Raw genomic sequence first — 87,337 nt, 5'->3', positions numbered from 1 at the left:
ACGACTAAAAAACCTGAGCCCGGTGGAATACCGGACTCAGGTCCTAAAGGTCGCCTGACAAATTATTTATTGTCTAACTTTTTTGGTTCAGTTCATCAACCGGACAGCGGGTATTTTTTGTTTACAGATGCGTTTTTTTCCGTAAGACGAGAGACGCAAACAGGAGTAAATCCTTCAATTTCTCGAGTCCGCGCGGATGACTCGAAATCCGGTACAGCCATTCCGACTTTAACTGCCGGAATAATTTGGGCGCCCGTTTACTGTGACCCGACCAGACATCAAAGGCACCACCGACACCGATGAAAAGTCCGCGGTCGACCTGATCGTAAACAGAGGCAATCCATTCTTCCTGTTTCGGTGCCCCGAGAGCGACCAAAATCAAATCCGCTTCGGCCGACCGGATTGCTTTTGCGGCTTCTTCTTCCTTGCCGAATCCATGAAAGGTTCCGACAAACTGGATATCAGGAAAACGAATCGATAATTGCTGAATCAGCGACTTCATGACTTCCGGACGACCGCCGAGTAGAAAGACACGTTTTTTTAAAGCATCGGCAGTCCGGAGCAGTTCACGGGCCGTCTCGATGCCGGGTAATGTCGCAGTGAGCGGTTTCCCCATCCGTTTACTGGCTGCCGTCACGCCGATTCCATCAGGCGTGATGAACGTCGCTTGTTGTAAAATATGCTTGTACGCGGGATCACGCAAAGACCGTAAAACGAGTTCCGGATTAGCGGTGACGAGAAAGGCCTTTTCGTTATTGTGTAAAATCGTTTTAATATGGGTATACCAATGCGACGGTGTTGCATCGACAAAAGGCAACCCGAACAACTGAATTGTTTGAATCATCTTTATTCCACCTCATATACCATCATAGCAGAATCAGGCCGGACGAACAGGGGCTTGAGACTGAAAAAGGAGCGAACGGGATGCATACAGCCTGGCAAGAGATTTTAAAAGAAGAGAAAGAAAAAGACTACTTTATCCGGCTCTGGGATTTCGTCAAGACCGCTTACCGGGAAACGACAGTTTATCCGCCGAAGGATCGGATTTTCCATGCCTTTGACGCGGTGGCACCGCAGGATGTCCGTTGCGTCATCTTGGGGCAGGATCCGTACCACGGACCGAATCAGGCGAATGGACTGAGTTTTTCCGTCAATGACGGGGTTGCAATTCCGCCGTCCTTACGTAACATGTACAAGGAATTAATGTCCGATCTCGGATGTCCGGCACCGACGACGGGTAATCTGGAAGCCTGGTCGAACCAAGGTGTGTTTTTACTGAATACGTCCTTGACAGTCGAAGCAGGAAAAGCGGGTTCTCACGCCAAAAAAGGCTGGGAATCGTTTACGGATCGCGTCATCGAAGTGCTTGGACAACAGGAACAACCGATTGTATTCATTCTTTGGGGAAACCATGCGAAAAGTAAAAAGAGTTTGATTGATACGAATCGGCACCTTGTTCTCGAATCCGTTCATCCGAGTCCGCTTTCGGCGAGCCGCGGGTTTTTCGGCAGCCGGCCGTACTCGCAAACGAACGACTGGTTGCAGCAACAAAATCGAACACCGATCGACTGGTGTATCTCCTGACATCCCAAAAAACCAATCTACTCCGACAACAATGGAGTGGATTGGTTTTTTTGTTCAGTCCATCATGAATTTTTCGATGACGAGGGCAATGCCGTCTTCATCATTAGAGGCAGTCATGTACTGGGCTTTTTCTTTGACGGTATCGGCAGCATTTGCCATGGCAACACCAAGACCGGCCCATTCAATCATCGATAAATCATTGTTGCCGTCTCCGCACGCGATGACATCTGCCTGTTTGATCCCGAGGCGTTCAGCCAGCAACGCGAGACTTGTTCCTTTCGTCACGCCGGCCTCCGTAAATTCGAGGAAAAACGGTTTGGAGCGGGCGACGGCGAGCTCACCGGCTAACTCAAGCTGAAGTTTCAGCTCGACTTCCGCCAAACGATTTTCTTCCGCAAGCATCAAACACTTGACGACCGGTTCTGTAATGGCTGCCTTGAAGTCCGGAACCGTGATGACATCCATTCCTGTCAGTTCGCCTTCAATCGTCGAAAATTCGTTAGCCCGTTCCGTAAAAATCTCGTGCCCGACATATGTGTGGATATCGATATTTTCACGTTTACTTAAATCGTAAAGGCGATGTACGGTTTCCGGAAGAAGGGTACTGGAGAACAGGGACTCGTTTGTTTTACAGTCGATGATCGAAGCCCCGTTGAAACTCAGAATATAACTGCCGTAGCGGGCAAGTTCGAGCTCTTTTGCCAAATCAATCATCGCGTAAGTCGGACGGCCGCTCGCGAGCACGACTTTTTTTCCGCGACGCTGTGCATCGAGTAACGATTGTTTTGTTTTTGGAGAAATCGTGTGGTCGCTCGTCAATAATGTATCGTCAAGATCAAGTACAATCATTTCGTAAGCCATAAATATAAACCCCTTTCGAATATCTGTTACATCTTAACAAGTTGACTCTTATTCCACAATATACTCTCGCTTGAAAGAGTGTGATAAAGTTTGAGAAGAGCATGTATGGAAAGGATTTAAGTCTGATGAAATATTTTATAATTTTCTTATCGACCCTATATTTGGCCGGATGTGGTCTTACACTGCCTCATCCTGCTTCCTTGCTGGAGCACCCGGCTTTACCGGAATGGGAAAAGTCATTAAAAGCAAGAATTGATACCGATTTGCCGACAGAGGCGGAAATCGTGGCGCCGCGTAATCAATCCATTTCCAGGCCGTATGAATTGATTGATTTAAACCGGGATGGGCGGGACGAAGCCATTACGTTTTACCGGATTGAACATCAGGGAGCATTTCAAATCAGAGTGTTGGTACATGAACGCCTGAAAAAGAAGTGGGTGTTGCGTGTCAGCCAGCCGATTGCGACAGGCCGATCGATTGACCAGCTTCATGTCATCCTGGATGAATCCCAAAAGTCGAATCAACTGATGATTGGTGTGACGAGTCTTGAAAAGAATACCGTTTATCTCCTGAAAGATTTGATGAAGCCATCGATTCACGTTACGAAAATCGATACATATGATCGATTGACGATTGCCGATTTGAATCAGGATCGACGTCAGGATATGGTGTTGCTCAAAAAAGAACAGACGACAGAACTCATATATTATGAAGAAGCCTTAAATCCGACCAACCGGCAAGACATCACACTGCCGGTCAAAGACGGTGATTTGTTTGCGGATCATGACCTGTTTGAAATCGATACCGTCAATCCGGCCAAGAAAAAAGGGGTATTCGTCTCCTTTACCCGTGAAGCCAAGATGCATCTGCTGGTCTTTCAGCTTGAAGAAACCCGGCTGACACCCATCCGTTGGGGTGAGACATCAGAAATCGTCGAGCCGATGTATACGTTCCCGAAAGATGTCGATCAGGACGGTGTCATCGAATTTGCGCATCAATATACGCCTGACGGAAGCATCGGACGCGCGGCCGAAGAAAAACCGCGGATTACGGCATATTACGCTTGGAATGGCGCCGACGTGCAACCATTTCTCGAAAGCGGCTTTGAACTTCGGGAAGAGCAATACATCGATCTCGAATACAATTTCGTGATGCGTTTCCCGGCAAACTGGGCGACGCGTGAAACGATTGAGAAAAAGGACAACCGGGTCCGGTTCATCAACCGGGATACCGGGACGATTGATTTTGAGCTCGAAATCATTCCGAAGACGCAATACATCGCCAGTCATCGCAAGAAAAAAATCAAAGAAGGCATTGATTACGTGTATGTCATCTCGACCAATCAATCCTATGAAGAGTACGCTGCCAACGTAGCACTCGTGGAATAAAGGAAAAAGCAGGAGGAAAATAAGATGACTAAAATATTAGTGGCCGAGGATGAACATGCGATTCGCAGTTTCATCGTCATTAATTTAAAACGTGCAGGATATGAAGTGATTGAAGCGGAGAACGGACGGGAAGCACTGGACTATTTTGAACAGCAGACGTTCGATATCCTGCTGCTCGACATCATGATGCCCGAAGTCGACGGATTCGCGGTCTGCGAACAGGCCCGCTCGAAAGATGAAGTTGTCGGCATCATCATGCTGACTGCGCGAACGCGCGAAGAAGATAAAGTCATGGGACTCAGCGTCGGGGCGGATGATTATATTGCGAAGCCGTTCAGTCCGGCTGAACTGTTGGCACGTATTCAATCCCTGCTCCGCCGGGTCGAGACGCTCCGCCGCCGGAAACAACCGCGTGAACTGGTCTCCGGACCATTTCGGATTGATCTCGGAGCGAAGCGGGTGCAAAAAGCAGGAGTCGATGTCGAAGTCACACCGACGGAATATGATTTGTTGTGCCATTTCATCAAAAATGAAGATCAAGTCATGTCGCGGGATGAGTTGCTCGATGCGGTGTGGGGCGAAAATTATTTCGGAGATCGTAAGACGGTCGACGTCAACATTCGCCGGTTGCGTCAGAAAATCGAAGAAAATCCAGCGGAACCCCAATTCATCGAGACGTTGTGGGGTCATGGCTATAAGTGGCGTAACGAAAAATGAAACGACAGATTTTGATGCGGTTCATGACGATCATCACGGTGACGGTGCTGCTCGTCATCGGAATCTTATCCTTCGTGACGTATAACTATTATTATGTGACGGCGACCGATGTCTTGAAACGACATGCGAATGCCAGTGCCGTCTTATTTGCGAACAGCGGTCTTGCCTATGATTTTCAAGATTCAGAGGCGACGATTCATGACGTACTCGATTCCTATGCCTACACGGATGCAGAAATCGAAGTCCTAGATGCGAAGGGGATTCCCCGCTATTCGTCGACGGGATTCGTCTCAAAACGAAACATGACGAAACAGGAAGTGACCCGTCTGTTGAGCGGTGGAACAATCACGAAACGTTATGATGATCCGACGACAGGGGAACATCTGCTTGAAGTGACGGAACCGATTGTTTCTTTCGGACAGACGACGGGAGCACTGCGTTATACGACGTCGCTTGCGAAAATCGATCAGCGGGTCATTGAAATTTGTTTGGCGATTCTCCTGTTAGGTGTCGTCATTTGGGGACTGGCCTACATTTATTCGTCCCGTCTCGTATCGTCGATCGTTCGTCCGATTCAGGAAGTCATCGGTGCGTCCGATCAAATTGCCAAACAGCATTATGATGTCAAAGTCAATGAAGAGTATACGTTTGAACTGGGGGAGCTGGCCCGGACGATTAACTATATGGGACAACAGATCAAACAACAAGAAACGTTAAAAGATGAGTTCATTTCCGGTATTTCGCATGAGTTGCGAACACCTTTGACCTCGATCAAAGGGTGGAGTGAAACGTTGCTCGCAGAGCCGGAACGATTGCCGGAAGAAGCCTCGCTCGGAATGGGGATCATCCATTCCGAAACCGAACGCCTGATTTCCCTCGTCGAACAGTTACTGGATTTTTCAAAGCTCGAAACGAGTCGTTTAGTTCTGTACCGGCAGGAAGTGAATCTGACGGAAGTCATCGAGACGGTGACGGCGCAACTCCGGCAAAAGCTGGAGGAGAAAAACATCCGGATCATCCGGAAATTACCGGCACAGGTCGTCGGTTTATATGATGAGAACCGTTTGAAACAGGTCTTTTTGAATTTGCTCGACAATGCAATCCGCTTTTCGCCGGTTGACGGTGAAATTACGATCCGTCTTGTCCGTTCGGAACGTGTCCTCTTTTTATCCTTCAGCGATGAAGGTCCCGGGATTCCGAAAAATCATCTCCGCCACGTGACGGAGAAGTTTTATCAGGTCCAAAAAGGGAAAGGTGGAACAGGACTCGGACTGGCGATTTGCCGGGAACTGGTGGAAGCCCATGAAGGGAAATTGTTCATCGATAACCAACCGGAAGGCGGAGCCATTGCGACCATCCTGTTGCCGGTCACGAAAGCATAACGGAAAAGTCAAATGAGAAGCGCTTTCGAAACTGAACTGGTAAAGTAAAATCAGAATCATGATTCACAGCAAGACGAAACGAATGGAGGAATCAGTCATGGCACTTGGCGTATCGAACGGCAAATTAAGTCCGCTCACAGGGAAACCGAACGCGGTATCGACACAGACGGATAAAGAAGCGTTGAAGATGACACCTTTACCTTTTCACGGAAATCTAGCAGAATCAAAATTTCAAATCATGCGGATTCTTCAAAGTCTTGAGCGGGTGAAAGTAGTCAAAGAAGATTCGACGTACATTCATGCCATCTTCTCGAGTAAAGTGTTTCGTTTTAAAGATGATGTTGAATTTTACTTCGACGAGTCTTCTCAACAAATCCATTTCCGTTCAGCTTCCCGCGTCGGCTATTCCGACTGGGGCGTCAACCGCAAACGAATGGAAGACATCTCGGCACGCTATAAGGAGGCTTCCCGATGAAAAGTTATCAGTTGGTCGTAATCGGCGGCGGAGCAGCTGGAATGACGATTGCAGCAGGGGCTGCCAGTCTCGGCGCACACGTCGCATTAATTGAAAAACATACGCATCTCGGCGGTGATTGCCTGCATTACGGTTGTGTCCCGTCAAAAGCATTGATTGAAGCGGCACACGATGTTCATGTCATGAAGCAGACAGCCGCCAAATACAATGTGACGTTGAACGGGGAAGCGGTCTACAGCAAGACGAAAGCAAGCGTTGACCGTGCCCGGAACATCATCCAGTCGCATGACGGAACAAAACGGTTTAAGGATTTAGGCGTGGATGTCTATATCGGTGAAGCCAGTTTCTTGAGTGCCAATGAAGTGGAAGTGGCAGGTCAGTTGGTCGTCGGAGAGAAATTCGCGATTTCGACCGGATCACAGCCGATCATTCCACCGATTGAGGGTCTCGATACGATTTCGTACTTAACGAATGAGACGATTTTTGAACAAACGGAACGTCCGGAACGATTACTCGTTATCGGCGGCGGTGCGATTGGCCTCGAATTATCGCAAGCTTATGCGCATCTCGGAACGGAAGTAACCGTGATTGAAGGTGCCAAATCACTGATGCCGAAAGAAGACCGCAGTATGGTCGAAGTGTTACAACGGCAAATTGAACAGGAATTGACGCTCCACTTGGATACGACGGTGACAAGTGTCCGTAAAGCGGCAAAAGGAATCGAAGTTACGGTCAAAACCGGTGAAGAGTCCCGTGTCATTGAAACGGATGCCGTCCTCGTTGCGGTCGGTCGCAAGCCGCGGATTGATGCGTTACGTCTCGACCGTGCCGGCGTCCATGTTGAAAAAGGTTATGTTCAAGTTGACGGTTCACTTCGGACGAATCAACGTCATATCTTTGCGGTCGGTGATACGATTCAATCGTTACCGTTTACGCATGTCGCAGGTCTTGAAGGAAAAACCGTCGTCACAAACGCTCTGTTCGGTTTACGGACCAAACCGGATTACCGTGCCGTTCCGTGGGTGACGTTTACGACACCGGAACTGTTCCACCTCGGACTGACGGAAGAAGAAGCCCGTCAAAAGTACAGCGACATCAAAGTCTACGAAACCGGACTGGATGAAGTCGACCGGTTTGTCATCAACGGCCGAACAGAAGGGCGTGTCAAACTGATTGCCGATAAACGCGGGAAATTGATTGGTGCCCATGCCATCGGCGAACAGGCCGGTGAATGGATGCAGGAAGTCGTGTATGCGATGGCTCGCAAAGATAAAGTCGGTCAGCTGTCACGTGTCGTGCATCCGTACCCGATCCGGGGAGCCGCCGTCCAGCGTGCCGCCGATCTTTACTGGCGTGAACGTCTGTTTGACGGTCCATTGCCAAAATGGTTAAAACGATACTTTGATTGGAAACAAGGAGAATAATACATGCAACAATCTGCTAAAAAACGTAATTTCGTTCCGGTCGTCATCCTCTTGACGCTCGTCATCAATCTGTTGGTCGCACTGTTGTTTTTTGCACCACCTGTTCAGGTCGGTGACGGGTTTGACTGGACGCTGCTTCCTTTTTTAAACGCGATCTTTAACAGCTTTACCTTTATGCTGTTGCTCGGTGCCTGGATTTCGATCCGCCGGGGCAACCGGATTAATCACCGTCGTTTCATCGGCGGTGCCATGACGACGACGACGTTATTCTTGATTTCGTACGTGACGTATCATGCGGTCAGTGAATCAACGAAATTCGGCGGCGAAGGATTTGTCCGTCCAGTCTACTTCTTTATTCTCATTTCGCATATCATTTTGGCGGCGATTATCGTCCCGCTCGTCTTGATGTCACTCGCTCATGCGTTGAATCAAAACTTTGAGAAACATAAAAAGTGGACCCGTTTTACAATGCCGCTTTGGTTATATGTCAGTCTAACGGGTGTCATCGTGTATGTGATGATTCGTCCATATTATTAAACAGCACGTTAAAACAGGCCCATTCCGATTTTTTTCGGAGTGGGCCTGTTTTGATTAGTAAGTGGATATTATGGTTTGACCTTTGTCTCATCGAGGACATTTTGTGCCTTGATATCAATCAGCGGACGGATCAAAACTTCGACCCGGCGATTTTGACTGCGGCCATTTTCTGTATCATTCGAAGCAATCGGTTGATACTCGCCGTAGCCGCTGACTGTAAATCGTTTAGGGGCCAGTTTTGGATTCCGCTGAAGAGCACGCATGAAACTGATGGCGCGTTCTGCACTGAGTTCCCAGTTCGATGGATATTGAACGGTATTGATCGGAATATTATCGGTATGACCCGACACCTGAATTTGACGCTGTCCCGCTTTGACGAGCAGATTACTCATGCCTTGGGCAATTTGAATCGCGTCACCTTTGACATCTGCTTGGGCAGGGGAGAAGAGAGCCCGGTCGCGAATGGTGAAGACAAGCCCTTCATTCGTAACCTCGACTTTGATGTCCTTCTCAAGCTTCTGTTGTTTGATGTAGTCATTGGCTTCTTCCTTGATTTTTTCAAGTTCAGCAATTTCATAGCTTTGTGCTTTCGTCCGGGCATCCGTCTTTTTCGAGTCCTCTTCTTCTTGTGAGGTCGATAAGGAACTGTTCGTAATCATGCCGGAGCCGCCGTTAAAGACGGAGCTGAACGATTGGGACATCGCTTTCAGCTTGACAGCATCGACGTTACTCGAAGCGAACAGGACAATGAATAAGGCCAGTAACAGCGTCAGGAGATCGGCGTAAGGAATCAGCCAGCCTTCGGAAATATGTTCGTCATGCGGCTTCTTTTTCCGTTTCATACGTCGCACGCTCCTTCGGTGTCAGATAGACAAGTAACTTATCCTCCAGGTTTTTAGGCGATTCTCCGTTCTGGATCGATAAAATCCCTTCAATCATCATTTCATACAGTTGAATTTCAGTCGCTGATTTTTGCTTTAATTTTGTCGCGAACGGGAACCAGAGGACGTATCCTGTAAAAATCCCGAACAGCGTTGCGATGAAGGCACCGGAAATCGCATGCCCGAGCTTTTCGATATCGGATAAATCAGACAGCGCGGCGACAAGTCCGACGACAGCTCCGAGTACCCCGAGCGTTGGGGCATATGTACCGGCCTGCGTGAAGATATTGGCATTCGCATGGTGCCGTTCGGTCATGTTTTCAAGGTCGCGCGTCATGACATCTTCGACATACTCCGACGGTTGACCGTCGATGACCATCATGACGCCGCGGCGCATGAACGCATTATCGACTTCTTCGAGTGCCGTCTCAAGCGACAGCAATCCTTCTTTTCGCGCTTGGGTCGAAAGGGTCAGGAATTGTTGGAGCAATGTTTGTTTCGTCATCAGTTGTTGTTCAAAGAAAATGACTTTAAATAAAGCCGGGATGATCTTTAAACGTTCCTTTGGAAATGAGATCATGATTGCTGCCGCTGTACCGACAAAAATGATGACGAGTGCTGCAGGGTTCAGCAATGCAATCGGGGAGGCCCCTTTTAAAATCATTCCTCCGACTAAGGTGATGAGCCCCAGTATAATACCAATAATCGACACGATATCCATTTCAGTTGTGCCACCTTTCCTCATGTTGTCCAATCGTGAACGAAAAATAAAAAGAGCAGAAGAGGCGTCTTCTGCTCGGAAATCCAAAAACCGAGAATCACGCGCCGTTTTCGTCGATCAGCAATTGAATGCTTTCGTTTCGTTCGTCACGCTCTATATCGGTTAATACATCGTATTTTTTTAATGCAATATACAATTCGTTTAGAATTGATTGATCCACATGCAGCGATAATAACTCCTCGAATTGATAATATAACTGTGCGGGCATCCATTGCGATTGGCGTTCAAGCCTTCGCGAGACATCTTCAATCGAATGGTCAGCCGTCCTAGGGTCCACTGTTTCCCTCAACCTCCTTTTATGATTAAACGTCGACTTTTATCTATTTTACCAAAAAAAAACGAAAACGTTTAGCAGATTCAAAATTTAAATAGAACAAATGTTTTTGAGGGAGTATGATAGATGCAATTGGGTCATTTCATCTAGGAGGAGTACGAATATGTTTTCTCATAAAAGACGTTCGCGGCTCGCGAAGTTCGGACGGTTTGGGGAACTGATTTATCATCAGTTATTCGATAAACCGGCCCGTTTTATCGCGACCGGTTTTACGTTGACCATCTTATTGGGTGGATTTTTACTGTGGTTACCGATTGCTCAACAGGACGGTCAGGACATACCGTTCATCGACTGTTTGTTTGTCGCGACTTCGGCCGGGACGGTCACCGGTCTTTCGACGGTCAATATTGCGGAATCCTTTAATCTGTTGGGACAAATCATTATGATGCTGCTGATTCAGGTCGGGGGACTCGGATTCATGACGATTGCGCTTGTCCTGTTGAGCGTAACAGGACGGAAGATCGGAATCCGGCAACGCATCATCATTCAAGAGATGTTTAATCTCGACAGTCCGGGCGGTACGATCCGTCTGGCCCGGAACATTATTCTGACGACTGTCGTCGTCGAATTGATCGGGATGCTGTTGATTGCGCTTGATCTGTTCATTCAATATAAGTACACGTTCGGTAAGTCCTTGTATTACGGATTGTTCCATGCTGTATCGGCCTTCAATAATGCGGGCTTTGCGTTATGGGGCGATAATCTGGTCGGTTTTCAACAGGATACGACGTTCATCCTGACGATTTCAGCATTACTGATGATCGGTGGACTCGGTTTTACCGTCATCGCGGATATATCGGCTAAACGGAATTTCAAGAAGATCTCCTTACATTCGAAATTGATGCTCTTATCACTTGTCGTCATCAACGGTCTTGGGGTTCTTGCGATGATGATTTATGAGTGGGTATCACATCTCGGATCGCTTCACGATAAATCTTTTTTTGCAGCATTGCACATCGTCTTCTTCCAAGTCGTTACGACGCGGACGGCAGGGTTCCAAACGATCGATTTAACGACGATGGTCCCGTTATCAATCGGCTTGATGATGGTCTTGATGTATATCGGGGCAGGTTCTGCTTCGACAGGATCCGGAATCAAGGTCACGACGGCAGCGGTCATCTTGAAAAACGTCTGGACGTACCTGCGCGGACAACGGGAAACCGTCTTGATGCGGCGAACTGTCCGGGCGCAGGCAATTCAAAAAGCTTACGCCATCGCCGTGTTCAGTCTGTTGTTCATCGCTCTCGTGACGACGTTGCTTGCTTTGTCCCAACCGAATCTCTCCTTTGTCGGTCTGTTTTTCGAGACGGTGTCCGCATTCGGGACAGTTGGTCTGTCGTTGAATGTCACGGCGGAATTAAACGACTTCGGGAAAGCCTTGATCATGTTTATGATGTTACTCGGACGTGTCGGATCGTTAACGATTCTGTTTACGTTTGCCGCTCAACACGATCGTTTGATTCGTTATCCGAAAGAAAATATGCTGATTGGCTGATTTTCCGGGAATGGTTAAAAAAGTGTCGTCTCTCCCATTTTTTATGGGACGGACGACACTTTTTTAATGAACGAAGGACAGGTGTTCTGAAATTGGTCGGATGACAACCCGTGAGTCGGTCATCCGATCGTCGCGCGTCATACTGTTATCTTCAGTAATGTGCCACTTCGACCCATGCAGGATGTTCAAAGCGGTCACGATGTCAAAAAAGGAATGACTTGCATTTCCGTTTGCCAAATAGAGACCGGGAGTATACGTCGTGACGATCGTATAAAGCGTCTGGGCCGTATCCTCTAGAAAAGCACAGGAAGGATACCACTGTGTGCTGGCGGGAATTGGACCTGCGATAGCATGGCGTTCCAAATAATCAATCATATTATTGGAGCCGGCTGCCTGCCCAATCTGCCAACCAATCCGGACGATGTAGGCATCGGGATTGACCGCTTGAATCAGCCGTTCGCACGTTCGTTTGTAAGCTCCGTACTCATCCGTTGCTGCAGGGACGATTGCAGGATCATGAGGTCCTTTTTGTTCGTCGGAATAGACGGAAGCCGTGCTTGTAAAAAGAAACGGAATGTTTCGTTCGAACGACAGTCGTGCAAGTGTTTCGGCGAATTCAGCCGGACCCATCCCGATATGCAGCAAGAGGTCGGGTTGAACACGATCGATGAACGCTTCCATGACGGCAGAATCAGTCGTAGAGACGACGGACCGGTCCCAGGCGGTGATATCGTAGTGATGGGAACGGAAGACGTCTGCGAGAACGGGCGCGACCGTTCCGTTCATACCTGTTATTAAAACATTCATACGGGTTCTCCTGTCTGCGGATGTTTTGTTTTGTAATAGGTGACAAGGCGGGGAATCAGTTCCGCTAAATCCGGACAGATGATACCCGTTCCGTCCAAATCACGTAAGGCGTTACTCGTATCATATCGGGCCGGATGGACGAAGTAATCGAGTGTCTGCCGTTGCATCTGCAGGCGTTTCGCGATCCGCGGTGTGAGAAGAGACGTGACCAGTCGAAACGGAACAGTACCTCTCGGATATGAACCGTAATAGACGACGTGCAGCATCTCGTAAATCGCGCGGGCACCATGCGGGAACGGATCGGTCAGGTGATACGTCGTCCGGATGCCGGCTGGCGCATGACTGAGATACGTCGTCGCATTGACGACGTAATCATACGGAACAAGATTGACGAGTGCGTTTGCTCGTCCGGCATACGGTAACGGGGCAAAAGGACGGAGCAGCCGTAGCGCATTCAGAACAAAATACACACCATCCCACTTCGGGGTTTCACCGGTCTGGGAATGTCCGACGACGATTCCGGGGCGGATGATCGTATAGGGTAAGGTTCCGACTTCTTCACGGAATCGTACTTCTGCCAAATATTTCGTTTCTTCATAGGCATTTTTAAAGTCGACCTGATGTGTTAACTCGTTTTCAGAAATCGTTCCGATCCGGAGACCGGAAACATAAGCCGTACTGAAATAGACATAACGTTCCAGGTGGACGAATGTATGGGCAAGGCGCGTCACATTCGAGGTGCCGGTGACGTTAATCCGAAAGGCAGCAGCGTAAGCAGTCGCCAAGTCATAAAGAGCAGCCAGATGGAAGAGATGAGTGACGCGACTTACCAGCTCCTTCCGGATGGACTCGGGCAAACCCAACCCCTCTTTCGTAATGTCGCCTTCAATTAAAATCAGCTGTTCTTCCTTGAGCGACGTCGTCCGTAAAAACTGTTCCTTCTGCGAGACGGCGCTCGCGTATTCATGTTTAAGATGCAACAGATAAAAGCAGTCGATTTGTTCAGGAACCAAAGCTAAACGTTCGATCAGCTTCGTTGCCAAAAATCCGGGGAATCCTGTCATCAGATAAGTTCGCGTCATTTTTTCTCAAAATCCTTTCGTGGATCCAGCTCCAATACAATCGTGAACGTCGATCCTTGATTTAACTCCGATTCGACGGAGATGACGCCTCCGTGAGATTCGATGATTTCTTTACAAATAGCTAGTCCTAAGCCGGTTCCGCCGATTTTTCGGACGGCGGAGTTATCGACGCGATAAAATTTCGTGAATAATTTATCAAAAGCGGTGGGCGGAATGCCGATGCCGTAATCTGTCACGCTTAAGATGGCCTGATCTGCTGTTTTTTCCAAACGGACATCAATATGATCAGCGGCAGGGGAATACTTAATGGCATTGGACAACAGATTGATGATGACTTGTTTGACCTTGTCTTCATCGGCAAAAATAAGGATCGGGTCATCGTCCGTCACAGCATGGATCGTATGAGTCTCTGCTGTCTCCCCGAAGGTTTCGATCGTTTCTTCCAACAATTGGCGTAACGAAAATGGTTTAAAGGCATAATCCTGTTTGCCGCCTTCCATGCGTTGGATGTCTAAGAAATCATTGAGAAGATTCGTCAGGCGCTTCGCTTCTTCATGGACGATTTCCACATACCGCGTCGTTTTTTCAGGTGTCGGTTGCCGATAACGCAACAGTTCCATGAAACCAAGGATAGATGAGAGCGGTGTCCGTAATTCATGGGAGACGGTGCTGATCAGTTCATCTTTGACGTGATCCATTTTCTGTTCTTCCGTCCGGTCACGGAAGACGAACAGGAAGCCGTGTCGTGAAAAGCGGCTCCGTTCTTTTTTGATCGAGGTCGCATAAAATTCAAAGTAATGATGACCGGATTCATCCGGTTGCTGCAAGGTGAAGCGGAAGGAGATCTCAGAATGTTTCCCTGCCAACAATTCCTCGACCTGTTGCAGCATGGCGTACCGTGTCGCTAAATCGAGATTCGGAATCATGCTGATCCGTTCCTGGATTTTACTTGGCGCGATACCCGGTACATCCAGCAGCTTGCGTGCTTTGACGTTCATATAGGTAAAACTGCCGTCTTCCCCGGTCAGTATAAAACCTTCATTGGAAGCTTGGAGAATCGACTGTGTGATATCGCGTTGGCGCATGATGGCATTTTTTTCACGTTCTAACATCTTTTCGATTTTCTTTTGTTCGGTCATGTCGCGAACGACGGCGACGCGCATCCGGGTCTTTTCGTAGGTGATTTCACGGGGAAAGACTTCAATTTCGACAGAAGTGCCGTCCGCCCGCCGCCCGATGACTTCATACGGTTCTTCATGATGCTTCATGATTCGCTGAGTGACGGAGTTCTGAAACTCGGGTTGGATAAAGTCGAGAATCTGATGACCTTTCATCAGTTCGAGTCGGGTCCGGAAAATAATTTCCGCCGCCCGGTTCGCATCGAGAATGACGCCGTTATCATGAAAGATGACGGCTTCAAGAACCGATTCGGCAATCAGACGGAAACGCCGTTCACTTTTCGCGAGATGTAGCTCGACTTGCTTTTGAGAACTGATATCCGTGATGAATAAAAAAAAACCGCCATTTTGGAGACGCGTCATATACAGGCGGCCGTAAAAATAAGAACCGTCTGTCCGGTGATACGTCCAATCATTTTCTGTATCCCGTCCGTGTAACAAGAGAATATCTTCATCGGACAAGTTTTTTAGATTTAACTGTTCAAGATGTTGTTTTCGGAGTTGGAATTCTTCCGGATCATGAATCGAGATCGGTGTCATCTCCTGAGGCAGCGCAGCGGGATCGATGCCGAACATCGTGCCGGCTGTCTCGTTGATGGCGGTGATGCGGAAATCCGGATCTGTCACGAGAATCGCGGCATCAATCGTTGAATTCAATAGTTGGTGGAGATCAAGTGACTTGATCGTGACTAAAAAGAAATCCGTCTGCTCGACCGGAGAAATCGTCAACGTGTATGGAAGCGAGACGACTTGAATCCGGCTTGAAATCGGGAAAAGTGTATCCTCCAGTAAGAAGAATGAAGAAAGCGATGTATCAGCTGATGACAGCTGGAACTGATTATGAAATGCAGGGTTCGCAAAGTCGATGATACCAAGTCGATCCACTAACACGACAGGCTCTTCGAGAGCGCGCAACGTTGCATGGATGACTCTGCTGGAAGAAGGAGATGAATGTTCTGCCATGAGCTGCCTCCTTAAAAGAAATGAGCGGTAGACGAATGTGTACAAAAAAGTCAGTAAGGTGACGTATTCTCTATATATTCTCCATCCCATGACGTCGTTCCTATCACTTACGCAAGACAGGCACGAATTTAGTATGATGAATACAGAGAACGAATCCGACTACGGACGGGTGTGACACGTAAACCGACGAGCGGACTCGGAAGGGCGGAACAAAACGATGCAAACATATACGAAACGAAGAATGATTGCCTTCTTATTTGCAGTAGGCGGGGGAGCTGCCGCTTATTTTTTTTCGAGTTCCTGGGAACCTTTAATCTTGATTGTCAGTATAGTAGGGTGTACACTCTTTTTAATCCTCTCCTTCCTGACTCCGTCACTCGCCAATCGGCTGGACCGGATGGAAGGACGAGAGTTTGAGGAATGGTTGGTCGAGCTTTTTGAAAGAGCCGGGTATCGTGTCGAGTTGACACCGGCCTCACGTGATTTCGGAGCAGATTTATTGATTGAAGACGCACAAGGGTATAGGATTGCGATTCAAGCGAAACGATATGGTTCGGCCGTAGGACTCGAAGCCGTTCAACAAGTGGCGGCGGCCGTCCCGTTTTACGGTATGGATGAAGGATGGGTCGTGACGAATTCGACCTATACGGAAGCTGCGTATCGTTTAGCAGAACCGAATCAGGTTCGGTTGATTGATCGAAACGAATTACTGGAATTTGCTCATGAAATTGGCTTTCGCTAATGTTGTCGAATGATTGTCGACAAAAGGGGGTTGTCAATTTGTTCAAACGGTGCAATAATCATTTTCGTTAACGAAATATCAGTCAGATAAAGAAAATCAAAATTATACGGAATGTCTAAATATACTGGGGACGAAATACCAGCACTTTTTAGCAGTGAGAGGAGAATTTCTGTTGCGCAAAGTTGTCTATGTGCAGGGTTGCGTTTTTTCGCAAGGTCATGCCGCGATTTATGATGAATCCCACCAAATGATTGGGGCGGTTCAACACGACGATACAGGTCGTGTTCAAGTAATGAATGGTGAAGGTAGAGGGGTAGCGTTTGGTAAGTTCATCCCGACATGCAAGAAATGGGTCGTGATGAACCACGATGGTCAAGAAGTAGGTCAAATGCGTGAGAAATTTTCACTCTTCTCGAAGAAATGTGAGTACAACGTTTACGAACGAGGTACGTACACCATTTCCTTCGACCTGACAAAAGGGAAATTCTCAGTACGGAGTTCAGCGGGAGAAGTCGTCGCAGAATTGCTGCAAGACGGCGATGAATACCGTCTCGTCAAAGATGCGGATAAGCTTTCGATGTACGAATTACTCTCGGTTCTAAAGAGCCTGACGAATAACGTCAACTATAAGTCACTTACAGCAGTCTAAAATAAAAAAGATGTCCGGCCATCGATGATGACCGGACATCTTTTTTTGTTAAGTTTGTAAGACATGTTGAAGACGTTGTTTCGCTTCGTGCGTCAGATGCGATATACGGCGCGCATAGAGGCACAGTTGGAGAACGTGGACAGTTTCAGGGCGGTAGGCGTTGATGCGCTCTAAGGACCGTCTCAAGCGTTTTTCCGTCAACTCGATCGGACCGCTTGTTTCCGCATGTTGTGTATACACAAGATAGAAGTCAAGGGGACTGATTAAATCATCTTCATCAATGTTTGGATTTTTGAAGACAATCGTCAATAATTCACGTGTTTCCTCCAGTGAAAACAAATGCTTTAAATCATCCAGTAAGTAAATGATGGCAGCCTGGTTAATGGAATACTTCTTACCCCGGTGCGGAACACCGATGATGTCACGGACTTCGCGTTTCGTCCAATTTTGAATCGTCGTTGCTGACATATGTTCCCCGATCAATGCATTGGCAAGGTGAACGATTTCATTAATGGATAAACCGTTTTTGGAAGGATCGAACTGTTTGAGACGGGTCATTACTTTCGGCAGATCGGCCTCATCTTCTGACACAAGTGTCCCGATTCCTTTGCCTTCTTTTAAACGAAGCAGGCAACTGGATAACGTTTGTACTGCTTGAGCATCATACATGCAGAATACTTCCTCTCTAGAACGTCATTTGACCTTATGTTAACAAATGAAGGTTCGAAAGAGCAAACGCCAATTGAACGAAGTACAATGAAACTATCAAAAAAGGGGGATTCGTATGGAGTGGATTGCTGCAGTCGGAACAATCGTCATCGTTGGAATCGTCTTAGCCCTTCTCGAATGGACGGGAAAAAAATTGCAGATGCAACCCGAGACGATACGGAAGTGGATTCATATCGCGGTCGGGCACTGGGTGTTTTTAGCCCTCGCTTGGATGGAGCATTGGTATGTCGCCATCACACCGCTGCTTTTTTTCACACTGATCAATTGGATTACATTGAAACGAGGGACCGGGCGGATGAATCAGGTGGAACGGGTTTCGTATGGAACAGTGTATTACCCGATGGCCTTGGCTCTGCTGGTTCTGTTCTTTTTCGAACAGGAACCGATGGCGCTTGTCGCAGGAAGTATGGTCCTTGCCTGGGGAGACGGATTAGCCGCCCTCGTCGGAAAACGCTTTGGGAAAACATTCTACACCCGCGGAAAAATCCGTCGTTCGTTCGAAGGTAGCATCGCGATGTTTCTCGCCTCGTTTCTCGTGTTGACAGTGACCTTCCTATTGTATGAAGAACCGGCTTGGCTTGCCGTCAGTTACGGTTTTTTACTGGCCAACATTGCGGCCTTGATTGAAGCGGTCTCTTACCGGGATACCGATAACCTGTTGATTCCGCTGACGATCGGAGCTCTTGTCGCATTCGCCCTGTGAATTACGAACGGTGCAACAGACAACGCATGAAATACCGGGACCGGATCGTCAGGTAGAGCGGAATGGACCGGATTCCGGCATGGCGATACGTCAAGTCACGGCAAAGCGTATCAAAAACGGTCCGACACATCCGGTCTTTCGTCTGATCGTAGACGGCTGCCCACATGCTGTGTTCGACCATCAGGGAAAGCATGGAATCGAGCCGAAAGACGGTTGCTTCATCCGGTTCGCCGTCCAGTGCCTGATGGAATAACTCATAACGCATTTCCGCATTGTTGGCGGCAATCGAATGGAACACCATATCGTGGTGGTGTTCCGGAATTTCGAACAGCAATGAGTAAATAGACTCCAGCACATGTTCATCATGCCCCGGCATCGACTGCATCATATCGATGGTCATCAAGGTCCCTTCTCCACCGGGCCCGATTTTTTTCAGGTATTGGAGTGCATGAGACGCGGCCTCACCGAAAAATTCCCGTTCGTAATAATGAACGGCTAAATGACGATGCACACTCGGCTCCTCCGGAAAAAGCGACAACGCATCCAGGAAATGCCGTTCGGCCTCATGTTGAAAATTTTCGACTTCACTCATCAAACCGAGCAGCAGGTGCGCCCGGACATGATCACCGGTTTCGGAACGTGCCTGTTCAAGTTGTCGACGTGCGGCTGAAAAGTTTTGTTCGTGAAAGAAAGCATAGGCTTTGGCAATCCCGGGAAGCGGATGCCCAGGGTCCAACTGGTGCAGGCGTTCAATTTTTTGCTGAAACAGCTTGGGTTCAAATTCAGACGTCAAATGCGACAACAGATCAAGCTCTGCGAAAGGGATTGTAATCTCATTTGATTGTGCTTGTAACGTATGGATCATGTGAAGACCACCTTATGTCATATGATATCTTCATGATAATGGAAAGAGAAGACAAGAAACAGCCCATTGCTTCAGCAACGGGCTGTTTCTTGTCTTTATCAGATAGGCTTAAGCGTGTAGATGAAGCACATCTTCCACCGATTTGTACGTGTATCCAAGATCGCGTGCAACTGCTTCGTACGTGACGAATCCTTGGGCAACGTTCAGACCTTTTTCAAGAGCGGTGTTTTCGGCCAGCGCGCGATGCGTGCCTTTGTTCGCAAGCTCTAATACATAAGGAAGTGTCGCGTTCGTCAAAGCGAGTGTCGATGTGCGTGGAACCGCACCTGGCATGTTGGCGACCGCATAGTGAACGACACCGAACTTCTCATATGTCGGATCATCGTGTGTCGAAATACGATCGACTGTTTCGAAGATTCCACCTTGGTCGATCGCTACGTCAACGATGACAGAACCCGGTTTCATCCGCTCGACCATTTCAGCCGTGACAAGTTTCGGAGCTTTTGCTCCAGGAATCAAGACGGCACCGACAATGAGATCACTTTCAGCGACAGCTTCTGCGATCGTATACGGGTTTGAAATCAATGTGTTGATGGAATTACCGAAAATATCATCGAGTTGACGAAGACGTTCCGGACTGACATCGATGATTGTTACGTCTGCACCGAGACCAACCGCAAGTTTCGCTGCGTTTGTTCCAACGACACCACCGCCGATGACCGTTACTTTACCGCGACGCACACCCGGAACACCTGCGAGCAGGATTCCCATGCCGCCGTGTGGTTTTTCGAGGAACTGCGCTCCGATTTGTGATGCCATCCGACCAGCGACTTCGCTCATTGGTGTCAAGAGTGGTAATGTCCGGTTTTTTTCGACCGTTTCGTATGCGATAGCTGTAATTTTTGAATCGACGAGTGCGCGTGTCAATTCAGGTTCTGCAGCCAGGTGAAGATATGTGAACAGTGTCAGTTCCGGACGGAAGTATTGATATTCTGAAGCAACCGGTTCTTTCACTTTCAGTGCGAGTTCTGCAGTCGCCCAAACTTCAGCCGCTGTCTCGATGATTTGTGCCCCTGCTTGCGTGTACTCTTCGTTTGTAAAGCCGCTCCCCATACCAGCAGTTGTTTCGACGATGACCGTATGTCCTTGACCCGTTAATGCTGCTACCCCAGCAGGCGTTAACGCGACACGGTTTTCATTGTTTTTGATTTCCTTTAATACTCCGATGATCATAAATGCGATCCCCTTTCGCGAATAAACAAACAGTGTGTCACTTCTTCTTCAGTATACGAGAAATGAAAGCGTTCTACTTTATCGGCGATTTCAAAAATACAAGCAATCCTTTGTGAAAAATCACAAAGGATAACGGTCTGCTTTTAGGTATAGGTAGAGAAGGGCCCGTTCCGGAAGCGACTCCATCCGAATACCGGCTTCTTCTTCGATTCTTCGCATCCGGTACAAAATCGTATTCGGGTGAACATGGAGATGAGAAGCGACCTGTTTGACGTTTCCGTCATAATGAAGGAACCATTCCAACGTCTCGCAAAGGGAAGCGGCATGCTTCTCGTCATAGGAACGCAAGCGTTCGATTTCTTCCAAGCGGACAGTTCTTCTGCGCAACCGTTCAGAAAAAATCGGCAAGAGTTGAAACAGACCAAGACGTTCATATCGTGTAACCGTACTGAGTTCAAACGGAAAAGCATCTTTTAACCGCAGAACGATGCCGGTTTCCTCGTACCGTTCCGGAATCGATTGGACGCCGGTAAACACTTCGCTGCTGGCAGAGATGAAGTTCGTATAATTAAACCGTTCCGCGAGCATCTGTCGGAATGACTGGATGAACGCATCGAACTGGAGTCGTTCATGATGGGCATCTTGATCGTTTGTGCTGATCCACAAAATAAAATCAGTTTCATCATATGCGTACAAAAGCGGTCGGACGGTTTGCTGGATAGTCAGCAAATAGCGTAAACGATCCGCGAGTCGCGGCGTGATGGTTTCTGAAAACCGGATCACCATCAGACGGCTGATTCCGGGTGGCGCAACATGTAACTTAGAGAAGGTCTTTAAAATTTCCGATTCGGGCATGTCTTCATGCAGCAGTTCAAAAAAGAATTGTTCCGTTTTTTCTTCCTGGCGTTTCTTTTGCATGTCGATCGCGAGCAACTGGCGCTGGGCAAGCAACGCTCCTTTTTTTAAATCGGATAACTCCGTTTCCGAAAAGGGAGTGCTGCGGGCAATCGACCAAATATACCCTAAAATTTCTGTGTCCTGTTTGATTGCAATCGCGACGCGGTCATTCAATCCGACACCCGTCCGGGCTGAAATGATTAAAGGTTCGTCTTGCGCAGCAAGATTCTGGATGACTTCGTCTTTCCACAGTTGATCGATGACCGATTCGGGGACGCGCCGCCCAATAATTGTTGCAATCCGGGCCGGATCCGTATCAGCTGTGTGTGTGCTGTAGGCAAGTAACCGGTGATTCCGGTCCTCGATCGTAATGGGAGCACTCAGTGCGACACCAATCGCTTCGGCTAAATCCTCAAGGGAATGATACGTCGCTTCCAACATAAAAATCAGACCTTCTTTCTCTATTTAAAAAATCCTATTGAAGTAAGTATATCTTTGGTTGTGTACAAGCACAAAGAAATTCCTATAAGTTGTAAATTTTAACAAAATATAAAACGACTCCACGTCAAAATCAGACACAAAAAACCTCCCGACAGTTAACCGGATTTACCGGGGAACTGTCGGGAGGCGAGATTATACAAAGAATCAGCGGCGGACAGAGCGTTTACGACTGTAGACGACAAGTGTCAGCAAGAAGACAAGACTGAGGGCAATCAAGACAATCAGTGAAGCCGTATTGAAATGAAGGACCTCAAGAAGAACGCTTGTTGCAACGGTCAGATAAAAAATACCGAGATATTTTTTGACGAACGGGCTGTCGAAATGCGCCAATTGTTTGGCCCCGATCGGTGCACCGAGTAACGCTCCGATGATCAACATGACTCCGACGAGCAGATCGACATCGGTACTTGCGACCGTATAGTTGACGAGCCCGGACAAGACGATCAATAAGGCAGAAGCAATACTTGTTCCGACTGCGCGCTTCAACTCATATCCGGCAATACCGACCAGGAGCGGCGTGATGATAAAACCACCGCTGACACCGAGCAACGACGAGATGAATCCGGCAAACAGTCCGATGAATCCAAGCGCCAGGTAACGGTTTTTCCAACCGGTCTGTGATCCGGTCGTTGTTTTGGGACGTAAAAATTTATTGGCGAAATACAGCAGCAAACCAATATAGACGATCGAGATGACGAGATGGGCACCGTTCACTTCTTCCAAGCGGAGAACGATCGGCGTTGCGATGGTAGAACCGATGATCCCGACGAGACCGACGACCAGACTGTCACGCCAGACCACGTTTTTAAGGCGCAAGTGTGAGAGCGTACCAGATACGGTCGAGCCGAGCGTCAACATTAAGCTGGTCGCGATGGCGACGCTCGGGGCAAAACCGAGAATCAGCAAAAGCGGTGTTAAGATGATGCCGCCGCCGATTCCGAAGAAACCGGAGATGATACCAATGAAAAAGCCGAGCGGTAAAAAATAATAAAATTCCATTTGAGACATTCCTTTCACGTTCTTTCATACGGTTAGTATGGCAATCCCTTCGCAAAATGTAAAAGGGAACGGCTCCTTCAAGGGGGTTGAAGGAGCCGTTAAGGGGATTATTCTTTTGATGCCGCAACTTCAGTTGCTGTATCAATACCGGTATTGGCTTTGACAAGAATACGTTCGAAGTTACCGGCCACTTCGTCCGATTTCGTAACAAGTGTTCCGATGATCGCACCTAGAAAACCAAGTGGAATCGAAACAATTCCCGGATTCGACAGTGGGAATAACGCTTCCCCGACGAATAAGGCTGAACCGTCGACTGCCCAGATGTTAGGACTGAGCGCGACGAGAAGCAGTGAAGAGAAAAGACCGACGACCATACCTGTGACAGCTCCGCCAGTATTGAAACGGCGCCAGAAAATCGTCAGCAAAATGACGGGCAGGTTAGCACTGGCTGCAACTGCAAAGGCCAGTGAAACGAGGAAAGCGACATTCATCGATTGCGCGAATAACGCCAGTACCATCGAAACGAGTGCGACGGCAATGGAAGCGAGACGGGCAGCCGTCATTTGTTCTTTTTCCGTCGCTTGTCCTTTGCGCAGGATGTGACTGTAGAAATCATGGGCAAAGGCGGAAGCAGCCGATAAAACGAGTCCGGCGACGACGGCAAGGATGGTCGCAAAAGCAACAGCTGCAACAAAGGCGAACAGTAAGTCTCCACCAAGCGCCTGCGCAAGGAGAGGGGCCGCCATGTTACCGGCAGCATTCGCAGCAATGATGTCATCTGCTCCGACGAAAGCCGCGGCTCCAAAGCCGAGGAAAATCGTTAAGATATAAAACGCACCGATGATCCAGGTCGCATACACTACTGATTTCCGGGCAGTCGGTGCATCTTTAACCGTAAAGAAGCGGATTAAGATATGCGGCAAGCCGGCTGTTCCGAGAACAAGTGCCAAGTTTAAGGAAATCGTATCGAGCGGCAACTTAAACTTATTACCGGGGTTCAGGAATGAATCACCGAGCGGCGTTGCTTGTTTCACTTCCGAAAACATCTTCATGACTGAGAAGTCGAATTTAGCAAATACCATAAAGGAAATAACAGCTGTTCCGGCCATCAACAGAATGGCTTTAATGATTTGCACCCAGGAAGTGGCCGTCATCCCGCCGAACACAACGTACACCGTCATCAAAATACCGACGATGATGACACTTGTCGTATAAGGAATCCCGAGTAATAACTCAATCAGGGCACCGGCTCCTACCAACTGGGCAATCATATAGAAAATGGAGATGACGATGGAGTTCATCGCTGCGACACCCCGAACTTTCGAGGCATTAAAGCGGGCGGCAATCATATCTGCCATCGTATATTTTCCTAAATTACGCAACGGTTCGGCGACAAGGTAAAGAACGACGAGGTAGGCGACCAGGAAACCGATCGAATAAAAGAATCCGTCAAATCCGGCCAAGGCAATCATTCCGGCAATTCCAAGGAAAGAAGCAGCTGACATATAGTCGCCGGCAATGGCAATTCCGTTTTGGGCACCGGTCAAACCACCGTCCGCGGTATAAAAATCGTTTGCCGTCTTCGTTTTACGGGCGGCGAAGTATGTAATGACGAGTGTCAACCCGACAATCGCGGCGAATAGGGCGACAGCTGTATAGTTCATTTCGATTCCTCCTTGATTTGTTCGACCAACCGATCAAACGAACGCGCTTTTTTGCTGTAAAGGGTACAGAACGTCCACGTCATGATGAACTGCAGGAAAGCGAATAGCCAAGCTCCTGTAATATCACCAAGCAACGGCCGATTCAAGAAGGTAAAATAGCTGGTCATGATAGGCAACGTAAAATAAAAAATGAGACAAAATAGAATAGCAGGTAAGATGAATGCTTTTTTTTCTCGCATCAATTGTTTAAATGATGGACTTTCGACAATCGCTTCAGCAGAGCGTGTTGTTTCCGTCTTAGCTGTTTCGGATACCTGATGCATGGGACGCCTCCTTTGAAAATGAATTTAAATTCATTATAGAGACACTTACTTTGGAAAATCTATCCTAATTTAGAAGGGGGAAACAGAGATATTATACTAGTATTGGTCTTACCAATTAATTGTAAGCGTTTTCAATAGTGAACAAAATGTGAACGTTATTTTAATAACATATTGATTTCAAAAAATGATTCAAAAGTCCTGCTCTGGAAAATGGATTCAAACCTTAGAAAAGCGTGATGAAACAGCATAATTAAAAGACACACCCTTCATCAGGATGTATCTTTAGAGGTAAATCATTTGTTATTGTGCTCGATTTCTTGTTCAAGCTCACGTAATGACTTCGAACGTCGTGCCAAGGCACGGCGCTTGATGATTTCTTCGACGCCGCGACTGACTCCCCAGATGGCGAGTAAAATCAGGAACAGAAAAACAAGCCGGATCGGCCGTTCCAAAAATGTCGACCATTCTTTACCGATTAAGGAGAAGATGATGACGACGATCAGTCGTCCTGCTCCGGCAGCAATCAAATACGTCCGAAGCGACAGTTGAATCATGGCGGAGATGGCTGTAATGATGAACGCCGGCATGAACGGAAGGGAAAAGAAAAAACCGAGCGAAATCGGACTCATATGGCGAACCCGTTCAATCCACTGTTGAGCGGCTTTATGTTGTTCAAGCCACCTCGTGACAGGGCGACGGAATAAATAACGGATACAGGCAAAGACAACAAGTGAGCCGAGCATGCTTCCGACCCAAGAGACGAGCACACCCATCCAAAATCCATAAGTGGCGGCATTGGCGGAAATGATCAGAACAAGTGGGAGGAACGGAAAAAGTGATTCCAAAAAGGGTGCGATCAATCCGGTCGCAGCACCACCCGGAAGATCCTGGAGAAACGTAATCATCTGTTCAATCCACTGACGGACGGTTTGGAGCATTCGGAATCCTCCTTACAATATAAACTGCTAATTTCTATTTTAACTCTTTCCCCGCCAGAAAGGGAGAAAGTTTGTCCGGAGCTTCTTCTGAAACTAGTAATTGTGCATTTCAAATGAAGTTGGTATTATACTTAAATGGGTGCGTTTTGCAGGCGTTCCCAGCTAGCTTATAGCTATGACGCTTCGTTCGCCAACGTTCGTTTTACTGCAAAAAACTGACATGGGGGCCAATGAGGATTATGAAACCTTATCGCGTACTATTATTTTATAAGTATGTTCCGATTGACAATGCGGAACAATTAACAAAAGAGCACCTTGCTTATTGCAAAGAGCTCGGCATCAAAGGAAGAATCTTGATTGCTCCGGAAGGAATCAACGGTACTTTATCCGGAACAGTCGAACAAACCGATCAATACATGCAAGACCTGCTTGCCGACCCACGGTTTAATGATATCGAATTTAAAATCGATGAGGTCGACGAACATGCCTTCAAAAAAATCTTCGTTCGTTATAAAAGCGAACTGGTCACATGGCGTTTTGAAGACGAGTTCAACGTCCCGGAAGAACATGCCGCGTATCTTGAACCGGCCGAATGGAAAAACATGATGCAAAATGAAGATGTCGTCATTCTCGATGTTCGGAACAACTACGAATACGATCTCGGTCATTTTAAAAATGCCGTCAAGGTCGATGTCGATGCGTCACGTGAGTTTCCGCAATGGCTCGATGAAAATGAACACTTGTTTGAAGGAAAAAAAGTCCTGACGTACTGCACGGGTGGTGTTCGTTGTGAAAAATTCACAGCGTATTTCCGTAAACGTCAAAACAGTGACGACATCTTCCACCTTAAAGGCGGCGTCGTCATGTACGGGAAAGATGAAGCGACACGCGGAGAAGACTGGGAAGGGGAATTGTATGTGTTCGACGAACGCATCCAAGTACCGGTCAACGAAGTGAATCCAACCGTTGTCTCAACATGCTATTACTGTGGGAAAGACGAAACACGTTACGTGAATTGTGCAAATCCGGAATGTAATCGTCAACACTTCTGCTGTGAAGAGTGTGAACCGAAAGTCATGCGTTCTTGTTCAGACGAATGCCGGGAACACCCGCGCAACCGTTATGTCAAAGAGCAGATGGAAGAATTGGTAAAGTGACGGCGTATAAATAAAACAGGCTGACAAAATCCGGATTCTGGATTTTGTCAGCCTGTTTTTTTAGGATAAAAATAAGAAGCGGAGAATATCCGGCATCCGTTTTGCCCATTCGGTTTCATGATGGACGGCACCCGGAATGATTTCATAAGCCGCTTGTTGAACTTTTTTCTGCACCGCTTTCGCCAAAACCTCGTTCGTATGCAGATAGTCATTTTCTGTCATCGGTCCGCTGACTTCCTTCGTACCGACGTCCATGTAACAACGATGGTCCTCTGATAAACCCGGACTGCGCTCGATGAATTCCAGTAAAGAAGAAAAATTCGCCCAACCGGCCGTCGATAAAGCAGCCACACGTGTGAAGACTTCCGGATAAGCAAATAGGCCGTACAGTGAAATGACACCTCCCATGGAACTGCCGATCATGGTCGTATCCGTCGGAATCGTCGCATACTGCGCATCGATATACGGTTTTAATTCATGAACAATCCAGTGCATGTATTGTTTTCCGTTACCGCCGATCGTCTTGCGATGAGACGGATATGCAGTGCGCATCAAAAGGGCTTCATCTGTCCAGGGGGCATATTCATCGTAACGGTCCATCCCGTCATCCGGACTGTCGATGGCGACGATCATCGCGTGTAACTGAACGGTGTGTAAAGCATGATGGACTTCCCAGCCTTTTCCGAAAGAGGCGGTTTCACCGCTGAATACATTTTGTCCATCGTGCATATAGATGACCGGGAGTGCTTCATCGGCCGGGAGTTCAGTCGGACGATAAATTCGGATCGTTCGGGGCATTTCAAGTGTAGGAACCAATCGTTCAATTTCAGTAATCGACAAGATAGTCACGACCTTTCAAAGATTAGCGTAATGAGCAGTACAATTGCGACCGTTGTGTTTGCCTCCGACATAAAGGGCATGATCCGCTTGACGAAGCGATTCTTCAAACGATCGTTCCGACTGATATTCGACGGTATCGACGCCGAGGCTGATGGTGATGGATAAACGATGTCCGTCGACGACGAACGGTCGATCGAGTACAGCATGCCGGACCTCTTCTGCGACATCGATAGCCTGATTCTGTGGAGACTGATGAAGTAACAGGACAAATTCCTCCCCGCCGTACCGTGCTGCGAAGACATTGTGCTTTTTCTGCTGGATGGACCGGATTCTGCGACCGAGTTCACGCAGGACGAGGTCACCGACCTTATGCCCGTACGTATCGTTGACATACTTAAAGTGGTCGATATCAAATAAAACAATCGACAACGGATAACGGTCGGAAGCAAACTGTTGCGCCCCTTCCTCGTAAAAAGCACGGCTGTTGGCGAGTTCCGTCAAGGCATCCGTCCGGCTTTCGGCGTACAGTTGATACGTTTCCCGTGAACGGTGCACCACCCGGCAAAAAATGCGTAACAAACGCGAAAGCTCGTCTGCACTTGTCGCATCATAGGCATCGGCAATTTGATGGAACAGAACGATCGATACATCGACATCTTCGTTCGTAATCGACGGAATGGCAATCATCGAATGACGGTCAACGGGTAAATCGATTTGAATATCCGAGCCCCAATCGCATCGGAGACCGTGGATGATTGGGGTGTGTAACTGTTCGGCCGACAGGGAATGGAATAGAGGCAACACGTCAATGATTGTCTTCGTTCGTATGTTGTAGATCGTTTGCTTACGCTGTTGCTGAATCGATATCCATCCTTCTGAGAAATCAATCAGGTGTGGCAAGTCGCATAATAAGGAATCAATCGTTTCTTTTTCAAACCGGGAAATCAGCAGGTGTTCTTTTGCGTCATCAAACCGTTTGGCTTTCTCATTCGCTTCAATCGTCTCCACGCGTTGTTGGAGCAAACGTTTGAATAAAAATAAAATCAGTGTCGAGACAGATGCGGCGATGAGCGGATTCTCATCGTAAAACCAGATTCCGAGCAGGGCACATAAGATGCTGATACCGTAGACCAGCGTCTGCAGGCGGACAAGGCGGACCCAATCATATTTTAAGTAGAGGATCCGGTTGACGAACCGGCACTGGAGATAGGAAACGAGCATCACGGTCGTTAAATATCCGAGAAGCGGAAGGAGCGCTTTCGAGTAAGTAAAACCGGTCCCAATTGGTCCACCGAGTGCTAAATAGACAAGGGATGGACAGGCGAGATAAACCAAATCAAACAGAACGTTGATTGGATACAAGTATAAAAAGCGTTGACGGCGAATTTCTTTTTTGTGAGAAAAATATTGAAAAATGATGATACCAATCTGACTGAGAAAGATGGACGGCCCTAATCCGTAGTTAAGGAAGATGAATAAGATGATTCCTTCCTGAAACGTATAATAAATGCCTCCCCGCCGGATGTTGTCGAACTGAAACAGGATGATGAGTGCGAGAAGGTAGGCGGCATTGCCAAGTGAGAGTGGGAAGTCAATGAATGTCGGATGTGTAAGTAAAGTGAAGGTAAGCAGGCTGGCGACGAGACACAAGACGAGCCAACTGTTTCGTGCCACTTTTTGATAGTAGACCATGGTGCGTCCCCCTCCTTTAACAGTCCTTCCCTACTTATACCCGTTTTGTGGAAATTATGATAAGGGATTTACAAAAAAATAAGGTTGAGAGAATGGGGTGAATTGCGTATAATGTGAAAGATATCAGACAATCGATGACGAAGAAAGTAACGATAGGATGTAATCGACCAGCGAATCAGGGAATGGTGGAAGCCTGAACAGATTAGACCATCGTGAAACGCACTTCCGAGATGCTATCCGAATCCATGTGATCAGGCCTAGCCGGGGGAACCCCGTTATCCCCGTTAAAGTGGGTGTCGTACCGTCGACACCAAGAAGAGTGGTACCGCGGTCTTTCCGTCTCTTTGCGTGTTGCGCAAAGGGCGTTTTTTATTGGAAAAAATAATTGTTTGGAGGAAATAAAATGAGTTACAAGCAACAGTATGCCCAAGTATTACACGATGTGATCGGTGACGCCCTGTCACAAGAAGAGATTGAACAACTGATCGAACAGCCGAAGCACGAGGATCACGGAGACCTGGCTTTCCCATGTTTCCAACTCGCAAAAGCCTTCCGCAAAGCTCCAATGATGATTGCGACGGAACTGGCTGAAAAAATCGATAACCCGCTGTTTTCAAACGTCCAGGCAGCCGGACCGTATGTAAACGTCTTTCTGAACCGGGAAGTGGTTTCGCGTGAAATTATTAAACGTGTCTTAGAAGAACAACAGGCATACGGATCAAGCGAGCTGAACGGAAAAACGATCGTCACGGATTTCTCATCTCCGAACATCGCAAAACCATTCTCGATGGGACATTTGCGTTCGACGGTCATCGGAAATGCATTGAACCAGATTTCACGGAAAAAAGGATATGAGGTCGTCGGCATCAACCATTTAGGAGACTGGGGAACTCAGTTCGGTAAATTGATGGTTGCCTACAATATGTGGGGGAAAGAAGAAGATGTCCGCTCTGAGCCGATCAAAGAATTGCTGAAACTGTACGTTCGTTTCCACGAAGAAGCGGAAGAAAACCCAGGCTTAGAAGACGAAGGTCGGGCTTGGTTTAAAAAACTCGAGCAGGGGGACGAACAGGCGACGGCACTTTGGACATGGTTCCGTGAAGTCTCACTCGTCGAGTTCAGCCGTGTATATGAAATGCTTGGTGTCAGCTTTGACAGCTTAAACGGAGAAGCCTTCTATAATGATAAAATGCAACACGTCATCGACTTATTGGAAGAAAAAGATTTGCTCGTCGAGTCGGAAGGCGCAATGGTCGTCGACCTTGAAGCAGAAGGCATGCCTCCTGCCTTGATCAAGAAAAAAGACGGTGCGACACTGTATGCGACACGTGATTTGGCGGCTGCCGTGTATCGTCTTGAGACTTACGGCTTCGAACAGGCGTTTTATGTTGTCGGCGGCGAACAAGCCCTTCACTTCAAACAACTGTTTGCTGTCCTGAAGAAACTCGGATTTGAAAATGTTGACGGCATGCACCATGTTCCGTTTGGTTTAATCATGAAAGACGGGAAAAAGATGTCGACACGTAAAGGACGGATTGTTCTGCTTGAAGAAGTGCTTCAAGATGCAATTAACGTTGCCAAACAAAACATCGCTGAAAAAAATCCTAACCTTGCCAATGCAGAACAGACAGCACGCGAAGTCGGTGTCGGCGCCGTCATTTTCCATGATTTAAAAAATGAACGCATGAACAACATTGAGTTTGATCTCGAGCAGATGTTGAAATTTGAAGGAGAAACCGGTCCATACGTCCAATATACGAATGCACGGGCAAATTCACTGCTTCGTAAAGGTGCTTATGACGGATCAGCGTTCAACGGAAGTGCGGATGATTATTCATGGGGTGTCGTATCGATGCTGAACCAGTTCTCGGCTGTCATTGACCGGGCGTTTACACGCCGCGAACCGTCGATCATCAGCCGTTATGTCCTTGATTTGGCTCAAAGCTTCAATAAATACTACGGACAAGTTCGTGTCCTCGAAGACGATGCGGAAAAACAATCTCGCCTCGCACTCGTAAAATCGGTTACGATTGTATTGACGGAAGGATTACGCCTGCTTGGCGTCGGCGCTCCGGAAGAAATGTAAAATAAATCAAATTAAAGATGGGGTTATCATATGAACAAAGAGACAATGGAACGGTTACAGCACGCATCTACACAAATAAACCAGGAAGACTTAGCTGCATCGATCGCTTTTATTGCTGACTTTCACGGAAAAGTCGCTGCATGGCTTCCGGGCGAATCAGTTGATTTCGTATTCGATTTCGTGACAGCACCAGGAGCTGATCAAATTGCTCCAATCAGCGGTGACGCACTCGATACGAAAACCAACTTTGAGTTCTTCATGACGAAAAAGCAGACACGCAAAAAACTCGGTGAGTTGCTGGCGTTATGGAAAGCACCCCGTACAAAAGAGACGTTGAACCAGATTGATGCGATCGGTTTGAAGAAATGGTTGGCCCGCAATGAATTTCGTTCGGAAGACAAGCCGTGGGACTATTTGAACCGTCTCCATGTCCTGTTATTCCTTGATCAGATGACGACGGTCATCGATGATCATCAGTTGACGACGTTATACGAACAATTGGTCCGGAAAACACCGGTTCCGACAAGCTTCGTCCGTCGTCAAGGTGAAGTCCGTCACGTCGTCAACCAGTTTGCCGATAAGACAGAGTTCACACAAGTGGATTTAGTTCGTGCTTCTCTTGTCCGTTATCTGTAACAGCGGATAACTCAAAATCCCCCGTTCCTTCACGAATTGTGAAGGAACGGGGGATTTTTCATGTCAGGCAGTCATTTGGCTCGATAAAACGTGATGGTTTCGGTCGTCGTATCGTACAGCAACCATTCCCGTTCGACCAGAACCGGTCCGACGTTGATGGCGTAACGGCCGCGTTTGATCGAAATCGGAATATCATGATGAACGGTTAATCGTTTGCCCTCTTTAAACAATCCGCGTACATGACTGTGACCGAAAAATAAGAGCCGGTCCGGATAAGAAGAGGTGTCGGGCGTCAAATCATAACTCCATTTCAATTGATCACCATGAATGAACAAAGCAGAATCCGTTTGTTTTGTCCGATCCGATGAGCGCAGCTGATCGAGATAATGGGATACGCCTGTCGGAATCAATGAAAACAACCGTTCTTCCTGATTTCCGAGCAACGTTTCAAAAAACAGCAACTTCAAAAAATCCGGATCAAGCGTCACGACTTGTTCGATTTCTTCAAACGTATACCGCTTGGCCCGTTTTTTTCCGATATGACATTCGTGGACGTCTCCGAGCGAAAAAACAATTGCTTGCGGAGCCGTCCGTTGAATAGCTGTCAACACAGCACGTGTATCGGATAATGAACTGTGCAGATCGGTGATGAGTGCATACTGCATGTGGCATCGCTCCCTTGTACTAAGAGTATACCCCGCGTTTCATGCGGCTCATCCTGTTTTTAATTAAGCCGGGTTGACGGTCACGCCGCGTTCAGAGAAAACAACTTTTGCGACTTCGAGTGCGTTAAGGACACGCGGGAAGCCGGTATAAGGAACAAGGTGCATGATGGCTTCGACGATTTCGTTTCCTGTTAATCCGGCCGTTAATCCGGTATTAATATGAAGCGCGAGTTGTGGTTCAGTTCCTTGGGTGACAAGTGTTGCGATCGTGACGATCGCGCGGTCGCGATTGACGAGCCCGTTGCGGCTGTAAACTTCCCCGTAAGCAAAATCGGTGATCCATTCACCAACTGCCGGAGCGATATCTTTTAACGATTCGGCGATTTTTTCGTGTGTTGATTGCGCAGAATTCGTATCGGTAAATTCGTTTAATTTTTTAAGTCCTACTTCGTGTCGGTTGTTTAAGTGTGTAGCCATGATGAATAACTTCCTTTCTGTTATGAACGATACGGTTTATCTTAAAGGAAGAATACTCATGCTACAAATACATGGTTTTTATATGTGTCATTCATTTTAAGAATGATTTTCTTGAATGAAGCGAATCCATTCACGTGTCACATAAGACTGATAGCGTCCGGTCGGGACAGCGACACCGATCTGCCACGGTACACGGACATCGAGCGGAATGGTTTTCACACCTTTGATCGTCATTTGCTGTGCCAAAGACCGCGGAAGAACAGTCACGGCATTTCCTTCCGCAACGAGCAGGCACAAGAAGTCCCACTGCGAACTGACATGGGCGACGGCCGGGCGGAACCCTGCTGTCTCACAGGCCTGTAAAACGACGTCGTGAAGTGAAAAGGTTTCATTAAACAGAACGAACGGCATCTCGGCGACATTTTCCAAGGCAATGGACGGCTGATCCGCGAGAGGATGTTGCTCCGGTAAAAACAGATGCAGCTCCTCTTCAATGAAGGGATAGACCGTCAAATGTTCATCGGCCGGAAAGACAGTCGCGATTAAATCGACTTCTCCGGCAACGACAGCCTTCTCAAGCGCGTGTCCGCCGGCTTCCGTAATCTCGATTGTCACCATCGGATACCGTTCACGGAACAAACGGAGCAGACGCGGGAAAAACAATGAACCGATCAAAGGCGGAACACCAATCCGGATTGTCCCTTTCGTCAAGTGCATGACGTCATAGAGATGAGACGGCAGATCGGCAAGCTGATTCAGAATTTTTTCTCCTTCGACAAGTAAAGTTTCCCCGGCATCCGTTAAGACGATTTGCCGTTTACTCCGATCAAACAGTTCGATATCCAATTCTTCTTCTAAATGGCGGACCATCTTACTGAGGGTCGGCTGAGTGACATGCAGGTGATCCGCCGCCTTTGTAAAGCTTTTGAAGCGGGCGACTTCCGTGAAATATTCCAACTGGCGAAAATCCATCTGATTCACTCCTATTCGTTTTTGTTATATCTATCATAACAAGTATTCATTTTTATTATTCATTGCCTAAGCGTACAGTAAAAGAAACAAACGAGTAAAGAGGAGTAGATGAAGATGAAACAACTTGAAGGAAAAGTCGCATTGATTACCGGAGCAGCAAGCGGAATCGGTCTCGAAATTGCGGAAGAATTTGCACAGGAAGGTGCAAAAGTCGTCATCGTTGATTTACAGGAGAATGCAGCCAAACAGGCGGCGGAAACACTTCAAAGTAAAGGATTCGAAGCCTTTGCTGTCGCAGGGGACGTCACAAGTGAAACGGCGATTCAGTCAAGCATTGAACAAACGATGAATCACTACGGACGGATCGATATCGTCATCAACAATGCCGGCATGCAACATGTTTCACCAATCGAAGAGTTCTCGACTGAAAAATTTGATTTACTTCAAAGCATCATGTTACGGGCACCGTTCCTCTATACGAAATACGTGTTCCCGATCATGAAAAAACAAGGATTCGGTCGTATCCTGAACATGTCATCCATTAACGGTTTGATCGGATTTGCCGGTAAAGCCGCTTACAACAGTGCGAAACACGGTGTCATCGGTTTGACGAAAGTTGCCGCACTAGAAGGGGCAACGTCCGGTATTACCGTCAATGCGATTTGTCCGGGTTATGTTGATACACCGCTCGTCCAAAAACAATTGTCTTCGCTTGCCGAAACACGGAATGTGCCGCTCGACCGGGTACTTGAAGAAGTCATCTACCCGCTCGTTCCGCAACATCGCTTACTGCAAGTCAAAGAGATTGCCGACTACGCGATTTTCCTCGCAAGTGACAAAGCAGCCGGTGTCACCGGTCAAGCTGTCGTTCTTGACGGCGGATATACCGCTCAATAAGCATAAAAAATCCCTTGCTCCAACAGGAGCAAGGGATTTTTTATGCTTAACGGAAATTAATGAACTGGACGTCGACCGATAACGGTAACTCACGGACGATTTGCATAACTTGCTGTAAGTCATCGCGTGATTTTCCCGTAACACGGATTTGATCGTCTTGAATCTGAGTTTTCACCTTGAGTTTTGATTCCTTGACGGCGTTATTGATTTTTTTAGCATCATCACGATCGATTCCGCTTTTGAGAATAACGCGTTGACGGACAGTATTTCCGGCTGCCTGCTCGACTTTTTCGTATTGCAGGTTTTTGGTCGGGACTTCCCGTTTGATGAGTTTAGCTGTCAGGACATCTTTGACTTGATCGAGTTTGAAGTCGTCATCTGAGATCAGAATCAAATCTTCTTTCTCGAGTTTCATGTCGCTTTTTGATCCTTTGAAATCAAAGCGGTTCGTAATTTCCTTTAGTGCAACCTGCATCGCGTTTTTAACTTCTTCGATGTTGATTTGTGACACGATATCAAATGAATTGTCTTTTGCTGCCATAAGAATCTCCCCTTTCGTTCCACAACCATTTTAGCATATTTGCCCGGAAATGCTTTGACTTCAGGTTGAATTTTCGGCAAAGAAAAAGCAAGGAAGAGAGTCGAATCGTTCATCTGGATGAAATTTTGTTATAATGAAAACCATGAAATGAAAGGGGTGCATGGCTTTGAAACAAACAGCAGATATGTTGACGCTCACACCGGAAGAGTTGGATGAGCGCTATGCCTATAAAGGATCGGATTTAGGAGCGACGTTTGATGAGCATACGATACGTGTCCGTTTATGGGCACCGACGGCGGAACGTGTCGTAATTCGTTTGTACCGGACATTGCGGGCAAGGAAAGTTGAAGAACTTGAATTGACGGCAGAACAGCAGGGGACATTCGTCGTCGAACTGGGTCGCGCTGTGTATGAAGGTTACTTTTATACGTTTCAAGCCAGCATCAACGGACAGAAAGTCGAAGCAGTCGATCCGTACGCGAAAGCAGTCGGGACCAACGGCAAACGGGGGGCATTAATCGATCCGTCGGCGATTCACCCGGAACGTTGGATTGAGGAACGTCCTTTGTTCCATTCGTCACAAGACGCTGTCATCTATGAATTGCATGTTCGGGACGCGACGAGCCATCCGGCGAGTGGGGTCATCGAGCGGGGCACATTCCGCGGATTAACGGAAGCGGGAACACGGACACCGGCAGGCGGATTGACGGGTCTTGATTATCTGACGGACCTAGGTGTGACGCATGTCCAACTTCTTCCGATTTATGATTTCGGTTCAGTCAATGAAGCGGCACCAAATGATCCGGATAACTACAACTGGGGATATGATCCCGTCAATTACTTTGCGCCGGAAGGATCCTATTCGTCGAATCCGGATGATCCGGCAGCACGGATCCGGGAATTAAAAGCCTTGATTCAAGCCTTGCACGATCGAGGCATTCGCGTTGTAATGGACGTCGTTTTTAATCATGTCTATGATGCGGAAACGGCACCACTTGGACAATTCGTTCCGGGTTACTTTTTCCGGCAGGCAGCGGACGGAACACTTTCAAACGGAAGTTTCTGCGGGAACGACACAGCATCAGAACGCTTTATGATGCGGAAATTCATTCTTGATTGTGTGACTTATTGGGCGAAAGAGTATCATCTGGACGGATTCCGGTTCGATTTGATGGGCTTACATGACGTCGAAACGATGAATCAGGTTCGTCATGCCCTTGACCGGATTGACCCGTCGATTTTGATTATCGGGGAAGGGTGGGATCTTGACACACCACTCGCAGCCGATCAAAAAGCCAACTACTTTAATGCGCCGCAGATGCCGGGAATCGCTCATTTCAACAACGGATTACGTGACGGTGTCAAAGGTGACGTTCAGACACCGGCTGACCGGGGATTCATCAGCGGGGCTTTCGAGCGGACGAATGAAGTCAAACGGGGAATCGCCGGAAACGTCTCTTCGCAAGGCTTTGCGGATGAACCGAATCAGGTCGTTTCGTATGTTGAAGCCCATGATGATTTAACGATTTGGGACAAATTGTCCGTGTCAAAACCGGAAGATACGGATGAAATCCGTCGAAAGCGGCAAATGCTAGCGAATGCGATTATCTTAACCGGCCAAGGTATTCCGTTTTTACATGCAGGGCAGGAGTTTTTCCGGACGAAAAACGGGATTCGGGACAGTTTTAATTCCGGAGAAGTCGTGAATCAATTGGATTATGAGCGCGCGGAACAATTCCGTGCCGGCGTCGAATATGTCAAAGGATTGATTGCCCTGCGGCGCCAGTATCCGATGTTCCGTCTGGAAAATACAGCAATGATTCGGAAACATCTCCGCTTCCTCGAAGAAGGGGAAGGTATCATTGCGTATGAATTGAAGCGGACGTACGAAGGATATGTGGAGCGTCAGCGGGTATATCACAATGCGACGGACCATGATGTGACAATCGAGTTACCGAGCGGCGAGTTCGAAATTCTCGTCGAAGAAGGGGTCGTAAAAATCCACGCCCCCCGTCTACACGAAGAAAAACAACTTGTCGTGAAAGCCTTATCGACGACGGTGATTGCCGAACGAAAAGCAGACTATAAGAAATATGCAGTGGCAGGCGGTGCCGCACTGACGATTCTTGGTTTGCTCTATGCAGCGAACAAACGACGTAAAAATAATAAATGATGGATAAGACGCTTGTAAGAATCGGGGTTCGCTGATGTGGACTCCGATTTTTTTTTTGATTTAGCCGTAGTGCATGACGTGACAGTCGTGTTGCGGTGTCATCAGAATGACTTAATGAATTTCTAAGTTTACTGTTTTAATTCATGACTTACGGGAACATACTATAAGTAGTATTTAGAGTGCTGGTTTTTTTGAAAGGATGTATCGTATGTTTGGTTTCAATGATATCTGGAAATTTTTCTTCTCGTTTTTTTTACTCTTACCAATCGTCACGTTAATTCATGAGATGGGTCATTACTTTTTTGCACGTCTGTTTGGCGGTAACATGGAAATCAATATCGGATCGGGAAAATCCTTGTTACGCGTCGGTCCCATCCGCTTGAACCGCGTTTATTTTTGGGACGGGTGGTGTCAGTACGAGGCGCTTCGTCACGAAAATAAGTTTACGAACATCATGGTTTACGCCGGTGGAGCCATCTTCAATCTGGCGAGTATCCTGATCGTAAACGGTTTGATTTATGCGGGTATCTTCGAGGCTTCGATCTTTACGTATCAATTCGCCTATTTCTCGTTCTATTTCATTTTCTTCTCGTTGTTTCCGATCGATCATCCGAACGGTTATCCGAGTGATGGAAAAGCGATTGTTAATGTATTCCGTTATGGAAAGTCTGAATATAATCCACAATCTTAATTTTATAAAGAACAATGCCCTTCTTTTATGCGGCCAGCGCACGAAAGAAGGGCATATTTGTATCATTTGTCTTCTGAAGATGTATCATCCGCAGAAGAAGAGTCGGATTGTTCCGCTTCTAATTCGACCAGTTTTTGTATTAAAATATGCCGCGGCATATGCATTAACTGTTCGAGCGGCACATTGAGACGTTTCGAAAGTTCAACAGCTGTATCAGCAGACAGTTGTAGGGGTTTCATTGTGTGTAGACCTCCTTTTTGTTTCCTTTAAGTATACAGGACATGCTCTTCGAGCGCATCGACAGTAGCTAGAAATGAAGAAGGTTGATACCGTAGGGAGTAGGAAGTGATGCGTATGTATAAACCAGCCGCTGAGCTGTTGTTCCATGAATCTGTTTCACTTTTTGACCGATTCGGTGATGATCTGGTTTTATACCGGGATCAAGGCGGATTTACAAAATGTGATTTGGATTTGAGAATACGGTGGGAGACAGCATGTGCGTATGTTCCGTTTACCTGGTTCTTTGAACCGGACGGATACCGTGTGTTCATCGTTTTTGAAGAAACTTCATTGTTTGGTTTACTCGATTTAAGAGACGGACGTCTCCAATATATGAATCGTCCCAGCCACTTTGCGGACGCTTGGTTCAGTAATCTTTATGAATGGCGAGGCGAACAAATTTTTATGTATTCGGCTGAAACCGATGTCGTACGTTATGATTTTGAAAAACAGGAAGGAACTTTTTCGGATTATGACGAAGCTCCTTTATTAGGACGTTTGATTGAACGGGGATATGACCCGCAGTATGCGTTTGAACGTCTGCTGGCACCGGGAACGATGATTTCCTATGATGTGAATCAAGCGCGTTATGTCATTTGGGATGCGTTTACGGAACAGGAACAATTGATTCCGTTTTCCGAGTACGATGATTATTTGCTGGTCGACAGCCGGGAACATCTGTTTTCTGTAACGGATGCCAATCGATTTTATCTGTACGAAAAAGAGCAACTGAAATTTAAATTTGATGGATGCCAGTCATCTATCCTGTTAAAGACGATCTTACTGGATGAATCGGCGCAACGACTGGCCATCGTCTCGACGTCGGCAAATTTCGGAAATACGTGGCTCCAAATTTTTCAGAAGACGTAAACACATCCTTTGTCGCAGCAGGCGAAGGATGTGTTTCTTGTATACAGGGAGGAAGATGACAGATGGAACGTTTTGGTCGATACGTAGTCCGTTTTCGAAAAGGCATCAGCGTGACTTGGGTGGTATTGTTGCTGATCCTCGGTTATTTTGCAGTGCAGCTGCCGGATCAGCTGAAAGGAAACGGCTTTACGCGGGACGGGGAATTTCAACAAGTCGAACGCACGTTAGAAAAGGAATTTAAGCAGGATCCTCACCAAATTATCGTGTTGTTTGAAGGGGAAAAAGAAAGCATCCGGCAGGAAATGGAACGCCACGTCAAAGCGTTTCGGACGATTCAAGGTGTCGGACAGGTCGTCGGTCCGCAGGAAAATCCAGAAGCATTCAAAGACGGGAAAGGATATGTCTCGATCGGGATACCGGACATTGATTCCTCTTGGGTCAAGACAGTACAACAAAAACTCGATCCGCAGGACGGCAGTACGATTCGACTGACAGGGGAGCCGTTGATCGTTGACGATTTGAATACAGCGTCCAAAAATGATTTGGTCCGTGCTGAATTGATTGGCGTCCCGGCAGCCTTACTGGTCCTGTTTCTCGTTTTCGGTACACCGCTCGCGGCTATCTTGCCGCTCATCATGGGACTCGTCACATTCATCTTCGGGGCCGGAACACTGTATTTCATCGCCGGACAACAGGAATTATCCATCTTTGTCTTAAATGCCGTAGCGATGATTTCACTTGCCCTCGGAATTGATTTTTCCCTGCTGTATGTCAATCGGTTCCGGGAAGAACGGACAGCCGGACGATCGATTACGGAAGCGGCGGAAGTTTCGGTGGCGACGGCCGGACGATCCATTTTATTTTCCGGAATTTGTGTTTTTGTCGGATTGGCGGGATTACTTGTCATTGACGTCGACGTCTTTCAAGCAGTTGCGATCGGAACATTGGTCTCGGTGCTTGGTGCTGTCATCAGCGCCGTAACCTTACTTCCGGCTTTGCTGGCATTACTGGGCGGGAGTTTGGAAAAGGGCCGGATTTTCAAAGCGGATTCGGAGCAGGGAGAAGTCAGGTGGCGTAAGCTCGCCCGGTTCGTCATGAAACGTCCGGTCGCCATTACCATCTTTTCACTTCTATTGCTGTTGCCGTGTTTAATTCCGTTGCGTGATTTGGAACTGAACATTCCGCAAGCGAGTGCTTTGCCGGAAGATTATGAATCGCGCCTTGCCTTTGAAGCGTGGGAAAAAACCTTCGGGGACGACGGAACGGATGCCGTTGTCTTGCTGAAAGCTGATTTTCAAACAGAACAGGGTGTCGAAAAACTGGAAGCATTGACGACACGTCTCGAAGCAGACGCCGGAGTCAGCAGCGTCATCTCAGCGATGTCACTGGCGGAAGCGAACGGACAGAGCGTGACTCAGATTGCCGCAAGTGAACAAGGGAAACAACAGTTAGCATCGTTGATTGCGTTTGATTCAGGAATTGCCCGGGTTAACGTCAAGTTGACGGGAGATCCGGGAGACAAGAGTTCACAAAAATGGGTCCGTGAAGTACGGGACCAGGGCTATCAGGTCGGAGGACCGGCGGCCTTCAATCAGGAAATTTATGATGAAATCTACTCGAAGATGCCGCTCGCGTTAGGTCTTGTCTTACTTGCCACATTCATCATCCTGTTGTTTGCATTCCAGTCGATCTTGATCCCGATCAAAGCGATTTTGATGAATCTGCTCAGCCTCGGTGCCACATTCGGGTTGCTTGTCATTTTGTTTGAGTCCGGTTGGGTGTTCCCGGCCGAGACAATTGGTATTTTAACACCGGTCTTCATCTTCTCGCTGGTGTTTGGTCTGTCGATGGATTACGAAGTGTTTCTCGTCTCACGGATGGAAGAATACTACGATGAGACCGGAGATAATGATCTCGCGACGGAAATGGGACTGGCGAAGACAAGTAAAATCATCACTTCAGCCGCCTTAATCATGATTGTCGTCACCGGGGCCTTTGCCTTTACCGGCGTCAGTCCGATCAAGCAACTTGGTGCCGGAATTGCGCTTGCGATCTTCATTGATGCGACGATCGTCCGCATGTTCCTCGTTCCGGCGCTGATGAAGCTGTTCGGACACTGGAACTGGTGGTGGCCGGGCGGGCGGCGGAAACGGAAGTACCGGATCTAATCAGCGTTCAGAACATCAGTGAAGCACATCATTAGTCATTTAAAGCAGAGCGGGCGTATACTGACGATATTCAAGTTAAGATTTCAGAGGAGGATATGCTTCAATGGCTAATGAAAAGATGTTTGATACGTTTACACTTCCAAACGGAGTGACCCTTAAAAACCGGATTATGATGGCGCCGATGACGAACTACGCGGCAGAAGAAAACGGTGAAGTTTCAGAAGCGGAGCTTGCCTATTACGCAGCACGTTCAGGTGGAGTCGGTACAGTCATCACAGCATGTGCTAACGTCACAGCAGACGGTCAAGGATTCCCGAATGAGTTTGGCGCGGAGCGCGACGAATTGGTTCCGAGCCTGAAACGTCTCGCGACAACAATCCAAGATCAAGGCGCAAAAGCGATTCTGCAAATTTTCCACGCGGGTCGTATGGCACCACCGGAACTCGTCGGCGGACAAACCGTCAGCGCAAGTGCAGTAGCACCAGAACGTGAAGGCGCAATGACACCACGTGCACTGGAAGCAGCAGAAGTCGAAGCGATCATCGAAGCGTTCGGTCAAGCGACACGCCGGGCAATGGAAGCCGGATTTGATGGAGTGGAGATTCATGGTGCGAACACGTACTTAATTCAACAATTCGTTTCTCCGCATTCGAACCGTCGTGAGGACAAATGGGGCGGCAGTCTTGAAAAACGTCTTGCTTTCCCACTAGCCGTCGTCGATGCGGTCGAAGCCGTTGCAAAACAAGATCCTTCGTTCATCGTCGGTTACCGTTTCTCACCGGAAGAAGTTGAAAATCCGGGAATTACACTCGACGATACGATGCAACTCGTTGATGCACTTGCGAAAAAAGATCTCGACTACCTGCACGTTTCTGTGATGGACTTCTTTGCCGGATCAATTCGTGATCAAAACGAAACACGTTCGCCAATCAGCTTAGTTCAAGAGCGTGTCGGTCAACAGGTTCCAGTTATCGGTGTCGGTTCACTCCATACACCGGAAGAAGTCGAGCGTTCGCTTGAAGTCGTGCCACTCGTCGCCCTAGGCCGTGAGTTAATCATGGAACCGAAATGGGTCGAAAAAGTCGAAGCTGGTGAAACGGAATCGATCCGGACAGAACTCGATCCGTCGGCACAGGCGGAACTCGTCGTACCGGATGCACTATGGCAGGGAATCACGAGCCGTCCAGGCTGGTTCCCGATTAAACAAACAACGAAATAAGAAATACGAAAAGGAGCCACTCAGAATTTTGAGTGGCTCCTTTTTTAGCATCAGTAAGCGACTTCACCCATCCGAACGCCACAAAAACGGTGTAGTTCGACCGGATGTTCGATATTCGTCCGGTCAAACATATCCTGCAGTAATAAAGCACAGATGTAGGCATCTTCTTTCGCATCATGGTGCTTAAACGAAACATTTAAAAATTCCGCCATCGTATTTAACTTATGGTTCGGTAACCATGGATACAGCTTGCGTGACAGTTTAACCGTACAGCCATATTGAAACGTCGGCATTTGATATAAGTCATATTTTTGAACGGCTTTTTGGAGCGCTCCCATATCAAAAGCCGCATTATGGGCAATGACAAGTTCGGCCTTCTCGATTAACTTAAACAATCCGTGTGCTTCCATTGCTTCCGGTAAGGCCGGTGCATCCCAGACGTCACTCGGGCGAATGCCGTGGACACGGATGTTGCCGGCATCAAAATCTTCTTCCGGATTAATCAGAACCTGCTCGCTCGTCACGACGCGTCCTTCGGATAAAACAGACCAGCCGAAGGCACAGATGCTGCGGCTGTTTCGGTTCGCGGTTTCAAAATCAATCGCTAAGGTATAAGGTGGCATGTCATCTCTCCTTTTTAAACAGCATACCGTATTTTGATTTAGAATGCATGTTCGTCTTTTTATTTTAACCAAAAAGTCCGTCTGCCTTTAAGACAGAACGGACTTTTTGGTTATTTGGCTTGTGCCGCTTTTTCCTGTTCTTCCGGTGCTGCATACTCATCCGGCTTAAAGAGCATGATCCGGTCACGGTAGGCAAAGACAACTGCCGTTAAAACCGCCATCAAATCGGCGATCGGAAAGGCGAACCAAACTCCTTGTACGCCGAAGAACATCGGTAAGATCAGAACGAGCGGAATCGTATATAAGGTCTGCCGTGATAGCGACAGGAACAGGGCGATCCGTGCCTTGGCGAGCGATTGATACATACCGTTGACAATCATCTGAATGCCATACACGAATGAAATGGCGAATAAAATCCGCATCGCAGTCGAACCTTCGTTAAGTAACGTCGCGTCTTCCGTAAACATCCCGACCCAAAAACGGGGAAACAGCTGAATCAACAGCCATAGGGTGATGGATAACGTCAAGCCGTAACGAATGGCCAGTTTGATGGCTTGTGACATCCGGTCAAACTGTTTCGATCCGAAATTATACCCGACAATCGGTTGCATGCCTTGGACGATGCCCATGATCGGCATTCCGACGAGTGCCATGAACTTATTGATGACGGCAAAGGTTGCGAGTTCTGTCGTACCACCGTAACGGACGAGCATATGATTGACGGTGATGAACAAAATCGACTGTGATACTTGCATGATAAAAGAAGAAGAGCCGATTTGTCCCATCCGGCCGACCAGTTTCGGATCAAACCGGAACGCTTCCCGGTCAAGGACTAGACTCGTCTTTTTTGATTTCGTAAAAAAGAATCGGAAAATCAGGACGGATCCGACGATTTGCGCAACAACTGTCCCGAGAGCGGCACCTTGAATGCCCCAGTCGAGTCCGAAAATAAACAGCGGAGTCAGGACGATGTTGATCGCGACCGTCGTCAGCATGACCCGCATTTGATAACTGGCCCGTCCTTCTGCCCGAAGCATGGCACTGGAAGCCATCGTCAACATGAAGAACGGGGAACCGAGTAACAGGACCCGGAGGAAATCAATGCTGTACGGCATGATTTCCGGCGTCGCACCGAACACTCGTAACAACGGTTCGACGAAGATGAAGGCCGTGATAATCGCAAGCATACTGACGACGAAAACGGTCATCAGGACATTCGCATAGGCTCTGCTAGCACCGGCCAGATTTTTTTGACCGAGCCGCTGAGAAGCAATGGCTGCACCGCCGATACCAACCGAATTCGAAATCGCCATCAAGACAAGCTGGACGGGAAAAGCGATACCGACAGCAGCGACGGCAACCGTTCCGATTCCCTGGGCGACAAAAATCGTGTCGACGATATTGTACAGGGCGGTCACGAGCATCCCGATCATCGCCGGGAGCGACAGGCCGATCAGGAGTTTATTGATGGGTGCTTCTCCCAAACGTGCCGTATTTTTATTCATCATCAGGAGAGCCTCCTTTTTTTCAAAACAGGGACATAGATTTTTATTCAGATTAGTCGCTTCCCCGGACGGATGCAAGTAATCGAATCAAGCAATGTGCAAAACGATTAAAAGACACTCCGGATATGAACGACGGAGTGTCTGTTTAAATGTCGCGACCGCTTAGGATGGCGTCGGAAGATATCCTTTTGAGTATTCAAATGCAATGAAGAGAATCGCACCGAGAGCCAGGTAAGCAAACAGCGTAATCGTCTGTTGTTTCTTTGGCATCTGATGGTATTCAACTGATTTTTCAGCCTCGAGTAACGGTTCAATCCGTTGGTCAAGTCGACGGATCAAAGCATCATAATCATTGGCCGAGTCATATTGATAGCGGAGCAACTCATCGGCGGCACTTTTTGCGTCTTCCGGACTGGCGCTCCGTAAATCCTGGAGGTCGTGCCGGAGTGACCAGGCAATCGGATCATAAGTGGAAACCGTTGTGTCGTCCGTTTCATCAATCATTTCGTCCGAACCGGTTTCTGTTGCGGTCGCGTGTTCCTGCTCGACTTTCGCCTGCAGAACACGGCTGCGGGCTGCCCGGTATAACATCAGAACCGATTTGTTGTTCTCATATTGTTTAGCGAACTGATATCGTTTCCAGACTGCACTTCCGCCAAGGAAAGCAATCAACAACAGAATAATGCTGAAATGGGTGATACCGTAGGCAATCAAGGCCGCGAGACCGGCGATCCAGACGACAATCGGCAGACCGGCTAAAATCCGTCCGCCGTCAAGCGGGCTGACCGGCAGCAGATTAAACAGGTTCAGCAAGGCACCCAAGTGGAAGATGACAAGCCAAAAATCGTTTCCGGTCACCGCATATCCGATTAAAAGCGGAATGAGGGAAAGTAATCCGGCAAACGGTCCACCGTAAGCCAAAATCGCTTCTTGTTTCGGTGTCCGGAATGTATCCTTGATTCCGATGACAGCTCCCATGAACGGCACAAAGATGGCCGGTCCTGTCTTGAAGCCTAGCCGTTTGGCGGCTGCGAGATGCCCCATTTCGTGAATGAACAACAGATACAATAAGCCGACGCCAAACCAGACGCCGAAAATTTGTGCGTAAAACAATAACGAAATTCCGAACGAGATTAACGTTCCGCCAAATTTAGAGAATTTTAAGAGAGCGAGCAGCACTTTACCTTTTGAGAGCAGAAATGCTCCGGCGACGGCTAAGCCTCCCCAACGTTTTTTAGCCATTGTTCATAACCTTCTTTCCTCATCTGACTCTTGTCTCTAGTGTACGCCAAAAGACGAGGGAAGGTTTCATTCCGAGTGTTCAGCGACAGGTGATGTAAAAACAGCTGCCGCCGTCCGGGCGGGCCTCACTGCCGACCGACAGCTGATGATGTTCCGCCAAAGCGGCCGCAATCGACAGACCCAGACCGCTGCCGGACCGGTCACGTGCTTCATCGAGCCGGTAAAACCGATCAAACAAACGAGCGCGCTGCGCGTCAGATAAGTGGGTGCCGCGGTCCAGGACCTCAAGCCGGTCCGGTCGGAGACGGATTTCCGGATCTTTAGCGTATTTGATCGCATTATCGATGAAAATCGTCAAAATCCGGACGAGTGCCTCGTGATTGGCCGTAACGGTACCGGTCGCATCCACGGGAATCGTGATGGCATAGGCATGGTGCATCCGGTCCGCGACCTCGGCGCCGAGCTGTTTCAAATCGATGGTTTCTGTCGTCGTTTCGCCGTAGCCGAGCCGTGATAATTCGAGCATCGGTTCAATCAGTCCACTCCGCATCGTATGCGTTTCGTTCAGAATATTGCTGATGGATTCTTCAAGGACGTCAGGATTTGTTTTACCCCAGCGTTTCAGGAGCTTTGCATACCCTTCGATGACGGTCAGTGGTGTCTTCATCTCATGTGAAACATCGGCGACGAACTGCCGTTGCTGTTCCATTGTTTGATCGACACGGCCGATCATCCGGTTAAAGACTTTTCCGAGTTGTCCGATTTCATCATTTTGCTGTTCCGGAACAGTTTCAAGTGTGCCGGAGTCGGAAATCCGTTCCATCGTCTGACCGAGTTGACGGAGTGGATGCAACGTTTGATAGGCGATGAAAAAACTGCTGAGAAAGGCAATGATGACGGCGGCGATCAGGACGATCGAAAAGGCGAAAATCAGCGTCGAGACCGTATCATCCACCGTATCGTCTTCAAACAGATACGCCTGATCTTGATGGACGACGCCAAACCAGTCACCGGATTTGAACGGTTCGTCGCGGGTCGTCGGGATACCGGGAAGATCGCGTGCCCGGACATCACCGTTGACAGTAGCGAAATCATCCTCCTCTTCATCGTTCGCGATGACCCAGCGTCCGTCACTCCGCGACAGGACGACGGAATCTTCATGAAGTGTCAATAACGCCCGGGTCGTCGAATCATCCTCCATCAGTTCTTCCGCTTGTTCGAGTTGCGTGAAGCGGGATTCGATCAAATGATCACGGACGACATACGTGACGACTAAAAAAGACAACAGCAATAAAAGGGTCGTGAACAATGTGACGGATAAGGCGAGTTTCGTCCGCAACTTCATCCTTTCTCCTCCCTCAAAACATAACCGATTCCCCGAACCGTCTGAATGAGGGGAGACTGGCTACGGTCCATTTTTTTGCGTAAATACCGGATGTAGACATCGACGATATTCGTTTCTCCGAAATAATCATAACCCCAAACCCGATTGAGGATTTGCTCACGGGTCAAGACATGTTCCTTGTTTTCCATCAGATAAGACAACAAATCGAATTCGCGTGGTGTCAAATCAAGCGGGACGTCGTTACGAAATGCTTCATGCCGGTCTAAATCCAGTAAGACATCGGCATAATGAAGTTGATTGGTTTCGACCGCAGCCTGTGTCGTCAAGCGGAGTAAGCCCCGGATTCGGGCCAACAATTCTTCGATTTCAAACGGTTTCGTCACATAATCATTGGCTCCGAGATCAAGACCGGCAACCTTGTCATACACTTCGCCCCGTGCCGTCAATAAGATGACGGGAACCGGATTACCTTTTCCGCGAAGCCGCCGAAGCACCTCGAAGCCGCTGAGCTCCGGCATCATCACGTCAAGTAAGACGAGATCGATGTCAGTCTCAGCAGCTACTAAGCCATCTTTACCGTTGAAGGCGACCTGCGTCGCGTATCCGGCATGGTTTAATTCCAGTTCGAGCAATCGGGCGATTTTCGAATCGTCCTCGACGATTAAGATGGTCGGTGCCATAGACTTCCTCCTTACGACTGTTCGTCGATTTCTGTCACTTGCTTAGATCCGTTCAACTCCAGTTCGACTTGTGAACCAACCTGTACATCATTATCCTGTTCCATGTTTTGCGCACGTTCAAACGTCACGTTTTTATCGTTTTGTTCAATGACGACTTGTGTGTCCGTCACACGGACCAATGCACCGCGGATGTCTTGATCTTCCGCTGCAGCATCTTCTTGGCGGTCATCGTTCCGGTCGAGCTCCCGGACAAGACCGTCTGCATTCAATTCCAGTTTAACGCGATCGCCAGCTTGTGTCTGTTCAAGTTCGGCCTGCTCGCTGAAGCGGTACGCTTGATTGGAACCGTTTTGCGTCAAGACGATTTGTTCATTGGACAACTCTTTGACGACACCGGTGACTTCATTGCGGTCATTGTCGGATGAATCGTTATCTCGACCATCCCGGTCATCATTCCGATCATCTTCCCGTTCGAGTTCCCGGACAAGACCGTCCTGATTGAGTTCAAGTTTAATCCAATCGCCGGCCGTAGCTTGTTCGATTTCAGCGGATGAAGCGAACGAATAGGATTGATCCGATCCGTTACGGGTGATCGTTACAGAATTGTCGGTTACTTCTTTTAACGTTCCTTCCATTTCCTGATCATCATCCTGGAATGCACTTGGAAGCGACTGTTTGACGTTACCTGAAACTTTTGTTGAGGCCGCTTCGACTTTCTGTTCCACTTGTTCTGATATCGTAACCGTTGAATTGACGAGCGAGTGTCCCGGACCGGTGAACAGTAGGAAGGCACCTGCCCCTGTCAAAACGGTTCCTGTGATAGCAATCGAAGCGAGCCCTCGTTTTACAATATTCTTTTTAGGTTTGTCCGTACGTTTTTCGTTTGTCATGATAATTCCTCCTCTGTAGTGTTAGCTGCTTTTCTTATTCTTAGAATAGCGACCGTACGTGAGAGGAGACTGAGGATTAGATTAAAATTTGATGAGAATTCAAATCGGTTTGATGAAACGGGCCGGATTCCCGCCAACGACAGTGTTTGGAGCGACATCTTTGACGACGACACTTCCGGCTGCGATGACAGCATTGTCACCGATCGTTACACCCGGTGCGATGACGGCACGTCCACCGATCCAGACGTTATCCCCGATGACGACCGGTTTTCCGAATTCGTAACCGCTGTTGCGTTCGACCGGATCGAGCGGATGCGTCGCTGTATAGATGTGGACACCTGGAGCGAGCATACAGTTGTCGCCGATCGTAATCGGACAAATGTCGAGCAGCACACAATCGTAATTGGCATAAAACCGTGCGCCGAATGTAATGTTGTAGCCGTAATCACATTTAAAAGACGGTTCGATGTAAAAATCGGTCTGCTCGATTTGGAACAGTTCCTGCAGGAGCGACTTTCGGGCAGGTAACTCGTTGATGCTGAGTTGATTAAATTGATGACAAAGCATCTGAGCCCGCTTTCGATCAGCGACCAGTTCCGCGTCACCGGCTAAATACAATTGACCTTGAATCATTTTTTCTTTTTCCGTCATGTGAATCATCTCCTGTCATATGTATACCTTCATTAGACTAAACCGGGCAGGGAGAAGCAACTCATAACCAAAAAGCAGCTTTGATGTCGCCATCAAAGCTGCCTGGTTGAAAAAAATTGAATTAAGCGAGTTCGATTCCGCCTGTGACACCATAAATTTGAGCTGTTACATAACTGGCGTCATCCGAAGCGAGGAAGACATAGACGCTCGACAGTTCTACCGGTTGGCCGCTCCGTTTAAGCGGTGTTTCCTGTCCGAATTCCGGAATGTTTTCGCTTGGTTGACCACCTGAGATTTGCAATGGTGTCCAGATTGGACCCGGTGCGACCGAGTTGACGCGGATGCCTTTTGGCGCGACTTGTTTCGCAAGTCCGCGCGTGAAGCCGTTGATGGCAAATTTTGTTGACGCGTAATCGAGTAAGTTCGCACTTGGGTTGTAGCCTTGAACCGAAGTCGTCGTAATGATGGAAGCCCCTTCTTTTAATAACGGAAGGGCAGCTTTAACGACCCAAAACAGTGAAAAGACGTTGATTTCATATGTTTTGCGGAGTTGTTCCGTCGACAGGTCCATGATGTCCTCGACAGCTTGTTGTTTACCGGCGACGAGTGCCAAAATATCAATTCCGCCAAGAGATTCGTGTGCTTCTTTGACGAGTTGTTGACAGAATGTTTCGTCACTGAGGTCACCGGCAAGTAAGTATGCCTTTTGACCGGCTGCTTCGACGAGTGCTTTGACTTCTTCCGCGTCTTGCTGCTCTTCCGGAAGATAATTGAGGAACACATCGGCACCTTCACGGGCATAAGCGATGGCAGCGGCGCGACCGATTCCGGAATCGCCTCCTGTGATCAAAGCTTTTTTGCCTTTTAATTTACCGGATCCTTTGTAGCTTTCTTCACCACAATCGGGAACGGGTTCCATTTTTGCCTGGACAGCCGGCGCCTCCTGATATTGTTTCGGGAAGTCATCATTGAAATATTGTGTAAGTGGATTGTTAGACTGTGACATGAACTGATTCCTCCTGTGATAGTGGTTTCGTTTGCATAAGAAGTATGTTCCCTGTCACTTCACGTCTAAACGTCAATTGATTAACCGAGTGAAGTTTTTAGCAGCTGTGGAAGGAGACCGGGCAAAGAAGCCGCAACAGATTATCGGAATTGATTAGATGAAAAATAAAAAAATCGGAATCCACGGATGTGGACTCCGATTTGAAGAGAGAAGGGGAAGGTGATGTATTAAACGCGTTCCGATGTCAGCTCATTCATGCCTTGTAAAGCTGCTTGGTTCAGCAGGTTCCATGGTTTGTTGTAATGCGGTTGGAAGAAGAAGTCGACAAACGCCAATTCTTCGAGCGTCATGTCGTTTTGAATGGCCACCGATAATGTATTCATGGCTTGTGTCAAATCAACTTTTGAGATGATTTGCGCTCCGACAAGACGGTGAGTCGTTGTTTCATAAACGAGTTTCAATTGGACATTTTCAGCTGTCGGCATAAACTCAGGACGGTAGGCATCCTGAACCGTCGTGCTCGCTACTTCCAAACCGAAGAATGGCGCGGCATCTTCCGTCAGACCGGTTGACGCGATATTCAAGTCGTATAACCGCAGACCGGATGTTCCTTGCGTTCCTTGATAACGGATTGTCGGAGCAAGCAGGTTTTTCCCGACGAGTGTTCCCATACGGACGGCATTCGTTGCAAGTGGAATATACGCATGTGTCCGGGCCGGATTGTAGTAGACGGCGCAGCTGTCGCCGGCGGCAAAGATGTTCGGATTACTTGTCCGCATATAGTCGTCGACGATGATGGCACCGTTCGGTAACATGTCGATTTGTCCTTTTAACAGTTCCGTGCTTGGTCGGAAACCAACACAGAGAATGACGAGATCTGTTTCAAACGTTCCTTTATCCGTGACGACTTGTGTGACGTTTCCGTCAACACCGGTAAAGCTTTGAACAGTCTGGTTCAGTTCTAAACGAATGCCGCGATCCGTCAATTCGTTTTCAATGATGTCGGTGAAGGAACGATCCAGGTATTTATTTAAAATTCGGTCAGCGCTGTCGATGAACGTGACTTCTTTACCGTAGGCTTCAAACGCTTCGACCAGTTCAGCACCGATGTAGCCGGCACCGACGACTGTAATCCGCTTTGCATCTGTCGCTTTTTTAATGATTGTTTGTGCATGGTGATAGTTTTTACAGAGCTCGATTTGATTGAGTTCAATCCCCGGTAACATCGGGATGATCGGCCATGAACCCGTCGTCATGATCAATTTATCGTACGTATCATAAACGGTTTCACCCGTTACGAGGTTTTTGGCAACAATCGTTTGATTCGTGCTGTCGATTTCGAGAACATCATGTTTTAAGCGCATGTTTGCACCAAGCTCAGCCAGTTCATCCGGTGAAGAATAAAACAGCGACTCAGCATGCTCGACGACGCCACCGACGTGAAGCGCGATGCCGCAAGAGAGGAAAGAGACGTTATCGTTTCGTTCGTAAACGGTGATATCCAATTGCTCGTGCTGTGAAGTTAATTCTTTAACTGCTGCTGTTCCTGCGTGTGTACAACCGATGACTGCTACTTTCATGAGTAAAGTCCCCTTTTTGTTTTGTTTGTGATAAAAATCACATTCATTTGATATCCTTAGTGTATTACTTCACAAAGTCGTTTTCAAGTACTTTGTTCACTATTGAGCATAGATTTGTCTAAAATGTGAAATGGTGAACAAAAGACAAGTCTCCTGTATCGTTTATGTCAAAAACGTGTAAAACTGTTTCAGTTTCTGAAGTTCGGGTTATAATAAGAAAGACAAAACGTGAAAGGGTGGAAACCGATGGATACCGAGAGGACCGATCATCTATTCAGCTTACCTGATTTTTAGCAGCGCCAATCTTCATTGAACAGGAAGGTAATGGCTTGAAAAAAATCAGGGAGAGCGAAAATAGATGAATACCCAAACGGGACAATTACATCCTCTCCCATGGAAGATACGGGAGAGGACAACACATGAAACGAATTATGACCATCTTGGCCGGAACGCTGCTTATGGCGTTCGGCTACTATACCTTGAATGAACAGTTTGGTTTGGCGGAAGGCGGATTTATCGGCTTATCGTTGCTCGGACGCTACTTTTTTGACATCAATCCATCGATTTCGATGATTGTGCTCGATATTCCGTTTTTTATCGGAGCACTCTATTTTAAAGGCAAATGCTTTGTCGGTGAAGCATTGATCTCAGCCGGCGCGTTGTCGCTATTTTATGAAATGTGGTACCGGTTGGATCTGTTTCATTTTCCGGAGCAGGCTTGGCCGGCAACCTTGATTGCAGCAATCGCAAGCGGGATCGTGACCGGATACGGTCTCGGACTTGTCTTAAAAAGCGGTGCTGCAACAGGCGGCGACGATCTGTTGTCGATGGGACTCAGTAAGCTGACCGGCTTATCAATCGGGACGATTTTATTTGGTCTTGACGCTATCGTCATTCTGATTTCACTCGTCTACTTGCCGTTGAGCTTAACATTGTATACCTTACTTGCCGTCGCGATTGCAGGACGTGTCGTCTCGGTCATGACACGTGAACCGGTGACTGCACCGGCTGCTGCGGTAGCTGAACTGAAATGAAATGAACAAAATCTCTTCTGATATCAGAAGGGATTTTGTTTTACGATAAAGTAGAGTAAGAGGCAGAAGAAGGGAGAGTAATCAATGATCAGACAAGCAACGGAAAAGGATGCGGAACAAATCGCACCGTTAATTGAACAGGCAATTCATGAAATTGCGGAGACGTTGACCGGAACACAGGAGAAGGAATTAATTTTGGAGAGGCTCGCGTGGTTTGTCACGCAAACGGGAAACCGGTTAAGCCACGAAAACATTCTCGTTAAGGAACTGGACGGACGTGTCGTCGGTATTGTCATCACCTATGCAGGATTTGACGCGGCACGGTTGGATGAGCCGATCAAACGTCAGCTTCGCGAGTGGACAGGACGGGATGTGCAGATTGACCAGGAAACGGAAGGGGATGTCTATTATCTCGACACCTTATCCGTTGATGCAGCGTACGGGGGAAAAGGGATCGGATCCGAACTGTTACAGGCAGCGGCGGACGAAGGTGAACGGCGTGGGTTACGGGCCTTTACGTTAAATGCCGACCAGACAAATGCTGGTGCACAACGTTTATACCGACGTCTCGGGTTCGTCCCGGTTAAGACACTCGCAATCAGCGGCGGGCAATTTGATTATATGGAAAGACCGTATTCAACTTGAATGACGAAGGAAGTACTTGGAATTCGTTTGAAGAATCGTTGATACGCAGACAAGACTTCGCTTTCCGCGGGCGAAACGTGAGCCTGCGCGACTTACGGGTCTCACCTGTTCCGCTTTTCCCGCAGGAGACTTCGTCTTGTCTGCTTCTCAACGATGGTGTCTTTTAAAGCAGTATGATTTTAAATAGAATATCTTAAAACAGATGAAGATTCTTTGACCGTGACTCCTACGGGAAAAGTGCGTTTTAGCGCACGTCAGAGTCAAGCAAGACCCGGCTCCTTGACCACAAGTCAAGAAGTCGCGGCTTGCGACTCGCCCGAGGAAAGCACGGAAAAAAAGAATCTTTTATCTCTGGCTATTTTTAATTAAATGAAGTTTTATACAACCTTGCCTCTGCATCCTCCGGTTCAAATCGGGGATCACTCGTAAAACGGAAAACTTCCGTTGCTTCAATCGATACGTTCGCTGCCTGTAACCGGTCGAGCAAGCGTCCGGTCAGATAGACCTCCCGTGATTTTGGTTCAGCCCGCCATTTGCTGACGGAGCCGATCGGAACGATGGTGGCGTCAGGTCGTTTCATTAAAAACTGCCGATCCTCTTCATCCGTAAAGACTGTTGCTGACACCGGTAAATCGGCGACGGCTTCTGCCAGCTGAAGTGTTGCCGGTTCAGTATGGGCTTGTCGATACAAGGCTATACTGCCGATTATGAGCTGAAGACATAAAAACGGAACAAGCCAACGGACTGACAGTCGGCGGACGAGCAGAATGACGAGCAGCAGGATAAGCGGTAATGTATGCCGCGGCTTATCGATGTTTTGTGCGAACCAGACCCACAGGAAATAGCCGGTTCCGGTCACGGACCACCAAAGTGGAAGCGGACGGATCCGCTGAGCGCACAAGAATAAAACAGAAGCGAGACCGAGCCATGTCGCAAATCCGAATCCGTGCCAAAAGATTTGTTTCAGTGTTAACCCAAGCCGTTCGAGCAGCGAGGCATCATCCGTTTGCGCCGTGCCTCCCCAGTCCGAGAAATGACCCGTCACGAAACTGAGCGATAATTGGGCGAAGGACGCCGGTCCACCGACGGAGAATGCCACCGGTAACAACCAGGCGAGTTGAGCCAGCGACAAAACGGCGATTTCTGACACCCATTGCCACGGATCGCGCCGGACCTGCCAGAGTAAAAACAAGAGGATAATTCCGAACGGTGCATAGGATAACCGGGTCGCCATCAACAGACCAAACAAGAGGTACGGTAAAAGACGGAAATGCCCCTGTCGTGCGCGTTCGACACTCCACACGAACCAACAAAGAACACCAAGGGCGAGACCATCCGACATCCCGGTTGCGGACAAGACGACAAGGGAAGCCGTCGACACGACCGTAAAAGCAGCCAGCAGACGAACCGTATCGAATCGTCGGCGTTTGAACAGTAGGTACAGCGGAACCAGTCCGCTCGTGAAGCCAAGCATCGAGACGATTCCAAGGGCACGAACCGGATCGACACCAAGCCGGGCGAGACCGGTCGCAAGCAAGATGAAAAACGGGTACCCGGGGAAATGTGGCTGTAAATTCGCCAAGTCATACTGTCCGACAGCAAGCGTGAAATTCGCGATATCGTAACTCGCAACATAAGGGCTGACGAATGCGAGACGGATGCCGGTAAAGCCGAGCATCATCAGGCAAACGATGAAAAAAAGCGATCGTCCACGTCGTTGTGGATGACCGCTCTGAACCGTCAAGAAACCTCCTGCAGTTTCTTGGCGGTTTTTGACGTCCGATTTTGACGCGTCAGCATGAAACCAGCGAAAGCAAAGTATCCCCACCAGGCGATGACTTGTTCCAGGGATGGATTGTGGCTGTAGCCGAACATCGCACCCATAAACGTCCCGATTTGTCCGCTGATCAAGGTCGTATTGCCCGTGTCTCGCAAATACTGGACTTGATCGATGTAGTGTTCCGGCATAAAAGCGACGATATTGTAAAGTGCAGCCGGTGTTCCATCCGCATTCGTCAACAGACTGCCGAGCAAACCAAGATCCTGGAACCGGCCGATCGTTTGCACAAGCATTCCGGCCGCGATGAACAAAATCAAGACGCCAGTTACTTGGAAAAAGCGTTTGACGGGAATCTTCATCGTTCCGGAAACGAACAGGTAACCGAAAATCAAGGCGAGCAGAAGACCGGAGACAGCACCGTAGCTCGTTAGGACTTTTTCGATTTCACCGCCGGAAATCGCGGCGAAAAAGAATACCGTTTCGATCCCTTCCCGGACGATGACGAGGAAGGAATGGACGATCATCGTGATCGCACTGCCGGTTGAAACAGCGGCTGCGACCTTCGCCTGGGAGGCCTGCTGATTTTCTTTCGCTTCCTTGCCCATCCACAGGACCATGTGCGTCAGGAGGAAGACGGAGATAATCATGATACCGAGACGCAGATACGTATCGCTGCCGAAGCTTGCGAAACTCGTAAAGACGACCTGGAACAAGAAGGCGACACCCAGGCTCGCGAGTAGCGCAAGACCCACGCCGGCATAAACCCATTTTTTATATTGTGGTGCATTGAGCCGATCGAGATAACCGAGAATCAAGCCGACGATCAGGACGGCTTCAAGACATTCGCGAAGGGTGATTAAAAACGCCTGAAAATCCATATGTCTTCCTCCTTATTGAGCGCGTCGTTTCTTACGCTGACCGATGATGACGATGACGATTAAGATGATGACCAGACTGATGGCGACCGTTTTCCAAATATCGTCCGTTCCGAAGGACTGACCGAATATCGAGTCTTCTTCATCGAAGACACCGGTCTTTTCCTCGCCGGGTAAAACGAATAACGGGGTGATCGTATCTTCAATCTGTTTGATGTTTTGATCAAATGCTTCACGGTCGCTGGCTTTCTTCCCGACGCCGAACAATCCGGGATTCCCGAGAGCGGCAAGCGATTCATCAAATGCAGTATACAAGGAATCGCTCGTCTTTGCATCCTCACTTTCCTTGACGTAAGGAGCGAGGACGTCATATGTGCCGCGTGCTTTTGCGAGCAGCAGCTTGGCCTGACCGAAATCATCGAATTGTTCCTGTGCGAAATGCAGACGACGTTCGATATTTTGACGTAACGCCACGCGATAGGCCTGTTTGGCAGCATCTGTATCTTGATCTGCTAAAGCAGCATCGATTTTTTCTTTAGCTTCCGGGAAGTAGAGGGTGAACTCTTTATCATAGGCATCAATCGTTTCCCGGGCCAGTTTGTAATCCTTTTGATCGAGTTGTTCTTCAAACTGTTTATAAGCTTCCGCAAACGCCTCTTTTCCCGGATCCCCGTAACTGTACGCGGATGCCGACAGCGGTGCGGTCAGCAGGAAGAGGAAGGCGATGAGGGTCAATACAAGTGGTTTTCTCATCCAAGTTGCTCCTTTCGTTCAAGACGTTCTTCAGCGGATAAGCGGCTGATGGGACGGCGCCATTCCCGGTAAATCGCAGGCAGGACGCGCTGGACATAATTCAAACGGATAAAGGACTTGCCGGCTTCCCGCACGCGGTAACGGATCGGAACTTCGTGCAGCCGGAATCCCTTCCGGACAAGATTCAAGGTCAGGACTTGGGCATAGTTATAATCGTGGATGATCTCCGCATGTTTACAGGCGGCACGGGAGAAGGCCCGCATTCCGCTTTGGCCGTCGTGAATCCGTTGTTTCAGCAACAGACACTGCAACCACGTAAAAACATGATTTCCAATATAGCGGTACAAACGCATTCCGTCAACGGTGCCTAAGAAACGGGAACCGAAGACATAATCCGCTTCATCTGCAAGAATCGGCCGGACGACATCCGGAATCTGATCGGCCGGATACTCATTGTCCGCATCAATCATGACCGCAACCGTCGCTCCGTGTTCGTAAGATCGGAGCAACCCTTCGCGGACAGCGGCACCAAGCCCTTGATTTTTAGAGAAGCGATAGACATGTGCGCCGTGGCGTTTTGCAATGTCCGAAGTCGCATCGGTCGATCCGTCATCAATGACAATCGTCTCGACGGGAAGTCCGTCAATTTCAGCCGGAATCCGTTTTAAGACGAGTGGTAAGGATACTTCTTCGTTATGGGCCGGCAGAAAAACGACGACTTTTTTCATGACGATTCCTCCTTGAACGCTTCAGTCAATAAGACACCTCGGCTGTCCTGCGGAATTGCAGCCCCGAGCTGCTTCGCAACGGTTGGTCCGAGTGAAAGAATATGACGGTGTGTGTCGACTTTCCGTCCGGCATGGATCTGTTTCCCGTACATCCAGAACGGGACGAACCGTTCGCCTTCATCGAGATGTCCGTGACCGCCGATGCCGTCGGCCTGACCGTGATCGGCCATGACGATCAGTGTCGCATCATCGAGTTTCCCGAGGCGATCAAGCTCATCACAAAATTCAGCCAGCAAAGCGTCCGCCTCTTCGATTTTTTGAACATATTCGGAGTAGAGCGTCCCGCGGCTGTGACCGGTCTGATCGGTTCCGATCAGCTGAATCGCCAGTAAGTCAGGATCCTCGTCCTGGACGATTTGTTTGGCCCGGTCGATGATGTTCCGATCGGCGACATCATTGTGCATGACCGCCGTCACGGTATGAACATCTTTTGCACCGAAGGCGTCGACAAGATGGGCGATCCCGAGAATCTTGCCGGTTTTGCCGACATCACGCAACCGGTCGAAAATGGTGTCTGTTTTAACACCGGTCGTGTTCCAGACCATGTTCGAATGGATGCCGTGTTCTTCCGGACGTGCACCTGTGAACATCGAGCTGAAGCAGACGACCGTTCGGGCCGGATACACCGTCTCCATGTTTGTGTACTCTGTTCCTTCTTGGCGCAATCGCTCAAGGAAAGGAGTATTTGCCGCCATATAACGGTCTTTCCGCATGCCATCGACAATCAGGACGTAGACTTTTCTGGACGTCGGAATCGGTGCGTCGACGGTCTGTTCCGTTGGCAGTTTTGGTTTCCAGTCAAACAGGTAATGATGTAGGATCCAGGCGAACAGGAGCAGTCCGAGCGGGAACCAGAGATAAGACCAGTCGAGTGTCTGCTCGATGGAAGCCGTTTGCCAGTAGGCGAGCAACAGTCCGACTTTCGGCAGTTGTTCCTGCGCATTTCCACTCGTCGAGTCACTGTTCTTCAGCACAAGTTTCCAAAAACGCGTGAAGTTAAGCCAGTCCGTTCCGATTCGGAGATGGTAATAAATCGTCCCCCAAAAAAAGACGGTAAAGAAGAAGTACAGTCCGGCTCCGTAAGCGAACAACGGTAACAGGCGGGAATCGGTTCCTTCTATAAAGAACCAGACAATCAACGGAAGCCACAGATAGTTCCGCAAAAACAGCGGAAAGTCGAATTTCCAATATAAAACGAACAGCGGCACGGTCATCAGGAACCCGAACCCGGCACCGCTGAACGAGCTTTGGGTCAAGAGGAGATAACTCAGGAAAACGCCGACGGTAAAAATCGGTGTGAAGGGTTTGCCTTCATTCAATAGGTTCCACATCCGTGCGGCGATTTTCTCAAAACGGGAAGCACTTTTCATGATTGTCATCCTTTCGTGTTGTGCTTCTTGAACTGAGTGAACAGTAAGTGAACGATTGCAAAGTGCCGGAGGAGCACATAAACCGGTGCTAAGAAGGCAAAAGCGTATTTAAAGAGATGTGTCATCAAGGCGAGTTCATACGGGTTCGGAACACCCGAAAGTTGCAGGACCGTCCCCATGGCGAGTTCGTACGTTCCGAGCCCGCCCGGTGTGAACTGGGCGATGCCGGATAAGACCCCGGCACTCATCGCGATTAGAATGACCGGGAAAGCGACCGTCACGTCTGCTCCGAGAAAGAGACAGGTGACAGCTCCGGCCTCAAACAGCCAGGCCAGCAGCCCGTATCCGATCAAGACCGGTATCGTCCGGATGAACCGACGGACGAGCAGTAGCAGAACGAGACCTGCTCCGAAGGCCAAAGCGGCGACCCATATGGTTTGACCTAATAATAACCCGGCCGTCACGAAAAGACCGAGGATGGATAGGTCGATCCCGCGCTGGGCGACTAAGATGGCAGTCGTCCGTTTAAGCGGACTGCCAATCGCGCGGGCTGTCAACAAGCGGATTGCTTCGCCGAGCTTGACCGGAGACAGGTGGTTAACAGCCAGTCCGATATACAGACTCGTCAGATAGACGGCGGTCGGAGCCGTCTTTTCATCGGCTGTCCGCCAAGCGACGGCCCGGATATAAAAAGCCAGAGCATAGCTGACCGTTGCGGCCAAGGTCCAATAGGAAGTCGTCAATGTTTTGACATACTGATAGGCAGTCGGCAGTTCCAAGCCAAAACGCAGAAGTAAAAAAAGAGTTGCCAACGTCAAGAAGACGCTCGCAACTCCACGGATCACCGACGCTCGAGATGCCATCTGATCATCCGTTCGATTCCATCAGCGAGCGTAAAGGAAGGAACGTAACCGAACGTCTGCCGGGCCGCATCGGTGTTGCTCCAAGTCATCGAGACGTCACCTATCCGAGCGGGAGCCGAACGGACAGGGACATTGAACCGTTCACTGAGCATCGCGGCAAGATCACGGACGGATTCCGGGCGGTTGGCACCGAGATTGAAGATGCCCGTCGCTTTTGCTTCGAGAGCCTGTTCCATTCCGCGGGTGATGTCGTCGATATAGGTGAAGTCGCGAACCGGATCACCGAACACGGTCAGCGGTTGACCGTCCAGCGCCTGTTCGATGAAACGGAACAACGCCATATCCGGACGACCGGACGGACCATATACCGTGAAAAATCGGAAGATCGTCATATTCAGGTCATACAGATTTTGATAGGTCCGGCAAAACGTTTCCGCACTGTACTTAGCTGCTGCATAAGGACTCATCACATTTCCTGTCGCTTGATGTTCAAGCAAGGCGCCGGTCTGTTCACCGTAAACGGAAGAGGAGGAAGCAAAAAAGACATGCGGAATACCGTGGGTTCGGGCTGTTTCGAGGACAGTCACCGTCATCGCGATGTCATCTTCGATGTAGCGATGGGGTTCAGTTAAAGAACCCGGGACACCCGGCAATGCTGCTAAATGAAACAGGGCGGCAAACGAGTGGTTGGCACACCACGTTGCCAAATCTTCGTGGACGTTGCCGTCAAAGACGTCAATTCCGTTAGCCTGTAACTGTTTTGCCCTTGTCAGCTTCAATTCGACATCATAATAGTCGGTAAACGCATCGATGACATGGACGGTGTGACCGCTTGCTTGAAGCCGTAGTGCAAGCGCCGCCCCGATAAAGCCGGCTCCTCCTGTAATTCCGATTTGCATAGCGCATTCCTCCGATTTTAAACGATTAGTTGAGCGGCTCTAACGCGTCAGTGATCTGATCACCTGTTTTTTCTGCCTTCAGATCACCTTTTTCGACAAGAGCATACCAAGCACTCGCATCTGCCAAAACTGTTTGTGCTGTTTCTTTGCCTAAACGATTTTCGAGTGTCGGTTTCATGGCAATGACGAACATGTTAGCTTCCATCGCTTCGACGCGTGCTGTATCGATATCTTTTTTCTCGAGTGCTTCTTGTGTTTCTTCGTGGTAGCCGTCAATCTTTTCCGTTAGTGCTTTGGCGAACAAGCTCTCGATTTCCTTGAACTTAACGTCTGCCGGTTTTGTTTTTGAAAAATCATAGCGTTCTTTTAATGTAGCGACGGCTTCTTCATCGCCGCCGGCAAGTGATTCTTCGATGGCCAGCAGGAATCCGTATCCTTCAGCTTGTTCCATCTGCAATTCTTTTTCGTCTGTGCCGGCTTTGACACCGTCTTCGATTTTTTGAGCGTAACCGAGAGCAGCGAGATAGAACGACCGGTAAATCGATTTATCCGTCAATTGTTTCGCGACATTGAAGTCGGCCGCTTTCTTCGCCGTGATGGCTTCTTTCTGTGCCGTCAGACCGGAATTGATGGCTTGAGCAATGGAGTCTTCATTTTTAAAACCGTAACTCGCATCCCGCTTTTCCGCCGTCGGAATGAAGACGGTCTTCGACATCTCTTTAATATCGTTCAGTGCAGCTGTCGCTTCACCTGTTTTTCCAGCGACGACCGCTTCTTCGGCTGTTGCTTGTGTTGATTTCTGAAGTTTATAGAAATAAGACTGAATGCCTTTGTCTACGAGCTGACGGGCAACATTCTCATTAAGATCTTTTGATTCGACACCGGCTAATGCGGAACTGATGACCTCGTCGATTTCAGGAGCAGCTGTCGTGACACCGCCCTTTAATTTGGAGTCGTAACTTGTCGTGACCATCTTCCAGTCAATGGTTTGACCTTCTTTTGCTTTATCGAGTTCCGCTTTGATCGAGCTGAAGATGGTCAGTTCATCTTTTAAGGTCGTCGCGGCGATCCCAACATTTGTGTTCGTTTCAGATGTTTGCTCCGTTTTCTCTTTTTTCGGAGCCGTTGTCGTGTCTTCATTACTACTATTCCCGCACGCAGCAAGCAGTCCTGCTGTGATAAAGAGTGATGCTACTTTTAAGCGTTTTTTCATAATCTATTCCCCCAGAATAAGATAAATGTATTTAAAATGATGTCGTTTTCACAAATCTAACTATAGCGAGAATAATTCTCATTGTCAATTGAACTTGAAAATGAAAAAATGGCTCCCGAGTTGTCTCGAGAGCCATTTTTAAGCGATATTTTACTGAACTTGGTCATATAATTTCGTGAGATAAGCGAATACTTCATCCGAAGCTTGGAACATCATGACAGAGTGTCCAAAGATCGCTGCCGGATTAAAGCCGTGATCGAGGTCAATCGTTGAAGCAATCGTGACATCACGGTCGCTGTCGAGGACAACACGGAAGTATTTGAATTCTTGGTTGAAATCGTTGATTGCATTTAAGATTGGAAGATCTTCGACACCGTCCGGTACGTGTGTAATCGTACGTGCGAATAACTCGACGTCTGTCGCCGTCTTGCTGAAGACAATCATCATCATCGGTTCAGCGCCTGATGGTGTTTTTTCCTGTGTCATGAAGAAGACGTGTGTTTCATTTTCGCGTGCTTCCATCGGAATGCCTTTTTCTACTAAGAAAGCTTGGAATTCTTCAAGGTATTGTTGTTGCACAGCCGTTACCCCGTTTTCATTTGTTTCCGGCTGACTGTTTTGGTTGATCGGCGTGACTTTGTTATCGTTCGTGTCTTTCGAGTTACGATCCTGATCCATTATAAAATCCCCCTTATAAATACTGTAATCTCAGTTTCAAGCATTTTAGATGGAATTGCAACTAATGTCCGTTATCATCGAAGGAACAATTTCATTATGAAGTTCCGACAAGTTTGTGAATCAACGAACAGATAACTTGAAAAGACATACCTGAATGGGTATATTGGTACACATAGAACATTGGAGGAGGAAGCCGGAATGAAAACGATCATTGTAGGTGGAGTAGCAGGTGGAGCAACGGCGGCAGCACGATTACGTCGATTGGATGAAACAGCAGAAATTATTCTTTTGGAACGGGGAAAAGAAATTTCTTTTGCAAACTGTGGACTTCCGTACTATATCGGAGACGTCATTAAAGACCGGAATAAATTGTTGGTTCAAACTCCGGAAGGGATGAACGCACGTTTCAATCTGGACGTTCGGAATTTATCGGAAGCCATCCGGATCAACCGCGAGCAAAAAACGGTGACGATTCGGAAGGTGGATACGGGAGAAGAGTACGACGAAACGTACGATCAGTTGATTTTGTCACCAGGCGCAAAACCGATCCGTCCAAATATTCCGGGTCTGGCGGAAGCGACGAATGTCTTTACATTACGCAATATCCCGGATACCGATAAAATGCGCCAGTATGTCGATGAAGCGCGTCCGGCACATGCGACGGTCATCGGCGGCGGATTCATCGGTCTTGAAATGGCGGAAAACTTAGTCGAACGCGGAGCGCGTGTGACGCTGGTTGAGATGTCCGATCAAGTCATGGCACCGGTCGATCCGGAAATGGCGGTCATCGTCCATGAACATTTGCGGGCGAAAGGTGTCGAACTGATTTTAGCGGACGGTGTGGCACGTTTTGAAGAAGCGGGGACGCGCGTCGTCTTGACGAGTGGAAAAACGATTCAAACCGAGATGAACATTCTATCGATCGGTGTCATGCCGGAAAGCAACTTGGCTTCAGAAGCGGGACTTAAACTCGGAATCAAACAGACGATTCAGGTCGATGAGACATTACGGACATCGGATCCTGCCATCTTTGCGATTGGTGATGCGATTGAAGTGAAGGATTACATTACAGGTGAACCGGTTCACGTTCCGTTGGCTTGGCCGGCAAATCGCCAAGGCCGTCTCGTCGCCGACATCATTGCCGGACGAGATGTCCGTTACACAGGAACACTCGGAACAGCAGTCGCAAAAGTATTTGATTTGACGGTCGCTTCGACCGGAAACAATGAAAAACGTCTTCGTCAATCGGGCCGTCGTTATGAAGCGATTCATCTTCATCCCGGCTCGCATGCCGGTTATTATCCGGGTGCCAGTCCGATTTCGATGAAACTGTTGTTTGATCCGGTGGACGGAACGATTTTTGGCGCACAAGCGATTGGGATGACAGGTGTCGAGAAACGAATCGATGTGTTGGCAACAGCCATTAAAGGCGGATTGACTGTCCTTGATCTTCCCGATTTGGAACTGTCGTATGCACCTCCGTACAGTTCGGCAAAAGATCCAGTCAATATGGCAGGCTATATCGCCTCGAATATCGTACTTGGGGACAGCGAAAACGTCCATTGGCACGAGATTGACCAGATTGTCACGGACGGCGGACTGTTGCTTGATGTCCGGGAACCTTCCGAAAACGAACTCGGATCGATTCCGGGATCCGTCAACATCTCTTTACCGACATTACGTCAGTCACTCGATGAATTACCGAAAGATCAGCCGATTTACGTGACATGTCAGGTCGGACTCCGAGGTTATGTCGCAAGTCAATTGCTCAAGCAAAACGGATTCGACGTCAAAAATCTAAGCGGCGGATATAAAACATGGGCGACGGTCAACCGTGACCGTGAAGCGAGAAGCCAAGTACGGGAGGAAACAGCTGTGACGACAATCAAAAGCGAACCGAAACAAGTAACGAAAGAACAGATTACGTTACTGGATACGTGTGGTTTACAGTGCCCGGGACCGATTTTGGAGCTGAAAACGAAAATCGATCAATTGCAGGATGGAGATCAAGTCTTCGTTAAAGCATCCGATCCCGGATTCCTGCCGGATGTTCAAGCATGGGCCAAAAAACTCGGTCATACCGTTCACACGGCGGAAATGAACAAAGGAGTCGTTGAAGTCCTGCTTGAAAAAGGGAATGCGACGAACCAACCGGTACAGTTGGCTGCTGCCACTGCCGATGATGCGACGATGGTCGTCTTCAGCGGTGATTTGGATAAAGCACTGGCATCGTTCGTCATTGCGCAAGGCGCACAGGCAATGGGGAAACAAGTGACGATGTTCTTTACGTTCTGGGGACTCAACGTCATCCGTAAACCGGATGCACCTGCTGTCGATAAGGCACCGATGGAGCGGATGATGGGGATGATGATGCCGAAACATGCCGGTGAATTACCGCTCTCGAACATGAACATGGCCGGAGCCGGTCAAAAAATGATGAAAAAAGTCATGAAGGATAAACAGGTTGACGCTCTGGAGACAATGATGGCGAAGGCACAAGCAGCCGGCGTCCGGATGATTGCCTGCACGATGTCGATGGACATCATGGGCATTAAAAAAGAGGAGTTGCTCGATGATATTGATTATGGTGGTGTCGCAAGTTATCTCGGAGCGACGGACGGTTCGAACCTGAATCTGTTCATCTGATCGTGTTCAGTGGTTAAATCAATTCTTAACAAGGGACTGACCCAAAAGTCAGTCCCTTGTTTTTTATGATGAACCTGACATCACATGTGAGGTTTGTGAGGGTTTTATAGATTGTGATGACTTAAAAGAAGAAAATGAATTTGATTTTCTAAAATTATTTACGTATTATAGAACACATGTGAAAAAAGGTTACATAAGCGAACGCTTAACTAAGGGGGAACACCTGTGGAAAAACAACTGATGGATGTTATCGGTAGTATCAACGACTTGTTATGGTCGAGTGTCTTGATTATCTTATTGGTCGGTTTAGGAATTTATTTTACGATTCGCATGGGATTCGTCCAGTTTCGGATGATTCCGGAAATGTTGCGGCTATTGTTCCAAGGAACGGATAAAGGAAAAGACGGTGTTTCGCCTTTCCAAGCTTTTGCCATCAGTACAGCGGCACGTGTCGGGACCGGCAACATCGCCGGCGTCGCGACAGCCATTGCGCTCGGTGGACCGGGTGCAGTCTTCTGGATGTGGTTGATCGCCTTAATCGGTTCAGCTTCGGCATTCGTCGAGAGTACGCTGGCTCAGATTTATAAAGTACGTGATGAAAAAGCATGGCGCGGTGGTCCGGCGTACTATATGGAAAAGGCGCTTGGACAGCGGTGGTTAGGGATCGTTTTCAGTATTCTGATTACAATCTCGTTCGGATTCGTCTTTAACTCGGTTCAGTCCAATACGATTTCACTGTCGCTTCAAAGCCAGTACGGGGTTGATAAGACGTGGATTACGGTCGGACTCGTTCTGTTGACGGCACTTGTCATCTTCGGTGGTGTCCGGAGTATTGCGACGGTGTCAGCCTTCCTCGTCCCGATTATGGCAGGCGGATACATCTTGATTGCTCTCTACATCATGGTGACGAACTTAGAGGTGTTACCGAACGTATTCGGTCTGATTTTCCAGGAAGGATTACTCGAATTCAAAACACTTGCCGGTGGAGCAATCGGAGCAGCGGTCCTAAACGGAATCCGTCGTGGTCTTTTCTCGAATGAAGCCGGTATGGGTTCAGCTCCGAATGCCGCTGCGACGGCAGAAGTATCGCATCCCGTCAAACAAGGATTGATCCAGTCGTTTGCCGTTTTTGTCGACACACTGCTCGTCTGTTCTTCGACAGCGATGATTGTTTTAGTCAGTGGGGTTGCGACGCAGGATGCGAGTGGAGCACCGGTCGCCGGAATCGATTTGGCGCAAGGGGCGCTGGCATCTCAAGTGGGTCCGTTTGCCACAGCATTTATGGCGCTTGCGATTTTCTTGTTTGCCTTCAGTTCGATTGTCGGAAACTACTACTACGGTGAATCGAATATCAGCTTCATCAACGATAATAAGAAAATCATGATTGCGTACAGGATCATCGTCCTCGGTATGATTGTGTTTGGTTCACTCGTTCAAACGGCTGGACTTGTCTGGGCACTTGCCGATATCTTCATGGGCTTGATGGCGATTGTTAACTTATATGCGATTTTCCGCTTATCCAAAATTGCAAAGCTCGCACTGGATGATTATTTAGTGCAACGGAAAAAGGGACAAGATCCCCGTTTCTATAAAAATTCAATTCCGAATCTTCCGGGTCAAGAACTGCTTGAAGCATGGCAGGACGAAGACCAAAAAGAAAAAGCGATTTAATATGAAAAGGATCAGAGTCATCTAGTCTTTTTTTTGTCTGGAGAGATTTTAATAATCGTCATTAAAGCAGTGTGAAAATGGGAATATTAAAAAAAACGACCGGAAAGGAGGGGGAAGGATGGAAAACGTACACTATGTACGTGTCGCGGATGCCGTTTGGGATTCGTTTGGAGATGATCCCCATATCATCATGGACTGGATTTTATTTATCCATGAAACACAACCCGATCATGAACAATTGTTTGCACTCGAAGAAACGACTCCGTTGTATCAGTTGATGAGTCAAATCGATATCTTCATTGATCAAGAGACCCATTATAATCTGGGACGGGCGATTGTCGGAGAGGAACTGATCGTCAATGAAGAGCATGCAGCAATCGTCGGTATCCTTCCCTTACCGTTGCTCATCATTTCTTCGGAGGTTATGCGAAATTTTGATCGCCAAGCACTTGAAGTGATTTATCAGGAAGCCGGCCGACAAGGTGATTTTGATGAGGTCTGGGAACAGTTCGGAAATTTATGCGCTTATTTTCACCAGGCGGAAGAGGCGCAGGATACGATTCTCGTCTATTATGTCTGACGGTCCATCACTCATATAGGAAAAAGGGGAGGTGGATGTGAATATCCGCCTCCCCTTCGTCTATAGAAAAACCATTTTTCTTTAAACCGATTGTGTATGTGTACTTAAAAATCGATTTCGTCCGGATCCGGTCCGAGACGGAAATCCGTTGCCAAACGGTCAATTTTCTCGAGATCATCTGCATCGAGTTGGAAGTCAAAGACGTCAAAGTTTTCCGCAATGCGTTCGGGTGTGACCGATTTTGGAAGCGCCACGATGCCGTTGTCTAAATGCCAACGCAAGACGACTTGTGAAGGGGATTTGCCGTGTTTTTCGGCAATTTCCTTGAAGTCATTGATTTCGAGGAATTTTCCTTGCATGAGTGGGCTCCACGCCTCGACTTGAATGCTGTGGTCCTGTAAATATTCATGCAACTCATGTTGCGGAAGTTGCGGATGAAGTTCAACCTGATTGATCATCGGTGTCATTAATCCTTCTTCAGCAAGTGTATCGAGATGATGTTCTTTGAAGTTCGAAACACCGATTGCCTTAATTTTGCCGGCTTCGTAAAGTTCGACCATGGCTTTCCATGCTTCGATATACCCTTCAACCGGCCAGTGGATCAGATAAAGATCAAGGTAGTCGGTTTCGAGGCGTTCAAGTGACTCAGCGAAAGCTTCTTTAGTGCGTCCGGCACGAATGTCATCATTCCATACTTTAGACGTTAAGAAGAGATCTTCACGGTTCACGCCGCTTTCTTTAATTCCTTTGGCGACACCACGTTCGTTTTTGTAAACGGCAGCCGTATCAATATGACGGTAACCGACACGAAGGGCTTCTGCGACGGCAGCCGGTGCTTCCGTCTCTTCATCGACTTGCCAGACACCAAATCCGATTTGTGGAATCGTGACACCATTTGAAAGTTTTGCGTATTGCATGTGTATACTCCTCCTTCAATGAAACGAGAATATGGAATTGCTCGTTTAGTTTAGCATGAACAAGCAAGAACGTCCGTTTCAACGCTCAAGGGAGGAAAAAGCCGGTTAGAAAGCGAAAAGAGGAGGGTAAATCTATAAAGGAAACGAGGTGTATTTTATGAAACGATCTGTTAAAAACGTACCAAAAGGTGTTTGGGCCGGCCTTGCAGCCCTGTTAGGGACACAAGCGACATGTTTGTTCCTTGGTGCACGGAAGACAGGACGAAATCCGTGGGTCTGGGGAGGCGCAGGACTGATTCAGTTCCCGCTTCCGGCGATTGCGTATTTCATTCTCAACCGCCAAGACCAGAAAAAATAAGTCAAAACAAGACCTATCGCAAAAGCGACGGGTCTTGTATTTTTTACGAAACATTTTTTTTACGCACATCAGCTGTTTTTCGACGTGGGAAGCCGAAGACGATGGCAAGAGATCCGCAAACGAAAAGCAGGAACGGATAAAACAGATAGGGAATCAGTTCCGGGGAAGCCGTTTTCGTTAATTCCGCTGCAATCAGCAACTGGGCTCCGTACGGGATGATTCCTTGGATACCGCACGAGAAGATATCGAGGATACTGGCGGATTTCTTCCGATCAATATCATACGTATCGGCGATTTCCGCAGCGAGTGGTCCGGCGACAAGAATCGAAATCGTATTGTTCGCTGTCGCGAGATTCGTTGCACTGACGAGTGCCGCCATACTGAATTCCGCGCCGCGGCGTTGTGAGATTTTCCGCGTCAGGGTTTCTTTCAGATAAGCAATCCCGCCGTTAAAGGTGATCAGGCTGACGAGTCCGCCCATTAATAACGTCAAGATCGAAATTTCTGCCATCCCCATCAATCCTTCAGACATCGACAGGACGAAGCCGCTTAAGCCGAAGCTTCCGTCCATCATACCGATGATACCCGTCAAAACGGTTCCGCCGACTAAGACGAGGATGACGTTGACACCAAACAAGGCGAGGACGATGACAGACAGATACGGAATCAATTTATAAAACTCAAACGCTTTTGCTTCGACGACGTCTCCTGTACCTGAGACGAAAGCCAAGATGATGACCGTCAGGATTGCTGCCGGCAACACGATCATGAAGTTGGTTCTGAATTTGTCGCGCATATTGGTTTTTTGCGTCCGGACTGCTGCGATCGTTGTATCGGAAATGAATGACAGGTTATCACCGAACATTGCACCGCCGACGACAGCTGCCGCGGCAATCGCAACATTGACACCTGTTGCTTCATGAATTCCGAGAGCAATCGGGGCAAGTGCGGCAATCGTACCGGTCGAAGTCCCCATCGCCATCGAGATGAAAGCAGCGATGATAAACAACCCACTCATTAAAAGAGAAGGCGGTAAAAATGTCAGCGACGCGTTGACGGTCGCTTCGATGGCGCCAATCGCATCGGCCGTTCCAGAAAAGGCACCGGCAAGTAAGAAAATAAAGACCATGATCATGATGTCCGGATTTCCGGCACCCGTTGCAATCCGTTCCACGGTTTGATTGATGCTGCCTTTCGTTGTGACCGCCGCAAAAATCAAGGCAATCAAAGCCGCAATCAGAATCGGGAATTTGTAGAAATCATCGTAAAAAATACCGGCACCGATAAAAAGAACTAAAAAGACAAGTAACGGTAGAAGTGCCCATTTGTTCGGTATAATCGTCTCGTTCATAAAACCACTCCTTTTCTACAAGTACAAAAAAAGACTCCTTCGGAAGAAAGAAGGAGGTCTTTACTGAAAAAGACGCTCTTCTTATCTCTCAAGCCGCAGCTTGCTGGATTTGGCACAGTACGATTTAATCGTCCGCTGCCGAAACATCATCGGGCCAGTCCCTCCGTCTCTCGCGATAAAAAGAAGTCATTTAATTGTCTGAAATACGTTTTCTACCGTAACGTATCTTTTACTGCATGTCAACACTACTTCACTGAAGTGCTTGTTTGAGCGTCGTCACATTTTCATTCATCAAGTCAAAATACGAGGCATTCTGCTGTTCTTTCGTGACGGACTCCAGGTTGTGGATCGTAATCGCTTCGGCTCCGATTTCCTGTTGGATGACGCGGGCGACTTTAGGAGAAACCGTCTCCTCGAAAGCGATATACTTCAAGTCATGCAATTTGGCTTCTTTGACGAGAGCAGCCAGTTGCTTTTGGGAAGGCTCGTCCGACGGAGAGATGCCGGCAATCGGCAATTGCGAGAAACCGTATCGTTCGGCTAAATATCCGTAAGCGGCATGCGTGACGAGCAATTCTTTTTTCGAGCCCTTATCGACAGCCTGTTGCAGATTTTGATCGAGCTCATCTGCCTGCGTATCAAATTCAGCCAGGTTTTTTTCAAACGTCGCTTTTTTATCCGGTACTTCTTTTGCCAGTGCCGTCGAAATCGATTGGGCCATCATTTTGGCATTGTTCGGATCGAGCCAGACATGGGGATCGTATTTGCCGTGATCATGTTCTTCTTCCGCGTGTTCGTCAGCATGATCATCGTGTCCTTCATGTTCGTGAAGCGTGGCGTTGGCTTCGAGTAAGTCGATTCCTGTGCTTGTCTCGACGAAACGGACATCATTGCCTTTCAGACTGGCTTTGATTTTTTTCGAGTACGGTTCAAGCGTCGTACCGGTTAAGAGGAACAGATCGCCTTGTGCGATTTCTGTCAGTTGTTTAGACGTCGGCTCGTACGAGTGCGGATCGGCACCGGGAGGGACAATCATCTTGACGTCGATATCTGTTCCGCCAATTTCCTTGGCGATTGCCGCAGTAGCGAATGTCGATGTATACACCCGAAGCTTTTGATCGGTCGCATCTTGATTGGATTCGGAAGAACCGCAGGCAGCAAGAAAAGCAGCGCTGGCAAAGGCGACCGTGAAAGCTGAAAGTAATTTTTTCATATGAATAAACCCTCCAAAAATTATTAAAACGTAATTATTCCGATTTGAACCTTTTCACTATAACGAATCCAAAACGAAGCGTCAAGTATAAGTCGGGGAAGACGTTCGGCTTCTAAATAAATCGGGTAGATGACTAATAAGAGATCAGAAATCGAGAGTAAGCTTTGGAGGTGATGAGGTGAAACGGGAAACTGCTTGGCTGATGGGAGGGGCGGCAATTTTAACGACAGCCGCAGCCGGAGCGAGCATCTGGAACAACTATGGTGCTTTATTACGATGGACGGAACCGGCGCTTCCACTGTCGGAAGTCCAACTCGCACCCCGGACGATTTTGTTTAAAACCGTTAATCAGAAAGAACTAAAGTTGGATTTATATTATCCGCCGGGTGATGGTCCTTTCCCGGTCGCGATTTATGCGCACGGGGGAGCCTTCGTCAGAGGGAACCGGGATGACGTCTTTTGTTTTACGCCAATCGTCGAGCGTTTCCTGGAACTCGGCATCGCCGTTTGCAGTATCGATTATCGCTTGTTTGAGGACGGCAGTTATTTTCCGGATAATCTGGAAGACGTTCGGGATGCACTTTGTTTCTTAAATCAGGAAGCCGACGATTTACGGATTATGCGGGGACGCATGGTGTTGTGGGGAGACTCAGCCGGTGCCGCGTTAATGCTGACGACGGCACTTGCCCCGATGGAATTCATCGGCGAACAAACAGCCGAATGCCTCCCGTTGATCAGTGGTGTCATTGCCCTGTATCCTCCGACGAACTTCCTCCTGTTCAAGTTCATTCAAACGTGGATTGCCCATATTAAGTTTTACGGAGGAGGGCGGGACGAGTGGCGGGAACTCATGACACGTGTTTCGCCGGTAACACATTTGACAGCAGACTCACCGCCGATCATGTTGTTGCACGGAAAAAAAGATCCGATTGTCCCATTTACGCAAGCGCTCCACTTCGTTGAAAAGGGAGCCGATGTCGGAGCCGACGTCCGGCTGTTTTCCTTCCCGAACGGCACGCATTCCCTGGCGAGCTTTACCCAAACCGAAAACCCGCTCAAAATCGAGCGGTTACTGGAACGGATTGAGACGTTTAGTTGTCAGGTCCTGGCGTTGCCGCCCCGGGAGACCCTTCACTAAAAAAGAAAACATGATACAATCAGTGATATTTCTTTTGAAGGAGACAGTAAAATGACAGAAATTTGTTTAGTGCGTCATGGTCAAACGGATTGGAATTTAAACGAGCGGATTCAAGGACGAGAAGATATTCCGCTCAATGAGACAGGGCGATGGCAGGCTGGAATGAGCGCAGCTTACCTGGCGGAAGAAAAATGGGACGTCTTGATTTCAAGCCCCTTATCGCGGGCAGTCGAGACGGCAGAAATCATCGGACGTTCAATCGGGCTGGATGTAACGGAGACGGATGAACGGTTGGTCGAACGGGAGTTTGGAATGGCATCAGGACAGCCCGTCGCCGGAATCTATGAAGCAGTCCAAGCGAATGATACGGAACGTGTACCGGGACTTGAAACCGAACAGGAAATTCAGCAGCGGGTGTTTTCGGCAATTGAAGAATTGACAGAAAAATATCGGGGACAACGCCTGTTGATCGTCTGTCACTCGCATACGATCAAAGCGGCATTATCCTCGATTGATGATAGCTTCAGTTACCGGACACCGCTTAAGAATGCATGTGCGAACTATATTCGTTTCTCCAACCGGTATGAGATTGACCGGATTAATGTCGCGGATCATATCGTAGATCAAACGATACGTCCTTAAGAGATGGTTGGATTTTCGTGGAGGTACTGTTTAAACGTTTCTTTCGCGATACTCGTAATATGTGCGCCGCGTTTTGAACGCCGGTCTTTGTATTCCTGAATCAAGGCTTCACCGGTGAAATGATCCTCGACGACTTCGCGTAAGATCGATTCCGACAAGTCATTTTTCATCATGACCATCTTTCCTTTGAACAGGTACGATACCCCTTCACTTAAGGGAGTCGATTCAAGCGGCGTCACAATCATCGCAGCCGGATCATTATCAGGTCGGGAAATCGTAATTTCAATCAAGGCCCGTAAATTTTTATTGAATAACTCGTCGATGATCGGTTGATCATTTTCCAGGACGACAATTTCAGCGACCCACTGTGCCGTCTGATCCGTGCTGACAGTCAGTCCATCTTTGATCGTAACGGGAATCGTCGTATCCCGGCCGGATTCATCCATTAAAATACGTAAGGTGCACAATTTAAAGGTTTTCAAGAAAACGCCTCCTTGTTGAATGAACAACAGATTTTCTTCAGTATACCGTGACCGGGCAAACGGCGGGAAAGTTTTAGAGAGGATTTTTTAGTGAACTATGTTTAAATGGAAGTAGAAATTAGAAACAGGAGGACCGTTCATTATGCCGCAAGCACTGATAGGAGTATTAGGAATCATTGGCATCATCTTACTTGCCCATTACATCATCTCGTATTGGCATGCTGAACCAACAGACCGTCCGACACTTGCTTATCGTATAGCGCTCCTGATTGCCTGTTTGCTTCTCATCAGTGGAAGCGACCACTTAATCAGTATTTTTTATGCGGATTCCTTGGCAGAGTTCGGTCAACGGATTACGTATATCGTCTTCATCGGAGGTGCGCTTGGTTTCGCTTGGTACTTTCGTCAACAAATGGAACAAGCGGCAATCCAAATGACAGTTACACCAAATGAAACAGCCCACTTCAGCTGAAGTAGGCTGTTTTTATGTTCAGGTATTTATTTGAGACCGCTCGCGGTCCGTGTGTCGCGAATCATATCCAGTTTCAGTTTCCAGAGACGGTCGCTGAAGGTGATGGCGTAGACTTCCGGCAGACGGAGGCGTTTGTATTCTTCCCATAGACGACCGATCTGCTGTTCATGGAAATGGCGGCTTTCTTCGATGGTCGGGACCGTGTATACCAGTTCTCCGTCAACGAAAATCGGCGTCAGCAAACGTTCGACGTTAAAGTTCTCGATCCGGTTGCGGAATGACGGATCACGGACGTCGATTAAGTCGATTGCCTCCAGATCAGTCGGATCTTCATCCAGTAACGTCACGTAATCACCTTTGAATTTATTCGTGACGCGGTCGACAATCCGGTACACTTCTTTGATGTGTGGTGTCGTCGTCTTCGCTTTTGAGGACGAGACTTTGATGACCGGAATGAGTTCGCCGTCGACTTCACGTGCGACCAGCTTATAGACCATACCGAGTGCAGGTTGTTCGTATGCTGTGATACCGCGTGTTCCGACGAGGAACGTATTCGCCTGTGCCCCTTGAATCCGTAAATCCTGGATGACGTATTCATCGAGATCACCGGATAAGACGATGTCGACATCCGGGAAGCCGGCTTCATCGAGCATTGTCCGTGCCCGTTTCGATAAGTAGGATAAATCGCCGGAATCAATCCGGATACCGCGCAATTTATGTCCTTTTGCTTCGAGTTCCTTTGCGACGATGATCGCGTTCGGCAAACCGCTTTTCAGCGTGTCGTACGTATCGACGAGTAATGTCGCTTGATCCGGATAGTAGGCAGCAAACGTCCGGAACGCCGTTAATTCATCATCATGGAATTGAATATCGGCATGCTCCATCGTTCCGCCGCACGGAATACCGAAGTCTCGTCCGGCAGAAGCAAGGCTCGTGACATCAAAACCGGCTAAGTACGACGCGCGGGTTCCGAAGTAAGCAGCATCGATGCCTTGGGCACGACGCGCACCGGCTTCGAGGAATTTTGCACCGGGTGCCGATTGACGGATCCGCGCATATTTCGTAGCGATCAGGGATTCGTGGTTAGCGATATTCAAAATCGCCGTCTGCAATAATTTTGCTTCGAAAATCCTGGCTTCGATCCGGACAAGTGGTTCGTTCGGGAAAACGATTTCGCCTTCTTTGACGCTTGAGATGGAACCGGAGAATTTAAAGTTGCGCAATTCCTCTTTGAACTCGTCCGGGAAACCGATCATTTTTTGGAGATACGTAATGTCCTCTTCTGTAAAACGGAGGGTCTGAACATATTCGATGATATTTTCGAGCCCGGCGAAGACGACATAACCCCCTTCGAACGGGTTTGACCGATAGTAGACGTCAAAGACAGCGCGTTCATTATGACGTCCTTCCTGCCAATAAATATACATCCACCGTGGCAGATAAAGATCAGTATGAAGTGCAAGATTACGTTGTAACATGAAGACAGATCCCTTCTTATTCGCCGACGACATCTGCGCCGATCGATTGTTTGAAATGCGTAAGTGCCCAGTCATGGCCGGCCGCGTTAAAACTTGCGACGGCGTCGGCATGGACGACGATTTTATATCCCAGATTGTAGGCATCGACCGCTGTGTGCAGGACGCAGATATCCGTACAGACACCGACGAGATGAACTTCGTGAATCGAACGTTCCCGTAACCGTAAATCAAGATCCGTTCCGGCAAAAGCACTGTACCGTGTTTTATCGATGACATGATCTGCGACACGTGCCATCTCAGCTACTTGTCCGAAAAGATCTCTGCCATGAGTACCACGGATGTTGTGGGGTGGGAAGAGGACGGTTTCCGGATGGAAGGTGTCTCCTTCTTCGTGAATATCGTTTGCGATGACGACATAATCCTCTGATGAGAACTCATCCATCAGTGAAGCGATGCGTCCTTCAATGGCCTGTCCTGGTTTTCCGCACGTCAACTTTCCTTCATCGGCTACAAAATCAACCGTATAATCAATCACGATAAGCGCACGCATGAGCGTCTGCCCCTTTCTTTTTTGGGAGATAGTGTTCTCCTTCACATTGTACTCTATCTGTGCCAGAAGACAAAAGGAAGAAATCCATCGGCGAGAGGTATAAGAAACCGGAAAAGTAGGGTATAAGGTATAGGACGAAAATAATGGTGGAGGAGGAAAATGGCATGAAAAGGTTGAATGAGTATGAAGTGGAAGAACGTCTGGAAGGACTGGCGGAATGGCGTGTCGTCGATGACGAAATCGTCCGTGTCTATACATTGGATTCATTCCCGGCAGCACTTGATTTTGTACAGGAGGTTGGTTCGATAGCGGAACATCTCAACCATCATCCGAGAATCATCATTGACTATAAGAACGTTACGCTTGCTGCGACGACCCACGATTCAGGCGGTCTGACTAGCAAAGACTTCGAACTCGCGGAGGCCTGTGATGCCATCTAAACTTTCCATAACATTCGGTAGCGGCAGTTTTGTTGATCAAATTCGATCGCGTGATCCTCAGATTCGAGCAGCAAGTGGAAGCGGTGAGGCTCTTTTGTTTATTGAAACAGAAGGGAAGTCCCCGTTTCAAAGCGGCAACACATATACATTACTCGAAACACGCGGTAATTTTGATGAACAAGGCAGTTTATTTTATTGGTCGATTCCGGCAGATCAAAACAGCGGCGATTTATTTGTCCATCATGTCATGTCGGATCCAAAAGTACTGGGTGCGGAATACGACAGTTTCAAAGCCGTTCGGATCGCCCGCGTCGAGCGCGGAACAGATTTGGTCCTGTTGATTCAGTTCAACAATGACACGGATGCTTCGCGTTATGCGAAATCAGTTGAACGACTGACCGTCGACCAGTATGCTGAAGAGGCAGGGAAGTCTTTTTCGCCTTCTCCGGTCATGAAACGGTATCAGCTTTTACCACCACTTTAAGAAACAGTTAAATTAGTCTAGGGGGAAAAACAGATGAAAAAGAATTACTTTTTAGTAGCAACACTTGGCGGAGCACTCGTAGGTGCCACATTATCCATGCTTCATAAAGATACACGTCAATCGCAACTGGCTACGTTCAAACGCACATTTGGCGGAGCAGGGACACAAATTTCAGCCGTCAAACAGGATCCGAAAGGCCGTTTTGAAGAACTTCGTGCCTTATATACAGATAACCAGGAAACGATCCATAACTTGATCGATGATATTAAAGATCTTGCGGAATCATTACGTAAATAAGCCATCATAAAAAGGAGCCCGTCTGAATTTTTAAGTTCAGCGGGCTCCTTTTTGGATTGTGTTTCAAATGAACCGGGCCAGCAGGCCAAACACGGCGAAGGCGACGATGACATAAAAGATGATCCGTCCGAGTTGTCCGGAACCGCTCGTATGGATGATGCGACCACCTGATGCAGGACGTCTTCCGGTATTGAACGGACGTGTAAACGGCACTGTTCCTTTTCCGAAGATGAAGCCGGCAAGGAACCCGAGCACGAAACCGTATAAGTGACCAAAGACAGAGACGTTCGAACCGAGTAAGGTGAAGATGGCTGTGATGGCACTGAAGATATACACGAGACGCGCGTCATCAGCTGAAATGACAGTCCGTTTAAAACGACCGAGATAGACGTAAAAACCAAGCAGTCCTAAAATTGCGCCCGAAGCCCCGGCTTGACCGTAAAACGGTTCATTGATTTTCGTAAAATACGTCAAGACGTTGGCGAGCGTTCCGACTAAAAGATAGAAGGAAGCAAACTTCGCGTGACCGATCATCCGCTCCAAGGCAGGTGCGAAAATGATTAGGGCAAACGTGTTGAAGGCGATATGCCAAAAATCATAATGCAGGAATGTCGCGGTTACGACACGCCACCATTCCCCGTTCCCGATGAACAAGTTGATGGCTGCCCCGTAATTGAGCGGCGAAAAGCCAAAGTTGAAAAAGGCGTTTAACTGTTCGATGACAAACAGGGCAACTTGGATTAAAATGAACAACGAAACGACCGGATAAGAACGTGTGAACGTTTGTAAGTTTTCCGTTCGACTAAACATGACAACACCTCGCTTCATCTTCATTCTATATGAAGATGGCGAAGAATAGAACTGTGGAGGCGTCAGGAATGATTTTCGGAATAGGACTCGATCTCGTAGAACTGGAACAAATCCGACAGACGCTCGAGCGTCAGCCGCGAATCGTTAAACGGGTGTTAACGGCAGAAGAACAGAATCGTTTTTACACCTTGTCTGATAAGCGGCAACTTGAGTATCTCGCAGGAAGGTTCGCGGCAAAGGAAGCGTTTGTCAAAGCATTCGGGACCGGCATCGGTGCCGACGTATCCTGGCTTGATCTCGAAGTGTTGAACGAAGCATCGGGACGACCGGTCATGACCGGTCCGTTTGAAGGGACGATTCACCTTTCCATTACCCATTCCGACCATTATGCGGCTGCACAAGTCTTATTAGAAAAGAGGAGTTCAGATGTATCGACCAACTTGGATAGAAATTGACCGCGAAGCCATCGCGCACAATGTACGGGAAATCAAGGCCCGAATCGGTCATCAAACGATGATGGCCGTCGTGAAGGCGGACGGATACGGACATGGTGCCGTGACGGTCGCGGAAATCGCGTTGGCGAACGGGGCGGATTTACTGGCTGTCGCCCTGCTAGAAGAAGCAATCGAATTACGGGAAGCCGGGATTCAGGCACCGATTTTAATGCTCGAAACGCTTTTGCCGGAACATGCACCGATCGCCTCGAACTATGACGTCGCCGTGCCTGTTTTTTCAGCCGGCTGGTTGCGGGAAGCAAAACAGCATTTAACGGATGTCGATCATTTACGGCTCCACATCAAGGTCGACAGCGGGATGGGCCGTCTTGGACTGCAGACACCGGAAGAGTTGGACGCCGTCTTACAAGAGTTGGATTCGGATGTCATGGAACTCGAAGGGATCTATACGCATTTTGCGACAGCCGACGAATTGAACAGCCGGTTGTTTGACGAGCAACAGACCGTTTTCCTGCGTTTCGTCGAACGCGTGCCGAATATTCGATACATCCATGCGGCCAACTCAGCGGGCGCCATCCGTTTGATCGGTCAGGATCCTTTTAATGTTGTCCGGATCGGGATTGCCTTATACGGGGCGATGCCGTCAGACGAAATGATTCCATATTACGAATTCTTACGACCGGCGTTCACGCTGAAGAGTCGTCTGATGCAGGTCAAGCAGGTTGAACCCGGTCAAACGATCAGTTACGGTGCGACCTACACGGCGCCGACAGATGAGTGGATCGGAACGGTGCCGATCGGATACGCGGACGGCTGGTCCCGCAAGTTCCAGGGGTATTCATTACTTGTCGACGGTTATCCGTGCGAAATCGTCGGTCGGGTCTGTATGGACCGGTTGATGATCCGCTTGCCGCGCAATTACCCGGTTGGAACAGAAGTCACGTTGATTGGACAAGGTGTCCCGATTGATGAAGCAGCGCACTGGCTGGGGACGATCAACTATGAGGTATTGTGTCAGTTCTCGAAACGGGTCCCGCGCATCTAGTTTTTTAAAAGACATCAATATGATGGTAAAAAAATGTTATTTGTTTGAATTTTGATTGTATTTTCTGAATTTGACTGATATATTGAAGTAGAAAGTGAGTCGTTCGTTAAGGTTTCAGTGAATCTGGAGGTGCCATTATCTTGGTCCAACAACGGGAAAAGCAATTTGTTGAGCGAAATGTAGCGAAGGAGACGATTGGGATGAAGTCGAACCATACGACCGAAGAACGCAAGCGTCAGCTACGTGAGGAATTGAAACGTGGTTACGAAGAAATGGCAGCGATCAATTTATCCATCGTTGGCGAAATGTTCCAGATTGAAACGGAGGCGGAGTTCTCGCTCCTACGTCAAGTAAGCGGGGTGTAAGCTTTGATAGTCAAACGTGGCGACGTGTTTTATGCAAATTTGTCACCTGTGGTCGGATCGGAACAAGGAGGCGTTCGTCCTGTCCTTGTCCTACAAAATGATATTGGTAACCGATTCAGCCCAACTGTAATCGTGGCTGCGATCACGGCACAGATCGACAAAGCCAAACTACCGACCCATGTGGAAGTATATCGAGAGCGACACGGATTAGAACGTGATTCGGTCATCCTACTTGAGCAGGTCCGTACAATCGATAAACGCCGTCTGACGGATAAAGTCACGCATCTAGATCCGGACACGATGATGAAAGTAAATAGTGCCGTCGCGATCAGCTTAGGGTTGATTGATTTTTAGGCACTTACATAGATCAGAGAGAAGAGTCGATACATCTGTATGCGACTTTTTTTGAACACTTTTTTAAAAAGTGGTTTAAGAATTAGCAAATCCGGGAATTATTTCAGAGTGAACTTTTTTTATTATGAGATAATAGAGATAGAAAAAACACATAGCAGATTTTCCTTGAGGAGGAACTTGAAGATGGATTTAACAATTAAAACAGAACAATTAGATGGTCAGACGCATCTCTATATCGCAGGAGAGATTGATACGTATACAGCACCAAAACTTCGCCAGGAACTTGTACCGGCAGTCGAAACAAATGACGTTGTCGTGCACCTGGATGAAATTCACTATATGGATTCAACAGGCCTTGGTGTATTTGTCGGGGCGCTTAAAGCATCAAAGAAAAACGGCACATCATTTACACTTGTCGGCGTTTCTGAACGCATCCGCCGTTTGTTTGAAATCACAGGTCTTTCAAGCATCATTACAATCGATAGTGGTGTACGAGGTGGGACACAATGAAGAACGAACAACTTGAAATGACACTTCCGGCAAAACCGGAATATGTTGCAATTGCTCGATTGACAGTTTCGGGTGTCGCGAATCGGATGGGTTACACGTACGACGATATCGAAGACATCAAAATTGCGGTCTCTGAAGCATGTGCGAATGCAGTTCAACATGCATATGAAGGAGAACAGGACGGATCAATGGCTTTAACGTGTAACGTCTATCCGGACGATCGTCTTGAAATCATTGTCAAAGACAATGGTGTGACTTTCGATAAAGACAGCGTGAAGCGTCAAAGTGAACCAATTACGGAATCTCATGATTTAGACTCTCTGCACGAGGGGGGACTAGGGATCTTAATGATCGAAGCACTCATGGATCAAGTCACGATCGAGAAAGCAAACGGCGTCACTGTCCATATGACAAAATATATGAATAGAGATGAGGTGGGTCAAAGTGCCAGCAAAGTCTCAACAACGCCATCACAGTGATGATGAAGTCCTTCGTCTAATTGACCTGTATCAACAAGATGATCAAGATGAAGAAGTTCATGCTGCTTTACTTGCTCGGTATTCCGACCTCGTTGAGGCGCTTGCCCGTAAGTTCTCACGTGGACGTCCGATTCATGATGACCTCGTTCAAGTCGGGATGATTGGTTTGCTTGCCGCTCTTCGTCGTTTTGATAAAGAATTTGGCCGGAGTTTTGAATCCTTTGCCGTTCCGACCATCATCGGTGAAATCAAACGTTTCATCCGTGATAAGACATGGAGCGTTCACGTCCCGCGTCGAATCAAGGAACTCGGACCGAAAATCAAGAAAGCCGTCGAAGAACTGACGACAGAACTGCAACGTTCACCGCGTATCGATGAAATTGCCGCTCGGTTGGAAGTATCGGAAGAGGAAGTTCTTGAAACCCTTGAGATGGGTAAAAGTTATCAGGCTTTATCTGTTGATAGTTCAATTGAAGCCGATCAGGAAGGCAGTACGGTCACACTACTGGATCTCGTTGGTAACCAGGAAAACGGATATGATTCAGTGGATCAAAAGCTGATTCTTGAAAAAGCATTTGCTGTTTTGACTGACCGCGAACGTTCGATTTTAGAATGTGCGTACTATCGGAACATGAGTCAAAAGGAAACAGGAGAACTTCTTGGTATTTCGCAAATGCATGTGTCGCGTCTTCAGCGCCGTGCGTTGCAAAAATTACGAGAAGCAATCAAAGTAGAACCGAACGAAGTATTTTCAAAAGACTGATGCGGAAGCATCGGTCTTTTTTTTGTGTCCTGTTGATTCTTCGGTATAATGAAACAGAGGTGAGGAAAATGGAGAAGAGAATCGCAACAGAATTGAACATCAGACCGGCGCAAGTCAAGGCTGTCTTACAATTGACGGAAGACGGGGGAACGATTCCGTTCATCGCGAGATACCGTAAAGAGCAAACCGGCGAACTCGATGAGGTCGAAATCAAAGCGATCCTCGACCGCCATAAAAGCATCACACAACTGGAATCAAAACGAGAAGATGTTTTGCGGAAAATCGAAGAACAAGGTGTCTTGACGCCTGACTTGAAACAAAGCTTGAATGAAGCAACGACGTTACAGCAAATCGAAGACCTGTACTTACCGTTTCGTCCTAAACGGAGAACAAAAGCCGAGATTGCCCGAGAAGCAGGATTGACACCATTCGCCAACTTTTTGCGGTCACCGAAATCATACGATGAACAACAATTTCATCAGTATGTCGCGGCACATGGCGAAGGAGAAGCGGTAGCCGGAGCACAAGCCATCATTGCCGAAGAGTGGGGCGAACAGGCGAGTGTCCGCGAACATATTCGAAAGACGGCTTACCGGTTTGCGGATATCGTCACGAAACTAAAAAAAGACGCAGTCGATGAAAAACGTGTCTTTGCCCAGTATTACGAGTACAGTGAACGGATCCGTCAAATCGTGCCACACCGGATTTTGGCGATCAATCGTGCTGAGGCATTAAAAATCGTTTCCGTCAAAATCGTTCTGGAAGAGCAACACGTTTTACCGTACTTGTTACGGCCGTTTAGCCGATTGCCGGAGCAAAAACGCAAGTTGGTCGAGGAAGCTGTTCAAACGGGATATAAAAAATCGGTTTTCCCGGCAATTGAACGGGAACTTCGGAACGAGTTGACCGACAAAGCGGAAAATCAGGCGATTGAAGTGTTCGGAAAAAACTTGCGGCAACTCTACATGCAACCGCCGATAAAAGGGAAAGTCATGCTGGGTCTTGATCCTGCCTACCGGACGGGATGTAAGTGGGCCGTGATTGATCCGACGGGGGAAATGAAGGAAGTCGGCGTCGTGTATCTGACGATGTCGGAACAAAAAGCGCAAGAAGCACGTCAAGTCTTAACGAAACTGGTAAAACGGTACGGAATTGAATTGATTGCGATTGGAAACGGGACGGCTTCCCGTGAGACGGAATCCTTTGTCGCAGACTGGATCAAAGAGTATGATCAAATTGCCTTTACGATTGTGGATGAGGCAGGAGCAAGTATCTATTCGGCGTCGGAAATTGCCCGCACTGAGTTTCCGGACTTACAAGTCGAACAACGGTCCGCCATCTCAATCGCCCGGCGTCTGCAGGATCCGTTGGCGGAACTTGTCAAAGTGGATCCGCAATCCGTTGGGGTCGGACAGTACCAACATGATGTCACACAGGCGAAGTTAAAAGAGACGCTCGATTTCGTCGTCGAGACGGTTGTAAACCAGGTCGGTGTCGACGTCAACACAGCTTCGGAATCATTACTCGGTTACGTCGCCGGGATTACGAAAGCAACGGCTAAAAAGATTGTGGAACGTCGCTCGGAACTCGGGGCCTTTGAATCCCGGAAAGAATTGTTGAAAGTTCCGCGTTTAGGAGCAAAAGCATATGAACAGGCGGCCGGTTTCTTACGCATTCCGGAAGGCAGTCATCCGCTTGACCGGACACCGATTCACCCGGAACAATATAAAACCGTGGAATCCTTGTTTAAGCAACTGGATTTGCCGTTGCAGAGCGTTGGAACGGACAGTTTACGGACTCGACTCGGAGAGTTATCCGTACCGGACACTGCTCGATTGCTCGAAGTCGGTGAACCGACACTACGGGATATCATTGAAGCATTACAACGCCCGGAACGTGATCCGCGGGAAGCACTCGATAAGCCGTTGCTGCGCCAGGATGTGTTATCCCTTGATATGATCCAAGTCGGGATGGAATTCCAGGGGACGGTCCGAAATGTGCTCGATTTCGGTGCCTTCGTGGATATCGGTGTGAAAGAAAGCGGTCTTGTTCATATTTCAAAACTCAGTAAAAAACGGGTCAAACATCCGCTTGATGTTATTGCCGTCGGCGATATCGTGACCGTTTGGGTGACAAGTGTCGAGCCGGAGCGCGGACGGATCGGTCTGACAATGGTCAGTCCGTCATGACGAACGAAGAGTTGCAGCAATACGTCGAGCAACTCTCGCTCGACGTGTTTGCTTTACCGTTTAGACATGTTGCACTCTTTAACGAACGCTTACGGACGACAGGGGGTCGTTATTTTCTGACCGATCATCATCTGGATTTCAATCGGAGTCATTTGGGAGACCTTAATACCTTCCGTGGAATCGTCATTCATGAACTGTGCCACTATCATTTACATCTGCGTGGAATGGGGCACCGGCATCAAGATCAGGATTTTAAAGAGTGGTTGCAACGATACGGAGGGCTGCGTTACAGTCCGCGTCTAGAAGAAGCAAAAAAAAAGAATCACCTTTACGAGTGTGAGAAATGTGGGACATTATATAGAAGGAAAAGAAAGATGAATCCGGAGCGGTACCGTTGCGGAAGATGTCGTGGAAAGATTTTTTACAAAAGTAGTTGACGTTCATTTCGGAGCATGATAAATTATAGAAGTCGTCAAAACGACAGCAACTAAACAACTTCTCGTCACTAAAAACTTTTTTAAAAAAGCATTGACGAAGAGAAATAAAGTTGCTAATATAGAAAAGTGTTCTGAAACGAACGTCACGTTCCGCAATAGCTCAGTGGTAGAGCAACCGGCTGTTAACCGGTAGGTCGTAGGTTCAAATCCTACTTGCGGAGCCATTATCTTTGGAGATGTACCCAAGTGGCTATAAGGGGCGCCCCTGCTAAGGGTGTAGGCCGGGAAACTGGTGCGAGGGTTCGAATCCCTCCATCTCCGCCAGACCTCTTATGTGAATTTGTTACTTGAGAATAATTATTGTTTTAAAATGGCCCGTTGGTCAAGCGGTTAAGACACCGCCCTTTCACGGCGGTATCACGGGTTCGATTCCCGTACGGGTCACCATTTTGGAGGATTAGCTCAGCTGGGAGAGCATCTGCCTTACAAGCAGAGGGTCGGCGGTTCGATCCCGTCATCCTCCACCATTTTTAATTTCATACTTAAGTTTCGCAAAAATGTGGTCCTGTGGTGTAGCGGTTAACATGCCTGCCTGTCACGCAGGAGATCGCGGGTTCGAATCCCGTCAGGACCGCCATTTTTGGGCTGTGGCCAAGTGGTAAGGCACTGGATTTTGATTCCAGCATGCGAAGGTTCGATCCCTTCCAGCCCAGTTTTTCGTGTCATTAGCTCAGTTGGTAGAGCATCTGACTTTTAATCAGAGGGTCGCAGGTTCGAATCCTGCATGACACACCATTTTATTTTTTGATTCCTAATTTTATATTTGCGGTCGTGGCGGAATGGTAGACGCGCTAGGTTGAGGGCCTAGTGGTGGCAACACTGTGGAGGTTCAAGTCCTCTCGACCGCACCATATCGCACCCTTAGCTCAGCTGGATAGAGTACTTGACTACGAATCAAGGGGTCGGGAGTTCGAATCTCTCAGGGTGCACCATATTTTGTTTGCTTTTGACGGGCCTATAGCTCAGCTGGTTAGAGCGCACGCCTGATAAGCGTGAGGTCGGTGGTTCGAGTCCACTTAGGCCCACCATTTTCAAAACAAACGATGACGAACTTTGAAAACTGAACGATGAGGCAAAAAACGTATCTTCGGATACAAACAATGAATGAAGCGCAAGCTTCGTCAACGTGACTCCGGTCACAACAACGAGCAAGTCAAACACTTTATGGAGAGTTTGATCCTGGCTCAGGACGAACGCTGGCGGCGTGCCTAATACATGCAAGTCGAGCGCAGGAAG

At 48.1% G+C, this 87,337-nt stretch carries 89 protein-coding genes, 10 tRNA genes, 1 rRNA gene, 1 riboswitch and 1 other annotated feature; of the genes, 52 read left to right on the top strand and 48 right to left on the bottom strand.

What is annotated here, in order from left to right; genetic code table 11:
- Window positions 1-121 precede the first annotated feature (121 nt).
- Window positions 122-844 carry a WecB/TagA/CpsF family glycosyltransferase gene (locus ABIC15_RS13285; RefSeq protein WP_354020913.1) on the bottom strand — a complete coding sequence of 241 codons (723 nt, stop codon included), beginning with the start codon at window positions 842-844 and terminating at the stop codon, window positions 122-124.
- Window positions 845-924: 80 nt separating this feature from the next.
- Here ABIC15_RS13285 and ABIC15_RS13280 point away from each other — a divergent pair, with 80 nt between their 5' ends.
- The gene (locus ABIC15_RS13280; protein ID WP_012371751.1) at window positions 925-1,584 is read left to right on the top strand and encodes a uracil-DNA glycosylase; all 660 of its coding nucleotides are present in this window, start codon (window positions 925-927) and stop codon (window positions 1,582-1,584) included.
- 54 nt (window positions 1,585-1,638) lie between these two features.
- On the opposite strand, the gene ABIC15_RS13275 is transcribed toward ABIC15_RS13280, so the two are convergent.
- Window positions 1,639-2,445 (bottom strand): Cof-type HAD-IIB family hydrolase, encoded by an 807-nt coding sequence (locus ABIC15_RS13275; protein WP_012371750.1) that lies wholly within the window; start codon window positions 2,443-2,445, stop codon window positions 1,639-1,641.
- Window positions 2,446-2,570: 125 nt separating this feature from the next.
- On the opposite strand from ABIC15_RS13275, the gene ABIC15_RS13270 reads away from it, so the two are divergent.
- The 6 genes from ABIC15_RS13270 (at window position 2,571) to ABIC15_RS13245 (ending at window position 8,368) form a co-directional block, all read left to right on the top strand.
- Entirely contained in the window at window positions 2,571-3,833 is a 1,263-nt protein-coding gene (locus ABIC15_RS13270) for a hypothetical protein (protein ID WP_354020912.1), read from the top strand.
- A 24-nt stretch (window positions 3,834-3,857) separates the two neighbouring features.
- Window positions 3,858-4,550 carry a response regulator transcription factor gene (locus ABIC15_RS13265; RefSeq protein ID WP_012371748.1) on the top strand — a complete coding sequence of 231 codons (693 nt, stop codon included), beginning with the start codon at window positions 3,858-3,860 and terminating at the stop codon, window positions 4,548-4,550.
- The gene (locus tag ABIC15_RS13260; protein WP_012371747.1) at window positions 4,547-5,932 is read left to right on the top strand and encodes a sensor histidine kinase; all 1,386 of its coding nucleotides are present in this window, start codon (window positions 4,547-4,549) and stop codon (window positions 5,930-5,932) included. Before ABIC15_RS13265 ends, ABIC15_RS13260 begins: the two co-directional genes overlap by 4 nt.
- A gap of 97 nt (window positions 5,933-6,029) precedes the next feature.
- On the top strand, window positions 6,030-6,407 hold the full coding sequence (locus ABIC15_RS13255) for a DUF1499 domain-containing protein (RefSeq protein WP_214766447.1): 378 nt from the start codon (window positions 6,030-6,032) through the stop codon (window positions 6,405-6,407).
- Entirely contained in the window at window positions 6,404-7,831 is a 1,428-nt protein-coding gene (locus ABIC15_RS13250) for a dihydrolipoyl dehydrogenase family protein (protein WP_354020911.1), read from the top strand. The genes ABIC15_RS13255 and ABIC15_RS13250 overlap by 4 nt, the downstream gene beginning before the upstream one ends.
- 3 nt (window positions 7,832-7,834) lie before the next feature.
- On the top strand, window positions 7,835-8,368 hold the full coding sequence (locus ABIC15_RS13245) for a DUF420 domain-containing protein (protein WP_290828122.1): 534 nt from the start codon (window positions 7,835-7,837) through the stop codon (window positions 8,366-8,368).
- Between the two features lie 68 nt (window positions 8,369-8,436).
- Here the strand turns inward: ABIC15_RS13245 and motB are convergent, their stop codons facing one another.
- The 3 genes from motB to ABIC15_RS13230 form a co-directional block, all read right to left on the bottom strand.
- Window positions 8,437-9,210: a flagellar motor protein MotB gene (gene motB / locus ABIC15_RS13240; RefSeq protein ID WP_290828124.1), complete on the bottom strand. Its 774-nt coding sequence runs from the start codon at window positions 9,208-9,210 to the stop codon at window positions 8,437-8,439.
- Entirely contained in the window at window positions 9,185-9,970 is a 786-nt protein-coding gene (motA, locus tag ABIC15_RS13235) for a flagellar motor stator protein MotA (protein WP_012371742.1), read from the bottom strand. Before motA ends, motB begins: the two co-directional genes overlap by 26 nt.
- Window positions 9,971-10,067: 97 nt before the next feature.
- Window positions 10,068-10,307: a hypothetical protein gene (locus ABIC15_RS13230; RefSeq protein ID WP_012371741.1), complete on the bottom strand. Its 240-nt coding sequence runs from the start codon at window positions 10,305-10,307 to the stop codon at window positions 10,068-10,070.
- Window positions 10,308-10,467: 160 nt separating this feature from the next.
- On the opposite strand from ABIC15_RS13230, the gene ABIC15_RS13225 reads away from it, so the two are divergent.
- Window positions 10,468-11,859, top strand: coding sequence for a TrkH family potassium uptake protein (locus tag ABIC15_RS13225; RefSeq protein WP_354020910.1), 1,392 nt, complete (start codon window positions 10,468-10,470; stop codon window positions 11,857-11,859).
- A 63-nt stretch (window positions 11,860-11,922) separates the two neighbouring features.
- Here the strand turns inward: ABIC15_RS13225 and ABIC15_RS13220 are convergent, their stop codons facing one another.
- The 3 genes from ABIC15_RS13220 to ABIC15_RS13210 are packed head-to-tail and all read right to left on the bottom strand — an operon-like array spanning window position 11,923 to window position 15,889.
- Window positions 11,923-12,666, bottom strand: coding sequence for a sugar nucleotide-binding protein (locus ABIC15_RS13220; RefSeq protein WP_012371739.1), 744 nt, complete (start codon window positions 12,664-12,666; stop codon window positions 11,923-11,925).
- Entirely contained in the window at window positions 12,663-13,748 is a 1,086-nt protein-coding gene (locus ABIC15_RS13215) for an SDR family oxidoreductase (RefSeq protein WP_012371738.1), read from the bottom strand. The genes ABIC15_RS13220 and ABIC15_RS13215 overlap by 4 nt, the downstream gene beginning before the upstream one ends.
- On the bottom strand, window positions 13,745-15,889 hold the full coding sequence (locus ABIC15_RS13210) for a PAS domain-containing sensor histidine kinase (protein ID WP_354020909.1): 2,145 nt from the start codon (window positions 15,887-15,889) through the stop codon (window positions 13,745-13,747). Before ABIC15_RS13210 ends, ABIC15_RS13215 begins: the two co-directional genes overlap by 4 nt.
- Before the next feature lie 217 nt (window positions 15,890-16,106).
- Between ABIC15_RS13210 and ABIC15_RS13205 the strand changes: the two genes are divergently transcribed.
- Complete coding sequence (locus ABIC15_RS13205; RefSeq protein ID WP_354020908.1) at window positions 16,107-16,631, top strand: restriction endonuclease; 525 nt, start codon at window positions 16,107-16,109, stop codon at window positions 16,629-16,631.
- Between the two features lie 172 nt (window positions 16,632-16,803).
- A complete protein-coding gene (locus ABIC15_RS13200; RefSeq protein ID WP_012371735.1) occupies window positions 16,804-17,280 on the top strand; it encodes an LURP-one-related family protein in 477 nt (158 codons plus the stop codon).
- 48 nt (window positions 17,281-17,328) lie between these two features.
- Here ABIC15_RS13200 and ABIC15_RS13195 read toward each other — a convergent pair whose 3' ends face one another.
- Window positions 17,329-17,949 carry a DUF1836 domain-containing protein gene (locus ABIC15_RS13195; RefSeq protein ID WP_012371734.1) on the bottom strand — a complete coding sequence of 207 codons (621 nt, stop codon included), beginning with the start codon at window positions 17,947-17,949 and terminating at the stop codon, window positions 17,329-17,331.
- Between the two features lie 115 nt (window positions 17,950-18,064).
- Between ABIC15_RS13195 and ABIC15_RS13190 the strand changes: the two genes are divergently transcribed.
- Window positions 18,065-18,712 carry a diacylglycerol/polyprenol kinase family protein gene (locus ABIC15_RS13190; RefSeq protein WP_131503489.1) on the top strand — a complete coding sequence of 216 codons (648 nt, stop codon included), beginning with the start codon at window positions 18,065-18,067 and terminating at the stop codon, window positions 18,710-18,712.
- A gap of 1 nt (window position 18,713) precedes the next feature.
- Here the strand turns inward: ABIC15_RS13190 and ABIC15_RS13185 are convergent, their stop codons facing one another.
- From ABIC15_RS13185 to ABIC15_RS13155, 7 genes are all read right to left on the bottom strand, one after another.
- A complete protein-coding gene (locus tag ABIC15_RS13185) occupies window positions 18,714-19,577 on the bottom strand; it encodes a tetratricopeptide repeat protein (RefSeq protein ID WP_354020907.1) in 864 nt (287 codons plus the stop codon).
- Between the two features lie 108 nt (window positions 19,578-19,685).
- Complete coding sequence (gene ald, locus ABIC15_RS13180) at window positions 19,686-20,810, bottom strand: alanine dehydrogenase (protein ID WP_354020906.1); 1,125 nt, start codon at window positions 20,808-20,810, stop codon at window positions 19,686-19,688.
- A gap of 120 nt (window positions 20,811-20,930) precedes the next feature.
- The gene (locus tag ABIC15_RS13175) at window positions 20,931-22,148 is read right to left on the bottom strand and encodes a PucR family transcriptional regulator (RefSeq protein ID WP_354020905.1); all 1,218 of its coding nucleotides are present in this window, start codon (window positions 22,146-22,148) and stop codon (window positions 20,931-20,933) included.
- A gap of 204 nt (window positions 22,149-22,352) precedes the next feature.
- Window positions 22,353-23,207 (bottom strand): sulfite exporter TauE/SafE family protein, encoded by an 855-nt coding sequence (locus ABIC15_RS13170; RefSeq protein WP_012371729.1) that lies wholly within the window; start codon window positions 23,205-23,207, stop codon window positions 22,353-22,355.
- A gap of 107 nt (window positions 23,208-23,314) precedes the next feature.
- A complete protein-coding gene (locus ABIC15_RS13165; RefSeq protein WP_012371728.1) occupies window positions 23,315-24,871 on the bottom strand; it encodes a solute symporter family protein in 1,557 nt (518 codons plus the stop codon).
- The gene (locus tag ABIC15_RS13160; protein ID WP_131503487.1) at window positions 24,868-25,194 is read right to left on the bottom strand and encodes a DUF485 domain-containing protein; all 327 of its coding nucleotides are present in this window, start codon (window positions 25,192-25,194) and stop codon (window positions 24,868-24,870) included. The genes ABIC15_RS13165 and ABIC15_RS13160 overlap by 4 nt, the downstream gene beginning before the upstream one ends.
- A 293-nt stretch (window positions 25,195-25,487) precedes the next feature.
- Window positions 25,488-26,132 carry a TVP38/TMEM64 family protein gene (locus ABIC15_RS13155; protein ID WP_131503486.1) on the bottom strand — a complete coding sequence of 215 codons (645 nt, stop codon included), beginning with the start codon at window positions 26,130-26,132 and terminating at the stop codon, window positions 25,488-25,490.
- Between the two features lie 239 nt (window positions 26,133-26,371).
- On the opposite strand from ABIC15_RS13155, the gene trhO reads away from it, so the two are divergent.
- On the top strand, window positions 26,372-27,289 hold the full coding sequence (gene trhO / locus ABIC15_RS13150) for an oxygen-dependent tRNA uridine(34) hydroxylase TrhO (protein WP_012371725.1): 918 nt from the start codon (window positions 26,372-26,374) through the stop codon (window positions 27,287-27,289).
- A 60-nt stretch (window positions 27,290-27,349) separates the two neighbouring features.
- On the opposite strand, the gene ABIC15_RS13145 is transcribed toward trhO, so the two are convergent.
- Complete coding sequence (locus ABIC15_RS13145) at window positions 27,350-28,138, bottom strand: alpha/beta hydrolase (protein WP_354020904.1); 789 nt, start codon at window positions 28,136-28,138, stop codon at window positions 27,350-27,352.
- 6 nt (window positions 28,139-28,144) lie between these two features.
- Window positions 28,145-29,821, bottom strand: a complete 1,677-nt coding sequence (locus ABIC15_RS13140; RefSeq protein WP_354020903.1) for a GGDEF domain-containing protein — start codon at window positions 29,819-29,821, stop codon at window positions 28,145-28,147.
- A gap of 125 nt (window positions 29,822-29,946) precedes the next feature.
- Window positions 29,947-30,168: a binding site (T-box leader), on the top strand.
- A gap of 56 nt (window positions 30,169-30,224) precedes the next feature.
- Between ABIC15_RS13140 and argS the strand changes: the two genes are divergently transcribed.
- Together argS and ABIC15_RS13130 are read left to right on the top strand one after the other, a co-directional pair.
- Entirely contained in the window at window positions 30,225-31,907 is a 1,683-nt protein-coding gene (gene argS / locus ABIC15_RS13135; RefSeq protein WP_012371722.1) for an arginine--tRNA ligase, read from the top strand.
- Between the two features lie 30 nt (window positions 31,908-31,937).
- The gene (locus ABIC15_RS13130) at window positions 31,938-32,543 is read left to right on the top strand and encodes a hypothetical protein (RefSeq protein WP_354020902.1); all 606 of its coding nucleotides are present in this window, start codon (window positions 31,938-31,940) and stop codon (window positions 32,541-32,543) included.
- A 71-nt stretch (window positions 32,544-32,614) separates the two neighbouring features.
- Here ABIC15_RS13130 and ABIC15_RS13125 read toward each other — a convergent pair whose 3' ends face one another.
- The 3 genes from ABIC15_RS13125 to ABIC15_RS13115 all read right to left on the bottom strand — a co-directional run bounded on the left by ABIC15_RS13125 (window position 32,615) and on the right by ABIC15_RS13115 (window position 34,657).
- The gene (locus ABIC15_RS13125) at window positions 32,615-33,208 is read right to left on the bottom strand and encodes a metallophosphoesterase family protein (protein ID WP_012371720.1); all 594 of its coding nucleotides are present in this window, start codon (window positions 33,206-33,208) and stop codon (window positions 32,615-32,617) included.
- Between the two features lie 63 nt (window positions 33,209-33,271).
- A complete protein-coding gene (locus ABIC15_RS13120; protein WP_012371719.1) occupies window positions 33,272-33,685 on the bottom strand; it encodes a carboxymuconolactone decarboxylase family protein in 414 nt (137 codons plus the stop codon).
- A gap of 96 nt (window positions 33,686-33,781) precedes the next feature.
- The gene (locus ABIC15_RS13115) at window positions 33,782-34,657 is read right to left on the bottom strand and encodes a LysR family transcriptional regulator (RefSeq protein WP_012371718.1); all 876 of its coding nucleotides are present in this window, start codon (window positions 34,655-34,657) and stop codon (window positions 33,782-33,784) included.
- 114 nt (window positions 34,658-34,771) lie between these two features.
- Between ABIC15_RS13115 and ABIC15_RS13110 the strand changes: the two genes are divergently transcribed.
- Window positions 34,772-35,554 (top strand): 3-hydroxybutyrate dehydrogenase, encoded by a 783-nt coding sequence (locus ABIC15_RS13110; RefSeq protein ID WP_012371717.1) that lies wholly within the window; start codon window positions 34,772-34,774, stop codon window positions 35,552-35,554.
- Between the two features lie 46 nt (window positions 35,555-35,600).
- Here ABIC15_RS13110 and ABIC15_RS13105 read toward each other — a convergent pair whose 3' ends face one another.
- Window positions 35,601-36,095: a YajQ family cyclic di-GMP-binding protein gene (locus tag ABIC15_RS13105; RefSeq protein WP_012371716.1), complete on the bottom strand. Its 495-nt coding sequence runs from the start codon at window positions 36,093-36,095 to the stop codon at window positions 35,601-35,603.
- Window positions 36,096-36,255: 160 nt separating this feature from the next.
- On the opposite strand from ABIC15_RS13105, the gene pulA reads away from it, so the two are divergent.
- Window positions 36,256-38,268 (top strand): type I pullulanase, encoded by a 2,013-nt coding sequence (gene pulA / locus ABIC15_RS13100; protein ID WP_354020901.1) that lies wholly within the window; start codon window positions 36,256-36,258, stop codon window positions 38,266-38,268.
- A gap of 208 nt (window positions 38,269-38,476) precedes the next feature.
- Window positions 38,477-38,959 (top strand): hypothetical protein, encoded by a 483-nt coding sequence (locus ABIC15_RS13095; RefSeq protein ID WP_354020900.1) that lies wholly within the window; start codon window positions 38,477-38,479, stop codon window positions 38,957-38,959.
- A gap of 62 nt (window positions 38,960-39,021) precedes the next feature.
- Here ABIC15_RS13095 and ABIC15_RS13090 read toward each other — a convergent pair whose 3' ends face one another.
- The gene (locus tag ABIC15_RS13090) at window positions 39,022-39,198 is read right to left on the bottom strand and encodes a YycC family protein (RefSeq protein ID WP_012371713.1); all 177 of its coding nucleotides are present in this window, start codon (window positions 39,196-39,198) and stop codon (window positions 39,022-39,024) included.
- A 115-nt stretch (window positions 39,199-39,313) separates the two neighbouring features.
- Here ABIC15_RS13090 and ABIC15_RS13085 point away from each other — a divergent pair, with 115 nt between their 5' ends.
- The 3 genes from ABIC15_RS13085 (at window position 39,314) to ABIC15_RS13075 (ending at window position 43,495) form a co-directional block, all read left to right on the top strand.
- Window positions 39,314-40,108, top strand: coding sequence for a hypothetical protein (locus ABIC15_RS13085; RefSeq protein ID WP_148206650.1), 795 nt, complete (start codon window positions 39,314-39,316; stop codon window positions 40,106-40,108).
- Between the two features lie 62 nt (window positions 40,109-40,170).
- Window positions 40,171-42,276 carry an MMPL family transporter gene (locus tag ABIC15_RS13080; protein WP_354020899.1) on the top strand — a complete coding sequence of 702 codons (2,106 nt, stop codon included), beginning with the start codon at window positions 40,171-40,173 and terminating at the stop codon, window positions 42,274-42,276.
- A 103-nt stretch (window positions 42,277-42,379) separates the two neighbouring features.
- A complete protein-coding gene (locus tag ABIC15_RS13075; RefSeq protein WP_354020898.1) occupies window positions 42,380-43,495 on the top strand; it encodes an NADH-dependent flavin oxidoreductase in 1,116 nt (371 codons plus the stop codon).
- Window positions 43,496-43,545: 50 nt separating this feature from the next.
- Here ABIC15_RS13075 and ABIC15_RS13070 read toward each other — a convergent pair whose 3' ends face one another.
- The 9 genes from ABIC15_RS13070 to ABIC15_RS13030 all read right to left on the bottom strand — a co-directional run bounded on the left by ABIC15_RS13070 (window position 43,546) and on the right by ABIC15_RS13030 (window position 53,017).
- Window positions 43,546-44,118: a 3'-5' exonuclease gene (locus ABIC15_RS13070; RefSeq protein ID WP_012371709.1), complete on the bottom strand. Its 573-nt coding sequence runs from the start codon at window positions 44,116-44,118 to the stop codon at window positions 43,546-43,548.
- A gap of 110 nt (window positions 44,119-44,228) precedes the next feature.
- Window positions 44,229-45,626, bottom strand: a complete 1,398-nt coding sequence (locus ABIC15_RS13065; protein ID WP_214850029.1) for an MATE family efflux transporter — start codon at window positions 45,624-45,626, stop codon at window positions 44,229-44,231.
- A gap of 159 nt (window positions 45,627-45,785) precedes the next feature.
- Window positions 45,786-46,865, bottom strand: coding sequence for a site-2 protease family protein (locus tag ABIC15_RS13060; RefSeq protein WP_012371707.1), 1,080 nt, complete (start codon window positions 46,863-46,865; stop codon window positions 45,786-45,788).
- Window positions 46,866-46,944: 79 nt separating this feature from the next.
- A complete protein-coding gene (locus ABIC15_RS13055; protein WP_354020897.1) occupies window positions 46,945-48,210 on the bottom strand; it encodes a sensor histidine kinase in 1,266 nt (421 codons plus the stop codon).
- Window positions 48,207-48,890 (bottom strand): response regulator transcription factor, encoded by a 684-nt coding sequence (locus ABIC15_RS13050; RefSeq protein WP_354020896.1) that lies wholly within the window; start codon window positions 48,888-48,890, stop codon window positions 48,207-48,209. The genes ABIC15_RS13055 and ABIC15_RS13050 overlap by 4 nt, the downstream gene beginning before the upstream one ends.
- 11 nt (window positions 48,891-48,901) lie before the next feature.
- Window positions 48,902-49,780, bottom strand: a complete 879-nt coding sequence (locus ABIC15_RS13045) for a hypothetical protein (RefSeq protein ID WP_354020895.1) — start codon at window positions 49,778-49,780, stop codon at window positions 48,902-48,904.
- A 99-nt stretch (window positions 49,781-49,879) separates the two neighbouring features.
- Window positions 49,880-50,431 (bottom strand): maltose acetyltransferase domain-containing protein, encoded by a 552-nt coding sequence (locus ABIC15_RS13040; protein WP_354020894.1) that lies wholly within the window; start codon window positions 50,429-50,431, stop codon window positions 49,880-49,882.
- A gap of 121 nt (window positions 50,432-50,552) precedes the next feature.
- Complete coding sequence (locus ABIC15_RS13035) at window positions 50,553-51,437, bottom strand: SDR family oxidoreductase (protein WP_114596612.1); 885 nt, start codon at window positions 51,435-51,437, stop codon at window positions 50,553-50,555.
- Window positions 51,438-51,664: 227 nt separating this feature from the next.
- Window positions 51,665-53,017 (bottom strand): FAD-dependent oxidoreductase, encoded by a 1,353-nt coding sequence (locus tag ABIC15_RS13030; RefSeq protein ID WP_354020893.1) that lies wholly within the window; start codon window positions 53,015-53,017, stop codon window positions 51,665-51,667.
- A gap of 419 nt (window positions 53,018-53,436) precedes the next feature.
- On the opposite strand from ABIC15_RS13030, the gene ABIC15_RS13025 reads away from it, so the two are divergent.
- On the top strand, window positions 53,437-54,051 hold the full coding sequence (locus ABIC15_RS13025; RefSeq protein WP_354020892.1) for a YitT family protein: 615 nt from the start codon (window positions 53,437-53,439) through the stop codon (window positions 54,049-54,051).
- 84 nt (window positions 54,052-54,135) lie between these two features.
- Complete coding sequence (locus ABIC15_RS13020; RefSeq protein ID WP_354020891.1) at window positions 54,136-54,696, top strand: GNAT family N-acetyltransferase; 561 nt, start codon at window positions 54,136-54,138, stop codon at window positions 54,694-54,696.
- Between the two features lie 361 nt (window positions 54,697-55,057).
- Here the strand turns inward: ABIC15_RS13020 and ABIC15_RS13015 are convergent, their stop codons facing one another.
- The 9 genes from ABIC15_RS13015 to ABIC15_RS12975 all read right to left on the bottom strand — a co-directional run bounded on the left by ABIC15_RS13015 (window position 55,058) and on the right by ABIC15_RS12975 (window position 63,915).
- Window positions 55,058-56,440, bottom strand: a complete 1,383-nt coding sequence (locus ABIC15_RS13015; RefSeq protein ID WP_354020890.1) for a hypothetical protein — start codon at window positions 56,438-56,440, stop codon at window positions 55,058-55,060.
- On the bottom strand, window positions 56,437-57,354 hold the full coding sequence (locus tag ABIC15_RS13010) for an FTR1 family iron permease (RefSeq protein ID WP_012371697.1): 918 nt from the start codon (window positions 57,352-57,354) through the stop codon (window positions 56,437-56,439). The genes ABIC15_RS13015 and ABIC15_RS13010 overlap by 4 nt, the downstream gene beginning before the upstream one ends.
- Window positions 57,355-57,366: 12 nt before the next feature.
- Window positions 57,367-58,104, bottom strand: a complete 738-nt coding sequence (locus ABIC15_RS13005; RefSeq protein ID WP_214850013.1) for a hypothetical protein — start codon at window positions 58,102-58,104, stop codon at window positions 57,367-57,369.
- Complete coding sequence (locus tag ABIC15_RS13000) at window positions 58,101-58,832, bottom strand: glycosyltransferase family 2 protein (RefSeq protein WP_354020889.1); 732 nt, start codon at window positions 58,830-58,832, stop codon at window positions 58,101-58,103. The genes ABIC15_RS13005 and ABIC15_RS13000 overlap by 4 nt, the downstream gene beginning before the upstream one ends.
- Window positions 58,829-60,262: an alkaline phosphatase family protein gene (locus ABIC15_RS12995; RefSeq protein ID WP_012371694.1), complete on the bottom strand. Its 1,434-nt coding sequence runs from the start codon at window positions 60,260-60,262 to the stop codon at window positions 58,829-58,831. Before ABIC15_RS12995 ends, ABIC15_RS13000 begins: the two co-directional genes overlap by 4 nt.
- A 5-nt stretch (window positions 60,263-60,267) precedes the next feature.
- Window positions 60,268-61,125, bottom strand: a complete 858-nt coding sequence (locus tag ABIC15_RS12990) for a lysylphosphatidylglycerol synthase domain-containing protein (RefSeq protein ID WP_354020888.1) — start codon at window positions 61,123-61,125, stop codon at window positions 60,268-60,270.
- Window positions 61,104-62,024, bottom strand: a complete 921-nt coding sequence (locus ABIC15_RS12985) for an NAD-dependent epimerase/dehydratase family protein (protein ID WP_354020887.1) — start codon at window positions 62,022-62,024, stop codon at window positions 61,104-61,106. Before ABIC15_RS12985 ends, ABIC15_RS12990 begins: the two co-directional genes overlap by 22 nt.
- 25 nt (window positions 62,025-62,049) lie before the next feature.
- Window positions 62,050-63,237: a hypothetical protein gene (locus ABIC15_RS12980; protein ID WP_354020886.1), complete on the bottom strand. Its 1,188-nt coding sequence runs from the start codon at window positions 63,235-63,237 to the stop codon at window positions 62,050-62,052.
- Window positions 63,238-63,387: 150 nt separating this feature from the next.
- Window positions 63,388-63,915 (bottom strand): type III secretion system chaperone family protein, encoded by a 528-nt coding sequence (locus ABIC15_RS12975; protein ID WP_012371690.1) that lies wholly within the window; start codon window positions 63,913-63,915, stop codon window positions 63,388-63,390.
- 198 nt (window positions 63,916-64,113) lie between these two features.
- Between ABIC15_RS12975 and ABIC15_RS12970 the strand changes: the two genes are divergently transcribed.
- From ABIC15_RS12970 to ABIC15_RS12960, 3 genes are all read left to right on the top strand, one after another.
- A complete protein-coding gene (locus ABIC15_RS12970) occupies window positions 64,114-66,561 on the top strand; it encodes a CoA-disulfide reductase (RefSeq protein ID WP_354020885.1) in 2,448 nt (815 codons plus the stop codon).
- A gap of 225 nt (window positions 66,562-66,786) precedes the next feature.
- A complete protein-coding gene (locus ABIC15_RS12965; RefSeq protein ID WP_354020884.1) occupies window positions 66,787-68,232 on the top strand; it encodes an alanine/glycine:cation symporter family protein in 1,446 nt (481 codons plus the stop codon).
- Window positions 68,233-68,350: 118 nt separating this feature from the next.
- Window positions 68,351-68,812, top strand: a complete 462-nt coding sequence (locus tag ABIC15_RS12960; RefSeq protein WP_012371687.1) for a hypothetical protein — start codon at window positions 68,351-68,353, stop codon at window positions 68,810-68,812.
- Window positions 68,813-68,916: 104 nt separating this feature from the next.
- Here ABIC15_RS12960 and ABIC15_RS12955 read toward each other — a convergent pair whose 3' ends face one another.
- Entirely contained in the window at window positions 68,917-69,729 is an 813-nt protein-coding gene (locus tag ABIC15_RS12955) for an aldo/keto reductase (RefSeq protein ID WP_354020883.1), read from the bottom strand.
- 157 nt (window positions 69,730-69,886) lie between these two features.
- On the opposite strand from ABIC15_RS12955, the gene ABIC15_RS12950 reads away from it, so the two are divergent.
- Window positions 69,887-70,087 carry a hypothetical protein gene (locus ABIC15_RS12950; protein ID WP_131503453.1) on the top strand — a complete coding sequence of 67 codons (201 nt, stop codon included), beginning with the start codon at window positions 69,887-69,889 and terminating at the stop codon, window positions 70,085-70,087.
- Window positions 70,088-70,130: 43 nt separating this feature from the next.
- Here ABIC15_RS12950 and ABIC15_RS12945 read toward each other — a convergent pair whose 3' ends face one another.
- Both ABIC15_RS12945 and ABIC15_RS12940 read right to left on the bottom strand, forming a co-directional pair.
- Window positions 70,131-71,438, bottom strand: a complete 1,308-nt coding sequence (locus ABIC15_RS12945) for a Na+/H+ antiporter NhaC family protein (RefSeq protein ID WP_131503452.1) — start codon at window positions 71,436-71,438, stop codon at window positions 70,131-70,133.
- A gap of 78 nt (window positions 71,439-71,516) precedes the next feature.
- A riboswitch (SAM riboswitch) is annotated at window positions 71,517-71,620 on the bottom strand.
- Between the two features lie 68 nt (window positions 71,621-71,688).
- On the bottom strand, window positions 71,689-72,651 hold the full coding sequence (locus ABIC15_RS12940; protein ID WP_131503451.1) for a metal ABC transporter solute-binding protein, Zn/Mn family: 963 nt from the start codon (window positions 72,649-72,651) through the stop codon (window positions 71,689-71,691).
- Between the two features lie 178 nt (window positions 72,652-72,829).
- Between ABIC15_RS12940 and ABIC15_RS12935 the strand changes: the two genes are divergently transcribed.
- Window positions 72,830-73,789, top strand: coding sequence for an alpha/beta hydrolase fold domain-containing protein (locus ABIC15_RS12935; protein ID WP_131503450.1), 960 nt, complete (start codon window positions 72,830-72,832; stop codon window positions 73,787-73,789).
- A gap of 51 nt (window positions 73,790-73,840) precedes the next feature.
- On the top strand, window positions 73,841-74,431 hold the full coding sequence (locus ABIC15_RS12930; protein ID WP_188004854.1) for a histidine phosphatase family protein: 591 nt from the start codon (window positions 73,841-73,843) through the stop codon (window positions 74,429-74,431).
- Here ABIC15_RS12930 and ABIC15_RS12925 read toward each other — a convergent pair.
- Window positions 74,428-74,913: a YwpF family protein gene (locus tag ABIC15_RS12925; protein WP_131503448.1), complete on the bottom strand. Its 486-nt coding sequence runs from the start codon at window positions 74,911-74,913 to the stop codon at window positions 74,428-74,430. The genes ABIC15_RS12930 and ABIC15_RS12925 overlap by 4 nt on opposite strands.
- 142 nt (window positions 74,914-75,055) lie before the next feature.
- Between ABIC15_RS12925 and ABIC15_RS12920 the strand changes: the two genes are divergently transcribed.
- Entirely contained in the window at window positions 75,056-75,385 is a 330-nt protein-coding gene (locus ABIC15_RS12920) for a hypothetical protein (protein WP_114596592.1), read from the top strand.
- A gap of 26 nt (window positions 75,386-75,411) precedes the next feature.
- On the opposite strand, the gene ABIC15_RS12915 is transcribed toward ABIC15_RS12920, so the two are convergent.
- The gene (locus ABIC15_RS12915) at window positions 75,412-76,863 is read right to left on the bottom strand and encodes a nicotinate phosphoribosyltransferase (RefSeq protein WP_131503447.1); all 1,452 of its coding nucleotides are present in this window, start codon (window positions 76,861-76,863) and stop codon (window positions 75,412-75,414) included.
- Between the two features lie 16 nt (window positions 76,864-76,879).
- A complete protein-coding gene (locus ABIC15_RS12910) occupies window positions 76,880-77,413 on the bottom strand; it encodes a cysteine hydrolase family protein (protein WP_131503446.1) in 534 nt (177 codons plus the stop codon).
- A 164-nt stretch (window positions 77,414-77,577) separates the two neighbouring features.
- Here ABIC15_RS12910 and ABIC15_RS12905 point away from each other — a divergent pair, with 164 nt between their 5' ends.
- The 3 genes from ABIC15_RS12905 to ABIC15_RS12895 are packed head-to-tail and all read left to right on the top strand — an operon-like array spanning window position 77,578 to window position 78,634.
- The gene (locus ABIC15_RS12905) at window positions 77,578-77,853 is read left to right on the top strand and encodes a 4a-hydroxytetrahydrobiopterin dehydratase (protein WP_026827240.1); all 276 of its coding nucleotides are present in this window, start codon (window positions 77,578-77,580) and stop codon (window positions 77,851-77,853) included.
- On the top strand, window positions 77,843-78,337 hold the full coding sequence (locus tag ABIC15_RS12900; protein WP_131503445.1) for a hypothetical protein: 495 nt from the start codon (window positions 77,843-77,845) through the stop codon (window positions 78,335-78,337). The genes ABIC15_RS12905 and ABIC15_RS12900 overlap by 11 nt, the downstream gene beginning before the upstream one ends.
- A gap of 33 nt (window positions 78,338-78,370) precedes the next feature.
- Window positions 78,371-78,634, top strand: coding sequence for a hypothetical protein (locus ABIC15_RS12895; protein ID WP_354020882.1), 264 nt, complete (start codon window positions 78,371-78,373; stop codon window positions 78,632-78,634).
- A gap of 63 nt (window positions 78,635-78,697) precedes the next feature.
- Here ABIC15_RS12895 and ABIC15_RS12890 read toward each other — a convergent pair whose 3' ends face one another.
- Window positions 78,698-79,444 carry a rhomboid family intramembrane serine protease gene (locus tag ABIC15_RS12890; RefSeq protein ID WP_214766531.1) on the bottom strand — a complete coding sequence of 249 codons (747 nt, stop codon included), beginning with the start codon at window positions 79,442-79,444 and terminating at the stop codon, window positions 78,698-78,700.
- Window positions 79,445-79,512: 68 nt separating this feature from the next.
- Between ABIC15_RS12890 and acpS the strand changes: the two genes are divergently transcribed.
- From acpS to ABIC15_RS12790, 20 genes are all read left to right on the top strand, one after another.
- Window positions 79,513-79,899 carry a holo-ACP synthase gene (acpS, locus tag ABIC15_RS12885; protein WP_012371672.1) on the top strand — a complete coding sequence of 129 codons (387 nt, stop codon included), beginning with the start codon at window positions 79,513-79,515 and terminating at the stop codon, window positions 79,897-79,899.
- A complete protein-coding gene (alr, locus tag ABIC15_RS12880; protein WP_214766533.1) occupies window positions 79,871-80,944 on the top strand; it encodes an alanine racemase in 1,074 nt (357 codons plus the stop codon). Before acpS ends, alr begins: the two co-directional genes overlap by 29 nt.
- A 140-nt stretch (window positions 80,945-81,084) precedes the next feature.
- Window positions 81,085-81,309, top strand: coding sequence for a hypothetical protein (locus tag ABIC15_RS12875; protein WP_012371670.1), 225 nt, complete (start codon window positions 81,085-81,087; stop codon window positions 81,307-81,309).
- Between the two features lie 3 nt (window positions 81,310-81,312).
- A complete protein-coding gene (locus tag ABIC15_RS12870) occupies window positions 81,313-81,663 on the top strand; it encodes a type II toxin-antitoxin system PemK/MazF family toxin (protein ID WP_014971520.1) in 351 nt (116 codons plus the stop codon).
- A 183-nt stretch (window positions 81,664-81,846) separates the two neighbouring features.
- Window positions 81,847-82,173: an STAS domain-containing protein gene (locus tag ABIC15_RS12865; protein WP_012371668.1), complete on the top strand. Its 327-nt coding sequence runs from the start codon at window positions 81,847-81,849 to the stop codon at window positions 82,171-82,173.
- On the top strand, window positions 82,170-82,652 hold the full coding sequence (rsbW, locus tag ABIC15_RS12860; protein ID WP_012371667.1) for an anti-sigma B factor RsbW: 483 nt from the start codon (window positions 82,170-82,172) through the stop codon (window positions 82,650-82,652). Before ABIC15_RS12865 ends, rsbW begins: the two co-directional genes overlap by 4 nt.
- Complete coding sequence (gene sigB / locus ABIC15_RS12855) at window positions 82,618-83,415, top strand: RNA polymerase sigma factor SigB (RefSeq protein ID WP_012371666.1); 798 nt, start codon at window positions 82,618-82,620, stop codon at window positions 83,413-83,415. Before rsbW ends, sigB begins: the two co-directional genes overlap by 35 nt.
- A gap of 68 nt (window positions 83,416-83,483) precedes the next feature.
- Window positions 83,484-85,604, top strand: a complete 2,121-nt coding sequence (locus ABIC15_RS12850) for a Tex family protein (RefSeq protein ID WP_354020881.1) — start codon at window positions 83,484-83,486, stop codon at window positions 85,602-85,604.
- A complete protein-coding gene (locus tag ABIC15_RS12845; protein WP_354020880.1) occupies window positions 85,601-86,041 on the top strand; it encodes a SprT family protein in 441 nt (146 codons plus the stop codon). The genes ABIC15_RS12850 and ABIC15_RS12845 overlap by 4 nt, the downstream gene beginning before the upstream one ends.
- A 149-nt stretch (window positions 86,042-86,190) precedes the next feature.
- A tRNA-Asn gene (locus ABIC15_RS12840) sits at window positions 86,191-86,265 on the top strand.
- Between the two features lie 8 nt (window positions 86,266-86,273).
- Window positions 86,274-86,365 (top strand) — tRNA-Ser (locus ABIC15_RS12835).
- Window positions 86,366-86,413: 48 nt separating this feature from the next.
- A tRNA-Glu gene (locus ABIC15_RS12830) sits at window positions 86,414-86,488 on the top strand.
- A gap of 4 nt (window positions 86,489-86,492) precedes the next feature.
- Window positions 86,493-86,568 (top strand) — tRNA-Val (locus ABIC15_RS12825).
- Between the two features lie 34 nt (window positions 86,569-86,602).
- Window positions 86,603-86,678, top strand: a tRNA-Asp gene (locus ABIC15_RS12820).
- Between the two features lie 4 nt (window positions 86,679-86,682).
- Window positions 86,683-86,754 (top strand) — tRNA-Gln (locus ABIC15_RS12815).
- Between the two features lie 6 nt (window positions 86,755-86,760).
- A tRNA-Lys gene (locus tag ABIC15_RS12810) sits at window positions 86,761-86,836 on the top strand.
- A 30-nt stretch (window positions 86,837-86,866) separates the two neighbouring features.
- Window positions 86,867-86,952, top strand: a tRNA-Leu gene (locus ABIC15_RS12805).
- Window positions 86,953-86,956: 4 nt separating this feature from the next.
- Window positions 86,957-87,033: transfer RNA gene (locus ABIC15_RS12800), tRNA-Arg, on the top strand.
- Between the two features lie 19 nt (window positions 87,034-87,052).
- Window positions 87,053-87,129, top strand: a tRNA-Ile gene (locus ABIC15_RS12795).
- 133 nt (window positions 87,130-87,262) lie between these two features.
- Window positions 87,263-87,337 (top strand): 16S ribosomal RNA (locus ABIC15_RS12790); the annotation flags it as partial.

Source organism: Exiguobacterium sp. PvP048 (assembly GCF_040549175.1).
Lineage (GTDB): Bacteria > Bacillota > Bacilli > Exiguobacteriales > Exiguobacteriaceae > Exiguobacterium_A > Exiguobacterium_A artemiae.
Note: the sequence above shows the minus strand (reverse complement) of the source record. Positions and strands in the feature narration are given on the sequence as shown.

Excerpts from the sequence above, each read along its gene's own strand:
- ABIC15_RS12975 (WP_012371690.1), bottom strand. The coding sequence starts at position 63,915 with ATGGATCAGGATCGTAACTCGAAAGACACGAACGATAACAAAGTCACG.
- ABIC15_RS13110 (WP_012371717.1), top strand. The coding sequence starts at position 34,772 with ATGAAACAACTTGAAGGAAAAGTCGCATTGATTACCGGAGCAGCAAGC.
- ABIC15_RS12970 (WP_354020885.1), top strand. The coding sequence starts at position 64,114 with ATGAAAACGATCATTGTAGGTGGAGTAGCAGGTGGAGCAACGGCGGCA.
- ABIC15_RS12955 (WP_354020883.1), bottom strand. The coding sequence starts at position 69,729 with ATGCAATACGCAAAACTTTCAAATGGTGTCACGATTCCACAAATCGGA.
- ABIC15_RS12950 (WP_131503453.1), top strand. The coding sequence starts at position 69,887 with ATGAAACGATCTGTTAAAAACGTACCAAAAGGTGTTTGGGCCGGCCTT.
- ABIC15_RS12845 (WP_354020880.1), top strand. The coding sequence starts at position 85,601 with ATGACGAACGAAGAGTTGCAGCAATACGTCGAGCAACTCTCGCTCGAC.
- acpS (WP_012371672.1), top strand. The coding sequence starts at position 79,513 with ATGATTTTCGGAATAGGACTCGATCTCGTAGAACTGGAACAAATCCGA.
- pulA (WP_354020901.1), top strand. The coding sequence starts at position 36,256 with ATGGCTTTGAAACAAACAGCAGATATGTTGACGCTCACACCGGAAGAG.
- ABIC15_RS13085 (WP_148206650.1), top strand. The coding sequence starts at position 39,314 with ATGTATAAACCAGCCGCTGAGCTGTTGTTCCATGAATCTGTTTCACTT.
- ABIC15_RS13155 (WP_131503486.1), bottom strand. The coding sequence starts at position 26,132 with ATGCTCCAAACCGTCCGTCAGTGGATTGAACAGATGATTACGTTTCTC.
- ABIC15_RS12940 (WP_131503451.1), bottom strand. The coding sequence starts at position 72,651 with ATGAAAAAATTACTTTCAGCTTTCACGGTCGCCTTTGCCAGCGCTGCT.
- ABIC15_RS12930 (WP_188004854.1), top strand. The coding sequence starts at position 73,841 with ATGACAGAAATTTGTTTAGTGCGTCATGGTCAAACGGATTGGAATTTA.
- ABIC15_RS13255 (WP_214766447.1), top strand. The coding sequence starts at position 6,030 with ATGGCACTTGGCGTATCGAACGGCAAATTAAGTCCGCTCACAGGGAAA.
- argS (WP_012371722.1), top strand. The coding sequence starts at position 30,225 with ATGAGTTACAAGCAACAGTATGCCCAAGTATTACACGATGTGATCGGT.
- ABIC15_RS13210 (WP_354020909.1), bottom strand. The coding sequence starts at position 15,889 with ATGGCAGAACATTCATCTCCTTCTTCCAGCAGAGTCATCCATGCAACG.
- ABIC15_RS13220 (WP_012371739.1), bottom strand. The coding sequence starts at position 12,666 with ATGAATGTTTTAATAACAGGTATGAACGGAACGGTCGCGCCCGTTCTC.
- ABIC15_RS13050 (WP_354020896.1), bottom strand. The coding sequence starts at position 48,890 with ATGGCACCGACCATCTTAATCGTCGAGGACGATTCGAAAATCGCCCGA.
- ABIC15_RS12980 (WP_354020886.1), bottom strand. The coding sequence starts at position 63,237 with ATGAAAAAACGCTTAAAAGTAGCATCACTCTTTATCACAGCAGGACTG.
- ABIC15_RS13095 (WP_354020900.1), top strand. The coding sequence starts at position 38,477 with ATGTTTGGTTTCAATGATATCTGGAAATTTTTCTTCTCGTTTTTTTTA.
- ABIC15_RS13090 (WP_012371713.1), bottom strand. The coding sequence starts at position 39,198 with ATGAAACCCCTACAACTGTCTGCTGATACAGCTGTTGAACTTTCGAAA.
- ABIC15_RS13275 (WP_012371750.1), bottom strand. The coding sequence starts at position 2,445 with ATGGCTTACGAAATGATTGTACTTGATCTTGACGATACATTATTGACG.
- ABIC15_RS13245 (WP_290828122.1), top strand. The coding sequence starts at position 7,835 with ATGCAACAATCTGCTAAAAAACGTAATTTCGTTCCGGTCGTCATCCTC.
- ABIC15_RS13205 (WP_354020908.1), top strand. The coding sequence starts at position 16,107 with ATGCAAACATATACGAAACGAAGAATGATTGCCTTCTTATTTGCAGTA.
- ABIC15_RS12910 (WP_131503446.1), bottom strand. The coding sequence starts at position 77,413 with ATGCGTGCGCTTATCGTGATTGATTATACGGTTGATTTTGTAGCCGAT.
- ABIC15_RS13005 (WP_214850013.1), bottom strand. The coding sequence starts at position 58,104 with ATGAGAAAACCACTTGTATTGACCCTCATCGCCTTCCTCTTCCTGCTG.
- ABIC15_RS13065 (WP_214850029.1), bottom strand. The coding sequence starts at position 45,626 with ATGATGAATAAAAATACGGCACGTTTGGGAGAAGCACCCATCAATAAA.
- ABIC15_RS13265 (WP_012371748.1), top strand. The coding sequence starts at position 3,858 with ATGACTAAAATATTAGTGGCCGAGGATGAACATGCGATTCGCAGTTTC.
- ABIC15_RS12990 (WP_354020888.1), bottom strand. The coding sequence starts at position 61,125 with ATGGCATCTCGAGCGTCGGTGATCCGTGGAGTTGCGAGCGTCTTCTTG.
- ABIC15_RS13010 (WP_012371697.1), bottom strand. The coding sequence starts at position 57,354 with ATGGATTTTCAGGCGTTTTTAATCACCCTTCGCGAATGTCTTGAAGCC.
- ABIC15_RS13030 (WP_354020893.1), bottom strand. The coding sequence starts at position 53,017 with ATGAAAGTAGCAGTCATCGGTTGTACACACGCAGGAACAGCAGCAGTT.
- ABIC15_RS13075 (WP_354020898.1), top strand. The coding sequence starts at position 42,380 with ATGGCTAATGAAAAGATGTTTGATACGTTTACACTTCCAAACGGAGTG.
- ABIC15_RS13040 (WP_354020894.1), bottom strand. The coding sequence starts at position 50,431 with ATGACGGAAAAAGAAAAAATGATTCAAGGTCAATTGTATTTAGCCGGT.
- ABIC15_RS12920 (WP_114596592.1), top strand. The coding sequence starts at position 75,056 with ATGCCGCAAGCACTGATAGGAGTATTAGGAATCATTGGCATCATCTTA.
- ABIC15_RS12850 (WP_354020881.1), top strand. The coding sequence starts at position 83,484 with ATGGAGAAGAGAATCGCAACAGAATTGAACATCAGACCGGCGCAAGTC.
- ABIC15_RS13170 (WP_012371729.1), bottom strand. The coding sequence starts at position 23,207 with ATGGAATTTTATTATTTTTTACCGCTCGGCTTTTTCATTGGTATCATC.
- trhO (WP_012371725.1), top strand. The coding sequence starts at position 26,372 with ATGAAACCTTATCGCGTACTATTATTTTATAAGTATGTTCCGATTGAC.
- ABIC15_RS12905 (WP_026827240.1), top strand. The coding sequence starts at position 77,578 with ATGAAAAGGTTGAATGAGTATGAAGTGGAAGAACGTCTGGAAGGACTG.
- motB (WP_290828124.1), bottom strand. The coding sequence starts at position 9,210 with ATGAAACGGAAAAAGAAGCCGCATGACGAACATATTTCCGAAGGCTGG.
- ABIC15_RS13070 (WP_012371709.1), bottom strand. The coding sequence starts at position 44,118 with ATGCCACCTTATACCTTAGCGATTGATTTTGAAACCGCGAACCGAAAC.
- ABIC15_RS13175 (WP_354020905.1), bottom strand. The coding sequence starts at position 22,148 with ATGTTGGAAGCGACGTATCATTCCCTTGAGGATTTAGCCGAAGCGATT.
- ABIC15_RS13160 (WP_131503487.1), bottom strand. The coding sequence starts at position 25,194 with ATGCATCAGGTATCCGAAACAGCTAAGACGGAAACAACACGCTCTGCT.
- ABIC15_RS13055 (WP_354020897.1), bottom strand. The coding sequence starts at position 48,210 with ATGAAGTTGCGGACGAAACTCGCCTTATCCGTCACATTGTTCACGACC.
- ABIC15_RS13195 (WP_012371734.1), bottom strand. The coding sequence starts at position 17,949 with ATGTATGATGCTCAAGCAGTACAAACGTTATCCAGTTGCCTGCTTCGT.
- ABIC15_RS13035 (WP_114596612.1), bottom strand. The coding sequence starts at position 51,437 with ATGTCACAGTCTAACAATCCACTTACACAATATTTCAATGATGACTTC.
- ABIC15_RS12865 (WP_012371668.1), top strand. The coding sequence starts at position 81,847 with ATGGATTTAACAATTAAAACAGAACAATTAGATGGTCAGACGCATCTC.
- ABIC15_RS12900 (WP_131503445.1), top strand. The coding sequence starts at position 77,843 with ATGCCATCTAAACTTTCCATAACATTCGGTAGCGGCAGTTTTGTTGAT.
- ABIC15_RS13190 (WP_131503489.1), top strand. The coding sequence starts at position 18,065 with ATGGAGTGGATTGCTGCAGTCGGAACAATCGTCATCGTTGGAATCGTC.
- rsbW (WP_012371667.1), top strand. The coding sequence starts at position 82,170 with ATGAAGAACGAACAACTTGAAATGACACTTCCGGCAAAACCGGAATAT.
- ABIC15_RS13045 (WP_354020895.1), bottom strand. The coding sequence starts at position 49,780 with ATGACAAACGAAAAACGTACGGACAAACCTAAAAAGAATATTGTAAAA.
- alr (WP_214766533.1), top strand. The coding sequence starts at position 79,871 with ATGTATCGACCAACTTGGATAGAAATTGACCGCGAAGCCATCGCGCAC.
- ABIC15_RS12890 (WP_214766531.1), bottom strand. The coding sequence starts at position 79,444 with ATGTTTAGTCGAACGGAAAACTTACAAACGTTCACACGTTCTTATCCG.
- ABIC15_RS13025 (WP_354020892.1), top strand. The coding sequence starts at position 53,437 with ATGAAACGAATTATGACCATCTTGGCCGGAACGCTGCTTATGGCGTTC.
- ABIC15_RS13165 (WP_012371728.1), bottom strand. The coding sequence starts at position 24,871 with ATGAACTATACAGCTGTCGCCCTATTCGCCGCGATTGTCGGGTTGACA.
- ABIC15_RS13080 (WP_354020899.1), top strand. The coding sequence starts at position 40,171 with ATGGAACGTTTTGGTCGATACGTAGTCCGTTTTCGAAAAGGCATCAGC.
- ABIC15_RS12995 (WP_012371694.1), bottom strand. The coding sequence starts at position 60,262 with ATGAAAAGTGCTTCCCGTTTTGAGAAAATCGCCGCACGGATGTGGAAC.
- ABIC15_RS13105 (WP_012371716.1), bottom strand. The coding sequence starts at position 36,095 with ATGGCAGCAAAAGACAATTCATTTGATATCGTGTCACAAATCAACATC.
- ABIC15_RS12945 (WP_131503452.1), bottom strand. The coding sequence starts at position 71,438 with ATGAACGAGACGATTATACCGAACAAATGGGCACTTCTACCGTTACTT.
- ABIC15_RS13270 (WP_354020912.1), top strand. The coding sequence starts at position 2,571 with ATGAAATATTTTATAATTTTCTTATCGACCCTATATTTGGCCGGATGT.
- ABIC15_RS13260 (WP_012371747.1), top strand. The coding sequence starts at position 4,547 with ATGAAACGACAGATTTTGATGCGGTTCATGACGATCATCACGGTGACG.
- ABIC15_RS13215 (WP_012371738.1), bottom strand. The coding sequence starts at position 13,748 with ATGACGCGAACTTATCTGATGACAGGATTCCCCGGATTTTTGGCAACG.
- ABIC15_RS13250 (WP_354020911.1), top strand. The coding sequence starts at position 6,404 with ATGAAAAGTTATCAGTTGGTCGTAATCGGCGGCGGAGCAGCTGGAATG.
- ABIC15_RS13130 (WP_354020902.1), top strand. The coding sequence starts at position 31,938 with ATGAACAAAGAGACAATGGAACGGTTACAGCACGCATCTACACAAATA.
- ABIC15_RS12960 (WP_012371687.1), top strand. The coding sequence starts at position 68,351 with ATGGAAAACGTACACTATGTACGTGTCGCGGATGCCGTTTGGGATTCG.
- ABIC15_RS12915 (WP_131503447.1), bottom strand. The coding sequence starts at position 76,863 with ATGTTACAACGTAATCTTGCACTTCATACTGATCTTTATCTGCCACGG.
- ABIC15_RS13140 (WP_354020903.1), bottom strand. The coding sequence starts at position 29,821 with ATGGTCTACTATCAAAAAGTGGCACGAAACAGTTGGCTCGTCTTGTGT.
- ABIC15_RS12985 (WP_354020887.1), bottom strand. The coding sequence starts at position 62,024 with ATGCAAATCGGAATTACAGGAGGAGCCGGCTTTATCGGGGCGGCGCTT.
- ABIC15_RS13120 (WP_012371719.1), bottom strand. The coding sequence starts at position 33,685 with ATGGCTACACACTTAAACAACCGACACGAAGTAGGACTTAAAAAATTA.
- ABIC15_RS13280 (WP_012371751.1), top strand. The coding sequence starts at position 925 with ATGCATACAGCCTGGCAAGAGATTTTAAAAGAAGAGAAAGAAAAAGAC.
- ABIC15_RS13225 (WP_354020910.1), top strand. The coding sequence starts at position 10,468 with ATGTTTTCTCATAAAAGACGTTCGCGGCTCGCGAAGTTCGGACGGTTT.
- ABIC15_RS13125 (WP_012371720.1), bottom strand. The coding sequence starts at position 33,208 with ATGCAGTATGCACTCATCACCGATCTGCACAGTTCATTATCCGATACA.
- ABIC15_RS12895 (WP_354020882.1), top strand. The coding sequence starts at position 78,371 with ATGAAAAAGAATTACTTTTTAGTAGCAACACTTGGCGGAGCACTCGTA.
- ABIC15_RS13060 (WP_012371707.1), bottom strand. The coding sequence starts at position 46,865 with ATGGCTAAAAAACGTTGGGGAGGCTTAGCCGTCGCCGGAGCATTTCTG.
- ABIC15_RS13020 (WP_354020891.1), top strand. The coding sequence starts at position 54,136 with ATGATCAGACAAGCAACGGAAAAGGATGCGGAACAAATCGCACCGTTA.
- ABIC15_RS13115 (WP_012371718.1), bottom strand. The coding sequence starts at position 34,657 with ATGGATTTTCGCCAGTTGGAATATTTCACGGAAGTCGCCCGCTTCAAA.
- ABIC15_RS13285 (WP_354020913.1), bottom strand. The coding sequence starts at position 844 with ATGATTCAAACAATTCAGTTGTTCGGGTTGCCTTTTGTCGATGCAACA.
- ABIC15_RS13000 (WP_354020889.1), bottom strand. The coding sequence starts at position 58,832 with ATGAAAAAAGTCGTCGTTTTTCTGCCGGCCCATAACGAAGAAGTATCC.
- ABIC15_RS13185 (WP_354020907.1), bottom strand. The coding sequence starts at position 19,577 with ATGATCCATACGTTACAAGCACAATCAAATGAGATTACAATCCCTTTC.
- motA (WP_012371742.1), bottom strand. The coding sequence starts at position 9,970 with ATGGATATCGTGTCGATTATTGGTATTATACTGGGGCTCATCACCTTA.
- ald (WP_354020906.1), bottom strand. The coding sequence starts at position 20,810 with ATGATCATCGGAGTATTAAAGGAAATCAAAAACAATGAAAACCGTGTC.